105 protein-coding genes, 1 tRNA gene and 2 pseudogenes (2 of these 108 running past the window's edge) are annotated in these 114,070 nt (G+C 63.9%); 44 read left to right on the top strand and 64 right to left on the bottom strand.

Annotated elements, in window-relative coordinates; translation table 11 throughout:
- On the bottom strand, positions 1 to 1,268 hold the 5' portion of the coding sequence (locus QWY74_RS06010; protein WP_264825180.1) for a sodium-dependent transporter. Its footprint begins 193 nt before the window's first position; the window shows 1,268 of its 1,461 coding nt (coding positions 1-1,268); it begins with the start codon at positions 1,266 to 1,268; its stop codon lies off the left edge, out of view.
- Between the two features lie 206 nt (positions 1,269 to 1,474).
- Positions 1,475 to 2,578 (bottom strand): 4-hydroxyphenylpyruvate dioxygenase, encoded by a 1,104-nt coding sequence (gene hppD / locus QWY74_RS06005; protein WP_264825179.1) that lies wholly within the window; start codon positions 2,576 to 2,578, stop codon positions 1,475 to 1,477.
- Between the two features lie 437 nt (positions 2,579 to 3,015).
- On the opposite strand from hppD, the gene cfa reads away from it, so the two are divergent.
- From cfa to QWY74_RS05985, 4 genes are all read left to right on the top strand, one after another.
- Entirely contained in the window at positions 3,016 to 4,167 is a 1,152-nt protein-coding gene (gene cfa / locus QWY74_RS06000) for a cyclopropane fatty acyl phospholipid synthase (protein WP_264825178.1), read from the top strand.
- Positions 4,079 to 4,405, top strand: a complete 327-nt coding sequence (locus QWY74_RS05995) for a class I SAM-dependent methyltransferase (RefSeq protein WP_353960316.1) — start codon at positions 4,079 to 4,081, stop codon at positions 4,403 to 4,405. The genes cfa and QWY74_RS05995 overlap by 89 nt, the downstream gene beginning before the upstream one ends.
- Entirely contained in the window at positions 4,317 to 4,709 is a 393-nt protein-coding gene (locus QWY74_RS13030) for a class I SAM-dependent methyltransferase (protein ID WP_353960315.1), read from the top strand. The genes QWY74_RS05995 and QWY74_RS13030 overlap by 89 nt, the downstream gene beginning before the upstream one ends.
- A 176-nt stretch (positions 4,710 to 4,885) precedes the next feature.
- On the top strand, positions 4,886 to 5,008 hold the full coding sequence (locus tag QWY74_RS05985) for a hypothetical protein (protein WP_264825176.1): 123 nt from the start codon (positions 4,886 to 4,888) through the stop codon (positions 5,006 to 5,008).
- Between the two features lie 109 nt (positions 5,009 to 5,117).
- On the opposite strand, the gene QWY74_RS05980 is transcribed toward QWY74_RS05985, so the two are convergent.
- The gene (locus QWY74_RS05980) at positions 5,118 to 5,723 is read right to left on the bottom strand and encodes a hypothetical protein (RefSeq protein ID WP_264825175.1); all 606 of its coding nucleotides are present in this window, start codon (positions 5,721 to 5,723) and stop codon (positions 5,118 to 5,120) included.
- Positions 5,720 to 7,285 (bottom strand): sigma-54-dependent transcriptional regulator, encoded by a 1,566-nt coding sequence (locus QWY74_RS05975; protein ID WP_264825264.1) that lies wholly within the window; start codon positions 7,283 to 7,285, stop codon positions 5,720 to 5,722. The genes QWY74_RS05980 and QWY74_RS05975 overlap by 4 nt, the downstream gene beginning before the upstream one ends.
- Before the next feature lie 280 nt (positions 7,286 to 7,565).
- Between QWY74_RS05975 and phhA the strand changes: the two genes are divergently transcribed.
- From phhA to QWY74_RS05960, 3 genes are all read left to right on the top strand, one after another.
- On the top strand, positions 7,566 to 8,396 hold the full coding sequence (gene phhA, locus QWY74_RS05970) for a phenylalanine 4-monooxygenase (RefSeq protein ID WP_264825174.1): 831 nt from the start codon (positions 7,566 to 7,568) through the stop codon (positions 8,394 to 8,396).
- Positions 8,397 to 8,471: 75 nt separating this feature from the next.
- Entirely contained in the window at positions 8,472 to 8,810 is a 339-nt protein-coding gene (locus QWY74_RS05965) for a 4a-hydroxytetrahydrobiopterin dehydratase (protein ID WP_264825173.1), read from the top strand.
- Between the two features lies 1 nt (position 8,811).
- Positions 8,812 to 9,999, top strand: coding sequence for an amino acid aminotransferase (locus QWY74_RS05960; protein WP_264825172.1), 1,188 nt, complete (start codon positions 8,812 to 8,814; stop codon positions 9,997 to 9,999).
- Between the two features lie 82 nt (positions 10,000 to 10,081).
- Here QWY74_RS05960 and QWY74_RS05955 read toward each other — a convergent pair whose 3' ends face one another.
- Both QWY74_RS05955 and QWY74_RS05950 read right to left on the bottom strand, forming a co-directional pair.
- Positions 10,082 to 11,368: an MATE family efflux transporter gene (locus QWY74_RS05955; protein ID WP_290314015.1), complete on the bottom strand. Its 1,287-nt coding sequence runs from the start codon at positions 11,366 to 11,368 to the stop codon at positions 10,082 to 10,084.
- Positions 11,369 to 11,513: 145 nt separating this feature from the next.
- Positions 11,514 to 13,343, bottom strand: coding sequence for a putative bifunctional diguanylate cyclase/phosphodiesterase (locus tag QWY74_RS05950; protein WP_290313981.1), 1,830 nt, complete (start codon positions 13,341 to 13,343; stop codon positions 11,514 to 11,516).
- 271 nt (positions 13,344 to 13,614) lie between these two features.
- On the opposite strand from QWY74_RS05950, the gene QWY74_RS05945 reads away from it, so the two are divergent.
- Positions 13,615 to 14,406, top strand: a complete 792-nt coding sequence (locus tag QWY74_RS05945) for a 2OG-Fe dioxygenase family protein (RefSeq protein ID WP_264825170.1) — start codon at positions 13,615 to 13,617, stop codon at positions 14,404 to 14,406.
- Between the two features lie 173 nt (positions 14,407 to 14,579).
- Here the strand turns inward: QWY74_RS05945 and QWY74_RS05940 are convergent, their stop codons facing one another.
- The 16 genes from QWY74_RS05940 to leuC form a co-directional block, all read right to left on the bottom strand.
- Positions 14,580 to 15,164 carry a YceI family protein gene (locus QWY74_RS05940; RefSeq protein WP_264825262.1) on the bottom strand — a complete coding sequence of 195 codons (585 nt, stop codon included), beginning with the start codon at positions 15,162 to 15,164 and terminating at the stop codon, positions 14,580 to 14,582.
- Between the two features lie 53 nt (positions 15,165 to 15,217).
- Positions 15,218 to 15,772: a cytochrome b gene (locus QWY74_RS05935; RefSeq protein ID WP_264825169.1), complete on the bottom strand. Its 555-nt coding sequence runs from the start codon at positions 15,770 to 15,772 to the stop codon at positions 15,218 to 15,220.
- Positions 15,773 to 15,876: 104 nt separating this feature from the next.
- Positions 15,877 to 17,082 (bottom strand): O-succinylhomoserine sulfhydrylase, encoded by a 1,206-nt coding sequence (locus QWY74_RS05930; RefSeq protein WP_290313980.1) that lies wholly within the window; start codon positions 17,080 to 17,082, stop codon positions 15,877 to 15,879.
- 13 nt (positions 17,083 to 17,095) lie between these two features.
- Positions 17,096 to 18,613: an amidophosphoribosyltransferase gene (purF, locus tag QWY74_RS05925; protein WP_264825167.1), complete on the bottom strand. Its 1,518-nt coding sequence runs from the start codon at positions 18,611 to 18,613 to the stop codon at positions 17,096 to 17,098.
- 59 nt (positions 18,614 to 18,672) lie between these two features.
- Positions 18,673 to 19,245: a CvpA family protein gene (locus QWY74_RS05920; RefSeq protein WP_290313979.1), complete on the bottom strand. Its 573-nt coding sequence runs from the start codon at positions 19,243 to 19,245 to the stop codon at positions 18,673 to 18,675.
- A 5-nt stretch (positions 19,246 to 19,250) separates the two neighbouring features.
- Positions 19,251 to 19,925, bottom strand: coding sequence for an SPOR domain-containing protein (locus QWY74_RS05915; RefSeq protein WP_264825165.1), 675 nt, complete (start codon positions 19,923 to 19,925; stop codon positions 19,251 to 19,253).
- Between the two features lies 1 nt (position 19,926).
- Positions 19,927 to 21,240: a bifunctional tetrahydrofolate synthase/dihydrofolate synthase gene (gene folC, locus QWY74_RS05910; protein WP_264825164.1), complete on the bottom strand. Its 1,314-nt coding sequence runs from the start codon at positions 21,238 to 21,240 to the stop codon at positions 19,927 to 19,929.
- Between the two features lie 10 nt (positions 21,241 to 21,250).
- Positions 21,251 to 22,297, bottom strand: a complete 1,047-nt coding sequence (gene accD, locus QWY74_RS05905; RefSeq protein ID WP_264825163.1) for an acetyl-CoA carboxylase, carboxyltransferase subunit beta — start codon at positions 22,295 to 22,297, stop codon at positions 21,251 to 21,253.
- Between the two features lie 110 nt (positions 22,298 to 22,407).
- Positions 22,408 to 23,211, bottom strand: coding sequence for a tryptophan synthase subunit alpha (gene trpA / locus QWY74_RS05900; RefSeq protein ID WP_290313978.1), 804 nt, complete (start codon positions 23,209 to 23,211; stop codon positions 22,408 to 22,410).
- A gap of 9 nt (positions 23,212 to 23,220) precedes the next feature.
- On the bottom strand, positions 23,221 to 24,435 hold the full coding sequence (trpB, locus tag QWY74_RS05895) for a tryptophan synthase subunit beta (RefSeq protein ID WP_264825161.1): 1,215 nt from the start codon (positions 24,433 to 24,435) through the stop codon (positions 23,221 to 23,223).
- 59 nt (positions 24,436 to 24,494) lie between these two features.
- Positions 24,495 to 25,136 (bottom strand): phosphoribosylanthranilate isomerase, encoded by a 642-nt coding sequence (locus QWY74_RS05890; protein WP_264825160.1) that lies wholly within the window; start codon positions 25,134 to 25,136, stop codon positions 24,495 to 24,497.
- The gene (gene truA, locus QWY74_RS05885; RefSeq protein ID WP_264825159.1) at positions 25,129 to 26,121 is read right to left on the bottom strand and encodes a tRNA pseudouridine(38-40) synthase TruA; all 993 of its coding nucleotides are present in this window, start codon (positions 26,119 to 26,121) and stop codon (positions 25,129 to 25,131) included. Before truA ends, QWY74_RS05890 begins: the two co-directional genes overlap by 8 nt.
- A gap of 169 nt (positions 26,122 to 26,290) precedes the next feature.
- Positions 26,291 to 27,403, bottom strand: coding sequence for an aspartate-semialdehyde dehydrogenase (gene asd, locus QWY74_RS05880; RefSeq protein ID WP_264825158.1), 1,113 nt, complete (start codon positions 27,401 to 27,403; stop codon positions 26,291 to 26,293).
- 100 nt (positions 27,404 to 27,503) lie between these two features.
- Entirely contained in the window at positions 27,504 to 28,583 is a 1,080-nt protein-coding gene (leuB, locus tag QWY74_RS05875) for a 3-isopropylmalate dehydrogenase (RefSeq protein ID WP_264825157.1), read from the bottom strand.
- A gap of 161 nt (positions 28,584 to 28,744) precedes the next feature.
- Entirely contained in the window at positions 28,745 to 29,389 is a 645-nt protein-coding gene (gene leuD, locus QWY74_RS05870; RefSeq protein ID WP_264825156.1) for a 3-isopropylmalate dehydratase small subunit, read from the bottom strand.
- A gap of 3 nt (positions 29,390 to 29,392) precedes the next feature.
- A complete protein-coding gene (leuC, locus tag QWY74_RS05865) occupies positions 29,393 to 30,829 on the bottom strand; it encodes a 3-isopropylmalate dehydratase large subunit (protein WP_264825155.1) in 1,437 nt (478 codons plus the stop codon).
- 156 nt (positions 30,830 to 30,985) lie between these two features.
- Here leuC and QWY74_RS05860 point away from each other — a divergent pair, with 156 nt between their 5' ends.
- Together QWY74_RS05860 and QWY74_RS05855 are read left to right on the top strand one after the other, a co-directional pair.
- Positions 30,986 to 31,900, top strand: coding sequence for a LysR family transcriptional regulator (locus QWY74_RS05860; protein ID WP_264825154.1), 915 nt, complete (start codon positions 30,986 to 30,988; stop codon positions 31,898 to 31,900).
- Positions 31,901 to 31,950: 50 nt separating this feature from the next.
- Positions 31,951 to 33,291: a hypothetical protein gene (locus tag QWY74_RS05855; protein ID WP_290313977.1), complete on the top strand. Its 1,341-nt coding sequence runs from the start codon at positions 31,951 to 31,953 to the stop codon at positions 33,289 to 33,291.
- Between the two features lie 33 nt (positions 33,292 to 33,324).
- On the opposite strand, the gene QWY74_RS05850 is transcribed toward QWY74_RS05855, so the two are convergent.
- Positions 33,325 to 33,843: a zinc ribbon-containing protein gene (locus QWY74_RS05850; protein WP_290313976.1), complete on the bottom strand. Its 519-nt coding sequence runs from the start codon at positions 33,841 to 33,843 to the stop codon at positions 33,325 to 33,327.
- A 230-nt stretch (positions 33,844 to 34,073) separates the two neighbouring features.
- Between QWY74_RS05850 and leuS the strand changes: the two genes are divergently transcribed.
- From leuS to QWY74_RS05820, 6 genes and pseudogenes are all read left to right on the top strand, one after another.
- Positions 34,074 to 36,656: a leucine--tRNA ligase gene (gene leuS, locus QWY74_RS05845; protein WP_264825151.1), complete on the top strand. Its 2,583-nt coding sequence runs from the start codon at positions 34,074 to 34,076 to the stop codon at positions 36,654 to 36,656.
- 21 nt (positions 36,657 to 36,677) lie between these two features.
- The gene (locus QWY74_RS05840; RefSeq protein ID WP_264825150.1) at positions 36,678 to 37,175 is read left to right on the top strand and encodes an LPS-assembly lipoprotein LptE; all 498 of its coding nucleotides are present in this window, start codon (positions 36,678 to 36,680) and stop codon (positions 37,173 to 37,175) included.
- Between the two features lie 4 nt (positions 37,176 to 37,179).
- Positions 37,180 to 38,238 (top strand): DNA polymerase III subunit delta, encoded by a 1,059-nt coding sequence (gene holA / locus QWY74_RS05835; protein WP_264825149.1) that lies wholly within the window; start codon positions 37,180 to 37,182, stop codon positions 38,236 to 38,238.
- Between the two features lie 143 nt (positions 38,239 to 38,381).
- A complete protein-coding gene (locus QWY74_RS05830; protein ID WP_264825148.1) occupies positions 38,382 to 38,771 on the top strand; it encodes a PA2779 family protein in 390 nt (129 codons plus the stop codon).
- Between the two features lie 13 nt (positions 38,772 to 38,784).
- Complete coding sequence (locus tag QWY74_RS05825) at positions 38,785 to 39,750, top strand: PA2778 family cysteine peptidase (RefSeq protein ID WP_264825147.1); 966 nt, start codon at positions 38,785 to 38,787, stop codon at positions 39,748 to 39,750.
- Between the two features lie 91 nt (positions 39,751 to 39,841).
- A pseudogene (locus tag QWY74_RS05820) lies at positions 39,842 to 40,153 on the top strand (DUF488 domain-containing protein); the annotation flags it as partial.
- A 92-nt stretch (positions 40,154 to 40,245) separates the two neighbouring features.
- On the opposite strand, the gene nqrM reads toward QWY74_RS05820, so the two are convergent.
- The 8 genes from nqrM to QWY74_RS05780 form a co-directional block, all read right to left on the bottom strand.
- Positions 40,246 to 40,503 (bottom strand): (Na+)-NQR maturation NqrM, encoded by a 258-nt coding sequence (gene nqrM / locus QWY74_RS05815; protein ID WP_264825146.1) that lies wholly within the window; start codon positions 40,501 to 40,503, stop codon positions 40,246 to 40,248.
- Between the two features lie 167 nt (positions 40,504 to 40,670).
- Positions 40,671 to 41,903: an NADH:ubiquinone reductase (Na(+)-transporting) subunit F gene (nqrF, locus tag QWY74_RS05810; protein ID WP_264825145.1), complete on the bottom strand. Its 1,233-nt coding sequence runs from the start codon at positions 41,901 to 41,903 to the stop codon at positions 40,671 to 40,673.
- A gap of 70 nt (positions 41,904 to 41,973) precedes the next feature.
- On the bottom strand, positions 41,974 to 42,591 hold the full coding sequence (gene nqrE / locus QWY74_RS05805) for an NADH:ubiquinone reductase (Na(+)-transporting) subunit E (RefSeq protein ID WP_264825144.1): 618 nt from the start codon (positions 42,589 to 42,591) through the stop codon (positions 41,974 to 41,976).
- Between the two features lies 1 nt (position 42,592).
- Positions 42,593 to 43,261, bottom strand: a complete 669-nt coding sequence (locus QWY74_RS05800; RefSeq protein ID WP_264825143.1) for an NADH:ubiquinone reductase (Na(+)-transporting) subunit D — start codon at positions 43,259 to 43,261, stop codon at positions 42,593 to 42,595.
- A 2-nt stretch (positions 43,262 to 43,263) separates the two neighbouring features.
- Positions 43,264 to 44,076 (bottom strand): Na(+)-translocating NADH-quinone reductase subunit C, encoded by an 813-nt coding sequence (locus QWY74_RS05795; RefSeq protein WP_264825142.1) that lies wholly within the window; start codon positions 44,074 to 44,076, stop codon positions 43,264 to 43,266.
- A complete protein-coding gene (locus QWY74_RS05790) occupies positions 44,076 to 45,302 on the bottom strand; it encodes an NADH:ubiquinone reductase (Na(+)-transporting) subunit B (RefSeq protein ID WP_264825141.1) in 1,227 nt (408 codons plus the stop codon). The genes QWY74_RS05795 and QWY74_RS05790 overlap by 1 nt, the downstream gene beginning before the upstream one ends.
- Entirely contained in the window at positions 45,302 to 46,651 is a 1,350-nt protein-coding gene (locus QWY74_RS05785) for a Na(+)-translocating NADH-quinone reductase subunit A (protein WP_290313973.1), read from the bottom strand. Before QWY74_RS05785 ends, QWY74_RS05790 begins: the two co-directional genes overlap by 1 nt.
- Positions 46,652 to 46,943: 292 nt before the next feature.
- Positions 46,944 to 48,407: a glyceraldehyde-3-phosphate dehydrogenase gene (locus QWY74_RS05780; RefSeq protein ID WP_264825139.1), complete on the bottom strand. Its 1,464-nt coding sequence runs from the start codon at positions 48,405 to 48,407 to the stop codon at positions 46,944 to 46,946.
- Between the two features lie 181 nt (positions 48,408 to 48,588).
- Between QWY74_RS05780 and mfd the strand changes: the two genes are divergently transcribed.
- Positions 48,589 to 52,035 (top strand): transcription-repair coupling factor, encoded by a 3,447-nt coding sequence (gene mfd, locus QWY74_RS05775; RefSeq protein WP_264825138.1) that lies wholly within the window; start codon positions 48,589 to 48,591, stop codon positions 52,033 to 52,035.
- 119 nt (positions 52,036 to 52,154) lie between these two features.
- Positions 52,155 to 53,300: a L,D-transpeptidase family protein gene (locus QWY74_RS05770; RefSeq protein ID WP_290313972.1), complete on the top strand. Its 1,146-nt coding sequence runs from the start codon at positions 52,155 to 52,157 to the stop codon at positions 53,298 to 53,300.
- Between the two features lie 116 nt (positions 53,301 to 53,416).
- Here QWY74_RS05770 and QWY74_RS05765 read toward each other — a convergent pair whose 3' ends face one another.
- The 5 genes from QWY74_RS05765 to QWY74_RS05745 form a co-directional block, all read right to left on the bottom strand.
- Positions 53,417 to 53,680, bottom strand: coding sequence for an Lpp/OprI family alanine-zipper lipoprotein (locus tag QWY74_RS05765; protein ID WP_264825136.1), 264 nt, complete (start codon positions 53,678 to 53,680; stop codon positions 53,417 to 53,419).
- Between the two features lie 209 nt (positions 53,681 to 53,889).
- Positions 53,890 to 54,444 carry a L,D-transpeptidase family protein gene (locus QWY74_RS05760; protein ID WP_264825261.1) on the bottom strand — a complete coding sequence of 185 codons (555 nt, stop codon included), beginning with the start codon at positions 54,442 to 54,444 and terminating at the stop codon, positions 53,890 to 53,892.
- 142 nt (positions 54,445 to 54,586) lie between these two features.
- Complete coding sequence (locus QWY74_RS05755; protein WP_264825135.1) at positions 54,587 to 55,051, bottom strand: DUF6586 family protein; 465 nt, start codon at positions 55,049 to 55,051, stop codon at positions 54,587 to 54,589.
- On the bottom strand, positions 55,048 to 57,684 hold the full coding sequence (gene topA / locus QWY74_RS05750; RefSeq protein ID WP_264825134.1) for a type I DNA topoisomerase: 2,637 nt from the start codon (positions 57,682 to 57,684) through the stop codon (positions 55,048 to 55,050). Before topA ends, QWY74_RS05755 begins: the two co-directional genes overlap by 4 nt.
- Before the next feature lie 249 nt (positions 57,685 to 57,933).
- Complete coding sequence (locus QWY74_RS05745; RefSeq protein WP_290313971.1) at positions 57,934 to 60,165, bottom strand: DUF3141 domain-containing protein; 2,232 nt, start codon at positions 60,163 to 60,165, stop codon at positions 57,934 to 57,936.
- 243 nt (positions 60,166 to 60,408) lie between these two features.
- Here QWY74_RS05745 and lipA point away from each other — a divergent pair, with 243 nt between their 5' ends.
- Complete coding sequence (gene lipA, locus QWY74_RS05740) at positions 60,409 to 61,476, top strand: lipoyl synthase (protein ID WP_264825132.1); 1,068 nt, start codon at positions 60,409 to 60,411, stop codon at positions 61,474 to 61,476.
- A gap of 111 nt (positions 61,477 to 61,587) precedes the next feature.
- Here the strand turns inward: lipA and lipB are convergent, their stop codons facing one another.
- The 11 genes from lipB to QWY74_RS05685 all read right to left on the bottom strand — a co-directional run bounded on the left by lipB (position 61,588) and on the right by QWY74_RS05685 (position 72,007).
- Complete coding sequence (gene lipB, locus QWY74_RS05735) at positions 61,588 to 62,235, bottom strand: lipoyl(octanoyl) transferase LipB (RefSeq protein ID WP_264825131.1); 648 nt, start codon at positions 62,233 to 62,235, stop codon at positions 61,588 to 61,590.
- 2 nt (positions 62,236 to 62,237) lie between these two features.
- On the bottom strand, positions 62,238 to 62,552 hold the full coding sequence (locus QWY74_RS05730; RefSeq protein WP_264825130.1) for a YbeD family protein: 315 nt from the start codon (positions 62,550 to 62,552) through the stop codon (positions 62,238 to 62,240).
- 136 nt (positions 62,553 to 62,688) lie between these two features.
- The gene (locus QWY74_RS05725) at positions 62,689 to 63,921 is read right to left on the bottom strand and encodes a D-alanyl-D-alanine carboxypeptidase family protein (RefSeq protein WP_435389128.1); all 1,233 of its coding nucleotides are present in this window, start codon (positions 63,919 to 63,921) and stop codon (positions 62,689 to 62,691) included.
- Between the two features lie 53 nt (positions 63,922 to 63,974).
- Positions 63,975 to 64,874 carry a septal ring lytic transglycosylase RlpA family protein gene (locus QWY74_RS05720; RefSeq protein ID WP_264825129.1) on the bottom strand — a complete coding sequence of 300 codons (900 nt, stop codon included), beginning with the start codon at positions 64,872 to 64,874 and terminating at the stop codon, positions 63,975 to 63,977.
- On the bottom strand, positions 64,871 to 65,926 hold the full coding sequence (gene mltB / locus QWY74_RS05715) for a lytic murein transglycosylase B (RefSeq protein ID WP_264825128.1): 1,056 nt from the start codon (positions 65,924 to 65,926) through the stop codon (positions 64,871 to 64,873). The genes QWY74_RS05720 and mltB overlap by 4 nt, the downstream gene beginning before the upstream one ends.
- A 37-nt stretch (positions 65,927 to 65,963) precedes the next feature.
- Entirely contained in the window at positions 65,964 to 67,124 is a 1,161-nt protein-coding gene (rodA, locus tag QWY74_RS05710) for a rod shape-determining protein RodA (RefSeq protein ID WP_264825127.1), read from the bottom strand.
- Complete coding sequence (gene mrdA / locus QWY74_RS05705) at positions 67,121 to 69,043, bottom strand: penicillin-binding protein 2 (RefSeq protein ID WP_290313970.1); 1,923 nt, start codon at positions 69,041 to 69,043, stop codon at positions 67,121 to 67,123. Before mrdA ends, rodA begins: the two co-directional genes overlap by 4 nt.
- A gap of 33 nt (positions 69,044 to 69,076) precedes the next feature.
- Positions 69,077 to 69,544, bottom strand: coding sequence for a 23S rRNA (pseudouridine(1915)-N(3))-methyltransferase RlmH (rlmH, locus tag QWY74_RS05700; protein ID WP_264825125.1), 468 nt, complete (start codon positions 69,542 to 69,544; stop codon positions 69,077 to 69,079).
- Positions 69,541 to 69,912, bottom strand: coding sequence for a ribosome silencing factor (gene rsfS / locus QWY74_RS05695; protein WP_264825124.1), 372 nt, complete (start codon positions 69,910 to 69,912; stop codon positions 69,541 to 69,543). Before rsfS ends, rlmH begins: the two co-directional genes overlap by 4 nt.
- Positions 69,913 to 70,035: 123 nt before the next feature.
- Positions 70,036 to 70,716, bottom strand: a complete 681-nt coding sequence (nadD, locus tag QWY74_RS05690) for a nicotinate-nucleotide adenylyltransferase (protein WP_264825123.1) — start codon at positions 70,714 to 70,716, stop codon at positions 70,036 to 70,038.
- Positions 70,697 to 72,007: a glutamate-5-semialdehyde dehydrogenase gene (locus QWY74_RS05685; protein WP_264825122.1), complete on the bottom strand. Its 1,311-nt coding sequence runs from the start codon at positions 72,005 to 72,007 to the stop codon at positions 70,697 to 70,699. Before QWY74_RS05685 ends, nadD begins: the two co-directional genes overlap by 20 nt.
- Positions 72,008 to 72,267: 260 nt before the next feature.
- Here QWY74_RS05685 and QWY74_RS05680 point away from each other — a divergent pair, with 260 nt between their 5' ends.
- Positions 72,268 to 73,671, top strand: a complete 1,404-nt coding sequence (locus QWY74_RS05680) for a bifunctional DedA family/phosphatase PAP2 family protein (protein WP_264825121.1) — start codon at positions 72,268 to 72,270, stop codon at positions 73,669 to 73,671.
- A 209-nt stretch (positions 73,672 to 73,880) separates the two neighbouring features.
- On the opposite strand, the gene QWY74_RS05675 is transcribed toward QWY74_RS05680, so the two are convergent.
- From QWY74_RS05675 to mpl, 3 genes are read right to left on the bottom strand one after another with little or no spacing between them, the layout of a single operon-like run.
- The gene (locus QWY74_RS05675) at positions 73,881 to 74,504 is read right to left on the bottom strand and encodes a LysE family translocator (protein WP_290313969.1); all 624 of its coding nucleotides are present in this window, start codon (positions 74,502 to 74,504) and stop codon (positions 73,881 to 73,883) included.
- 56 nt (positions 74,505 to 74,560) lie between these two features.
- Positions 74,561 to 75,181 (bottom strand): flavin prenyltransferase UbiX, encoded by a 621-nt coding sequence (locus QWY74_RS05670; protein ID WP_264825119.1) that lies wholly within the window; start codon positions 75,179 to 75,181, stop codon positions 74,561 to 74,563.
- Positions 75,171 to 76,553, bottom strand: coding sequence for a UDP-N-acetylmuramate:L-alanyl-gamma-D-glutamyl-meso-diaminopimelate ligase (gene mpl, locus QWY74_RS05665; RefSeq protein ID WP_264825118.1), 1,383 nt, complete (start codon positions 76,551 to 76,553; stop codon positions 75,171 to 75,173). Before mpl ends, QWY74_RS05670 begins: the two co-directional genes overlap by 11 nt.
- 226 nt (positions 76,554 to 76,779) lie before the next feature.
- On the opposite strand from mpl, the gene QWY74_RS05660 reads away from it, so the two are divergent.
- A complete protein-coding gene (locus QWY74_RS05660) occupies positions 76,780 to 78,039 on the top strand; it encodes a 6-phosphofructokinase (RefSeq protein ID WP_264825117.1) in 1,260 nt (419 codons plus the stop codon).
- Positions 78,040 to 78,151: 112 nt separating this feature from the next.
- On the opposite strand, the gene QWY74_RS05655 is transcribed toward QWY74_RS05660, so the two are convergent.
- Positions 78,152 to 79,873, bottom strand: a complete 1,722-nt coding sequence (locus QWY74_RS05655; RefSeq protein WP_264825116.1) for a bifunctional protein-serine/threonine kinase/phosphatase — start codon at positions 79,871 to 79,873, stop codon at positions 78,152 to 78,154.
- A 218-nt stretch (positions 79,874 to 80,091) separates the two neighbouring features.
- Here QWY74_RS05655 and ppa point away from each other — a divergent pair, with 218 nt between their 5' ends.
- Positions 80,092 to 80,622 carry an inorganic diphosphatase gene (ppa, locus tag QWY74_RS05650; RefSeq protein ID WP_264825115.1) on the top strand — a complete coding sequence of 177 codons (531 nt, stop codon included), beginning with the start codon at positions 80,092 to 80,094 and terminating at the stop codon, positions 80,620 to 80,622.
- Between the two features lie 94 nt (positions 80,623 to 80,716).
- On the opposite strand, the gene QWY74_RS05645 is transcribed toward ppa, so the two are convergent.
- Positions 80,717 to 81,769, bottom strand: coding sequence for a DUF2333 family protein (locus tag QWY74_RS05645; RefSeq protein WP_290313968.1), 1,053 nt, complete (start codon positions 81,767 to 81,769; stop codon positions 80,717 to 80,719).
- A 259-nt stretch (positions 81,770 to 82,028) separates the two neighbouring features.
- On the opposite strand from QWY74_RS05645, the gene dsbD reads away from it, so the two are divergent.
- The 7 genes from dsbD (at position 82,029) to purH (ending at position 90,021) form a co-directional block, all read left to right on the top strand.
- Positions 82,029 to 83,918, top strand: a complete 1,890-nt coding sequence (gene dsbD / locus QWY74_RS05640) for a protein-disulfide reductase DsbD (protein ID WP_290313967.1) — start codon at positions 82,029 to 82,031, stop codon at positions 83,916 to 83,918.
- Positions 83,919 to 84,090: 172 nt separating this feature from the next.
- Positions 84,091 to 84,558, top strand: a complete 468-nt coding sequence (gene accB, locus QWY74_RS05635; RefSeq protein WP_264825112.1) for an acetyl-CoA carboxylase biotin carboxyl carrier protein — start codon at positions 84,091 to 84,093, stop codon at positions 84,556 to 84,558.
- Positions 84,559 to 84,586: 28 nt separating this feature from the next.
- A complete protein-coding gene (gene accC, locus QWY74_RS05630; RefSeq protein WP_264825111.1) occupies positions 84,587 to 85,927 on the top strand; it encodes an acetyl-CoA carboxylase biotin carboxylase subunit in 1,341 nt (446 codons plus the stop codon).
- An 82-nt stretch (positions 85,928 to 86,009) separates the two neighbouring features.
- A complete protein-coding gene (gene prmA, locus QWY74_RS05625; RefSeq protein ID WP_264825110.1) occupies positions 86,010 to 86,939 on the top strand; it encodes a 50S ribosomal protein L11 methyltransferase in 930 nt (309 codons plus the stop codon).
- A 50-nt stretch (positions 86,940 to 86,989) separates the two neighbouring features.
- Positions 86,990 to 88,048 carry a tRNA dihydrouridine synthase DusB gene (gene dusB, locus QWY74_RS05620; protein ID WP_264825109.1) on the top strand — a complete coding sequence of 353 codons (1,059 nt, stop codon included), beginning with the start codon at positions 86,990 to 86,992 and terminating at the stop codon, positions 88,046 to 88,048.
- A complete protein-coding gene (gene fis, locus QWY74_RS05615; RefSeq protein WP_494337329.1) occupies positions 88,045 to 88,374 on the top strand; it encodes a DNA-binding transcriptional regulator Fis in 330 nt (109 codons plus the stop codon). Before dusB ends, fis begins: the two co-directional genes overlap by 4 nt.
- A gap of 66 nt (positions 88,375 to 88,440) precedes the next feature.
- Complete coding sequence (gene purH / locus QWY74_RS05610; RefSeq protein ID WP_264825108.1) at positions 88,441 to 90,021, top strand: bifunctional phosphoribosylaminoimidazolecarboxamide formyltransferase/IMP cyclohydrolase; 1,581 nt, start codon at positions 88,441 to 88,443, stop codon at positions 90,019 to 90,021.
- 139 nt (positions 90,022 to 90,160) lie between these two features.
- Here the strand turns inward: purH and QWY74_RS05605 are convergent, their stop codons facing one another.
- The 5 genes from QWY74_RS05605 to QWY74_RS05585 form a co-directional block, all read right to left on the bottom strand.
- Positions 90,161 to 91,633: an NAD-dependent succinate-semialdehyde dehydrogenase gene (locus QWY74_RS05605; protein WP_290313966.1), complete on the bottom strand. Its 1,473-nt coding sequence runs from the start codon at positions 91,631 to 91,633 to the stop codon at positions 90,161 to 90,163.
- Positions 91,634 to 91,733: 100 nt separating this feature from the next.
- Positions 91,734 to 92,144, bottom strand: coding sequence for a dihydroneopterin triphosphate 2'-epimerase (gene folX, locus QWY74_RS05600; protein WP_264825106.1), 411 nt, complete (start codon positions 92,142 to 92,144; stop codon positions 91,734 to 91,736).
- A 13-nt stretch (positions 92,145 to 92,157) separates the two neighbouring features.
- Entirely contained in the window at positions 92,158 to 92,715 is a 558-nt protein-coding gene (gene folE, locus QWY74_RS05595; protein WP_264825105.1) for a GTP cyclohydrolase I FolE, read from the bottom strand.
- Between the two features lie 184 nt (positions 92,716 to 92,899).
- Positions 92,900 to 93,877, bottom strand: coding sequence for a serine/threonine protein kinase (locus tag QWY74_RS05590; protein ID WP_264825104.1), 978 nt, complete (start codon positions 93,875 to 93,877; stop codon positions 92,900 to 92,902).
- A 73-nt stretch (positions 93,878 to 93,950) separates the two neighbouring features.
- Entirely contained in the window at positions 93,951 to 94,655 is a 705-nt protein-coding gene (locus QWY74_RS05585; protein WP_264825103.1) for a ComFC family protein, read from the bottom strand.
- Between the two features lie 70 nt (positions 94,656 to 94,725).
- On the opposite strand from QWY74_RS05585, the gene bioB reads away from it, so the two are divergent.
- From bioB to QWY74_RS05535, 10 genes are all read left to right on the top strand, one after another.
- Positions 94,726 to 95,823 carry a biotin synthase BioB gene (bioB, locus tag QWY74_RS05580; RefSeq protein ID WP_264825102.1) on the top strand — a complete coding sequence of 366 codons (1,098 nt, stop codon included), beginning with the start codon at positions 94,726 to 94,728 and terminating at the stop codon, positions 95,821 to 95,823.
- A gap of 6 nt (positions 95,824 to 95,829) precedes the next feature.
- On the top strand, positions 95,830 to 96,987 hold the full coding sequence (bioF, locus tag QWY74_RS05575; protein ID WP_264825101.1) for an 8-amino-7-oxononanoate synthase: 1,158 nt from the start codon (positions 95,830 to 95,832) through the stop codon (positions 96,985 to 96,987).
- Positions 96,984 to 97,718: an alpha/beta fold hydrolase gene (locus tag QWY74_RS05570; protein ID WP_290313965.1), complete on the top strand. Its 735-nt coding sequence runs from the start codon at positions 96,984 to 96,986 to the stop codon at positions 97,716 to 97,718. The genes bioF and QWY74_RS05570 overlap by 4 nt, the downstream gene beginning before the upstream one ends.
- Positions 97,715 to 98,524 carry a malonyl-ACP O-methyltransferase gene (locus tag QWY74_RS05565; RefSeq protein WP_264825099.1) on the top strand — a complete coding sequence of 270 codons (810 nt, stop codon included), beginning with the start codon at positions 97,715 to 97,717 and terminating at the stop codon, positions 98,522 to 98,524. The genes QWY74_RS05570 and QWY74_RS05565 overlap by 4 nt, the downstream gene beginning before the upstream one ends.
- A gap of 1 nt (position 98,525) precedes the next feature.
- Positions 98,526 to 99,227, top strand: coding sequence for a dethiobiotin synthase (gene bioD, locus QWY74_RS05560; protein ID WP_290313964.1), 702 nt, complete (start codon positions 98,526 to 98,528; stop codon positions 99,225 to 99,227).
- Positions 99,228 to 99,272: 45 nt separating this feature from the next.
- A tRNA-Leu gene (locus tag QWY74_RS05555) sits at positions 99,273 to 99,357 on the top strand.
- Positions 99,358 to 99,585: 228 nt separating this feature from the next.
- Entirely contained in the window at positions 99,586 to 100,032 is a 447-nt protein-coding gene (locus QWY74_RS05550; protein WP_264825097.1) for a universal stress protein, read from the top strand.
- Positions 100,033 to 100,208: 176 nt separating this feature from the next.
- Positions 100,209 to 101,534 (top strand): adenosylmethionine--8-amino-7-oxononanoate transaminase, encoded by a 1,326-nt coding sequence (gene bioA / locus QWY74_RS05545; RefSeq protein WP_264825096.1) that lies wholly within the window; start codon positions 100,209 to 100,211, stop codon positions 101,532 to 101,534.
- A 33-nt stretch (positions 101,535 to 101,567) separates the two neighbouring features.
- Positions 101,568 to 101,888: a winged helix-turn-helix domain-containing protein gene (locus QWY74_RS05540; protein WP_264825095.1), complete on the top strand. Its 321-nt coding sequence runs from the start codon at positions 101,568 to 101,570 to the stop codon at positions 101,886 to 101,888.
- Between the two features lie 184 nt (positions 101,889 to 102,072).
- Complete coding sequence (locus tag QWY74_RS05535; protein WP_264825094.1) at positions 102,073 to 103,065, top strand: hypothetical protein; 993 nt, start codon at positions 102,073 to 102,075, stop codon at positions 103,063 to 103,065.
- Between the two features lie 99 nt (positions 103,066 to 103,164).
- Here the strand turns inward: QWY74_RS05535 and QWY74_RS05530 are convergent, their stop codons facing one another.
- From QWY74_RS05530 to QWY74_RS05520, 3 genes and pseudogenes are all read right to left on the bottom strand, one after another.
- On the bottom strand, positions 103,165 to 103,944 hold the full coding sequence (locus QWY74_RS05530; protein WP_264825093.1) for an SDR family NAD(P)-dependent oxidoreductase: 780 nt from the start codon (positions 103,942 to 103,944) through the stop codon (positions 103,165 to 103,167).
- Positions 103,945 to 103,960: 16 nt separating this feature from the next.
- Positions 103,961 to 105,631: an AMP-binding protein gene (locus QWY74_RS05525; protein WP_264825092.1), complete on the bottom strand. Its 1,671-nt coding sequence runs from the start codon at positions 105,629 to 105,631 to the stop codon at positions 103,961 to 103,963.
- Positions 105,632 to 105,794: 163 nt separating this feature from the next.
- Positions 105,795 to 106,108, bottom strand: a pseudogene (locus QWY74_RS05520) (helix-turn-helix domain-containing protein).
- A gap of 121 nt (positions 106,109 to 106,229) precedes the next feature.
- On the opposite strand from QWY74_RS05520, the gene QWY74_RS05515 reads away from it, so the two are divergent.
- The 5 genes from QWY74_RS05515 (at position 106,230) to phnE (QWY74_RS05495) (ending at position 111,058) form a co-directional block, all read left to right on the top strand.
- A complete protein-coding gene (locus tag QWY74_RS05515) occupies positions 106,230 to 107,414 on the top strand; it encodes an acetyl-CoA C-acyltransferase (RefSeq protein ID WP_264825091.1) in 1,185 nt (394 codons plus the stop codon).
- Between the two features lie 142 nt (positions 107,415 to 107,556).
- The gene (gene phnD, locus QWY74_RS05510) at positions 107,557 to 108,519 is read left to right on the top strand and encodes a phosphate/phosphite/phosphonate ABC transporter substrate-binding protein (protein WP_290314014.1); all 963 of its coding nucleotides are present in this window, start codon (positions 107,557 to 107,559) and stop codon (positions 108,517 to 108,519) included.
- Between the two features lie 81 nt (positions 108,520 to 108,600).
- Positions 108,601 to 109,422, top strand: coding sequence for a phosphonate ABC transporter ATP-binding protein (gene phnC / locus QWY74_RS05505; RefSeq protein ID WP_264825090.1), 822 nt, complete (start codon positions 108,601 to 108,603; stop codon positions 109,420 to 109,422).
- Positions 109,419 to 110,228, top strand: coding sequence for a phosphonate ABC transporter, permease protein PhnE (gene phnE, locus QWY74_RS05500; protein WP_264825089.1), 810 nt, complete (start codon positions 109,419 to 109,421; stop codon positions 110,226 to 110,228). Before phnC ends, phnE (QWY74_RS05500) begins: the two co-directional genes overlap by 4 nt.
- Positions 110,225 to 111,058, top strand: a complete 834-nt coding sequence (gene phnE / locus QWY74_RS05495) for a phosphonate ABC transporter, permease protein PhnE (protein ID WP_290313963.1) — start codon at positions 110,225 to 110,227, stop codon at positions 111,056 to 111,058. Before phnE (QWY74_RS05500) ends, phnE (QWY74_RS05495) begins: the two co-directional genes overlap by 4 nt.
- Positions 111,059 to 111,122: 64 nt before the next feature.
- Here phnE (QWY74_RS05495) and QWY74_RS05490 read toward each other — a convergent pair whose 3' ends face one another.
- From QWY74_RS05490 to QWY74_RS05475, 4 genes are all read right to left on the bottom strand, one after another.
- On the bottom strand, positions 111,123 to 111,419 hold the full coding sequence (locus QWY74_RS05490; protein ID WP_435389131.1) for a metalloregulator ArsR/SmtB family transcription factor: 297 nt from the start codon (positions 111,417 to 111,419) through the stop codon (positions 111,123 to 111,125).
- A 74-nt stretch (positions 111,420 to 111,493) separates the two neighbouring features.
- Positions 111,494 to 112,726: an organoarsenical effux MFS transporter ArsJ gene (arsJ, locus tag QWY74_RS05485; RefSeq protein WP_290313962.1), complete on the bottom strand. Its 1,233-nt coding sequence runs from the start codon at positions 112,724 to 112,726 to the stop codon at positions 111,494 to 111,496.
- A complete protein-coding gene (locus QWY74_RS05480; RefSeq protein WP_290313961.1) occupies positions 112,719 to 113,750 on the bottom strand; it encodes an ArsJ-associated glyceraldehyde-3-phosphate dehydrogenase in 1,032 nt (343 codons plus the stop codon). Before QWY74_RS05480 ends, arsJ begins: the two co-directional genes overlap by 8 nt.
- Positions 113,751 to 113,790: 40 nt before the next feature.
- Positions 113,791 to 114,070, bottom strand: partial view of an arsenate reductase ArsC gene (locus QWY74_RS05475; RefSeq protein WP_264825084.1) — the 3' portion only. It continues 146 nt past the right edge of the window; only the last 280 of its 426 coding nucleotides appear in the window; its start codon lies beyond the right edge, outside the window — the gene reads right to left on this strand; the stop codon is at positions 113,791 to 113,793.

The following is a 114,070-nucleotide window of genomic DNA, read 5'->3' as shown; positions in this document are numbered from 1 at the left end:
GTGGGCGACAGCCCCAGTTCCTCGCGCAATGACGCTCGATTGAGCACAAAGCCGGCCATCAGGGCCATGCCGAGCCCGCCCAGCGGCATCATTAGACGCGATGTCAAAAAGTCCAGCCAATCGAAGAAGTGCTTGCCGAGCAGCGTCCATTCCGCGCCCACATTGAAGGACAGCATGGCCATGGTGCTGATGAGCCACAGCACGATTCCCGTGCCCCAGGCCGCTGAACGACGACTTAGCCCCTTGTTGTCGGTCAACCAGGAGACCGTGGCCTCGACCATCGAGATCGAGGAAGTCAGCGCGGCCATGGAGAGCATCACGAAAAACAGGATGCCGAATAGCGTACCCAGTGGCATGGCCTGAAAGGCCAGCGGCAGGCTCATGAAGATCAGGCCAGGGCCGCTGCCGGGCTCGAGGCCATTGGCGAAGATCACCGGGAAAATCGCCAGCCCGGCCATCAACGCTACCAGCGTATCAGCCAACGCCACGGTCAGGGTAGTTCGCGCAATGGACGCCTGGCGCGGCAGGTAACTGCCGTAGGTGAGAATCGCGCCGGAAGCCAGCGACAGCGTGAAAAAGGCATGCCCCATGGCCGCCAGCATGCCCTCACTGGAGAGACTGTTGGCATTGAAGGCAAACAGGAAGGTCAGGGCCTCTCCGAACCCTCCGGAAAAGGCCCCGTAGCCGATCATGATCACCAGCATGATGACCATGCCCGGCATCATCCAGCTGACACTCTTCTCGATGCCGGACTGCACGCCCTTGCCAACGATCAGCATGGTCGCCACGGCCACCAGACTGCTCCAGGCCCCCAGGCTCCAAGGGTTGGCGTTGTTGGCCGCAAAGATCGACGCCATGTCATCCACGCTGGACCCGGCCAGGCCACCACTCAGCATCTTCCATAGATAGGCGAACGACCAGCCGGCCACGACCACATAAAAGCTCAGGATCAGAAAGCCGCACAGCATGGCCATCCAGCCCAGTACTGACCAGGCCGGAGAACGCCCGGACTCGCTAGCCATGCGGCCTATGGCATCGATGGGGCTCCCCCTACCCCGTCGGCCGAGCAGGATCTCGGTCATCATCACCGGCACACCGACCGCCAGAATGCAGACCAGGTAGACCAGCACGAAGGCCCCACCTCCATATTCACCGGTCATGTAGGGGAATTTCCATACATTGCCGAGACCGACGGCCGAACCAGTGGCCGCCAGCACAAACCCCCAGCGGCCCAGCCACTGGGTGCGAGGTTGTTCAGTCTTTGTCATGTAGCACCAGGATCACGTAACTCTTGTTGTCGCCCATCACAAAAATGGCAGCGATAATCGGCCATATTGTGACGGATTTTGTCGTGATTGGGCAGTAAGGCGAAGGAGTATTCTCGTGTTGGATCCATATGCCACAGCATCCAACCGCCTGTAGCACAGCCGCTGCCCGACGGACGGCCTCCCGCCGGTGGCGGGAGGCCGTGACGTCAGGCCTCGTCGTCCAGCACGCCGCGACGAATCTGATCTTCCTCGATGGATTCGAACAGCGCCTTGAAGTTGCCTTCGCCGAAACCATCGTTGCCCTTACGCTGAATGATCTCGAAGAAGATCGGACCGATCACGGTATTGGTGAAGATCTGCAGCAGAACGCCCTGATCTGGACCACCATCGACCAGCAGGTTGAGCTCGCGAAGCGCCGCAAGGTCTTCCTGATGGTTGGGCACCCGAGCGTTGACCTTCTCGTAGTAGGTGACCGGCGTGGTCATGAAGCTGATGCCGTTGGCCTTGAGAGCTCGCACCGTGGCATAGATATCCTGGGTGGCCATGGCCAGGTGCTGAATGCCCTCGCCATTGTAGTCACGCAGGAATTCAGCGATCTGGGAGGTGTCGTCGGCCGACTCGTTGATCGGAATGTGCATCTTGCCACAGGGCGCCGTCATGGCACGCGAATGCAGGCCGGTCTTCTTGCCCTCGATATCGAAGTAGCGGTTTTCGCGGAAGTTGGCCAGGCGCGTGTAGAAATCCGCCCAGACATCCATCTGGCCCCGGTCGACATTGTGGGTCAGATGGTCGAGCACCTCGAGACCCACCGCATTGTCATCGGCGCTGGCACCGGGAATCGGCTCGAAGTCGATGTCATAGATGCTGCGCCCCTGGTCATCCCGGCTCTGATCGACAAAATACAGCAGCGAGCCGCCGATGCCCTCCACGGCAGGAATGCCGACCTCACCCGGCGCCACCGAGCTCTTCACCGGCCGGGCTCCTGCTGCTTGAGCCTGGGCCATGGCCTGGTCGACATCCGCCACACGCCAGGCCATTGCACAAGCGGACGGGCCATGCTGCGCCGCAAAAGTCGCCGCGTGGCTGTCGGGCTCGGCGTTGAGCACGAAATTGATGTTCGCCTGCTGAAAGAGTGTCACGGCCTTGGAACGATGGCGCCGTGTCTCAGTAAATCCCATGGCCAGAAATAGTGAGCGCAGCGCCTCGATGCCTTCCTGACTGGGAGCACAATATTCGACGAACTCGAAGCCGTCGGTGCCGATCGGGTTCTCCGCGCTGATCGTGCCTGGGGTATGAGCGGGTGCGTTCATGAGAGCTCCTTGATTGACTGCATGGCCGGGACAGCCGCCTCTTGAGTAATGGACGTGTCTGCCGTTTGATCCCTGAAGACTAGCGCTACCCACATGAGGCTGGCACTGCCAAACCGCCTGCCTTGAGCCATCATACGCAGCCCTTTCCGCCTCCGGCTGTAACGTCAGCGTGACAGAATGCTGTTAAGGCGCATTCCGGGCCGTCCTGCGTAAGGAAACCCTTACAGCGCGTCACACAGGGCTGACGATCGGGACAGTCGGCGAACGGCAAAATGTGCTCTTGCCGAGGAGTCAACATCGCCGGCCAAGCGCCAGCAGGGCAGCAGAGCTGCCTCGAATGTGCCAATCTAGGGGCAACAGCGTGATGTCACGCACCTGGGTCATGACCTGTCATCGCGCTTCGCCCCCAGTCGCCAGAACGGACCAGGAGGCCTCAGATGACCACCCAACCACCGCTCGGTCCCGTTGAACTCCCCGATCGTCGCGCCCGCCATATCGTCGAAGACTGGCTGAAAGGCTCGGGTGTTGCCCTGAACGGCAACGCGCCGCATGACCTGCAGATTCATCATCCGGATTTTTTTTCGCGCGTGCTTCGACACGGCAGCCTGGGGCTGGGAGAGTCCTACATGGATGGGTGGTGGGAGTGCCGGCGCATCGACGAGCTGAGCCGACGCCTGCTGCGCCATGGGCTCGGCGCCCATGCTAAGACGCGTTCGGAGCGCCTCAGATATCGCCTTCAATCGACGCTGATGAACCTACAGAGTCGCGCCCGGGCCTACATGGTGGGCAAAGCGCACTATGATCTGGGTAACGATCTGTTCGAGCGCATGCTCGATGACACCATGTGCTATTCCTGTGGATACTGGAAGGACGCCAAGGACCTCCATCAGGCCCAGGTCGCCAAGCTCGACCTGGCCTGCCGCAAGCTCGAACTGGAGCCCGGCATGCGAGTGCTGGACATCGGCTGTGGCTGGGGCAGCTTCGCCGAACATGCCGCGCGCCACTATGGTGTCGAAGTTACCGGCATTACTATCTCAAGCGAGCAGGCCGAGCTGGCGCGCCGACGCTGCACCGACCTGCCGGTGGAGATTCTGCTCGAGGATTATCGCGACCTAGAAGGTACCTTCGACCGTATCGTTTCCATCGGTATGTTTGAGCATGTCGGCCCCCGTAACTACCCGACCTACTTCACGACCGTGCAACAGCTGCTCGCCGACGATGGCCTATTCGTGCTGCATACCATCGGCTCCAACACGTCGGACATCAGTGCCGACCCCTGGATTCATCGCTACATCTTCCCCAATGGCGTACTGCCGGCCATTCGGCACATCGCCGATGCCAGCGAGGGGCGGTTGCTGATGGAGGATTGGCAGAACTTTGGCCCGGACTACGACAAGACCCTGATGGCCTGGCTGGCCAATTTCGAGGCCCGCTGGCCGGAAGTGGCGCATCGCTACAACGAGCGCACCCGTCGCATGTTCCGCTACTACCTCTCGGTCTGTGCCGGGGCCTTCCGTGCTCGCGACCTGCAGTTGTGGCAGATCGTCTATTCGCCTCATCGGGCGGGTCGATACGACGCACCACGCTGAACCGGAGGATTGGCCCTGTCATGACCCCGGCCCGGACTACGACAAGACCCTGATGGCCTGGCTGGCCAATTTCGAGGCCCGCTGGCCGGAAGTGGCGCATCACTACAACGAACGCACCCGTCGCATGTTCCGCTACTACCTCTCGGTCTGTGCCGGGGCCTTCCGGGCTCGCGACCTGCAGTTGTGGCAGATCGTCTATTCGCCTCATCGGGCGGGTCGATACGACGCACCACGCTGAACCGGAGGATTGGCCCTGTCATGACCCCGGCCCGGACCACGACAAGACCCTGATGGCCTGGCTGGCCAATTTCGAGGCCCGCTGGCCGGAAGTGGCGCATCGCTACAACGAACGCACCCGGCGCATGTTCCGCTACTACCTCTCGGTCTGTGCCGGGGCCTTCCGGGCTCGCGACCTGCAGTTGTGGCAGATCGTCTATTCGCCTCGCAGGGCGCGGGCCTACGACCTGAGTCCGATACTCACACCTCTGCCCTCAGGTATCATGAATTTCCTGATAAGAGTAATAACAAACAAGATGCCATGATGACGTGCGGGTCAGGAACAGAGCGCCCATCGAACGCAGACGGAACACAGGGATGAGCGCATGCCAATCGACGATGTCATACCCGGCCAGACACTCAACCCGCTGAAACACCTGGCCGAGCGCCTGCGGGCCAGTATTGCCGAGTATGACTTCGACCTGGGTAACGTCCCCTCACAGTGAGCATGGGCATTGCCGAGCACCGCATCGGCGAGGATCGCATCAGCCTAATCGAGCCCGCCGTCAACAACCTCTACGCCGCCAAGCACGAGGGCCGCAACCGAGCCATATCCAGCCACTGATACCGGCTCCCGAGCTCCCGCACGAACCAAGCTGCATTGCCCAGGAGCCGGTCTGATGCCATATCACTGCGCAGGATCATGCCAGTGGCAGCCCCCTCCCCCGGCTCGCTCACTGGCTGAGCCTGCGACGCGTCACTAAATGCACCGGCAGATAAAGCAGCAGCGGCCAGGCCATCATCAGCAGCGCCATGTAAAGCCCCGGGGCAAACCAATCCTGGGTGATGCCGAAGGGCCCCTGGACCCAGTTGACATTACGCACCGGGTCGGTGAAGCGATAAGCCGTCGCCACGGCCAGCCAGGTGACCGCTGTTTGCCAGAGCAAGGCCCGCGGATTATAGCCCAGGCGACACACACCGAACCCGGCCACCAGGGGAAGAATCAGGTGATACAGCGACAAGAGCCTGACCCCCAGCGGGGTGGCGGCATTGAACATGTACTCCGTGCCGCCGATGGGGTGCCAGCCGGTGACCCAGGCCGTGCCGGCATCCAGCGCCCAGAACGTGCCCACCAGGGCCGTGGCCAGCCACTGCATGGAAATGAGCAAGCGGCTCTCCGACCACAAACCGATGAGCAACAGAAAATTGGCAAGATTGCACAACCACAGAAAATTCTGGTTTCCCACCTGAATGGCGACTGCCGGAGCCCAGAAGAGGATCCACAAGCTAAAGGCTAGCTTCAGCCACAACGGCATGTGGCGCCGAACCGGATGCGTCATGGAGGATCTCCGTCACCGATGCCGTGGCGCTTCAACTTGTTGGCAATGGTGGTATGCGAGACTCCCAGGCGCTTGGCCAGTTGTCGGCTCGAGGGATTCTCGGGGTAGAGACGGCTGAGAACCTGGTGCTCCACTTCGCCCAGAATCTCGGCCAGAGTGCCTTCCATATCGATGCCGGCCAGCCCCGGGCACTGGCCGACATCCGGCATGCGCAACTGCTGTGGCTCGATGATACCGCCCTCGCAAAGCGAAACAGCCTGATAGAGCACGTTCTCCAGCTGGCGCACATTGCCCGGCCAGTGATAGGCACGCAGGCGGGTCAGCGCCGCCGGCGACAGTTGCGGCAGGGGGCAGCCGATCTGCCGGGCGGCACGATCGATACACTGCTCTGCCAGGGCATCAATGCCATCCAGACAGTCGCGCAGGGGCGGAACACTCAGGGTCAGCACATTGAGGCGATGATACAGATCCTCGCGAAAACGGCCCTCTCGGCATAGCGTCGGCAGGTCCTGCTGGGTGGCACAGATGACCCGCACATCCAGGTAGGTCTCCTGGTCACTGCCCACGCGGCGAAATCCACCGTCCTGCAGAAAGCGCAGCAGTTTGACCTGCATGCGCGGGCTGGTTTCGCCCACTTCGTCGAGAAAGATGGTACCCCCCGAGGTCAGCTCGAGCAGACCGAGCTTTCCCTCCGCGCGCGCCCCCTCGAAGGCCCCCGGGGCATAACCGAAGAGTTCGGTCTCGGCCATGGAGTCCGGCAGGCCGGCACAGTTCAGCGCCATGAAGGGCGATTGCCCGCGAGCCCCAGCCAGGTGACAGGCACGTGCCAGTAATTCCTTGCCGGTGCCGGTTTCCCCCTGGATCAAAAGGGGCGCATCCAGCGGTGCCATGCGCCGCGCTTCGCGCATCAGCACCTCGAGCCTGGGGGTCGCCTGGAACAAGGCCTCGAAGCCGGGTGACGCCTGTCGCTGGACCTGGTAGATGCGCTCACCAACCAGGTCGGCGCGGTGCAGGGTCACAACGGCCCCGGCAAGCGACGCCACATCCTCGAGGTGTTCACGATGCAGGGGTTCGATGTCGGCCAGATAGGTCGCGCCATGAAACTGAAGGTGCAGGCCATTGACCCGCGCATTGTTGCGGCGGATCAGGCCCGGCAGATCGAGATCGGAAAGGTAGCGATCCAGCGACAGCCCGGGCACCTCATCGACCCGCACACCCAGCAACTGCCCGGCCGCTCGATTGGCCGCCACCAGATGGCCTTCCATGTCGATGGACATCACCGGGTCGCTCAGGGACGACAGCAACGCATCGAGTTCCAGGTGGCGTCGCTCGCTGGGCAACAGGCTCACCCGGCGTACGCCGAACACGCCGGGAACCTTTTCCAGTTCGGGGCGCAGGGTGGTGAACTGGGCATTGAGCAGATTGGGCACATGCAGATAGATCGCATTACCTTGATCGCCACCGACCTCGCCGTGCGCCACATTAAGCCCATAATCGGCAAAGTGCGCAACGATATCGCGCAACATGCCGATACGGTTCTGGCAGTGAAATCTCAAGCGCATGCCGGGGCTTTCCTCGCTGAACAGTGATGTCGATGCCGGCAGTGATACAGCCATCGTCAAGCCGGCGTTCCTCAACTGGCAACTTAACGTGACAGCGACGTCTCGGCAATTCAGCACATGGCGCTGCTCCTCGCTTATCCAGGTCTCGACAGAAGCAACTGTCACGAATACTTTACAAAAGAGCCGTTCAACCCGCTTGCCGATTCATTTCCTGGATCCACCGTGACCGCTCCCGAGGCCTAGACTCAAGGCGAATCTCGACACAACAACGGGAGCCGTAATGAAAGCCGAGACGACCAAAGATGCTGTCACCAGCAAGACAGGGTATCGGGTTCATACGCCCGATGACGAAGGCCTGATCGCCTGGTCATCCCGCGAGAATGCCACTTGGCAACACCTGATGGAGCGCCAGCTGCCTCTAGTCGCCGAGCGCGCCTGTCGCGAGTACCTGGAGGGCCTGGAACGTCTCTCCCTGCCCCGCGACCGCGTACCGCAACTCGCCGACATCGATCGTGTATTGACCGCCACCACCGGCTGGAAGACCGCGGCGGTGCCGGCCCTGATTCCCTTTGATACCTTCTTCGAGCTACTGGCCGAGCGGCGCTTTCCAGTGGCCACCTTCATCCGCTCGCCGGAGGAAATGGAGTATCTCAAGGAACCTGACATTTTCCATGAAGTCTTTGGGCATTGCCCGATGCTGACAAACCCCGCCTTCGCCGAATTCACCGCGACCTATGGCCGCCTGGGGCTGGCGGCGAGCCCCAAGGAGCGCGTCTATCTGGCCAGGCTCTACTGGATGACCGTGGAATTCGGGCTGGTCGACACCCCCACCGGTCGACGCCTGTATGGCGGCGGTATCCTGTCGTCACCCAGGGAAACGCTCCATGCCCTTTCCGACACCCCGCTGCATGCCGACTTCGATGCGCTCGACGCACTGCGCACGCCCTATCGCATCGATATTCTGCAGCCGCTCTACTATGTGCTGGACGACCTGGGGACCCTGGAACAGCTCGCCCGGGAAGACATCATGGGCCTAGTGCACCAGGCCATAGAGCTGGGCCTGCATGCGCCGCATTTCACGCCCGCCTCCGCCGAGCACACCACCGCCTGACGCCGGGCCTGCTTGACAGAATACGACACCAGTCCCAGACAATGGGGTGTATCCCCAAGCGATGAAGGAGCCAAGATGAGCGATCTATCCGAACAACAGTGCGAAGCCTGCAGCTGGGACGCCCCGCATGTTACCGACAGCGAGATCGAGTCCTATAGGCGCGACATCCCCGAGTGGCAGATCGTTGAGCGCGATGGCATCATGCAACTGGAGCGGAGCTATCAGTTCCGCAACTTTCGTCAGGCCCTGGCCTTCACCAATGAAGTGGGTGAAATCGCCGAGCAGGCAGGACACCACCCCGCCCTGCTGACCGAGTGGGGAAAGGTCACCGTGACCTGGTGGTCCCATGAAATGAAGGGCCTGCACAAGAACGACTTTATTCTTGCCGCCAGAACCGACGAGGTAGCGATATAACATGTTCGAGCAAATAGAGCGGGTCCCCGGGGACGCCATCCTGGGCCTCATCGAGGCCTTCAAGAAGGACACCAATCCTGACAAGGTCGACCTCGGTGTCGGCGTGTATCGTGACGCCAAGGGCAACACTCCGGTCATGCGTGCGGTCAAGGATGCCGAGGCCCAGCTGCTCGAAAACGAAATGACCAAAACCTACATCGGTTCTCATGGCGACCCGCGTTATGGCCAAGCCATCCTGCCACTGGTGCTCGGCGAAGGCTCTCCGGTGCTGGAAGCCGGTCGCGCCAGCGCCACCCAGTCACCCGGTGGCACCGGGGCTCTGCGGCTGGCCGCCGACTTCATTGCCAGCCAACTGCCGGGCAAGGACATCTGGGTCAGTGACCCCACCTGGCCCAACCACCTTGGGATTTTCCCCGCGGCCGGGCTGAAACTTCACAAGTATCCATATGTCGATGGCGACAACCTCCTGGACTTCGACGGCATGCTGGCGGCGCTCAAGCAGATTCCCGAAGGCGACGTGGTCCTGCTGCATGCCTGCTGCCACAACCCCACTGGCTTCGACCTGTCCCGCGATCAATGGGGACAGGTTCTCGACGTCCTCAAGGAACGCAGCTTGCTGCCGCTGGTCGATTTTGCCTACCAGGGCTTCGGAGAAGGCCTGGATGCCGATGCCTACGGGCCTCGCCTTCTGGCTGAAAACCTCGACGAGGTTATCATCACCAGTTCCTGCTCAAAGAACTTCGGCATTTATTGCGAGCGTACCGGTTGCCTAATCATGGTGGCCCGCAATAACGAACAGATGGAGAACGTCCGCTCCCAGGTCGCCATCGTGGCCCGCGAGAACTACTCCAACCCGCCCGCACACGGCGGATCGATTGTCGCGGAGATCCTCCACTCGCCGGAGCTGACCGGCACCTGGCGCGAGGAACTCACCGAGATGCGCGACCGCATCAACACACTGCGTCGCGATTTCGTCGCAGCCCTAAAGCCCTACGGGCTGGACAAGAAATACGCCCATGTGGCCGAACAGCAGGGTATGTTTTCCTACACTGGCCTGACCCCGGAGCAGGTGGATCGCCTGCGCGATGAGTTCAGCATCTACATGGTGCGCTCGGGCCGGGCCAATGTGGCCGGCTTTTCTCACGACAATCTGCCCTATCTGGCCAAGGCGATCGCTGCCGTCAACTAGTAGCGGACCGACGGGCACTCAACCATCTGGCCCCGCGGCCTCGCGGGGCCTTTTTTTGATGCCGGCATAGACCACCACGACATCAGGCCGATTCGGCTACGTTCCGCCGCGGACTGGCAAGGACGCGACGCAGCAGCCACCAGGCCGCCAGTCCAGCCAGCAGGTTGCCCAGCGCGGCTCCCATCGCCAGTCCCATGAGATCCCCCAGCCAGGCCCCGATCCAGAGGCAGGGCAGATAGAACACAAAAAGCCGCGCCGCTGACATCAGCATGGCTCTCAAAGGCCAGCCCAGGGCGTTGCCGGCGGAAACCACCAGCATGCACACCCCCAGCGCCGCATAACTCGGCAGCAGGCAACGAATCAGCACCGCCAGATCGCCGCGTACGTCAGGATTGCCCCCCAGTATCTGAGCCAGCCAGGGGGCAGCGACGGCCAGGAGAACGCCCAGCACCAACTGCCAGACCACCACCACACGCAGCGCCAGACGCAGCAGGCGATGCACCTGCCCCCAGTCACCGGCGCCATAGCAACGCCCGAGCCAGGGAGGCAGTGACATCGTCAGCGCCAATACCACCATCAAGGACACCGTCTCGAGACGATTGGCCAGGCCCCAGGCCGCCACCTGAGCCTCGCCCAGGCCTGCCACTGCCGAAAGCGCCAGCATGGCCGCCAGCGGTGGCATCAACTGACTGACCATGGCCGGGCCGGCGATACCCGCGAAAGGCTTGAGCGAGACGCGCAATTCGTTCATCAGACCCTGACCCGAGAGCCAGTCGTGACGAGTCAGGCGCCAACCGAGAATGGCAAGCCCCAGGCTGAACGCCAGCAAGGTCGCGATGGCCGCCCCCGGCAGTCCCAGCCCAGGCCAGTCACCGACACCGAAGATCAGCAAGGGATCGAGGGCCAGGTTGACCAGGCTGGTGGTCACCATCAGGGTGCCCGGAAGGCGGGTATCACCATGGGCCCGAAACAAGCTGTAGCCGAAATACAGACAGGCTCCCACCCAGGCGGCCAGGAGTTGAGGATTCCAGTAAGCGCGGATCAGGGGCAGCGCCTCGGGCTCGGCTCCCAGCAGTAAAAAGATCGGGGACTGAAAGGCGTACAGCAACAGCATTAACACCGCGATCACGCTGGCCCCACAGATCAACACCAGGCTGCCCAGGCGCTGGGCCGAGGTACTCTCCCCCGCGCCCAACGCCCGTGAAATCAGCGCCGCAATGGCAATGCCCATACCGACTTGCACGCCGATGATCAGAAAGCCCAAAGGAAAGGTAAAAGTCTGTGCGGCCAGCGGAGCCGTGCCCAGGCGCGCGATGAAGGCGCTGTCCACCAGTTGAAAGCCCAGAAGGGACAGCACGCCGATCGCCATTGGCCAGGTCTGGCGCCACAGGGTGCGCCCCAGAGAAGACGTTGCGGTGGAATGGGTTCGACTCACGAAAGCTCCGGTATGCGAAAAGTCGACACTATTCTACGTGATGCATGCCGAAGCGTGGGGATTTACCGGCTCGCACCGCTCAGGATGCCGCGACGCGGCGATTGGTGTGGCGCTCGAGCAAAGGCGGAATATCCGCCGCTGACATGGGGCGATGAAAGTAATAGCCCTGTGCCAGATCACAGTGCAGCTGGCCGATAAGACGCCACTGATCCTGATATTCGACGCCTTCCGCCACGACCTCCAGACCCATTCTGTGGCCGATGAAGATGGCCGCCTCGAGAATGGAACGGTCCGCCGGCCGGATGGGCGAGTCCTGCATGAAGGTTCGATCAATCTTCAGCGAGGTCACGGGGAAATGCTTGAGATAGCTCAACGAGGAATAGCCCGTGCCGAAGTCATCGATGGCAATCCGCACTCCTCTATGATAGAGCCGCCGCAGATCCTCCAGGACCCGGGAGGCCGCATCAATCAAAACGTTTTCCGTCAGTTCGATGCCGACATCCTGCGGCGCCAGGCCGTGGCGCTCCAGACAGGCCTCGAAGCGCGTCAGCGTGTTGGCGCGCAGCAGTTGTCGACCGGAGAGATTGATGTCCACCCGAGTCTCCCTGAAGCCGGCCGCTCGCCATGCAGCCTGCTGACGACAGGCCTCTTCCATGACCCACTCCCCCAGCGGGTGAATCAGGCCGGATCGTTCCGCCAGCGGAATGAATTCATCAGGCGGCACGAACACGTCCGAGTCGTGGGGCTTCCAGCGCAGTAAAGCTTCCAGATTCTCGACGCGCTGACTGGCCACCGAGACCTGGGGCTGAAAATACAACTCCAGTTCCTGGCGCTCGATGGCCTGTTCCAGCTTCTCCACCAGGCGCTGTTGATGAACCAGCTCATCATGGTGGTGTCGCTGGAAGAACTGCAACCCGCCCAGGCCATCGAGCTTGGCGCGGTTCTTGGCGACATTCGCATTACGAATCAGCTCGCGTGCGCCATTGCCATGCTCGGGAAAGATACTGACACCCAGTGAAGCGGTAATACTGCGTTCGACGCCATTGATCATGAATGGCTGGCGCATGGCGTACTGAACCTTGCTGACCAAATGATAGACTTCCCCGCACTGGCCGGTATCCAGAAAGACCAGCACAAATTCGTCACTGGACACCCGGGAGATCAGGTCCGTCAATCGCAACTCGCCGCGAAGCCGGCGAGCCAGCTGGCTCAGAAGCTGATCTCCCTGCTCATACCCCAGGGCATCGTTGATCTCGGAAAACCGGTCGATATCCAGGTAGAGCACCGCGAGGCCGACCTTTCGGACCAGACAGGTCTCGAGCGCCTCGTTGAGCTGGCCCTCGAGGGCCTGCCGGTTGGGGAGACAGGTCAGCGCATCGAAGCGTGTGGCGAAATCCAGATCACGATGCGCCCGCTTCTGATCCGACAGATCGACGTCGACACAGAACATCACCGGTGAGTCGGTGTGCTCCCCCAGCATGACATGGTGCGAGAATACTGGCACCCGCTCGCCACTAAGATGCACAAGCTCCAGCTCACTCGGCGGAATGCTCCTGCCGTGCTCCATCCAGGCGCGATGCGAAGCGATCAGGTCATCGCGCATTTCGGCGGGAATGATCAGGTCCTCGAGTGGCTGGCCCATGGCTTCAGCGGCCGAGTAGCCGTACAGCGTCGTGCTGGCCTGGTTCCAGTAGATAACGCGGCGCTGACGATCATAGCCCTGAACCGCCACTCGGGGCAGGCTCTCGAGCAGGCGACGAAACCGCTCTTCACTTTCCTGATACTGCTGCCGGACCAGCTCCACACCATCGAATCCGACAGATACTGCTCGGTTTTGCCCCTTGCAGGAGTGCCCCTGCCCTGCAAGGCGCGCCAGCCATCGGCCCAGGCGCGCGAAGAGACTTGCCATATGCCTCCTGTAGGCCGAAGAAACCACCAATCATCCAGCGGCGCAAAATAATGAACATTTCTGAAGAAGAAAAATGTCATTAATCACGCATTAGTTCAACTGTCGCTTACTAGCTACACCCAACTAGCCTCGTCCTGACACTGTAGACAGGCCATCCAGCGGCGCTGAACCTTTGACAATTGCTGCCAATTCTCCTCCTTTCCTTGGTGTTGGCCGAGATTTTCGGACGACAACCGTTATCTGAATCAACCTTAAGGAAAGGACAAGAGCCATGAAACTCGACAAGATCAAGCACGATTTCGATCAACCCACGATGACGACCACAGGCCATACCGCTTACTGGTCACCCGAAGTCCTGGCGCAGCTGGCTCGGCGCGACTGGGCCCGGACTCATGTGCGCAACCGAATCGATTTGTCGGCTTGGCAGGGCTTTACCAGGGACCTGCCGCGAGACCCCTATGTGGACCAGCGCTGGAAGCGCATGGCCTGGCTGGCGCTGGACGAATCGGGCAGGATGCAGGATCTCGGACACTGCCCCATGGCCCAGGGTGGCGCCTTCAACAATGCCGAGAGCATGGCCGACAAGCTGCGCTACTATGCGCCTCTGACTGAGGCCTTTGTGCAGAGGCATGACGTCAGGCGGTTTGTCGAGGCCTGGGCAAGGCTCTGGGGATTACACGCCAATGAGCCGATCCTGTTCCAGATCACCGGCGTACGGGGCGAAGGCAGTATCGACCCACTGCAGGGCCAGGGGATTCATGCCGATGGCTGCAAGGCCTTGAGTATCATGGTGGTCAGTCGCCACAATCTGATCGGGGCGGACAATCACCTCTACGCCGACAAGGCGGGGCAACATCCCCTGGCGGATACCACCCTGGACCCCGGAGATATTCTGCACCTGCGTGACGACCGGCTCTTCCACAGCGTGGATGCCATCCGCCAGGAAGCGCCCCACCAACCCTTCGAGCGCTTCATCATCATCATCAACAGCCGGTTCGTGGACCCCTACCAGAACCGTATCCTGCGTCGCCACTTCCCCGATGCCATCCTCCACGAAGGCTGAGTCCTTCCGCGTCCGATGGTGAGTCATCCTGCCATCGCCCTTGAGGGGTGACAGACGTCTCGCGAGAGGCCCTTTGTCGCCCCCTCCAAAAACAAGCCCCCCTGGCTAATGCCAAGGGGGGCTTGTGTGCCAGGCACCACGGAGTGCCGGGTGGCGCGTCTCGCGAATCGGCGTTACTGACGCAGTCCCTCGAAGGTCACATAGAGCTCGAGTTCGTGCATGACCTCCGGAAACTTGGACATGTCGATGTCGAACTCGGAGAGCGTCAAGGTGGTGCTGCCCTCGAATCCGGCCCGATAGCCGCCCCATGGGTCTTCGCCCTTACCCAGCAGAGTGACCGGCATGTCGATTTCCCGGGTTTCACCATGCAGACTCAGATCGCCGGTCAGCACGCCTTCCCCGTCACCGGTTGACTCGAAGCCGGTGGTCGTGAAGGTGGCCGTGGGATACTCGCTGGCATCGAGGAAATCGGCGCTCTTGATGTGCTTGTCGCGCTCGGCATGATTGGTTGTCAGGCTGGTAACATCCACCTCGACGCTGGCCGACGAGTCACCGACATTGTCCGGATCATATTGAAAACTGCCGGAAAAATCCTCGAAGGATCCCAGAATGTAGGAATAGCCCAGGTGGCTGATCTTGAACTGAACAAAGGCATGCTGGCCTTCACTGTCGATCTGGTACTCGGCCGCCTGCGCCTGTGCCAGCGGCACCAGGGCGGCAGCGGCAATTGCAGCACTCATCACGGTCTTCTTGAACATCATGTCACTCTCCTGAATTTGGGGGTTGATGCGAGGACTCACCTGTAACACGCTCAGCGTCGGCGGGTATAGCGAGGAAAGATCATGCGCACGAGAACATCGTTGCGATCGAACAGGTGATGCTTGATCGCCGCCAGCGCATGACCGGCGGACAGGACGATCAGAACCAGGGCGGCGTACCAGTGGATCAGCCCCGCCAGCGAGGCCTGATTCGGCAAGCCGAACAACACCGCCGGCGCCTCGAACCAGCCGAACACATCGATGCCCTTGCCTTCGGCGGTGGAAATCAGATAACCACTGATCAGCACCAGCAGCATCAACCCATACAACAAGACGTGACCCACATGGGCAGCCAGGCGTTCCAGGCGATGACCACGCCCGACCGGCGCGGGTTGCAGCAGACGCCACACCAGGCGGCCCAGGGTGGCCAGCAGCAGAAGCACACCGATGCCACGATGCCACCAGGGCGCCAGGTTGTACCAGTCATCGTAATAGCCGAGATCGGTCATCCACCAACCAAGCGCGAATAGCCCAATGATGGCCAGGGCACTCAGCCAGTGCAGGACGATACTGATACAACCCCATCCGGTTCGCGTGTTGGTCCACATCTTCAATGCTCTCGTCGCCACTGCTTCGACGACCACTATACGATGCCAACGCCCGCTCGTCCGCTGAAAATAGCGCAACGCGCCATTCGGAAAATCCGATGCCTTCAGCCCGAGGCGGGCAAGGCGTCCAGGCCCCTGGCCAGATCCCGGCGAATGTCGACCAGATCCTCGAGCCCCACGGCCAGTCGAATCAGCCCCTCCTCGATGCCGGCCGCCGCCTTCTGTTGCTCCGAAAGGCGCCCATGGGTCGTGGTGGCCGGGTGGGTGATGGTGGTCTTGGCATCCCCGAGGTTACCGGTGATCGACAGCAGTCGGGTGGCATCGATCACCGACCAGGCGGCCTCGCGCCCGCCCTTGACGACCAGACCCAGCACAGCACCAAAGTCATCCTGCTGGCGGCATGCCAGCGCATGCTGGGGATGCTGCAACAGACCACAGTAATGCACCCGCTCGACCGCCGGATGCTCATCCAGCCATTGCGCCAGCGCCATTGCATTGGCGCAATGCGCCCTCATGCGCAGGCCAAGCGTTTCCAGCCCCTTGGTAAAGATCCAGGCATTGAAGGGACTCATGCAGGGGCCACAGGTGCGTACCACCCCATGGACCTCTTCCAGCAGGGCGTCAGCGCCAACCACGGCGCCCCCAACGGCCCGGCCCTGGCCATCCAGATACTTGGTCGCCGAATGAATGACCAGGTCAGCCCCCAGAGCCAGCGGTCGCTGCAGTGCCGGCGTCAGAAAGCAGTTGTCGATGGCCAGCCAGGCACCGTGATGTCGGGCCAGCTTCGACAGTGCGGCGATGTCGACCACTTCAGCGAGCGGATTGGAGGGCGTCTCGGCAAACATCAGGCGGGTCTTCGGCGTCAGTGCCGCGGCCCAGTCGTCCAGATTGGAGAGTTCCACATAGCGAGTGGTGATGCCGAGCTTGCTCAGGTACTTGTCGAAAAGGCTGACCGTGGAACCGAACAGCGAACGCGAGGCCACGATCTCGTCACCGGCGGTCAGCAAGGCCAGCGCCGTGGCGAGAATAGCCGACATGCCGGATGCCGTGGCGACACAGCGCTCTCCCCCCTCGAGCGCCGCCAGGCGCCGCTCGAAGGTTTGCACCGTAGGATTGGTAAACCGCGAGTAGATGTTACCCGGCTCGTCTCCACCAAACTTGCGCGCCGCCTCAGCGGCACTGTCATAGACGAAGCTGGAGGTCGGAAAGATCGGCTCGCTGTGCTCCTGCTCGGCCGTCCTCCGGTGGCCGGCCCGCACGGCCAGGGTCGCCGGCCCCCAATCGCCGTTGATGTCGTTTTCGTCGTGCATGGCACCTTCCTGCCTAGTCGAGATCATCGTCCTGGTTGTGCATGCCGACCAGGGCATGATCGCCGGCACTCGTCAGCTTGGCATCATCGTTGCGTATGGCTTCGAGATCCGCCAGGTAGGCCTCATCGATATCGCCGGTGATGTACTGACCGTCGAATACCGAGCAGTCAAAGTCCTCGAGCGCCGGATTGACGTCGCGGCAGGCCTGCTTGAGATCGTCGAGGTCCTGATAGACCATGCGATCGGCACCGATCAGCTCGCCGACTTCGGCCTCGCTGCGGCCGTGGGCAATCAGCTCGTTGGCCGCCGGCATATCGATGCCGTACACATTCGGATAGCGCACCGGGGGCGCCGCCGAGGCGAAGTACACCTTGTTGGCCCCCGCCTCACGAGCCATCTGGATGATCTGGCGGCAGGTGGTGCCCCGCACGATGGAGTCATCCACCAGCAGCACATTCTTGTCCTTGAACTCGATGTCGATGGCGTTGAGCTTCTGACGGACCGACTTCTTGCGCTGGGTCTGCCCCGGCATGATGAAGGTGCGGCCGATATAGCGGTTCTTCATGAAGCCTTCGCGGTAGGTCACGCCCAGATGCTGGGCGAGTTCCAGCGCCGAGGTCCGCGAGGTGTCGGGAATCGGGATGACCACCTCGATGTCATGATCCGGCCACTCACTCTGGATACGGTCGCCCAGCTTGCGGCCCATCTGCATGCGGGTGCCATACACATAGGCCCCATCCAGCAGGGTATCCGGGCGGGCCAGATAGACATGCTCGAAGATGCAGGGGGCCAGTCGCGGTGTGTCGGCACAGCCCTGGGTGTGAATCTGCCCTTCCATGTCGACGAAGATCGCCTCGCCCGGGGCCAGGTCGCGGTGCAGCTCGAATCCGCCGACATCCAGGGCCACGGACTCGGAGGCAATCATCACCTCCTGGCCTTCCCCTTCGTCGCGGGTGCCAAAGACCACGGGCCGAATGCCATTGGGGTCACGGAAGGCCACCAGCCCCACCCCATTGATGATGGCCACCGCTCCGTAGGCCCCCCGGCAGCGGCGATGCACCCGGCGCACCGCATCAAAGATATCGCCGGGCGCCAGATGCAGGCCCTGCTTGCCCAGTTCGTGGGCAAAGACATTGAGCAGTACCTCGGAATCCGAGCTGGTGTTGATATGGCGCAGATCCGAGGAGAACAGCTCCTGCTTGAGCTGTTCGGAATTGGTCAGGTTGCCGTTGTGCGCCAGGCTGATGCCATAGGGGGAATTGACATACAGCGGCTGGGACTCGGCCTCACTGGAAGAACCGGCCGTCGGGTAGCGCACATGGCCGATGCCCAGATTGCCCTTGAGGCGTGCCATGTGACGGGTATGAAAGACATCGCGCACCAGGCCGTTGCTCTTGCGCAGCAGGAAGCGTCCGTCGTTCCAGGTCATCATACCGCCGGCATCCTGGCCGCGGTGTTGCAATACCGTCAGGGCGTCATAGATACCCTGGTTCACCGCCTGCTTGGCCATCAGGCCCACAATCCCGCACATTACTGCTTACCTCGCTCGCCAAAAGTGAGTGGGATGGGCAAGCCACCCCGATATTCCGATCATTCCGGGCTCGCGTCGTCCCGGGCGGCACCCTGGGGGTCGCGATCCTTGGGGGCCGCCAGCTCTTCCAGGTGCGTCGCCGCCCTCGGCAGACGCTCTCCCCAGTCAAGCAGATACCCGGCAGCCCAGCCACGCAACTGTTCCAGCCGCGGGCGAAGCTCGGCATCCTGCCAGGCATTGAGCTGGGCCAGTGGTGTCATGCCAATCAGGATCGTGGCCAGCACCAGCACCGCGGCCCCCTTGGCGGCGCCGAAAACCGCGCCGGCCAGGCGATTGAAGAGCCCCATGCCGACCCACTCGACAGCCGCCTGCATGAAGCGGATTACCAGGCCACAGGCCAGGATGACCACGAACACCACCAGCACGAAAGCCAGCACCAGGCGACCATCAGGACTCTCGATCACGCCTGCCAGATGATCGGCCACCGGCTGTGACAACCAGCGGGCCGCGAGGAGTGCCACGACCCAGGACGCCAGCCCCAGGGCCTCGCGCACCAGCCCGCGGAACAGCCCGGTAATGGCGGTGAACGCCAGTACGGCGATACACAGCCAGTCGATCCAGGTCAGCGCCATGCCGCTCACTCGGTCCTCACCAGCAGGCCCTGAAGGTTCAGCGCCGCCTTGAGTTTGCCCATGACATTCTCGGCGGTTTCCGAACTCGCATAGGGGCCGACATAAACGGTGGTAAGGTTGTTGTCGCGGGCCCGCTGATAAGCCGGGTAGCCCTGCTCCTCGAGACGTGTCTGGAGCCCCTCAGCGTTGCTGACCTGACCGAAGCTGCCGACCTGCACGGCCCATTCGCCGTCCGGAGTGGCGTTGGCCTGGCGCTCGTCGGCGGCCCTGGCAAGCTCGGCGATGGGATCATCGGCTTGCTGCGCACTGTCAGAGCTCGACTCGGTAGCGGTGTCCGCCGCGGATGCCGGCTCGGTCTCCTCGGCGGGCATTGTCGCCGACGACGCCTCCTGCTCTGCCGGCTCCGAGGCGGCAACGTCCTCGCTGGCGACCGTCTCCCGTGACACCGCCGTGGCGTCGTCAGTGTCGGGCGAAGTCTTCTGCGCCGACTCGACGCTATCCGGGGGTGTCGGCTCGGCGACGTCACGCTGCTCGACATCCACCGGCTGCTCGATGGTCAGTACCGGTTCCGGACGGTCCTCGCGGGGCACGGGGTCGTCCAGCAACAAAGGCACAAAAATGACGGCTAGGGCAATGAGCACCAGGGCACCGCTGATCCGTTCACGCATACCGTATTTCATGTCATTCCCTCGTCATTCCCTGGGCGGTGTCACCGCGATCAGTCTGCGACGGATTCTCCCGAGCGGCCAGGACCTCGGCCACCGTGAAGAAGGAACCGCAGACCAGCACTCGATCCTCCGGGGCCAGATGGCTGGCCAGGCGGCGCGCACCCTCTGTCGGCGAAGCGGCACACTCGATCACGGTCTGGCCGTGGCGTTGCAAGCACTCCGCAAGCTGGTGGGAATGTCGCGCCCGATCACCTTCCAGTGAGACCGGCAGCCAGGCATCGATGGCCGGCGACAGCGCGTCGATCACGCCATCGGCATCCTTGTCGGCCAACATGCCGAGAAGCGCATAGGTCGTGCCGGTGGTCTCGTCATCGGCCAGCCGGTCCGCAACATAAGCGGCCGCCTGGGGGTTGTGTCCCACATCGAAGCACCAGGCCCCCTGCCATTGCATGCGCCCGGGCAGCGCCACGGATTGCATGGCCGCGCGACAGGCCTCGGGCTGCAGCGAGACTCCCGCCAGATCGAGCGCCGTCAGGGCGGTGGCGGCATTGTCCAGCGGCAGCGCCGGATCAGGCAGTTCATCGATCCGCAGCTGCCCCTGCCGCGACCATTGCCAGTCGCGCGCCGCGCCCTGGCGATCAAAGTCTTCTCCCAGCACATGGACCGGAGCGCCACACGCGTGAGCGGCCGCCCGCACACTGCCGGGCAGTTGCCGAGATCCCAGCACGGCCGGGCGCCCAGGTCGCATGATCCCGGCCTTTTCGCGACCGATGACCTCCAGGTCGTTGCCCAGAAAGGCCGCATGGTCCAGCGCGATCGTGGTCACCACGGCCACATCCGCGTCGACCACATTGACCGCATCGAGCCGCCCCCCGAGTCCAACCTCGAGGATGGCCAGTTGCGGCATTTGTCGACGGATGACCGACAACGCGGCCAGGGTGCCGACCTCGAAATAGGTCAGGCTGATCGGCTCACCGTCCAGGCGAGCCGCCTCGACGGCCCTGAATCCCTTCATCAGGGCCTCATCATCGGCTTCCCGACCATTCAGGTGGAGGCGCTCGTTGTAACGAAACAGATGCGGAGAGGTGTAGGCGGCCGAGGACAAGCCGTGATGCGTCGCCAGCGACTCCAGCAGCGCCACGGTAGAACCCTTGCCATTGGTACCAGCCACGGTGATGACGCGTTGCGCCACGGGACCGTCGAGCAGCCCCATGCGACGCGCCACTTCGGTCACCCGATCGAGACTGAGCTCGATATCGACCGGGTGGGCCGCTTCCAGCCGCCTCAGCCAGGCATCAAGCTCGGTGGGTGAAGCGTCTTCGTTCATAGCGCCCGACTCAGCGGTTGCTGTCAGGACGTGGCGTCGGCTCGGCGTCCGGATTCGCCGACCCAACGGTCGGCGGATCCGCCGGTTCCGCGGCATTTCCCGAAGCCTCGGCGGTGGCCGTTTCCTGCGGCGGTTCGACCTGTTCGGCGCGATCCACCAGATCCGGCTCCTCACCCCCGTGACGCTTGGGTCCATCGGCCGGCTGATGCGTCAACTTGCGCAGCACACCGCCCAGACGCTCACGGATTTCCTGGCGATGGACGATCATGTCCACGGCGCCATGCTCAAGCAGGAACTCGCTGCGCTGGAAGCCTTCCGGCAACTGTTCGCGTACCGTCTGCTCGATGACCCGTGGACCGGCAAAGCCGATCAGTGCATTGGGCTCGGCCACGTTGAGGTCGCCGAGCATGGCCAGCGAGGCCGAGACACCGCCGAACACCGGGTCAGTGAGCACCGAGATATAGGGTACCCCGGCTTCCTTGAGCCGCTCGAGGGCGGCCGATGTCTTGGCCATCTGCATCAGCGAGAACAGCGCTTCCTGCATGCGCGCGCCACCCGAGGCCGCAAAGCAGACCAGGGGCACGCCCTCATCGTGGGCAAGGGTGGCGGCACGCACGAACTTCTCGCCGACCACGGCGCCCATGGAGCCACCCATAAAGGTGAACTCGAAGGCCACCGCGACCACCGGAAGGCCTTCGAGCGTGCCCCGCATGGCAACCAGGCCATCCTTTTCACCGGTCGCCTTCTGCGCCGCGGCCAGGCGATCCTTGTACTTCTTGGAGTCGCGAAAGCGCAGCCGATCCACCGGCTCGAGATCGGCGGCGATTTCTTCGCGACCTTCCCGGTCGAGAAACCAGTCGAGGCGCTTGCGGGCCGTCAGACGCAAGTGATGATCACACTTGGGGCAGACGTTGTGATGCTTTTCGAGCTCCGGCAGGTAGAGCACTGCCTCGCACTTGGGGCACTTGCGCCACAGGCCGTCCGGCACACTGGTGGTTCGTCGGTCCTTGCGCTGAATGCGCCCCACCGAGGGCACGATCTTGTCTAGCCAGCTCATGTCAGAATCGCTTCCCTATGGTCTGTTGCCCCCGGCCGGGGGGCCAATCGAATCGGTTGACTCGCGCGCGTCAAAGGCGGCCATCGAGGCACGCGAGTCCAGCCAGGCGTTCAGGCATCCAGGGCCTGGCGCATTTCTCCCAGCACCGCTTCCAGGGCGGCGGGGATCGCTTCAGGGGTCTCGACGTTATCGGCAATCTTCTGGACCAGCACGCTGCCGACAATGACGCCATCCGCCACCTGACCGACGGCCGCGGCCGAGGCGCCGTCGCGAATGCCGAATCCGACGCACAGTGGCAGATCGGTCATCTCGCGCAATGGCGCCAGGTGCGCGGCGATATCCTCGGCATCGGCAACCGCCCCGCCGGTGACACCCTTGAGCGAGACATAGTACAGATAGCCCTCGCCATGGCCGCATATTGTAGCGGCCCGGGCATGTGAAGTGGTAGGGGCGACCAGGAAGATCGAAGCCAGGCCACGTTCCTTGAAGATCGGACCCAGCAAGTCGGCCTCTTCGGGGGGCATGTCGACCAGCAGGACACCGTCGACGCCCGACGCGGCGGCGCGGTCGGCGAATGGCTCGAGGCCGAGGCGCTCGACCGGGTTCAGGTAACCCATCAGCACGACCGGTGTGTGCGCATCGTCACGGCGGAATTCGCTGACCATGTGCAGCAGATCCACCAGTCGCACATCATGTCGCAGCGCCCGTTCACAAGCCTTCTGGATCACTGGGCCATCGGCCATGGGATCGGTGAACGGCACCCCCAGCTCGATGATGTTGGCCCCGCCACGAACCAGGGCATGCATAAAGGACACGGTGTGCTGCGGAGCAGGGTCACCGGCCGTGATGTAGGGAATCAGCGCACGGCGTCCCTGCGCCTTCAGATCCGCAAAACGTTGATCAATTCGGTTCATCAGGCTTCCTCAGAATTCGATGCCGTCAAGCTTGGCGACGGTCATGATGTCCTTGTCACCGCGTCCGGAGAGGTTGACCACGATGTGCTGGTCGGGCCGCATGGTCGCTGCCAATTGCTTGGCATGCGCCAGCGCATGAGCCGACTCGAGCGCCGGCATGATGCCCTCGACATGCGTCAGTTCGCGGAACGCCTCGAGCACGGCGTCATCGTTGGCGGCCACATACTCGACGCGCCCGGCATCTTTCCAGCAAGCATGCTCCGGGCCCACACCGGGATAATCGAGACCCGCCGACACGGAATGCGTATCCGACACCTGCCCGCCCTCGTCGGACATCAGGTAGGTGCGATTGCCATGCAGCACACCCCGCGGCGCGCCCGAGGTCAGGGGGGCCGCATGCCGGCCGGTGATGACACCATCGCCGCCGGCCTCGACACCGATCATGGTCACCCCGTCATCTTCGGCAAACGGATAGAACAGACCGATGGAATTGGAGCCGCCGCCGACACAGGCGACCAGGGCGTCGGGCAGACGACCGAACTCCTCGAAGCATTGCTGGCGGGCCTCGCGACCGACCACGGAATTAAAGTCGCGCACCAGCATGGGGTAAGGATGCGGGCCTGCCACGGTACCGATGATGTAAAAGGTATCGTCGACATTGGTCACCCAGTCGCGCAGCGCCTCGTTCATGGCATCCTTGAGCGTACGGGTGCCCGACTCCACAGGAATCACAGATGCGCCGAGCAGCCGCATGCGATAGACGTTGAGCTTCTGGCGCTCGACGTCCGCCGCGCCCATGTAGATCTCGCACTGCAGCCCCAGGCGCGCCGCTACTGTGGCGGTGGCCACACCATGCTGACCGGCGCCGGTCTCGGCGATCACGCGGGGCTTGCCGCTCTTCTTGGCGAGCAGTGCCTGACCGATGGTGTTGTTCACCTTGTGCGCGCCGGTGTGATTGAGATCCTCGCGTTTCAGCCAGACCTGGGCCCCGCCGATCTGATTCGACCATCGCTCGGCGTGATAGAGCGGTGATGGACGGCCCACGTAGTGGGACAGGTCATGGTCGAATTCGGCCTGGAACTGCGGATCCTCGCGAAGACTCAGGTAGGTCTTCTGCAGATCCTCCAGGGCGAAGCTCAGGGTCTCCGAGACGAACCGGCCACCATAAGGGCCGAAGTGGCCGCGATCGTCCGGCAGTCGGGTCAGGTCACTGAACTTGCTCACGAAAGACACCTCACAGGATCGGTGTAGGATTGTTGATGAAGCACCAGGGTGCTAGGGCATCACCCATCGGCGCGACGCACCGCGCGCATAAAGGCCGTCATGCCGTCGGCATCCTTAATGCCGGGCGCCGTTTCAATGCCGCCGGAAACGTCCACCGCGAAGGGGTGTACCCGGTCGATGGCATCGGCCACATTGAACGTCGACAGACCTCCAGCGAGGATAACAGGTTTTGTCAGCGTTGCGGGGATCCGCGACCAGTCGAAGGTCTCGCCGGTGCCCCCCGGCACTCCGGGTCGGTAGGCATCTAGCAACAGTGCCCCAGCATCTACATAGGTGCTTGCCGCCGCCTCGAGGTCCAGGTTGTCGCGCATGCGCAGCGCCTTGATCCAGGGCATGGCGGAGGCCGCACAGGCAGCGGGCGACTCGTCACCATGAAACTGCAGCAGGTCGAGATGTGCCGCCGCCGCTTCGACCTCCTCCGCCGATGCATCGACAAAGAGGCCCACCCGGGTCACGAAGGCCGGCACCCGATCGCTCAAGGCGGCCAGGCGATCCAGCGAAATGGCGCGCTTGCTACCCGGCCAGAGCACAAAGCCGATGGCGTCGGCACCGGCAGCGACGGCGGCATCCACGTCCCCGGGCCGCGTCAGGCCACAGAACTTCACCCGGGTTCGAGCGACCCGGCTGGCATGATCAAACATCGGCGGGCTCCTGTTCATCGCCGTGGGACTGAGCCTCGGCGGTCCGAGCATCTTCCTCGGCCCGCGCCGCGGCAAAGGCCAGCCCCTCTTCCCGGCTCCGCCCGCGCAACAGCTCGGGGCGGATGCTCGGCAAGGGGCGATCGCCCGTCCACTCACCGAGAAAGGCCAGCAGATTGGGGCCCAGTGGCTCGCGGGGCAGCTCCCAGGCCGCGTCATAGATGGAATCGACAAAATGCAGCCCGTGGGCCGGCGCCGTGATGTCACCCAGCGCCCGGTTCCTGAGCGCCAGCAGCCGAGCCAGGTAGTCCTCCCCCTGCTCACCGCGACCGACCCGCATCAGGGCGCCAGCGATGTTGCGGATCATGTGATGCAGAAAGGCGTTGCCCTGGACGTCCAGCACCAGATAAGGGCCGTGTCGCTTGACCTCGATAAAATGCAGGTGACGCCAGGGTGACCGGGACTGACAACCCGCGGCCCGGAAACTGGAGAAGTCGTGCTCGCCGACCAGCGCCTGAGCCGCTGCGTTCATCGCCTCGGCATTCAGGGGGTCCCGACACCAGGTGACATGAGCCCGCTCGAGCACCGGCCGGGTGGGCTGATTGAGCCAGATGTAACGATAACGCCGGGCCACCGCCATGAAACGCGCATGAAAGGCCGTATCCACGGGCTTGATCCAGCGGATGGCGATATCCTTGGGCAGATTGGCGTTGCCGCCGAACACCCAGGCCTTGGCGGAACGCGCCGCCGGCGGGTCGAAGTGGATGACCTGGCGAGTGGCATGCACCCCGGAGTCGGTTCGCCCGCTGGCATGCAGGTCCACCGGCGCACTGGCCACCTTCGACAGCGCCGTTTCCAGGGCACCCTGGATGGACGCGGCATGCTTGAGACGCTGCCAGCCACAGTAATGCGTGCCGTCATACTCCACGGCCATGGCCAGGCGGCCTGTCAGCGGCTGATTCTCGTCAAGGCGTCGAAAAAAACTCATGGTGCCATCGGGTCATCGTCGGGGGGCATCAGGCGGCTGCCCGGAAAAGAATAAAAGAACCATTATCCCTGCCAGACAGGCATAACGCCAGCCATGGGGCCGGCCGGAAACGCAACGGGGCGCCCCTGCGAGGGCGCCCCGTAACACACTCGCCAGTTGGCGAGCCGTTTCACTGCTCCCGCAGAATCTTCAACATGCGCTTGAGCGGCTCGGCGGCCCCCCACAGAAGCTGGTCGCCGACGCTGAAAGCGGACAGATACTCACCGCCCATGGCCAGCTTGCGCAGACGCCCCACCGGAACCGTCAGGGTGCCGGTCGCGGCGGCCGGCGTCAGACTGTCATTGGTGGCATCCTTATCATTGGGGATCAGCTTGACCCAGTCGTTGTGCGTCGCGATGCGCTCCTCGATCTCGTCGAGCGGCACATCCTGCTTGAGCTTGATGGTGAAGGCCTGGCTGTGCGAGCGCATGGCGCCAATCCGCACACAGAGCCCGTCGATGGGAATCGGGTGGTCCTGGCGCCCGAGAATCTTGTTGGTTTCCACCGAGCCCTTCCACTCTTCGCGGCTCTGACCACTCTCGAGCTTGGAGTCGATCCAGGGCAGCAGGCTGCCGGCCAGCGGCGCTCCGAAGTTGTCGACCGGGAAGTCGCCACCGCGCATGGCCGCCGTCACCTGACGATCGATATCTAGAATGGCACTGCCCGGATCCGCCAGCTCGGTGGCCACACTGTCCCGGAGGGCTCCCATCTGGTTAAGCAGTTCGCGCATGTGCTTGGCCCCGGAGCCGGAAGCCGCCTGATAGGTCATGGAGGTCATCCATTCGACCATATCGGACTCAAAGAGCCCGCCGAGGCCCATCATCATAAGGCTTACGGTACAGTTGCCACCGACGAAGGTACGAGCGCCGCGGGCCAGCTGGGCGTCGATCACTTTGCGATTGACCGGGTCGAGGACGATAGTGGCGTCATCGGCCATGCGCAGGGTGCTGGCGGCGTCAATCCAGTAGCCCTTCCAGCCTTCGCCGCGCAGGTCGGCGTAGACCGCCTGGGTGTAATCGCCGCCCTGGCAGGTAATGATCACGTCCAGGGTTTTCAGGGTCTGAAGGTCGTGGGCATCCTTCAGCGCGGGCACGTCCACGCCGATATCCGGACCGGGCTGGCCGACCTGGGAGGTCGTGAAGAACACCGGCTCGATACCGTTGAAATCTCCGTCCTCGATCATGCGCTGCATCAGCACGGAACCGACCATGCCCCGCCATCCGACGAAACCGACTTTCAACATGTCACGTCCTCCAGAAAAAGTGAACGATTAATACTACAGAAAAAACGCTGCCGTATCAGTGCCCGCCCGGGTGCCGCGCTCACGACACCCCATGGCTGCCTCAGGACGCTTCCAGCGCGGCCAGCACCGCATCACCTATCTCGACCGTGGATACATACGGGCCATCCTGCGGGGCGATATCGGCAGTTCGCAGACCGTCATCCAGCACCTGGCCGACCGCCGCTTCGATTCGCTCGGCGAGTGCGTTCTCGCCCAGCGAGTAACGCAGCATCATGGCCACCGAGAGGATGGTGGCCAGCGGATTGGCCAGTCCCTGGCCGGCGATATCCGGGGCACTGCCGTGGCACGGCTCGTACATGCCCTGACCGCTCTCGTTGAGCGAAGCGGACGGCAGCATGCCGATGGAACCGGTGAGCATGGCAGCGGCATCCGAGAGAATGTCGCCGAACATGTTGCCGGTCACCACCACGTCGAACTGCTTGGGCGCGCGCACCAGTTGCATGGCAGCGTTGTCGACGTACATGTGGGTCAGCTCGACATCCGGATACTCGGGGGCCAGACGTTCCATTACCTCACGCCACAGCATGGTCACCTCGAGCACATTGGCCTTGTCCACGGAACAAAGGCGCTTGCCGCGCTTCTGTGCCATCTCGAAAGCCACACGGCCGATGCGCTCGATCTCGGCCTCCGAGTAGACATATGTATTGAAGCCGACACGCTGACTATCGCGCTCTTCGATGCCGCGCGGCTGGCCGAAGTAGATGCCCCCGGTGAGCTCGCGCACGATCATGATGTCGAGGCCGGCGACCAGTTCCGGCTTGAGGCTCGAGGCCTCGGCTAGCTGCGGATACAACAGCGCCGGACGCAGGTTGCCGAAGAGCCCGAGCTCCTTGCGCAGCCCCAGCAGCCCCTTCTCCGGGCGCTTGCTGATGTCCTCGATCGAATCCCACTGAGGCCCGCCCACGGCCCCCAGCAGAACCGCATCCGCCGCCCGGGCGCGCTCGAGAGTGCTCTCCGGCAGAGGGGTACCGTGCCGGTCATAGGCGGTGCCGCCCACCGGCGCTTCCTCGACCTCAACATCCAGGCCCCGCGCCTGGCAGGCCGCCAGCACACGGCTCGCCTGAGCGGTGATTTCCGGGCCGATACCGTCGCCCGGGAGAACCAGAATTTTGCGTGTCATGCATCAATCCTTTTTTGTAAGCGGCGAGCATCGAGCCACGAGATTCGAAGGGCAACCCCGGAAGCTCAAAACCCAAAGCATACGAGCGGCGAGATGCGAGATACGAAACCCGAAAACCCAGCTCGCAGCTCGTAGCTCGTGGCTCGTAGCTCGCCGGGCGGTCAGGCCTCGCGAAACATCCAGGGCCGCTCGGCCCGATGACGCTTCTCGAAGGCGTGAATCGCGTCTTCGTCCTTAAGGGTAATTCCGATGTCGTCGAGTCCTTCCAGCAGGCAATGCTTGCGGAAGTCGTCGACCTCGAACTCAAGTAGTTCCCCAAATGGCGTGGTCACGCGCTGCTTTTCCAGGTCCACCTCCAGACGATACCCCTCGTTGGCGGCGACTTCCTCGAACAGCCGATCCACCTCGGCCTCGGAGAGCTTGACCAGCAGAATGCCGTTCTTGAAGGCGTTGTTATAGAAGATATCGGCAAAGCTCGGCGCAATCACGACCCTGAAGCCGAAGTCTTCCAATGCCCACGGAGCATGCTCGCGAGAACTGCCACAGCCAAAGTTCTTGCGCGCCAGCAGGATACTGGCGCCCTGATATCGCGGCTGGTTGAGCACGAAGTCCGGGTTGAGCGGGCGCTGCGAGGCGTCCTGGCCCGGATACCCCTCGTCGAGGTAGCGCAGCTCGTCGAACAGATTGACGCCGAAGCCGGTCCGCTTGATCGACTTCAGAAACTGCTTGGGAATGATCAGGTCGGTGTCGACGTTGGCGCGATCCAGCGGTGCTACCAGGCCGGCCAGGTAATGAAATGGTTGCATGGTTCAGGCCTCCCCAGCGGAATCGAATTGGCGGACGTCGACGAAATGGCCGGCAATCGCGGCGGCCGCCGCCATGGCCGGGCTAACCAGGTGGGTCCGCCCGCCGTAGCCCTGACGTCCCTCGAAATTGCGATTGGATGTGGAGGCGCAGTGTTCGCCGGCCCCAAGCTTGTCGGCATTCATGGCCAGGCACATGGAGCAGCCGGGCTCGCGCCACTCAAAGCCGGCATCCAGGAAGACCTTGTCCAGCCCTTCTTCCTCGGCCTGACGCTTCACCAGTCCGGAGCCCGGCACCACCATGGCCAGTGCCACCGAGTCGGCCACCTTGTGGCCCCTGGCAACCCTGGCGGCGGCGCGCAGATCCTCGATCCGCGAGTTGGTACAGGAGCCGATGAAGATCTTGTCCAGCCGGATGTCGGTAATCTTCTGCTTCGGCGCCAGCCCCATGTATTCCAGGGCCCGGATCATGCCGGTACGCGCCGTGTCGTCACCGGCCTCGTCCGGGTCGGGCACTTCACCGCCGACGCCGGTGACCATCTCGGGGCTGGTGCCCCAGGACACCTGCGGCTCGATCTCGGCAGCATCCAGGGTCACGACCTTGTCGAACGCGGCATCGTCATCCGAGACCAGCCGACGCCAGTCGGCCACGGCGGCGTCCCACATCTCGCCTTGCGGGGCATAGTGACGGTCGCGCAGGTAATCGATGGTGGTGTCGTCCACGGCGATCAGCCCTACCCGGGCGCCTGCCTCGATGGCCATGTTGCAGACGGTCATGCGGCCTTCCATGGAGAGCCCGCGGATCGCGCTGCCGGCAAACTCGATGGCGTAGCCGGTACCGCCGGCAGTGCCGATGCGGCCGATGATGGCCAGCACGACATCCTTGGCGGTGACGCCCTCGCCGAGCTCGCCCTCGACGCGTACCTGCATGTTGTTCATCTTCTGCGCCAGCAGGCACTGGGTGGCCAGCACGTGCTCGACTTCCGACGTGCCAATGCCATGCGACAGGGCCGCAAAGGCCCCATGGGTCGCCGTGTGGGAATCCCCGCAGACCACCGTCATGCCCGGCAGTGTGGCGCCCTGCTCCGGGCCGACCACGTGCACGATACCCTGACGCGGGTCATTGATACGGAATTCTTCGATGCCGAAGGATTCGCAGTTATCGTCCAGCGTCTGTACCTGGATCAGTGAGACCTCGTCCTTGATGCCGGCATTGCCCTCGGCGCGCTCGACCAGAGTGGTCGGCACGTTGTGATCCGGCGTGGCCAGGTTGGCATCCAGGCGCCATGGACGGCGGCCCGCCAACCGCAACCCCTCGAAGGCCTGGGGCGAGGTCACCTCATGCAGCAGATGGCGGTCGATGTAGATGAGCGCGGTGCCATCCCCTCGTTCCTTCACCAGATGCTGCGACCACAGCTTGTCATAGAGAGTCTGGCCTGACATGTCGTCCTCCCGGGCGTCGCCCGATCATCGCGTCACGGTGGGCAGTGAATCTGCCCTTACCGAATATGACGGGCAGTGTCCCGCGATGTGCGCATAAAGGCAATTCATGTTATTTATTCAATACATTCCAGAAAGGAATGCCAAACGGAGAGCAAGATGGACACGCAAAGTTTGCAGGCCTTCCTGGCGGTGGCCGACAGCGGCAGTTTCTCCCGGGCCGCCGAACAGCTCCACCTGACCCAGCCGGCGGTGAGCAAGCGCATTGCCGTGCTCGAGGAGCAGACCGAGGCGCGCCTGTTCGACCGAATCGGTCGACGCGTCACCCTGACCGAGGCCGGCCAGCTATTGCTGCCACGGGCACGGCGCATCCTGGTCATGGTCGATGACAGCCGCCGCGCCCTGGGCAACCTGAGCGGCGACGTGGCCGGCAAACTGACCCTGGCCACCAGCCATCATCTGGGGCTGCATCGACTGCCCTCGCTGCTCGAACGCTACACACAGCGCCATCAACAGGTTCGCCTGGACCTGCACTTTCTCGACTCGGAGCAGGCCTATCAGGGCGTGCTGGATGGTGAGCTGGAGATCGCCGCCGCGACCCTCTCGCCCACGCCGGACCCCCATCTGAGCACCGTGCCGGTGTGGATCGACCGGCTATGTTTCGTCTGTGCTCGACACCATCCACTAGCCGGCAGCCCGTCACTGAGCCTCGCAGAGCTCTGCCATCACGATGCCGTGCTGCCCGGTTCCATGACCTTTACCCGCCGACTGGTCGAGTCGCGCTTTGCGGCGGCCGGTCTCGGCCTGCCGGTGGCCATCTCCACCAACTATCTGGAAACCCTGAAGATGATGACGGCCATCGGGCTGGGCTGGAGTCTGCTGCCGGAGAGCATGATCGCCGACGATCTGCACGAGATGGCCGTCGACCACCCGCCCATTCTCAGGCCACTAGGCTACCTGGTGCATCGCAACCGCACCCTGTCCAATGCCGCGCGTGCCATGCTCGAGATGTTCGACGACGTGCGCACGGCAGAAGCACGAAACTGGCAACTCCCCGGAAACACGCCAGCTTGAGACCAGCCGGGCCATTACTTAGGATGCTATAAACCTTCCTGGGACCTACCATGTCTCGACCCGCTCCCCCGACACCGGCAGCCAGTGACCTGCTACGCCGCGGCCTGGCCGGCCTAACGATACTGGCCGGCCTGATCATCCAGATCACCCAGTTCAGCGGTGCCTCACCATTCAGCCCACACCTGGTCGGTCATGCCCTCTGGCTGGGCACCGCACTGCTGTGGCGAGACATCCCCTCCCGCAATCGACGTCAAGCGGGATGGCTGGCCGCCATCGGGCTCGGCCTGCTGTTACTGGCGCGCTTCGGTTTCGGCGCGACGATCGATTGGTGGGCGATACTCGACGCCAACACCTATGTGGTCGCCATGCTGGTCGGGGTCAGCTTCATCGGCCTGATCGGCAACCTGCGTGGCCAGTCACGGCCGCCCGGCGGTCAGGCGATCACCGGGCGCCGCGGACTCGCTGGCACCTGGCTGGGCGTGCACCTGCTGGGCACCATCCTCAACCTGTCAACGGTCTTCATGGTCGGCGACCGCCTGCAGCGCCGCGGGCCCCTGAGCATGCCCCAACTGCTGGGGCTGAATCGCGGCCTGTCGAGTGCCGCATGGTGGTCGCCCTTTTTCGCCTCCATGGGCATCGTGATGACCCTGGCGCCCGAGATGGACTATGCCACTGTCGTCATGCACGGCCTGCCACTGGCGCTGTGTTCCGGCCTGCTGACCCTGCTGGAGCTGCCCCGGCGTTTCGACCTGAGCGCCACGGCCGGCTTTTCGATGTCACCCCGCAGCCTGCTGATGCCGGTGGCCATGGCCGGGCTGGTGATGCTCTTCCACTACGGGCTGACACCGCAGCTGTCCATCGTCAGCATCATCACCTTCCTGATGCCGAGCGTGGCCCTGGCCACCAACCTGAGCCGCGGCCCCGCCTGGACCCTGTATCGGCTGCGCCAGCATACCCTGACCCGGCTGCCGGCCATGCGCGGCGAGATTTCCCTCTTCCTTTGCGCCGGGCTGCTGACGCAGGGCCTCTCGACCCTGCTGGATGCCGCCACCGGGCAGGACTGGACGCTGTTTGCCGACTTCGGCATCGCTCAGGCCAGCCTGAGCTTCCTGGCCATCGTGGCCAGTGCCGTGGCCGGGCTTCACCCCATCATCGGCGTCTCGGTGCTAGCGTCGATGCTCGAACTGGCCCCCGGCGAGCAGACGCTGTTTGCCTTCGTGGCGCTCAGCGCCTGGGCCATCGGCACCAGCGTCGGCCCCCTGTCGGGCATCAACCTCTCGCTGCAGGGCCGTTACGACGTCAGCGGCACCCGCATGATGCGCCATAACCTTGGCTATGCCCTGGTCATGACGCTGCTGGTAATGATCAGTCTAGACTGGTTGGCCGGCTGAAGCACGGGCTCGGGGTCGGAGTGCGCCCACGGCTCAGCTTGGGGCACGCGCGAAATAGCGGTGACCACATTGGTGACAGGGCTCGAGGCGCTCTACACCAGTCATCTCGACAGTGGCATCACAATGCACGCAGGCCATGCGCCCCGGCACGGCCATTTCACCCGCGGTGTAATCGGCGCGCGAGGCTTCCAGGTCGTCATCGAGCTGCTCCCGTTCGAGCCGACTGCGGTCGGCAATCGAGAACAGCGCCTCGGTGACCGTGCGCGACAACGCCGACAGGTCGATGCCCAGCCAGCTGGCCACGCCTTCGCCGCCGGCGCTGAGGTAACGGCGCATCTCCTTGAGGTCGCGTTCGACCCAGGCGCGCAGCAGCGCCAGCTCATCCCGGGTGAACTCTTCCACCTCGGCCTCAAACTCGATGGCCTCATCGAGCTCATGCTGCAGGTTCTCGCGATTGAGATCCCCGGCCCCTTCCTTCAGGCGCCCCAGCATACGTTCGTAGGCCGCCTTGAGGCGGTGATCCTGATGACGCGGATCCTGTTGGTCGCTCATGACATTCTCCTCGTGTGGCGCCTGACATTCGCCGGCCCATAGCCGGAACCCGGGCTCCTGGGGTATCCTAGCTGGCCGACACATTTTCCATTTAGACGGCACGCCGTCGGTGAATCAAGCGGATTCCACCGCTGCCGCACAGATCCACAGGGCCTTGTGCGACACCGACCCGCTGACGCGCGCAGCGACACCCGCGTTGCCTCCGACCAGCAAGGTAACCGAATACAGCGATGGACGCACAATACAAGCCCTTCGAGATCGAACGCGATGCCCAACGATTCTGGGAAACGCATCAGTGCTTCAAGGCGATTGAGGATGCCAGTCGCGAGAAGTTCTACTGCCTGTCGATGTTTCCCTATCCCAGCGGCAAGCTGCACATGGGGCATGTGCGCAACTACACCATCGGTGATGTAGTATCGCGTTACCAGCGCATGCAGGGCCGCAATGTCATGCAGCCCATGGGATGGGATGCCTTCGGCATGCCGGCGGAAAACGCCGCCATCCAGAACCAGGTGCCGCCGGCCAGCTGGACCCACCAGAACATCGATACCATGCGCGAGCAGCTAAAGTCGCTGGGCTTTGCCTACGACTGGAGCCGTGAGTTCGCCACCTGCGACGCCGAATACTACCGCTGGGAACAGTGGTTCTTCACCAAGCTGGTCGAGCAGGGCCTGGTCTACAAGAAGATGTCCACCGTCAACTGGGACCCGGTCGACCAGACGGTGCTGGCCAACGAGCAGGTCATTGAAGGACGCGGCTGGCGCAGCGGCGCTCTGGTGGAGCGCAAGGAAATCCCCTTGTGGTTCCTCAAGATCACCGACTATGCCGAGGAGCTGCTGGCCGACCTGGAGAACATCGACTGGCCCGAGCAGGTCAAGACGATGCAGCGCAACTGGATCGGCAAGTCCCGCGGGGTCGAGCTGAGCTTCGATACTCGATCCAACGACGGCACGGACCTGGAACCGCTGTCGGTCTACACCACCCGGCCCGATACCCTGATGGGCGTGACCTATATGGCGGTGGCCGCCGATCACCCCCTGGCCCGCTCGGCCGCCACGGACAATCCGGCGCTGGGCGACTTCCTCGCGGAGTGCGCACAGGGCGGCACCTCCGAGGCCGAGCTGGCCACCCGGGAAAAGAAAGGCATGCCCACCGGCTATTCGGCACTGCATCCGCTGACGGGCCGCGAGCTGCCCATCTATGTGGCCAACTTCGTGCTGATGGAGTTCGGCACCGGTGCCGTCATGGCCGTCCCGGCGCATGACCAGCGTGACTGGGAGTTTGCCACCCGTTATGGCGTTCCCATCGAACCGGTCATCGCTGATGCCGACGGCCGGACGCCGGATCTCACGAGCGGTGCCCATGTCGAGCCCGGTGCGCTGATCAATTCGGGCGAATTCGATGGCCTTGACTTCGAGGCGGCCTTCGAGGCCATCGCCGCGCGCCTGTCAGAAATGGGGCGGGGCGAGGTCAAGACCAACTACCGGCTGCGTGACTGGGGGGTAGCCCGCCAGCGTTACTGGGGCGCGCCGATTCCCGTCAAATACGGCCCCGAAGGCCAGACGGTGCCGCTGTCCGACGCCGAGCTTCCGGTATCGCTGCCTCTCGAGGTCACCGTCGACGCCTCGGGCTCGCCGCTCAAGAAGATGCCCGAGTTCAGCGACCTGGGAGACGGCTGGGTACGCGAGACCGATACCTTCGACACCTTCATGGAGTCTTCCTGGTACTTCGCACGCTTCTGCTGTGCCGACAACGACTCGGCCATGCTCGACGAACGCGCCGATTACTGGCTGCCGGTGGATCTGTACATCGGCGGCATCGAGCACGCCATCCTGCACTTGCTCTATGCCCGCTTTTTCACCAAGCTGATGCGTGACTTCGGCCTAATCCAAACCGATGAGCCCTTCCAGCGACTCTTGACCCAGGGCATGGTGATTGCCGAAACCTATTACCGCCCCACCGCCAATGGTGGCAAGGAGTGGTTCAACCCGGCCGACGTCGAAGTCAGTCGCGATGACAAGGGCCGTCCCCTCAACGCCACCCTGGTCGCCGACGGCCAACCGGTCGAAATGGGCGGCATTGAAAAGATGTCCAAGTCGAAGAACAATGGCGTCGACCCGCAGGCCATGATCGATCGCTTCGGCGCGGATACCGTGCGTCTATTCATGATGTTCGCCGCTCCGCCCGAACAGTCACTGGAATGGTCGGACTCCGGTGTCGAGGGCGCCCATCGCTTCCTCAAGCGTCTCTGGCGACTGGTCGCCGAGCATCTGGCGGCGGGTGAACCCGGCAGGCTGGAAAGCGAATCGCTGAGCGATGAGCAACGCGAGCTGCGCCGCAAGACCCACGAGACCATTCACAAGGCCAGTGATGACATCGGCCGGCGCACCACCTTCAACACCGCCATTGCGGCTGTCATGGAGCTCGCCAATGCGGCGGGCCGCTTCGACGACACCTCGACCGGCGGGCTGGCCGTGGCGCGTGAAGCCATCGAGACCTGCGTGCTGCTGTTGTCGCCGATCACGCCGCATGTCTGTCATGCCCTTTGGTCAGAACTGGGTCATGAAGAGGCCGCGGTAGATGCCTCCTGGCCACGGCTCGACGAATCCGCCCTAGCGCGCGACACCATCGAGCTGGTGGTGCAGGTCAACGGCAAGCTCAGGGCACGCCTCGAGGTCGCCGCGGATGCCGACAAAGAGAGCATCGAGTCCCAGGCCATGAATCACGAGAATGTTCAGCGCCACCTCGACGGCAAGACCGTTCGCAAGGTGATCGTAGTGCCGGGCAAGCTGGTCAATATCGTCGTCGGCTGAGCGATGACCCAGGGAGTTTCCATGCAGCGTCGTCACCTGCTACGCCTTTCTCTCGCCGCCGTGGCCAGCATGGCGCTGGCGGGCTGCGGCTTCCAGCTCCGTGGCCTGGGCAACCGGGCCCTGCCCTTCCGCCGGCTGGACTTGGACGGCCGGGATGAAGCCTTCACGCGGCAGGTGCGCGAGCAGCTTACCGCCGCCGGCGTGAGTATCGGCGACGACGCCCGGCTGCGCCTCAATCTGGGGCCCGAGCGCTTCAGCAAGCAACGCCTCAGTGTGCTCAATGCCGGTTACCAGGAATATGACATGCGCCTGGAGATCGCCTTTTCGGTGCAACGCACCGAGGATGGGGCCTATCGCTTGCCGGAACAGCGCCTGGCGGTCCAGGAGCGCTATTCACTGAGCAGCGAGGCCCTGCTGACCGCCGAAGAGCAGCGCAGCGACGTCCGCCAGCGACTTCGCGACGAGGCCCTGGAACGTCTCTGGCAGCGGCTGCGTCTGCTCGACGAGCCTCGGGGCTGAGCCCATGAAGGTCTTTGCCGACAAGCTCGAGGCCAGCCTCAGTCAGACCCTGCCGCCTGCCATCATCGTGGCAGGGGATGAGCCCCTGCAACACATGGAATCCTGCGATGCCGTGCGCCAGGCGGCGCGCCGGGATGGCATCGAGGAACGCGAAGTGCTGCACGTGGAGGCCAACTTTGCCTGGGGACGCCTGAACGAGAGTGCCGCCAGCATGTCGCTGTTTGCCTCGCGCAAGCTCATCGAGGTGCGCCTCAACGGCAAGCCCGGACAGGAAGGCGCCAAGGCCCTCAAGGAATATGCCGATGGCATGGCAGCCAGTGACAATATCCTGCTGCTGGCCTCGCCACGACTGGACTATCGCGAACAGAAGAGCGCCTGGTTCAAGGCACTCGACAAGGTAGGCCTCTTTGTGCCGGTCTGGCCGGTGGATGTCTCGCGGCTGCATTACTGGTTGCGCGACCGTGCGTCCCGGCATGGCCTGAGCATCGACCTGGATGCCGCCCGGCTGCTGGGTGAGCGCACCGAGGGGAATCTCCTCGCGGCGGACCAGGAGCTGCAGAAGCTGGCCCTGCTGCTGCCCCCCGGGGCGCGGGTCTCACCGCAGCAGATCACCGGCGGCGTGGAGGACAGCACGCGCTTTGATGTCTTTACCCTGCTGGATGCCTGCCTGAAGGGCGAGCGGTCGCGCGTTTCGCGCATCATGAGCGGACTGCGGGGTGAGGGCGTGGAACCACCCATCGTGCTATGGGCCCTGACCCGCGAGCTGCGCCTGCTGCTCTCGCTGCAGCAACATCTGGACCAGGGGCAGAGTCTGGAGCATGCCTGCAAGGCGCAGAAACCGCCGATCTTCGACAAGCGCCGACCGGCCTACCAACAGGCGCTCAAGCGACTGCCCATGAAACGCCTGCACAAGCTGTTGCTGTTCGCACAACGCCTGGATCTTGCCATCAAGGGCGCCGGCAGCATTCCGTTATGGGACGGCCTGCATGATCTGGCGCTGACGCTCGCAGGCGGCCGTGGCCCGCTGGCGGAACTGCCCTCTTCGTATCGGATCGGGGCCTGAGCCGCCATCCGGCGCGGATTGATCCGGCCAGCCATCCGCTATAATCTGGCACTTCATCGTGCAAGTCAGCCGACATGGATGTCTCGACCGGGGTCGACAGGAGCCGTCAACCTCCACTGCCATTCGATTGAAGGATACTCATCATGAAACGACTCAGCCGCCTCATCAGCCCTCTGCTGATCGCAGCCCTGGTGCTGGGAAGCCTGCCGGCGGTGGCCGCCACCTCGCAGAACGAGCTGGTCGGTACTGCGGAAGCTCTCGACGCCAGAACGCTGAAGGACGACCGGCAACGCATTCATGACGTCCTGGCGCGGGAAGATGTTCAGCGTCAACTGGCCCTGCAGGGGGTGGATGCCGATGAAGTCGAGTCGCGGCTCGCCGCGCTCTCCGATGCCGAAGTCAGTGAAATGGCCGAGCGGCTCGATCAGATGCCGGCCGGCGCCAGTGTGGTCGGCGCACTCTTCGCCGCCTTCGTCATTCTGCTGGTCACCGACATCCTCGGCCTGACCGATGTTTACCCCTTCACCCGCTGAGCGTCGCCAGCCCATGCATCACCTGCTCCGGCAGAGGCGAGACGCCCGCTTTGCGGGCGTTTTCGCGTTGCTGGTGCTGATGGTGAGCCTGGGGGGCTGTGCGACCACGCCGAGTCTCTCGGCCGAGGCCGCGCGAAGCCTGCCGGATCGGGTGTTCGTAGAGGACGTACCCTTCCACGGTCAACGTGAGTACCAGTGCGGCCCAGCCTCTCTGGCCATGGCACTGGCGGCCAGTGGGGTGGACGTTGCTGTGGACGACCTGATCCCCCAGGTCTTCCTGCCCGGCCGCCAGGGCAGTGTACAGCCGGAGATGCTAGCGACGGTGCGTCGCCATGGTCGCATTCCCTTTCGTCTCGAGGGCGGTTTCGCGGGGCTGCTGGCAGAACTGGATGCCGGCCGCCCGGTGGTCGTGATGCAGAACCTCTCCCTGCCGTGGTGGCCGGAATGGCATTATGCCCTGGCCATTGGCTATGACCGGCCCGCTGAGCAGATCATTCTGCACAGTGGCATGACACCCCAACGCCGTACCGGTTTCGCTCGCTTCGAAGCCACCTGGGCGCGCAGCCAGCGCTGGGGCTTCTCTGCCCTGACGCCCGGGAAAATGCCGCAGCACGTCGACCCCGATGCCGCCCTGCGGGCCATCAGCAACTTCTCGGAAGTCCAGGGCCCGGTGGCCGCCCTGCCGGCCTGGCAGGCACTCGTCGAGCGCCACCCGGAGCAGGCCATGGCCCACTTCGCGCTGGGCAACGCGAGATACGCCAACGGCCATGTCGAGGCCGCCATCGACGCCTTCCGCGAGGCCACCGACCGGAACCCCGGCATGGGAGAAGCCTGGCTCAACCTGGGCCTGCTGTTACAGGCTCAGGGCCGTGATGCGGCGGCGCAAAAGGCCCTCGAGAAAGCCGCTGATACATCCGGGCCCTGGCAACAACGGGCCCGGCAGGAATTGAAACAACGCCAAAAGCAAAGGAGTACCTGACGTGAGTTGCGACATCGCCATGAAGCGGCTCTATCACCCCATCGAGCAGGATGAGGGTGCTCGGCAGCTGGTAGATTGACTCTGGCCTCGTGGCAAGCAACGGAAATCCCTGGCGCTGACCGACTGGTACCGGGATGCCTCGCCGTCACTCGCCATGCGCCGTTTTTACCATGAGAGCGGGATCAACTTCGGCGTCTTCGCGACCCGTTACCGCGGCGAACTCCGCGACAACCCCGCCAGTCTCGAGCCCTTGATGCGGCTGGCGCGTCAGAGCCGCCTGACGCTGTTGTCCGCGGCGCGTGATCTTGAGGCATCCTTTCTGCCGATTCTCCGCGAGGCCGTGCTGGCCGCCCTGAATGGAGAGTCGCTGGAGGCCAGTGACGAGATAACAGCCTCCCCCTGACCCGGGGCAGACAGGCCGTCATGCAAGAAGCCCCGATCATGTCATGGCCGGGGCTTTCATGTTGATGGCACCCAAAGGGGGATGGGGTGGGCTCAGCCGCGACGGCCGGCGTTATAGCCCAGATCGGCGCCGCTATTCTCGTCACTGCTGCGACGCACACCGCCGCGCTTGCGGTTCTCTTCCTCGCAGACCTTGTCCTGGCCGCCACAGACCTCGCAGCCTTCCTTGAGGCCCAGGTTGTTAAGGCCACCACAGGATCCCTGAATGGGGCGCTGGCCGAGAATGACGCCCACGGCCATGGCGGCCATGATTACCAGCATCACGGCAAGAACAACCAGGAAAGTACTCATGGGTCAGCTCCAGATGGAAAATGAAGGGGTCTTTCATCTGGGACCACAGCTTGGCGCCTGTGATCCCCTAACCTCCCTGTCGGGTATAACGACAGCCTGACTATCGGCATACCCGACCGGGCGGTCGCGCAGGGCCGGCCCGGGGGCCGGCCCGCACTGACCCGGCGTCAGCCGCCGAAGTCGTCGAGCATGATGTTTTCCGGCTCGACACCAAGATCGACCAGCATCTTGATCACCGAGGCGTTCATCATGGGCGGTCCACACATGTAGTACTCGCAGTCCTCGGGGGCCGGATGGTCCTTGAGGTACTCCTCGTACAGCACATTGTGGATGAAGCCTGTCGCCCCTTCCCAATTGTCTTCCGGCAGGGGATCGGAGAGCGCCAGGTGCCACTCGAAGTTGTCGTGCTCTTCGGCCAGCTTGTCATACTCTTCATTGTAGAAGGTCTCGCGCCAGGAGCGAGCCCCGTACCAGAAGCTGATCTTGCGCTTGGTATCCAGGCGCTTGAGCTGGTCGAAGATGTGGCTGCGCATCGGCGCCATACCGGCACCACCACCCACGAACACCATCTCGGCATCAGTGTCCTTGGCAAAGAACTCACCGAAGGGCCCCATTACCGTGATCTTGTCGCCGGGCTTGAGGCTGAAGACATAGGTCGACATCACGCCGGGCGGATGACTGGTGTTGGGCGGCGGCGTGGCGATCCGCACGTTGAACTTGAGGATACCCTTCTCTTCAGGGTAGTTGGCCATGGAATAGGCGCGGATGATTTCCTCGTTGTTCTTGTGCGCCACATCGAAGAGACCGAACTTCTCCCAGTCACCACGATATTCTTCCTCGACATCGAAATCGGAGAACTTGATGTCATAGGGCGGCGCCACCAGCTGCACATAACCACCGGCGCGGAATGCCACTTCCTCGCCTTCCGGCAGCCGCAGGTTGAGCTCCTTGATGAAGGTGGCGACGTTGGGGTTCTCGATGACCTCGCATTCCCACTTCTTGACGCCGAAAACCTCCTCGGGCACCTCGATCTTCATGTCCTGCTTGACCGGTACCTGACAGGAAAGGCGCCAGCCTTCCTTCTTTTCGCGCAGGGTGAAGTGCGATTCTTCGGTGGGCAGGATGGAGCCACCGCCCTCCTCGACTCTGCACCGGCACTGGGCACAGGAACCACCGCCACCACAGGCGGAGGACAGGAAGATGCCGTTGGCGGCCAGGGTGTTGAGCAGCTTGCCGCCCGCTTGAGTCGTTAGTGTGTGCTCGGGATCCCCGTTGATCTCGATGGCGACATCCCCGGTACTCACGAGCCTGCTGCGAGCGCCCAGGATCACTGCCGTCAGACCGATGATGACCACGGTGAACATGATCACACCGAGCAATATGACTGTTGTATCAACCATGTCGGTTTCCTATTGCATGCGTTGTCTGGCTGCCGGTGACCCGCGGGCCACCGACAGAACACGACTCACCTCAGATTTGAATGCCGGAGAAGGACATGAAGCCCAGCGACATCAGGCCAACCGTTATGAAGGTAATGCCCAAGCCCTGCAGCGAGGCGGGAACGTCGCTATACTTGAGCTTCTCTCGGATCCCCGCCAGAGCGGTGATCGCCAGCGCCCAGCCGACCCCTGCACCGAAGCCGTAGATCACGGACTCGCCGAGGTTGTAGTTACGCTCGGACATGAACAGGGTCGCACCGAGGATCGCGCAGTTCACAGTGATCAACGGTAGGAAGACCCCGAGGGCGTTGTAGAGCGCCGGCACATACTTGTCGAGAAACATCTCGAGAATCTGAACGATCGCCGCGATGACGCCGATGTAGCTAAGATAACCGAGGAAGGTCAGGTCGATGTTCGCGGCACCGGGAATCCCGGTCCAGGTCAGCGCCCCCTCACCCAGCAGATAGCTCAGGATCAGGTTGTTGACCGGCACGGTGATGGTCAGCACCACGATGACGGCAATGCCCAGGCCAAAGGCCGAGGAGACCTTCTTGGACACGGCCAGGAAGGTGCACATGCCAAGGAAAAAGGCCAAGGCCATGTTCTCGACAAATACCGAGGCAACGAAAAGGCTCAGATAGTGTTCCATTTTATACGGCCTCCTTCGGCTGGCTGTTGGCCTTCATCTCGAACTCATTTTCCTCGATCTGCTCAGGATTGATAGCACGCAGTACCCAGATGATCAGACCAATGATGAAAAACGCCGAGGGCGGTAGCAGCATCAGGCCATTGGGCAGATACCAGCCACCATTGGAGACGGTTTCGAAGACCGTCAGACCGAAGACCGTACCGGAGCCGAACAGCTCGCGGAAGAAGCCGACGGTCATCAGGATGAAGCCGTAGCCGATACCATTACCGATACCATCCAACAGCGACATTCCCGGCGAATTGGTCATGGCAAAGCCCTCAGCGCGGCCCATCACGATGCAGTTAGTGATGATCAGACCGACAAAGACCGAAAGCTGTTTGGACATCTCATAGGCATAGGCCTTGAGAATCTGATCCACCACAATCACCAGGGAGGCGATGATGGTCATCTGCACGATGATGCGGATGGAAGACGGAATGTGATGGCGAATCAACGAGACGAAGAAGTTGGAGAACGCCGTCACGAAGATCACCGCCAACGACATGACCAGCGACACGCTCATGCTGCTGGTCACCGCCAGGGCACTACAGATCCCAAGGATCTGCAGGGCAATCGGGTTGTTCTTGAAGATTGGCGTCGTCAGGACGCTCTTGGCATTCGGTTCAGACATCTTCAGACTCCTTCGGTCTCGTCGGCGGAAGCCGTGTTAACGGCCTCCTGATCGATGCCACTGCGGAACTTGGCCAGGAAGGGACCAAAGCCCTCGGGCCCGAGCCAGAATTCCAGCATGTCAGTGACCCCGTTGCTGGTCAGCGTGGCACCGGAGAGTGCGTCGACTTCCGTTTTCTTGGTGGCACCGCCCTTGACCAGCTCGATATCAGGCTCGACGTCATCGCTCTCGCTATAGATCTTCTTACCTTCCCACTTGGACTTCCACTGGGTGGTGTCGACCTTGGCGCCCAGGCCCGGCGTCTCGGAGTGCGAATAGTAGGTAATGCCGACAATGGTATTGCCGTTACCTTCCACCGCGAGATACCCGCGCATCAGCCCCCAAAGGCCCTGGCCGCGAATCGGCACGATCAACTGATCGGGGTCCTGAGGGTCGCCCACCAGGTAGACCGTGCTGTAGTTTTCCTGGCGTGACAAACCGGCAATGTCCTTCTCGCCAGAGAGTGTACGCGACTGGGCAGGATCACGAGCGGCCTCAAAACCGCTGTAGGAGCTCGGATCGAACTCGTCGGTGTATTCGCCAGTGCGCAGGTCGACCACCTTTGGGGTGACCTTCTGGAACTCTTCTGCTACGTCGTCGCCCGGCTCATAAAGATCGGCGACTTTTAGGATGTTGGTCTTGCGATCCAGCTCCTGATTGAGCTGCTGCTTGGAGCGCAGCGCCACCGCCGCAGTGGAAACGATGATCGAGCACACAATGCAGAGTGCAAACGCCACCGTCAGGATCTTCTTGATGGAGTTGTTGCTCTGTGCCATCAGGCATTCTCCCCGACCGGATCACCAGTACGCCGCTCACGACGCTTGATGTTGGCCTGTACAAAGAAGTGGTCAATCAAGGGCGCAAACAGGTTGGCGAAGAGAATCGCCAACATGATGCCTTCCGGAAAGGCCGGGTTGACCACACGAATCAGCACGGTCATGACACCGATCAGCGCGCCAAAGATCAGGCGCCCCTGCTGGGTCATGGAGGCGGACACCGGGTCGGTGGCCATGAACACCATACCGAAGGCGAAACCGCCGACCACCAGGTGCCAGTACCAGGGCATGGCAAACATCGGATTGGTGTCGGAACCCATCAAGTTGAACAGCCCGCTGGTCACCACCATGCCCAGGAAAACACCCAGCATGATCCGCCAAGAGGCGATCTTGGTCCACAGCAGCACCGCCGCCCCGATCAGGATCGCCAGCGTCGAGGTCTCACCCACCGACCCCGGAATGAAGCCGAGGAAGGCATCCCACCAGCTGAACTTCTCGGTCAGGCTGCTCATGCCACTCTGAAAGGCGGTAGAGAGCGCCGTCGCGCCGGTGTAACCATCCGCGGCCACCCAGACGGAATCACCGGAGAGCTGGGCCGGATAGGCAAAATAAAGGAAGGCTCGCCCGGTGAGGGCCGGATTGAGGAAGTTCTTGCCGGTACCGCCGAAGATTTCCTTGCCGATCACGACACCGAAGGTGATACCCAGGGCCACCTGCCACAGCGGAATGGTGGCCGGCAGAATCAGCGCATAGAGCACCGAGGTGACGAAGAAGCCCTCGTTGACCTCGTGGCCACGCTTGATGGCGAACAGCACTTCCCAGAACCCGCCGACCACGAAGGTCACGAGATAGATGGGCAGGAAGTAGGTGGCACCGAGCAGGAAGTTGCTCCAGAGGCTACCGGGGTCATGCCCGCCGGCCAGCGTCATGATAATGGCTTCCCGCCAGCCACCGGCGGCACCGAAACCATCGGCGATCGCCATATTGGCCTGCCAGCCGGCATTCCACATACCGAAGAACATGGCCGGGAAGGTACACAGCCAGACCGTGATCATGATGCGCTTCAGGTCGATGCCGTCACGCACGTGCGCCGTGGTCTTGGCGACACTGGGCGGTGTGTAGAAGATGGTGTCCACCGCCTCATAGAGCGGATAGAACTGCTCGTACTTGCCACCCTTGTGGAAGTGCGGCTCGAGATTGTCGAGTGTTTGTCGGATACCCATCATCAGGCCTCTTTCTCAATGGTGGTGAGGTTATCGCGCAGGATGGGGCCATATTCATATTTGCCCGGGCACACATAGGTGCACAGCGCCAGGTCTTCCTCATCCAGCTCCAGACAGCCAAGCTGCATGGCCGTCTCGATGTCACCGACAATCAACGAACGCAGCAGCTGCGTGGGCAGAATGTCCAGCGGCATCACCTGCTCATAGGCCCCGACCGGCACCATGGCGCGCTCTGAGCCATTGGTGGACGTGGTCGGTGCATAGTTGGTCAATCCCTTGAGCTTGGAGATGTAGATTCCCATCACGGAATGACGGTCAGTGCCCGGCGACAGCCAGCCCATCAGAGTCCGCTTGTTGCCCTCCTCGAGAAGGCTCAACTGGCTGTTGAAGCGCCCTACATAGCGCAGGCTGCCCTCTGCCGTGAACCCCGAGAACACCGAGCCGGAAATCACCCGGGTATCTTCGGGGGCGACGACTTCGCCTTTGAGCAGCTCTTCAGTGCTGGCGCCCTGGCGCGTGCGCAGCAGGCGAGGCTGCTCGGCACGGGGTCCGCCGACGGCCACCACGCGATTGACATCGAGCCTGCCCTCGGCAAACAGCTTGCCGATGGCAATGACGTCCTGATAGCCGACGTGCCACACCGACTTGTGCAGCGCCACAGGCGACAGATGATGGATATGTGTGCCCACCAGCCCTGCCGGATGCGGCCCGGCAAAGGTCTCGGTGGTGACGCCACTGACGTCGCCGCCCGGCAATGGCGTATCCGGTGAGCCACACAGAAACACCTGACCGGACGTCAGGCGCTTGAGCACCTTGAGACCATCCTCGAAGGCCTCGGCCTGCTCGTTTATGATCAACGCAGGGTCGGCCGACAGCGGATGCGTGTCGATGGCCGTGACGAAGATGTTCTCCGGCTCGGCATCCAGCGCCGGAGTACGCGAGTAGGGGCGACCGCGCAAGGCCGTCCACATGCCCGACTCGACCAGTTGATCGACCACGGACTGACGCTCGAGGGACTCCAGCTTGTCGCGGCCGTGAGCCGTGAAGGACACTTCCTCCTCGGTGTCGTCGACCCTGATGACGACCGACAGCAGTTTGCGTTTTTCGCCACGGTTGATGGCCACGACTTCACCGGCCGCCGGGGCCGTGAAGCGCACCCCCTCGGTCTTCTTGTCGGTGAAGAGCAGCTGGCCCAGCTTGACCTTGTCCCCTTCCCGGACCTCCATGGTCGGCTTCATGCCGATATAGTCGGTACCGAGTACGGCCACGTGGTTGACCGGCTGCGCCTCTTCGATGCGCTGCTCCGGGGCCCCCGTGATGGGGAGATCCAGGCCTTTCTTGACTTCGATCATAGTCTCGCCCAGTTGATGGATCGGATAAACGAAGGAAAGGGGTAAGAATGGGTTCAGATTCTATTGGTTGTCAGAATGTTACCAGTCAGGCCCGAGACATGCTCGGACCACCCCGAAAATCATAGATATTATAAAGAGAAGCCAGTCCGATGACTACCGACCGAAGGTCGCAAAAGGGGTATCGTGACGTCGGTTGGCGACAATCATGAACGCGGCCGGGCGCCGGGCGTCGCCAGCCTGGGAGGTTGGAAGGGAATGACCGCCCCGGTAAATGCCGGGGCGGGAGGCCGATTCATGCCTCGGCGCGCGGCAGCTTGAGGAAGTTGACGTTGGAGACCTGCTGGAGGATGCGGATCACCTGACAGCTGTAACCGAACTCGTTGTCGTACCAGACATACAGCACCACATGCTTGCCATTGGCGATGGTGGCCTGGGCATCGACGATGCCGGCATGGCGGTTGCCCACGAAATCGGTGGAGACCACCTCGGGGGAGTCGACGAAATCAATCTGCTTCTGGTAATCGGAGGCAATGGACATGCGCCGCAGGTAATCATTCAGCGCCTCGACGTCGGTGTCCCGGTCCAGCGTCAGGTTGAGGATCGCCATGGAGACATTGGGCGTCGGCACACGAATGGCGTTGCCGGTCAGCTTGCCATCCAGCTCCGGCAGCGCCTTGGCCACCGCCTTGGCCGCGCCGGTCTCGGTCAACACCATGTTGAGCGGCGCACTGCGGCCACGCCGGTCACCCTTGTGGTAGTTGTCGATCAGGTTCTGGTCGTTGGTATAGGAGTGCACGGTCTCGACGTGGCCGTGGGCAATGCCGAACTCGTCGTTGAGCACCTTGAGCACCGGCACGATGGCATTGGTGGTGCAGGAGGCAGCCGAGATGATGCGATCATCGGCGGTAATGTCCTGATGATTGATGGCATAGACAATGTTCTTCACATCACCCTTGCCCGGCGCCGTCAACAGCGCCTTGGCCACCCCCTTGCAGGCCAGGTGCTGACCCAGGCCTTCCGCGTCGCGCCAGATGCCGGTGTTGTCGACCACGACGGCATTGTCGATGCCGTACTCGGTGTAGTCGATCTCGGCCGGCGAGTCGGCATAGACCACCTTGATGACGTTGCCGTTGGCGGTCAGGGTCCGCGACTCGACATCCACACTGATGGTGCCGTCGAAGGGGCCATGGACGCTGTCGCGCCGAAGCAGGCTTGCACGCTTCTCCAGGTCCTTGGCGATGTCCCCGCGGCCGCGCACGACAATCGCCTTGAGGCGCAGCAGGTTGCCGCCACCGGCCTTTTCGACCAGGACCCGCGCCAGGATACGGCCGATGCGACCGAAGCCATAGAGCACCACATCCTTAGGCTCGCCGGTGCCGGCATCCGGGTCATGGGCATCGATGATCTCGGCCAGCTCCTCGCGCAGAAAGGCCTCGGCATCGCCGCCGCCACGGCGCTTGAAGGCCACGCCCAGCTTGCCCACGTCGACATGGGCCGGGCCCAGGTTGAGGGAGTTCATGGCCTGAATCAGCGGAAAGGTGTCCTGAACGGAAAGCTCGGTGCCCTCGATCTTGCGGACAAAACGGTGATCCTTGAGGATGCGGATGACGCTGCGGTTGAACAGGGAACGCCCGAACATGGTGGTAACCACGTTGTTGCGGCGGTAGAGGCTGCCGATCAACGGGATCATCTGCTCGGCAACCGCCTGGTTGTCGTGCCACTCCTGGAAGACGGTATCGAGGGATTGCTGACTCACGTGAGGCCTCTTGGTCGGGGATGGAAAATCAAAGGCATTATCCGAGGCTGGCGCATCAAGAGCAATTGCGGGATGGTCGCAGGCGATGTAGACGGATTACAACACTGAGCGTTTCACTACATCAGCGGCCGGGCTGGTATGATGCCGACACCGATCCATTCGAAATGACGCGACAGACACCATGACGACCTTTTCGCCACTCAACCCTCGTCGTCCCCAAGGGCTGCGTGACACACTCTACTGGCAGACACCCCCGGGCAGCGCCACAGCCCTGGCGCTCGCCAACCTGGCCCAGGATGCCCCCTTGCTGGTCATCACCGCCGACACGGCCGCCGCCCAGCGCCTGGAAGGCGACCTGGCCTTCTACTCACATCTGCCGGTTCTGCCCTTTCCGGACTGGGAAACCCTGCCCTACGACAGCTTTTCCCCCCACCAGGATATCGTCTCGGCGCGTCTCCATACCCTGCGGCGCCTACAGGAAGGTGAGCACGGCATCGTGCTGGTGCCCATCAACACCCTGATGCAACGACTGCCGCCGGTCGACTATATTGCCGGGCGCGTCATGACCCTCGAGGTCGGCATGAACTTGGACCGTGAAGAATTTCGCGTGCGGTTGTCGCGTGCCGGCTACCGGGCCGTGGAGACGGTCTTCGAGCCCGGGGAATTCGCCCTGCGCGGCGCTCTCATTGACCTCTACCCGATGGGCCATGAAGCGCCGCTACGTATCGATCTGTTCGACGACGAGATCGACACCCTGCGCCACTTCGATCCCGACACCCAGCGCAGCCAGGACAGGATCGAACGTCTCGATCTGCTGCCGGCCCATGAGTATTCGCTGTCGCGCAATGCCATCGCCTGCTTCCGGGAGGGCTTTGAAACACTCTTCGATGTCGATCCGCGTCAGTGCCCGCTTTATGTGGACGCCCTCAAGGGCATCCCCTCCCCGGGCCTGGAGCAGTACCTGCCCTTGTTCTTCGAAGAGACCGCCACCCTCTTCGACCACCTGGCCGATCAATCCCGGGTTGCCCTGACGCCCGGCGTCTTTAATGCCGCCGAACATCATTGGGCGGCCATCGAGAGTCGCTACGAGAACCTCGGTGTCGACCCGACCCGACCGCTGCTTCCCCCACACCGCGCCTTCGTGCCGGTGGCCGAGATCTTCGCGGCCATCAAGCAATACCCGCGCGTAGAGCTGACCGACGACCCCCAGCACGCCCACGCCATCGCCGCGGCGGCACGGCCGGTTCCCGAGGTCACCATCAATGCCCGGGCCCGGGAGCCGCTGGCCTCGCTGTCGCGCTTCCTCGACGAGCACCCGACCCGGGTGCTGTTCGTGGCCGAATCCCGTGGCCGGCGCGAGGCCCTTGAGGAAACCCTGGCGCCCCTGCGCCTGGACCTGCCGCATGTCGAGGACTTCCCCGCCTTCCTTAGGGGCGGCGGACGCCTGGCGATCACCGAAGGCGCCATCGACGCCGGGCTGTGGCTCGAGGAGCCGGACCTGGCGGTGATCAGCGAGAGCGAGCTGTTCGGCGAGGTGGTCCGCCAGAGCCGGCGACGCGAAAAGGCCACCGACAACGACGAGCTGGCCATTCGACATCTCTCGGAGCTTCGCCCCGGCGCGCCCGTCGTTCACCAGGCGCATGGTGTGGGGCGCTACCAGGGCCTGGAAACCATCGAGGCCAGCGGTCAGGCAGCCGAATTCGTCAGCCTGGAATACGCCGATGGCGCGAAACTGTATGTGCCGGTCGACAGCCTGCACATGATCTCCCGCTATGCCGGCGTGGACGACGAGCTGGCCCCGCTGCACCGCCTCGGCTCGGAGCAATGGGACAAGGCCAAGAAAAAGGCCGCCGAGAAGATTCGCGATACCGCCGCCGAGCTGCTGGACGTCTACGCCCGCCGGGAAGCCCGTGAAGGCTTCGCCTGTGCCATGCCGGACAGCGAGTACGCGCGCTTCGCCGGGAGTTTTCCGTTCGAGGAAACCCCGGATCAGCGTGCCGCCATCGAGGCGGTGGTCGGCGACATGACGGCGCCACGCCCCATGGATCGCGTGGTCTGCGGCGATGTCGGCTTCGGCAAGACCGAAGTGGCCATGCGGGCGGCCTTTCTCGCTGTGCACTCCGAGCGTCAGGTGGTGGTTCTGGTGCCCACCACCCTGCTGGCCCGCCAGCACTACGAGAACTTCCGCGATCGCTTCGCGGACACCGCCATCCATATCGAACTGGTCTCGCGCTTCACCGGCGGCCAGGGCCAGAGCGCCGCCATGCAGCGCATCGAGGATGGCCGCGCCGACATTGTCATCGGCACTCACAAGCTGCTCTCCAAATCGATGAAATTCGCCAACATGGGCCTGTTGATCATTGATGAGGAGCACCGTTTCGGCGTAGCCCAGAAGGAGCGTCTCAAGCAGTTGCGGGCCGAGGTCGATATTCTGACGCTGACCGCCACGCCCATTCCGCGTACTCTGAACATGGCCATGAGCGGCATCCGCGACCTGTCGATCATCGCCACCCCGCCGGCCCGCCGCCTCTCGGTCAAGACCTTCGTCCAGCAGCGCGACGAGGCCGTGATCAAGGAAGCCATCCTGCGCGAGATCCTGCGTGGCGGCCAGGTCTACTTCCTGCACAACGAGGTCAAGACCATCGAGACCGCGGCCCAGACCGTCCGCGAACTGGTGCCCGACGCCCGGGTCGGGGTGGCCCACGGGCAGTTGCCGGAGCGTTCCCTGGAACGTGTGATGTCTGACTTCTATCACAAGCGCTTCAATGTACTGGTGTGCTCGACCATCATCGAGACCGGCATCGATGTGCCCAGTGCCAACACCATCGTCATCCAGCGGGCCGACAAGTTTGGCCTGGCCCAGCTCCACCAGTTGCGGGGGCGAGTCGGGCGCAGCCACCACCAGGCCTATGCCTATCTGCTCACCCCGCCGCCCCGTGCCATGACCCGCGATGCCACCAAGCGACTGGAAGCCATCGCCCAGGCCGAGGATCTGGGGGCCGGTTTTACCCTGGCCAGCCACGACATGGAGATTCGCGGCGCCGGTGAGCTGCTCGGCGATGAGCAGAGCGGCCAGATGGAGGCGCTGGGCTACAGCCTCTACATGCAGATGCTGGACCGCGCCGTGAAGGCGATCCGCGAAGGCAGAACGGCCAATATCGAAGCTCCGCTGAACGAAGGCGTCGAGATCAGCCTTAACCTGCCGGCGTTGATTCCGGCCGACTATCTGCATGACGTGCAGCAGCGTCTGGTCATGTACAAGCGCATCAGTCATGCCGAGAACGAGGCCGAATTGAAGGAGCTGCAGGTCGAGATGATCGACCGCTTTGGTCTGCTGCCGGACTCGGTCAAGACGCTGCTGCGTCAAACCCAACTGCGACAACGCGCCGAGAGCCTGGGGATCATCCGGCTCGAAGCCGGGGCCGAGCGGGGCCGCGTCACCTTCTCCAGCCAGACCCCGGTGGACCCCCTGGCACTGGTGGAGCTGATTCAGCAGGACCCCGCGACCTATCGGCTGGAAGGCGCCGATACGTTGCGCTTCTCGGCCGAGATGGCGGACGAGACGCAACGCTTTGCCTTCGTCGAGAGCCTGTTAAGCTTGCTCAACGGCAAGGCAAAGGCGGCATGACCGCTGCTGGCTTTAACTACGGCCCCGAACTTTTTCGCCGGCCGGTCACTCCAAAACAGGTCCGTGGCACACGCTCACGGGCCGCGACAGCCTCTGGCTTCGAATAACGGCGAGCAACCATGATGACAGCAATTCGACCCGTGACGCGGCGCGGCCCAGGAACCCGCCTGGCGCTGGCCATTGCCCTGGGCAGCCTGGCGGCGCCCTCCCTGGCCGCCGAGGACAGCCTGCCCACCGGGCATTACCGGCTTCCCAAGACGGGCGACCTGATCGGTGAAGTCACCACTATTGAGGCCGAAGAGGAAGACACCCTGATCGATATCGGCCATGAGCACGGCATCGGCTATCGCGCCATGGTGCGCGCCAACCCGGAGGTGAGTGTCTGGTACCCCGGCGAAGGCACCGAGGTCAGGATCCCGGGGGCCTTCATCCTGCCGGATGCCCCGCGCGAGGACATTGTCATCAATGTCGCCGAGATGCGCCTCTACTACTATCCGCCGGTCGAGGACGGTGAACCGCGCACCGTCCAGTCCTACCCGCTGGGCGTCGGTCGCCAGGACTGGGAAACCCCGCTGGGCGATACCACCATCACCCAGATGGTCAAGAACCCCGCCTGGTATCCGCCCGAGTCGATTCGCCAGGAGCACGCCGAAGCCGGCGACCCGCTGCCCGATGTGGTACCGGCCGGTCCGGAAAACCCGCTGGGCACGCGCAAGATGCGCTTGGGCATTCCCGGCTACCTGATTCACGGCACCAATCGACCGGAAGGCGTGGGCATGCGTGTATCGCATGGCTGCGTGCGCATGTTGCCCGGGGATGTCGAACACCTCTTTGGTCAGGTCGGAGTGGGCACCCGGGTGCGCATCATCAACGACAACTTCAAGATCGGCTGGGCCGACGACAAGCTCCATGTCCAGGCCTATCCCTATCTGGATGACAAGCAGGGCACGACCATCCAGCGGGTCACCGAGGCACTCTCGGAAGTGCAGGCCGCCCTGGCGGACAGGGACTACGACGTCGATTACGGACGTCTCCGCGAGGTGGTCGAGGTACCCAGTGGCATGCCGGTGGTGCTGGAGGCTCCGAAGCCGCCCGAGCCGCCTGAGCCTGTCCCGCAGCCCGGCCCCTTCCTGGATGAGCTGCAACTGGAGTATGCGATACCGGGATTTCATAACCATCTGGAATTCGCCGGCCAACCTGCCCCCTCGGGCGAGGACAACCCGGACGACAGCGAACCGGCCAGCGGCAACACGGATGAGGCCTGACCATCCGCCGGCATGCACCAAGCGCATGCCGGCGACCCCGCACGAAAACAGAAACCCCGCCGAATGGCGGGGTTTCTGTCATCATGACGCGCCGCACAAGGCGGCATCGCACACGATTACTTGCGCATGGAACGCTCGAACATGCGGTTCATCTCTTCGCGGTTCTTCTGAGACATCTGCAGAGCCTGCTCAGCCTGGCGCTGGGCCTGGTTGGCAGTGTTCTGCGCCTCGCTGGCGATGCTGCGCGCTTCCGCGGCATCAGCCTTGGCGGATTCGGCGGTGCTGCGGACTTCTTCCAGGGCGCCGGAAGAGGCACAACCGGCCAGGATGGCCAGAGAGGCGGCGGCGGCAGACAGCTTCAGAGTTGTCTTGAGAGTCATGGGGTTCTCCTTGGAACTTGCCTTGAACGACTTTTAAGTGTGCCTGCCGAAGCAGGCAGCCCGCCATGCGGGGCAACGGGAAGTACGACTACGCCTTGCAACGCAGCGACCTCTTCAGCGCAACATTACGCCTGACGCCGAAGAAGTCAAACACTGTTTTCACAACAGGGTCTCGGAACCGGCGGACCGCTCCAGATGCAGGGCAAAGCCTAGCGGATGACGACTCTGGTGCCAATGTCGACCAGCGACGACAGTGTGTCGATCTGGGCATCGGTGACAGCCACACAGCCTTCTGTCCAGTGAAAGCGGCTATGGATCTCCGGGTCGGCTACCCCGACCCCATGAATCCCGATGTAGCCGCCCAGCACGGTCGACTGGGGTGGCTGCCCATGGCGACGGTAATGGGCGAAGTAATCATCGTAGTCCTGCTCGCTGAACACGCCGGACTGCAGCGCCATGCGGGCGTGCAGAGGCGTCGGGTAATCCAGACCGATAAAGGTGTGGAACTTGCTCTCGAAATTGAAGCGGCTGACCCGGAACTCGCCCAGCGGTGTCTTGCGACTGCCACGCAGGCGCTGGGGCTCGGCCCCACCGCGCCCCAGGGACACCGGCGAGAAGCGCTCCAGCAGGCGCTCACCGCGGTAAAGGCTTAACGTCGACGCCTGATCATCGACCAGCACCCAGACCTCATTGGCGTAACGCGGCGCCGCCGCTTGAGCCAGCAGCTCATCCATGGGGCCCTGGTAGGCCGCCACGGACTTCATCAGTTCGCCCCGAGCGATACCGCTGGCAAGCAGGAGTACACAGAGACTGGCCAGCCATATGCCAGAGCGTAGCGGAACAAAACGGGGCAGAGTGGAGCTCGTCACAATCGGATTCCTCGACAGATGTGGCACGCCAGGCACATCACCATTCCTCGTTGGTCAGGCGCAGGGCGCTGATCTCCCGCTTGGCGTCATCCAGACACTCCAGCAGTTCGCTGGCAAGCTCCGGGCCGCCGACGGCAATCATGCCCTGGGCGGCACCGCTGGAACGGCGGGCGGCGCCGTCGCTGGAGTGCAACATGCCCAGGCGCGAGACAAGGCGATGCAACCAGCTATCGGGGCGCTCGATAAGAGTGCGCAGGCGTTCAAGTTCGGCCAGGTCGAGATCAGGCGAGCGCAACAGCGTTCGCCAGTCCGGGGCCGCGCCTTGAGTCGTGAACTCGGTGAGCTCGCTGACCAATGACTCGAGCGCCAGCTCGAGCAGCGCCAACGCACCCTCCTCGGCCGCCATGCGACGTGCCTCGGCATGTTCATCCTCGCCCGGTGCGATGGCCAGCAGCAGTTCGGCCTGGTAGAGCAGTTGATTGGTGCGCGCCCGTGGTGTCACTTGCGCTTGTCCTCCACCTGCCAGCGGCCGTCCACATAGCTGGCCTTCCAGCCGGTGGCCTTGCCGTTGTCATCGGTCATCACGAACTGTTCCTTGGTCTTGCGCGAGAAACGGATCTGCGACGGACGGCCATCAGGGTCCGCCTCGGGGGCCTCGAGCAGATAATGGTACTTTTCCGGTAGTTCGTCGGCGTGCGCTTTCAGCTCGGCCACCAGCGGCGGACGCGTTTCGCGGTTCTTGGGGAACTTGCTGGCCGCCAGGAAAAGGCCGCTGGCACCGTCCCGCAGTACATAGTGGTCCTCGACCTTCTGGCAGGCCAGTTCCGGCATGCCGATCGGATCCATCTTGGGCGGCGCCACCTCGCCGTTGCGCAACAGCTTGCGCGTGTTCTTGCAAGACTCGCTGGTACAGCCGAAGTACTTGCCGAAACGGCCGGACTTGAGCTGCATCTCACTGCCGCACTTGTCGCACTCCAGGGTCGGCCCTTCATAGCCCTTGATGCGAAAACGCCCTTCCTCGACCTCATAGCCGTCACAGTCGGGGCTGTCGCCACAGACATGCAGCTTGCGGCTTTCATCGATGAGATAGCTGTCCATTGCCGTGCCGCACTTGGGGCAGCGGTGCTTGGCACGCAGCGCATCCGTTTCGGCCTCTTCTCCGGCATCGGCGGCCACGGCCTCATCACCCGGCAGCAGATCCATGGTGGTCTTGCAGCGTTCCTTAGGGGGCAGGTTGTAGCCGCTGCAGCCCAGGAAGACGCCGGTGGAAGCCGTGCGGATCTGCATCTGGCGCCCACAGCTCGGGCAGTCGATATCAGTGGGAACCGGCTGGTTGGGCCGCATACCCTCATCGCTCTCGGCCTTTCTAAGCTCGTCTCGGAACTCGGCATAGAAGGCATCGAGCAGTTCCCGCCAGCGACGCTCGCCCTCGGCGACCTCATCCAGGCTGTCTTCCATGCGCGCCGTGAAGGAGTAGTCCATCAGGTCTGGGAAGGACTCCTTGAGCCGCTCGGTGACGATATCCCCGAGTTTCTCGGCGTAGAAGCGTCGGTTTTCCAGACGCACATAACCGCGGTCCTGGATGGTCGAGATGATCGCCGCATAGGTTGAGGGGCGGCCAATGCCCTTCTTCTCGAGCTCCTTGACCAGGCTGGCCTCGGTATAGCGGGCCGGTGGCTTGGTGAAATGCTGCTGGGGGTCCAGCGTCACCAGACTCAGTTCGGCCCCTTCGCCGAGGTCGGGCAGCGACTGATCCTCGTCCTTGCGCCCCATGGGTTTCATAACCCGGGTATAACCATCGAACTTGAGGACACGACCCTTGGCACGCAGCTCGTAGCCCTCAGCCTCGACCGTCAGGGTGGTCGACAGGTATTTGGCCGGTGTCATCTGGCAGGCGACGAACTGACGCCAGATCAGCTCGTAGAGGCGTTCGGCGTCGCGCTCCATGCCGGCCAGGTCACTGGCCTGGCGGGTGACCTCGGAGGGTCGGATGGCCTCGTGGGCCTCCTGGGCACCTTCCTTGCTAGTAAAACGGTTCGGCGATTCGGGCAGGTATGACGTACCATAGGCGTCGAGAATGTATTCCCGGGCGCCGTTCACCGCTTCCTGGGAAAGGTTAGTGGAGTCGGTACGCATGTAGGTGATGTAGCCGGCCTCGTAAAGTCGCTGGGCCAGGGTCATGGTCTTCTTCACCGAGAAGCCGAGCCGGCCGCTGGCGGCCTGCTGGAGGGTCGAGGTGATGAAGGGCGCATTGGGCCGCGAGCGCGTCGGCTTGTCCTCCCGCCCGGTAACCGCCAGCCGGGCCTCGCGCAGGGCGGCGATCTTTTCCAGCGTCTCGCTCTCGCTGGTCGGCCGGAAAGTTTCGCCCTGGTACTTGACTAGCTCGAAGCGCACCACTTCGCCACTGGCTTCGGCGGCTGCCAGGTCGGCATGCACATCCCAGAACTCCTCGGGCACGAAGGCGCGGATCTCGCGCTCGCGCTCGACGATCAGGCGCATCGCCACCGACTGGACGCGGCCGGCCGAGAGGCCACGGGCCACCTTGGCCCAGAGCAGCGGCGAAAGCATGAAGCCGACCACCCGGTCGAGGAAGCGTCGTGCCTGCTGTGCCTCGACCCGCGGCATGTTCAAATGGCCCGGATCCTCGAAGGCCTGCTTGATGGCATTCTGCGTGATCTCGTTGAACACCACGCGCCGATAACGAGACTCGTCTCCCCCGATGGTCTCGCGCAGGTGCCAAGCAATGGCTTCCCCCTCGCGGTCCAGATCGGTGGCCAGGTAGACATTGTCGGCATTGGCGGCCAATTTCTGCAACTCGGACACGACCTTTTCCTTGCCCGGCAACACCTCATAGTCGGCGTCCCAGCCATTATCCGGATCGATGCCCATGCGCCGAATCAGCTGATCGTGTGCCTTGCGACGGCGATGCTCGGCCTTCTCTTCCGCCGACATCTTGCGCGTCTCGGCAGCCTGCCGCGCACGCTCCTTGGGATCGGTCGCGGCCTTGCCCGTGCCGCTGGTCGGCAGGTCACGGATGTGTCCCACGCTCGACTTAACGATGTAATCGTTGCCGAGATACTTGTTAATCGTCTTGGCCTTGGCGGGCGACTCGACGATGACCAGTGACTTGCCCATAGTGCTCCACTATACGTTTGGCGCCGGCACAGGCGGCGCCGATCGGATTCGGCCCGTCGTATCGGTGACGGTGAAAAATGCGCTTACCCTACCCCAGCACTCGGCTTCATGCCAGTCACAAACCTAGAACCTAGACTGAACCCGCTTCATGCGACAAGTTAAGCCTTGTGCGCCATCAATCGCAACGCCCCCGCCGGAAGACCGGCGGGGGCGACAAGGGAGCCTCCTGAATGGACAGCGCAACGCCCCTCAGTCGGGGCTTGTGGCGTCGTTGGCCGGGCGCTTCGCGGTGTCGTCGGGCCTGACCGAATTGAAGAGCTCGCGGATACGCTCGAAACGCTCCGCCGCATGCTCGGACAACTCACCGCTGGCCGCCAGGACATGCTCGATATGCTCGATATGCAAATCGATTTCGGCGGCACTCTGGCCCTCCAGCAAGGTCGGGATGGCGTTCAGCGCGCCTTCACGGTCATACTCGAGCACGAAGAACTGTTCACGCACCAGATGCTTGAAGTCGGCCAGGGTCGCACTGGGCTCGAGTTCAGCCCGAGAGGCACGCAAGCGCTTGAAATTGCGCTCATCACTGGCAGGCGCTCCGCCCAGCACATGGATCACCGAGCGCATCACGGCCTCATGGCTGCCGCCCTGGGCGATCCTGGCCCGGGTGCTGGCCCTACGCTGTTCGATGAAGCGCCGGTGTTCCGGCTCGGCGCCGGGACGATGTCGCTGGGAATGCGCATCACCATGGAGCCCCACCATGGCCTGCAGCATAGGCTGACCATAAAAAGTGAGAAAGCTCTGCTCGATCAAGCGATCACGATACTGACGCCAGGCATCCAGACCCTGAGATATGCCACTGGACATCACACCCTCCAGGGCCCGATAGACATTGTCCTGACCAACCTCATGGCGATCGCGGCGAATACGTTCAGCCATGACCGGGACCGCGCCCATTAGCGGATTGCGGTCCGAGAGCAGACGATAGCCCAGGCGATTGGGATGCATGCGGCGCATCATGCGGGCCGATTCCGGGGTGGCCGTGGCCTTGATCCAGGGCTGAGCGAAGAGGCGATACAGCCCCAGGTTGATCTCCGAGAGCCGCGCCACCGTGGCAAAGCGACGATCATCCTCGGGGCGATGCTGCACTTCCCTGTCCAGGTCATCCACCTCGCGTCGCTGGAACTCGAGCAGGTAATCACGCTCGACCGGCTCCCCAGATACATGCTGGTCGGCCGAGGTCACCTGGGTCTCGTAGAGCCCCGGCGGCAGGACATCAATGTAGTCCATGTTGGCCGTGAACTCGGCGTGCTCGCGGCGCGACACACTGCCCGAGACGAAGATGCCCAGATGACCAGTGCTGTCGTGCACGCAATACACGATGGTCTGCTCATTGGCGACGATATCCTCGGTGTTCTCGTAAAGGTCGCGCACCCAGCCCAGTGCCTGGGGCGGTGGCGTGATGTCATCACCCCGCGAACAGAACACCACGACCGGCGAGCGCAGATTGCGCAGGTCGATCCGACGCCCGTCCGAGGAGACCAGTTGCGCGGTGGACAGGCGATTGCCGACGAAGAGGTTGTCGACGATGTACTGGATTTCATCGGCCCCCAGCACCACGTGCCCGCCCCACCAGCGCTCGAAATCCAGGTAGCGCGGCGCTTCGGTATCGACATTGGCATACAGGCGATACTGCTTGTCCCACCAGGTGTTGGCCGGATTGAGGCGCTCGAAGTTCTGCACCAGCCAGGCCCCGTCGAACAGCCCCGCGCCCATGTCACCGAGCAGCGCCGTCATCCAGCTGCCGCCGGTCATGCCACCGGTGTAACGCATGGGGGCACCGCCACGCTCGCCGGCCCAGTAGGACAAGGGCGCACCGGCAATCAGGATCGGCCCGAACAGATCCGGTTCCAGAGCCGCCGCCATCATGATCTGCCAACCGGCCTGGCAATTGCCGACCACCATGGGCTTTTCGGAGATATCGGGATGGCGCTCGATCACATGGCGCAGAAAACTGACCTCGGCCTCGACCACGTCCTCGACCTGCTGACCGGGCACCGGGTACGGCAGAAAGCCGATGAAGTAACAGGGGTGGCCGGCCCTGAGCGCCACGCCGATTTCGCTGTCGGGCTTGAAGCCGCCAATCCCCGGACCATGGCCGGCTCGCGGGTCGACGACCACGAAGGGGCGGCTCTGCGGGTCGGTCTCGACCCCCTCGGGCGGCAGAATCCGCAGCAACTCATAGTTGACGGGGCGCGGCAGATCACGGCCATCGGCCAGTACCTCGGCCTCGAAACCCAGCACATTGGGTTTGGTCTTCTCGATGTGCTCGAGGTACTGATTGCCACGCTGTCGCATGACATCCAGGTAGAGGGTGCCACGCTCCATGGCATCGACCCAGTACTCGCAGGCCGCGCGACCAAAGCCGAAGGGATCCAGCAGGGACATCGTCGTCGTGGACGAAGAAGGCATCATGGGATACATCGCGGACTCCGTGGCGAAAGCCGGACATCATCCGGCGGGCAAGCATTTGCTGCAATGCAATATAGCGAATTCCGCGCGACAAGGGAAATATCCGGCGCCTGCAGGTCAGGCGTGAATATGGTACGTTGTGAGCATAATCCCGACAGGCCATGCCCGACGCCAGCCGATTTGCGGCAATCTCGTGGAATCCCCGCGACCGCATGGGCGTGACGCACAGCCGCCGAATGGAGAGGCTTGCAGATCATGAGCGACGAAACCGTCAAGAAGATTTCCAGCGGTGACAAGTACCGCAACGAACACGGTGCCACCGCCATCAAGGACGGCATGAAAGAACGCAGCCGGCCCGCAGAGGACAACCCCGAGCTGGGCCGCAAACCCAAGTGGCTGCGCGCCCAGATCCCGGGCGGTGAACGCTTCGACGCCGTCAAGCGCAACGTCGATGAGCACCGCCTGAGCACCGTCTGCGCCGAGTCCCACTGCCCCAACATCGGCGAGTGCTGGAGCAACGGCACCGCCACCATCATGCTGATGGGCTCGGTATGCACCCGCGCCTGTCGATTCTGTGCCGTGGACACCGGCAACCCCAGGGGCTGGCTGGACCAGGAGGAACCCCAGAATACCGCCAAGTCCGTGGAACTCATGGGGCTGCGGTATGTGGTTCTGACCTCGGTCGACCGCGATGACCTGGAGGATGGCGGCGCCACGCACTACGCCGACTGCATTCGTGCCATCAAGGCACGCACGCCCGAGGTCGCCGTGGAAGCCCTGACCCCCGACTTCGATGCGGACCCCGCCGCGGTGGAACGCGTGGTCGATTCCGGCCTCGAGGTATTCGCCCAGAATGTCGAGACCGTCGAGCGCCTGACCAGTCGCGTGCGCGACCCGCGGGCCGGGTATCGCAAGACACTGGATGTGCTGGCTCATGCCAAACGTCATCGCCCCGGCGTGATCACCAAGACCAGCCTGATGCTGGGCCTTGGCGAAACCGAGGAAGAGATTCTCCAGACCTTCGATGATCTGCGCGAGATCGGCGTCGATATCGTCACCCTGGGCCAGTACCTGCGCCCGACGCGCAACCACCTGCCGGTGGAGCGCTGGGTGACACCGGAGGAATTCGAGCGCTACCGCCAGCTCGGGCTCGAGAGGGGCTTCATGGAAGTCCCTTCCGGCCCACTGGTGCGTTCCAGCTACCGCGCCGACCGTGTCTTCGAGAACAACAATCTGGGCCTCGAGCTTGCCACGCCGGGAAAGATACCCGGCCAGGCAGCGGAGGAAGACCCCAACCGGATTCCCACTCTCAACGTGGGTTGATGCCCTGGCAGGGCCCAGCAACCCGGGCCATGACGCACAACGCCGACCTCCAGGGTCGGCGTTGTGCTTTAAAGGGCCGGAAGCCGCGAGCCCCCGATGCAGAGACGACCATCAGGCGTCGGCAGAGGCCTCGACAAACTGCAGGTCACGCCCCAGCTCGACGGCCAGACAATGCGCCAGCCGCAGCGCCGTGGTCGCCATGTCCGGTGGTGTCTCAAGCAGATCGGCCATGCGGGTCATGGTCATGCCGGCATAGCCGCAGGGGTTGATGCGCTCGAAGGGTGATAGGTCGCCTTCGACATTGAGCGCCACGCCATGAAAGCTGCCCCCCCGACGAATACGCAGCCCCAGTGAGGCAATCTTCGCCTCCCCGACATAGACGCCGGGCGCATCCGGTCGCGCATGGGCTGCTATGCCCACCTCGGCCAGCAGGGCCACCACGGCCCTTTCCAGCGCATTGACCAGATCCCGGACACCGAGGCCCGCCCGCCGGACATCCAGCAACGGATACGCCACCACCTGCCCGGGCCCATGATAGGTGACCTGGCCACCACGATCGGTGGCGACGACCGGAATGTCGCCGGGCATCAGCAGGTGCTCCGGCTTGCCGGCCCGGCCCTGGGTGAATACCGGCTCATGCTCGACCAGCCACAACTGATCCGCCGTGAAGGCATCGCGCTGGTCGGTGAGCTCGCGCATTGCCTGCCAGACCGGCTCATAGGGGCGCCGGCCCAGCCGGTGTACCTGAATCGGCTCCACGCCTAGACCACCATGTGCACGAGGCCGCTGGCCTTCAACTCATGAAAGAGTGCCTGCAGCTGCTCCTCGCCGGTGGCCCGGATGGAAAAACGTACCGACTGGAAGCGGCCATTGCGGCTGTCGATAACCTCGATGCGCGACGGATCGAAGTTCGGGTCGTGGCGTGACACTGTCGCGCAGACCATGTCGACGAAACCGTCCACGGCATCACCGACCACCTTGATCGGATAATCACACGGAAAGGTGATTTTCGGTGGTTCGGCCTGAGACTGGGTCTGGGTAGCTTGACGCAGATCGCGTCGGGTCTTTTCGTTCATCCCGCACCTGAGTGAAAGTATCTGAGTACATTCTACGTCAGCGTCGCGCCGCCACCAAGACGACAGCGAGCGCTGATGATCAGCGTCCGCCGCAGTCCGCAGGCAAGGAATGGCGCCCCCCCCCCTATCGGGGGTATCAACCGAACCAGCCACTCCACAGATCGGAGAAGAAACGGCTGACCTTGTCGATCATGCGCTTGAAGAATCCGCCCTCCTGGACCTCTTCTAGGGCCATCAGGTCACGCTGGCCGACGACCTCATCGCCCAGCCGGACCTCCATGGTGCCGACCATCTCACCGGCCTTGATGGGCGCGGTCAGGCCCTTGCGAATATCCAGCTTGGCAGTGAGCTCTTCATTGTGATTGCGCGGCACCGTCATGAAGACATTGTCGTCGACGCCGATCTTCAGCTCATTCTTGTCGCCTTCCCAGACCCGCGAGGTATTGAGGACAGCCCCCTGGTCATACAGCTTGAGGGTCTCGAAGTAACGAAAGCCATAACTGAGCAGCTTCTGACTTTCCTGGACCCGCGCCTCGGAGGACGCCGTACCCATGACCACGGCGATCAGTCGCATGTCATCACGCTTGGCCGAGGACACCAGGCAGTAGCCGGCTTCTTCGGTCCAGCCAGTCTTGAGACCGTCCACCGAGCTGTCACGCCACAGCAGCCGGTTGCGATTGGGCTGCTCGATGCCCCCATAGGTGAACTGCTTCTCGCTGTAGGTGGCGTAATGCTTGGGGTAATCATTGATGATGTAACGCGACAACATGGCCAGGTCGCGGGCCGAGGAATAATGATTCTCGTGCGGCAGACCGGTCGGGTTGACGAAGTGAGTGTTCTCCATGCCCAACCGCGTGGCATGCTGGTTCATGATATCGGCGAAAGGCTCGATGCCACCAGCGAGATACTCGGCCATGGCGACACTGGCATCATTGCCCGAGACGATGATGATGCCGTGCAGCAGCTCACTGACCGGCACCCGATCGCCAACCTCGATGAACATCTTGGACCCCCCGGTGCGCCAGGCCTTCTCGCTGATCGGCACCTGGTCGTCGAGGGAGATATTGCCCTGGTTGAGTTCCCGCTCCACCAGATAGGCAGTCATCAGTTTGGTCAGGCTGGCCGGTGGCAGGCGCTCATCCGGGTTGTGCTGGGCGATGATACGGCCGCTCCCGGCGTCCATCAGCAGCCAGGAAGTTGCCGCCAGGCGCGGCGGCGCCGGAATCATGGTCTGCGGTTGTGGCTGGGCCTGGGGTTGCGGCTGCGGAGTGGGGTTCGTCTCCTGGGCCTGGAGCGGCATGCTGACCAGCGAGCATGCCAGCAGTGCCGGCATCATGCGACGGAGGAAAAACGAGCAGGACACATTCATGGCGGTAAATCTCTTCGAGTACTTCACTGGAGGAATCAACGGGTGGATGCCGATCAGTCGGCACCATCGACGATAAAGGTCTGGTCGAAGCCGACACGGCTCAACTGGCCGCGTACGGCGCTCACCTGGTCGGTGTGCTGCAGGGGCCCGACCTGGACACGGTACAGATCCTCGGCACTGGCGACCCGGACCGACCGCGAGAGACTGCCTTCGAGGCGCGTCTTGAGGGCGCGCGCGCTGTCTGCCGAGCCCAGTGCCGCCACCTGCAGGTAGACCGGAGCCCCGGCCGCGGCCGTGCTGGACGTGGTTGTCGAGGACGCGGAAACCGCCTCGGCCTCGGCGCCAGCCCCGCCGCTCTGCCTGGCCTGCCAGGCCTGTGGGTCAATCGCCTCGACCCTGACCCTCCCGGTGCCATGATCGACCATGTCCAGTCGCGACGCCGCGGCATAGGACAGGTCGATTTCCCGCTCACTGTGGAAGGGGCCACGGTCATTGACCCGCACAATCACCGAGCGGCCGTTGTCGAGGTTGGTGACACGGGCAAAGGTCGGCAGCGGCAGATGGCGATGCGCGGCACTCATCTTGTACATGTCATAGATTTCGCCATTCGAGGTGGCATACCCATGAAACTTCTTGCCGTACCAGGAGGCCGTGCCGGTGCGCTCATAGCCACTGGCATCCGAAAGCACCCGATAGGTCTTGCCCCAGACTTCATAGCGCGACTTGTTGCCGGCCCGGGACTTGGGCTCAGGGCGTGGCACGGCATCGGGCACCTGACTGACATCCGGTGGCTGCTCGGGATAGGCGTCGCTGGACATGGCATACCGGCCTCCAGCGGTCCCCTCGGCCGCTGCCTGGCCTTCCTGCTCCGCGGGCGGGCTCTGCTGTCCCCCATCACTGGCACAGCCCGCCAGCAACAGCCCGACGCAGACGACACTCCACCTCGACTTCATGAACGCTCCCCGGCCTCAAAGGCCGTTGCCGAGAACCAGTCATCCGGCTCACCACGCTGCGCGGCAATCGCTTCCGCCAGGGTGGTGACGGCCATGGCGTACAGATAACTGTGGTTATAGCGAGTGATCACATAGAAGTTGTCCAGGCCCAGACGGTAGTCGATGCTGCCGTCGGCCTGCTCCAGCGCCAGCGGGATGACCCGGGTGGAGTCCGCCAGCTCGCCCCGGGGCTCGATGCCTGCCGCCCGCAGTTCAGCCACCGTGACATACGGCTCTTGCGCCTGGTTGAAGTCGACCGAGGCGGGCGCGCTGGCCGGCCCCCGGGCATCCTGATAGATCGCGGCGCCATCCTGCCAGCGGTGCTCGGCAAAGTAGTTGCCGATACTGCCGATGGCATCAACCGGGTCCGTCCAGAGATTGCGCACCCCATCGTCGTTGAAGTCCACGGCATAGGCACGATAGCTGGTCGGAATGAACTGCGGATACCCCATGGCCCCGGCATAGGAGCCTTTCAGGCTGCCGGGCGCGACGCCTTGCTCGTGGGCAATTTCCAGAAATGCCGCCAGCTCGCCACGGAAGAAGCTGCCGCGGGACTCATGATGGAAGGCCAGGGTCGACAGCGAATCCAGCACCCGGTGGTCACCCTTGATCTCGCCATAGCGGGTCTCGACGCCCAGAACAGCGGCCACGACCTCGACCGGCACCCCGTACTCGCGCTGTACACGCTCGAAGGACTCCTGGTGCTGCTCGATGAAGCGCACCCCCTTGGCGATGCGTTCCTCATCGAGAAAGATGCCCCGATAATCGTGCCAGACCATGTGGTACTCGGCGGCACCGGACATGGCATCCAGCACCTCCTGACGGTAATCCGCCTGTTGCATGGCATCTTCCAGCCAGGCCCGGTCGACCCCTTGGGTACTGACCTCATCGATCAGTGCCTTGACCTCCCCCTGGCGCGGCGCAAAATCGCCGGCCGTGGCCGAGGCGCAGGATACCACCAGACAGCCCGCCACCAGCCTGGCCCAACGCGCGCTTCGCGACATCCCGGTCATCCTGTTGTCTCCCTAGAATCCTTGGCCTGTCTGCTGGCTAACGCGGCAGCAGACGGCGATGCGAATGAATCGCCATGAGAATACCGAAACCCGCCAGCAAGGTCACGCTGGAGGTTCCACCAAAACTGACCAGCGGCAATGGCACGCCCACCACCGGCAGGATACCGCTGACCATGCCGATATTGACAAAGACGTAGATGAAAAACGTCAGGATGATGCTGCCGGCCAGCAGCCGCCCGAAGGTGTCCTGGGCGATGCTTGAAAGCCAGAGCCCCCGACAGACGATCATCAGGTACAGCAGCAGGAACACCAGCATCCCCACCAGACCGAATTCCTCGCCGAGCACGGCGACGATGAAATCGGTGTGGCGCTCGGGCAGGAATTCCAGCTGCGACTGGGTGCCCTGCAACCAGCCCTTGCCCCACAACCCTCCGCTGCCCAGCGCAGTGGTCGACTGGATGATGTTCCAGCCGGCCCCCAGGGGATCGCTCTCCGGTGCCAGAAAAGTCAACACCCGCTGGCGCTGATAGGCATGCATGTTCATCCACAGCAGTGGCAACGCGGCCGCCATCATCAGCACCAGCGCGGAGATGATGCGCCACGACAACCCCGCCAGGAGAATCGCGAACACCGCGGCGGTTGCCACCAGCAGGGAGGTCCCCAGGTCCGGCTGGCGCGCTATCAGGGCGACCGGCACGCCAATCAGCAGCGCGCATACCAGCAGCTCGCCGAGCCTGGGGGGCAAGGGCCTGCGACACAACCAGGCCGCCACCATCAAGGGCACCGCCAGCTTCATCATCTCCGAGGGTTGAAAGCGCACCACGCCGGGAATCACCAGCCAGCGCTGGGCGCCCATGCCCATGTCCCCCATCACCTCGACGGCCACCAGCATCAACACCCCGACCAGATAGGCCGGCAGGGCCCAGCGATACAGGGTCGCCGGCGAGAACTGCGCCAGTACCACCATGACCACCAGCGCCACGCCGAAACGCAGCGCCTGAGCGATCACCACCTCGAGGCTCTCACCACTGGCGCTGTACAGCACCACCAGGCCGGAGAGCATCAATATCAGCAACAGGCCGGTCAGCCACGGGTCCAGATGGATACGCTCCCAGATACTGCGGCGCCGCGACATGCCACTGCGCGGCGCCCCGACCGGATGGACGCGCCTTCCCATGGGCAGCTCGAATCGGCTCATCGCTGTGCTCCTTGCCCGGTGGGGGCCGATGCACCCTCGCCTTCCTCGGCTTCCTCGGCTTCCCGAGGCTTGCCGGCATTGCGCTCGAGCAACCAGAAGTCGGTCATCGAACGCGCCAGGCCCGCGGCATGACTGCTACCGCCGCCGGCATTCTCGACGATCACCGAGACCGCAATCCGGGGATCCTCCACCGGCGCAAAGGCCATGAAGAGCGCATGGTCACGCAGGCGCTCCTCGAGCTCGTCGGCATTGTATTTTTCGTTCTGGCCCAGCGAAAAGACCTGGGCCGTTCCGGACTTGCCGGCCATGCGGTATTCAAGATCGGTGCCGGAGCGCCGCGCCGTGCCCTCGTTGCCGGACAGCACGTCCTCCATGCCGGAGAAGACCTCACCCCACCAGCCTTCGCGGCTCACCTCGATATCCTCCGGGGTCTCAGGCAGGTCCACCGGCACGGCCTCACCGCCGATGCTTTGGGCCAAGCGCGGCTTCACCCAGTCCCCGCGATTGGCCAGCACCGCCGTGGCGGTCGCCAGCTGCAGCGGCGTAATCTGCAGATAACCCTGACCAATGCCCACCGACAGGGTCTCGCCGGGATACCAGGGTTCGCCAAAGCGCTCGCGCTTCCACTCGCGTGACGGCAGCAGCGCCTTGCCCTGGCCATGAACATCGTGAGCCGTGCGCTGGCCGAAACCGAAACGGGCGAGATTGTCCTGGATGCGGTCGATGCCCAGGTCATGCGCCAGGGAATAGAAATAGGTATTGTTCGAGACCTCCAGGGCACGGCCCATGTCGACGCGACCGTGCCCCCAGCGCAACCAGTTGCGATAACGCCGGTCATCATTGGGAAGCTGGTAGTAGCCCGGGTCGTAAATGGTTTCGCGCGGTGTGATCACCCCCTCGCGCAAGCCCGCCATGGCTATGAACGGCTTGATAGTCGAACCCGCCGGATAACTGCCCCGGCTGGCGCGGTTGAACAGTGGCAAATCCAGGTCCTGCTGCAGGTCGCGATAGGACGCCACATCGATACCTGTGACAAACTGATTGCTGTCGAACCCCGGCACTGAACTCATCGCCAGAATTTCGCCCGTCTGCGGGGCAATGGCGACGATGGCACCGCGCCGACCATCGAGGAGCTCCACGGCATGCTGCTGAAGTGGCTTGTCCAGGGTCAGGGTCAAGTCCTTGCCGGGCTCCGGGTCGGTATGGTCGAGCTGGCGAAGGGCGCGGCCCCGCGCATTGGTTTCCACCTTGCGCAGACCGGCCTTGCCGTGCAGCTGGGCTTCGTAAAAACGTTCGACGCCGGTCTTGCCGATGAAATGAGTGCCGGCATAGTTGCCGCTGTCGAGCCGCTCGAGTTCCTCGCTGTTGATTCGGCCGACATACCCCAGGGCATGCGACATCAGTTCGGCATCCGGGTAGTAGCGAAGCAGCTGGGCCTCGACCTCGACGCCCGCCAGGCGGTGGCGATTGACCGCCAGCCGGGCGATCTGCTCCTCGGTCAGGTCACTCATCAAAAGCGCCGGTTGGAAGGGGCGTTGGCGCTGACGAGAGCGCTCGCGAAAGGCCTCGACCTCGGCATCGGGCAACTCGAGTATCTCCACCAGACGCGACAGGGTGGCGTCCAGGTCATCGACCCGCTCACGCACCAGGGTCAGGTTGTAGGTCGGCCGGTTTTCCGCCAGCAGCTGACCGTTGCGGTCATAGATCAAGCCCCGGGTCGGCGGCAACGGCTCGACGCGTACACGATTCTTTTCCGAACGGGTGCTGAAGACCTCATGCTGGACCACCTGAAGATAGAACAGGCGCCCGCCCAGCAGACCGCACAGCAGTATCACCACGATCAAGGCCAACAGGGCGCGTCGTCGAAAGACCCGCAACTCATGCTGGGGGTTTTTCAGGGTGTCGCGGTGCTTGCGCATGCGGGTAATGGCCCTCGGAACGCTCGACGTCGCTCAACGGTGATACGGGTGGCCGACCATCAGGGTCCAGGCACGATACAATTGCTCGGCGAGCAAGACCCTGACCAGCGGATGCGGCAGGGTCAGCGGAGACAGCGACCATCGCTGGTCGGCCCGCGCCGAGAGGGAGGCGTCAAGACCGTCCGGCCCACCCACCAGCAGCGCCACATCACAGCCGGCGTGGCGCCAGTCGGCCGTCTGCTCGGCCAGCTGCTCGGTGCTCCAGGCTTTACCGCCCACCTCGAGGGCCACAATGTGCTCATTGCCCTTGAGGCGTGCCCGAATCCGCTCCGACTCCTGGGCCATGGCACGGCCTGTATCGGCGTTCTTGCCACGCGCCCCGGGCGCAATTTCCTCGATGTGCAGGGCAAAGTCCCGCGGCAGGCGCTTGCGGTACTCCTCCACACCCTGGTTCACCCAGCCCGGCATGCGGTTGCCCACGGCGAGCATGCGGACCTTCATGACGAACCGCTGACCTCTTCCTCGCGCCGCGGCAGACCATCGGTGGGCAGATCCGCCCAGAGCCGTTCCAGGTCATAGAGTGCCCGTGTCTCGGGCATCATCAGATGCACGACCACATCGCCGAGGTCCACCAGAACCCACTCGGTACCGCTTTCCCCCTCGACCCCCAGGGGAGGGAACCCCTCGTCCTTGGCGGTCTTGATGAGATTGTCGGCGAGAGCGGCGAGATGGCGAATGGAGGTGCCACTTGCCACCACCATCAGTTCGGTCACGCTGGTCATACGGGATACATCGAGCTGCACGATGTCCTGGGCCTTGAGTTCCTCCAGTGAGTCGATCACCAGAGTCTTGAGTGCGTCGCTGTGCATACCCTTCTTATCTGCCCTCGTCAGCAGGAAATGTAGCCCCATTGTACCGGGTCGAGCGGCGCCTGGCAGTGATCCATGACAGGTCGGGGCAGATTTTTGGCCAGCTCAGGTGGGCGCCCCGCCTCAGGCGGATGCCGGCCGATAGAGCCCATGCGTCAGCAGATACGACTCTACCGCTTCCGGCAGCAGATAGCGCACACTCTCGCCGGCGGCCAGACGACGCCGGACTTCGGTGGCCGAAAGGGCCATGCGCGATGGCAGGCGCAGATGCAGCGCACGCCCCTGAGGAACCGCCAGCAGATCCGCCCTGTCCTCGACCTCGCGACCGGCCATCAGTTCCCGAAGCGCTTCCGACCAGGGCGTTTCATGGTCCGGGCGGTCGATCACCACCAGGTTCGCCAGCCTGAACAAACGCTGCGGGTCGCGCCACTCGGGGAGTCTCAGGAAAGCATCATGGCCCAGCACCATGACCAGGCAAGCCTCGGCGCCATACAGTTCGCGCAGCTCAGCGAGCGTATCCACACTGTAGGAAGGGCCACTACGGGACAGCTCCCGCGGGTCGGCCACCAGGCCCGGGGTGTCACCAATCCCCAGTCGCAGCAGGGCCAGACGGTCTTCCGGTGTCACCTGTGGGGTGTCACGCAATGGCGAGCGCGCTGCCGGCACCATGTGCAGGCAGTCCAGCCCCAGGGCTTCGTGCAGCTCGACAGCACTGCGCAGGTGTCCCAGGTGGACCGGATCAAAGGTCCCGCCCATCATCGCCACGCGCGAAGGCAAGGCGGCCTCATTCACGGATCTGACCATCCCCGAAGACCACATACTTGCGCGTTGTCAGCCCCTCGAGCCCCACCGGCCCGCGAGCATGCAGGCGGTCGGTGGAAATACCGATCTCGGCACCCAGTCCGTACTCGAAGCCGTCGGCAAAACGGGTCGAGGCATTGACGATCACCGAGCTGGAGTCGACCTCCGCCATGAAGCGACGCGCCAGACCATAATGCTCGGTGACGATGGTATCGGTGTGCGAGGAGCTGTAACGCTCGATGTGTTCCATCGCCGCCTCGATGCCCTCGACCACACGCACGGCCAGAACCGGGGCCAGGTATTCGGCCGACCAGTCGGCCTCGCTGGCCGGCAGGATGTCCGGCAGGATCTCACGGGTCGCCGCACAGCCCCGGAGCTCTACCCCATGCTCAGCGTAGGCCCGGGCCAGACGAGGCAACAGCGACTCGGCGACGGGCGCATCGATCAGCAGGGTTTCCATGGTGTTGCAGGTGCCGTAGCGCTGTGTCTTGGCATTGACGGCAATGGCCAGGGCCTTCTCCGCATCCGCCGTGGCGTCGATGTAGACATGACAGACACCATCCAGGTGCTTGATCACCGGCACGCTGGCCTCTCGGGCAATAAGCTCGATCAGCGACTTGCCTCCGCGCGGGATGATCACGTCGACGTACTCGGGCATGCGAATGAGGTGTCCGACCGCTTCCCGGTCAGTGGTGGCCACGACCTGCACGGCCGCCCGGGGCAGTCCGGCCTCCTCGAGGCCGCGACCAATGCATTCGGCAAGGGCGGCATTGGACGCCCTGGCCTCGGAGCCGCCGCGCAAAATGCACGCATTACCGGATTTCAGACAAAGGCTCGCGGCCTCCAGGGTGACATTGGGTCGCGATTCATAAATGATGCCGATCACGCCGAGCGGCACCCGCATCTGCCCCACCTGGATGCCGCTTGGCCGAGAGCGCAGGCCGTCCACTTCGCCCACCGGATCCGGCAACGCGGCCACCTGACCGAGCCCCTCTATCATGGCGTCGAGGCGAGCTTCATCCAGCGCCAGCCGATCGAGCAGGGCCGCATCCAGACCATGGCGGCGACCGTCCTCCAGGTCCCGGGCATTGGCGGCCAGCACCTCGGAACGCGCGGCGTCCAGATGGCGGGCCATGGCATTCAGGGCCGCATTCTTGGTGGCCGTTTCCACGCGACGCATGGCCGTGGCCGCCTGGCGCGCCGCCATACCCAGACGCTCCATGTAGGCCTCGACGTCCCGGATGCCGGTCGCCTGGGTCGAATTACTGTCAGAGTGTGTGACGTGTGCAGTCATGCCGTAACATATCTCCTGAAGGGGCGGCCGGGGATGGGGCGCAAAGCGCCTCGGCGTGTCTTGATCCCGCGCGGGCCGCTGAACACCAGCCGTCCGCTTGAACTGTCGACCATGTTAAGTCACCCACCGGGCATCTACCAAGCCGCGCCTTGGCACGGTCCCGGGCAGACCCACGCTTGAGCCGGCGGCGCCATATCGGTTATACCGCTTTATCCAACCGGCGGCCGGCCAGGCTCGCCCTTCGTTGCAGGGAGTGCGCCTTGAACCTCACCGACGCCTTTTATCAGCTATCGCCCTCGCCCACCCTGCTGCTGGTGATTGTGGGGCTGGTGGCGATGGTCGAGTCCCTGGCTCTGGTCGGCCTGCTGGTGCCCGGTGTGGTGCTGATCACGGCGGCCTCCTCGATGGCCGGCCATCAGGAGCTGGCGGTGATCTGGGTCATACTGATGGCCTTTTTGGGTGCCGTCGCCGGCGATGGCCTGAGCTTCTGGCTGGGCTATCGGCATCGTGAGCGGGTGCCGACCTGGTGGCCGCTGTCGCGCCATCCGGAGTGGTTGAGCCGCGGCGCGCGCTTCTTCAAGCGCCATGGCGCCCTCTCGGTGTTGCTGGGGCGTTTCGTCGGCCCGGTGCGCCCGATCATTCCGCTGATTGCGGGCATGCTGCACATGTCCCCACGCCGGTTTCTGTGGGCCAACGTGATGTCCGCCGTTCTGTGGGCGCCGGCCTATGTGCTGCCGGGCTATCTGCTGGGTCATGCCTGGCAGCGACTGCCCGGTCTGCCCGCCGCACTGGAGCCCTGGCTGGCCACCCTGGGGGGCATCATCGTGGTGCTCGCCATCGTCTTCTCCTGGCTGCGTCACCAGACCTCCCGGGATGGCCATGTCTACCGGGCCCTGGTCAAGCTGGCGCGCTACAGCCGCGTGGGACGCATGATATGGCGCCTGCTGGCCCTGCAGCGCAACAGCGAGCCGCCACTGGCCAGTTGGCTGTTGCTGCTGGCGTCCCTGTCGGCGCTGTGTGCCTTGACGCTCGTCGTTCTGCAACAGGACGGCCCACTGCCGATGGACCAGCGCCTGCATGACCTGCTCGGCTCGCTTTCCATGTCGGGCCTCGAGACAACCGGACTCATTCTCGCCGAAATCGGCGACCTGCTGGGGATCCTGGCCCTGGTGGTGCCCTGGGCGCTCTGGTGGTTGTGGCAGAAACGCTGGGATGCCCTCGCCCATCTGGGCGGTGGCCTGCTGGGCATTGCCGTGCTCAATGTGCTGGGCAAGACCCTGATCGACCGAGCCCGCCCCATGACACCGGAACACCTCACCGGCTCCATGGCCTACCCAAGCGCCCATACCTCCACCGCGGTGGTATTGCTGGGCATGGCCGCCGCCTTCATCGCGCGCGAGCTGCCGCCGGGGTATCGATTCTGGGCCTACTGGGTCGCCATCGCCCTCGCCGTTCCCATGGCCCTGTCGCGCCTGTTCATCGGTGTGCACTGGCTGAGCGACCTGATCGGCGGCGCCCTGCTCGGCCTGGTGGTCTGCGCCCTGGTCCAGCTCGCCTGGCAACGCCGGCCCCGGGACCCGCTGAGCCCCGCACCCTGGCCATGGCTTGCCACCGCCTCGCTCGCCCTGCTGACCGCCAGGGTATGGTGGGTGGGGCCGGCGTGAGCGTGAAGAGTGAAGAGTGAAGAGTGAAGAGTGAAGAGTGAAGAGTGAAGAGTGAAGAGTGAAGAGTGCCAGGCTAGCCCCAGGGTTGGGAGCGTCAAGGTTTATCTTCCCTCTTCAAGGCGCGCAGCGCCGTTCTTCCCTCTTGATTCTTTGAAGGTGCGTAGCGCCGATCTGCCCTCTTCATTCTCGAAGCGGCCGAAGCCGCTTGTTCAGCCTGCCGCCAACCACAGGCCGACGCCGACCATCAGGGTGCCGGCGATGCGGTTGAGCAGGCGGACGTTGCGGCTGTTGCCGAGCAGGTGGCGCAGGGTCTGACCGCCGGTGGCATAGGTCAAGAGGGCCAGGAACTCGATGCTCAGGATGAGCGTCACCAGCAGCGCCAGTTGCCCGGCCAGGGGTCGTGAGGCGTCGAGGAAGGGCGGCAGCAGGGCCACGAAGAAGGCCCAGCCCTTGGGGTTGGCGACGGCGGTGACGAAGCCCTGAACGGCGAGTTCCCGGCGCCCTGCCCGACTGCCGGTGCCCAGTTCCTCGGGCACCGCCATGCGTCCCCGGGAGCGCCACATCATCACCCCCAGGTACACCAGATAGGCGCCACCCAGCCACTTGAACACCGCGAACAGGGCCGGCTGCTGAAGCATCAGCGCAGCCACGCCGGCGCCGGCCGCGGCGGCCACCAGGCCGACTCCCGTCAGCTCGCCCACCATCATCCACAGGGTATGCTTCACGCCCTGGGTCATGCCCAGCACCATGGCGAGCGTCATGCACATACCGGGGGTCAGCGAGACCAGCAGGAAGGTCGGCACGAAGACCGAGATCAGGGAGAGGTCGAGCATGATGGCCTCATGACATGCGGTGGCGGAAGCGTGGCGACACCAACGCCCGGGGGCGACTAGGTTTCCGCTCCCCAGGCCGGCATCAACTCATGCGCGATCCCCAGTTGATTGAGAATCCGGGCGACGATGAAGTCGATCATCTCCTCCACGCTGGATGGGCGATGATAGAAGCCGGGGGCCGCCGGCAACACCACGGCGCCGAGCCGCGAAAGCTCCAGCATGTGCTGGAGATGAATGACCGAGAGCGGTGTCTCACGCGGCACCAGCACCAGTTGGCGGCGCTCCTTGAGGGCCACGTCGGCCGCCCGCTCGATCAGGTTGTTGCTGGCCCCGCAGGCCACGGCCGAGAGCGTGCCGGTGGAGCAGGGGCAGACCACCATGGCCGAACTCGCCCCGGAGCCGGAGGCGACCGGCGCCATCCAGTCTTCCCGCCCGAAACAGCGGATCTGATCGGCGCCGGCGCCGAAACGCTCGGCCAGCACCTCGGCCAGGCGCTCGGGCTTGGCCGGCAGCGTCACGTCAGTTTCGGTGGCAATCACCATGTGCGCCGCCTTGGAGATCATCACCCAGACCTCGTGTCGAGCGGCGATCAACACCTCGATCAGGCGCAGACCATACTGGGCGCCCGAGGCGCCGGTAATGGCCACGGTCACGGGAGCTTGATAATCACTGGCCATGGGTCTGCTCCAGGGCGCTCAGCAAGCGCTCATGTATCCCGTCGAAACTTCCGTTGGACATGATCACGATGCGATCTCCTGCACGCGCTTCAGCGACGATCCGGGCCACCAGATCCTCCAGCGACGTGAATTCAAGGCTGGGCGTGGATGCCGCCTCGAGTACCGGGCCGAGCTGCCAGTCCAGGGTCGGCGGCTGATACCAGAACGCCAGGTCGGCACTGTCCACGCTGGCCGCCAGACGCTCCCGCAGGGTACCCAGGCGCATGGTGTTGGAGCGCGGCTCGATGACCGCCAGCAGGCGTCCTTCATTGCCGCTGGCGCGCAGGCCCTCCAGGGTGGACGCAATGGCCGTGGGATGATGGGCGAAGTCATCGATCACACTGATGCCGGCCACCACCCCGCGCAGCTCCTGCCTTCGCCGCGGCGTCTCGAATCGCGACAGCGCCCGGGCCGCGTCCTGAACCGCAACACCACAGGCCTCGGCGACCACCATGGCCGCCAGGGCATTACGCGCATTGTGGTGGCCGGTCAGCGACCAGTCGACCCGCGCCGATTCCGCCCGGTCATGGCCGGCTCGGGTCACGTCAAAGCACGACGCATCCTGGCGTTCCAGGCGCAGCTGCCAGTCACAGCCGGAGGATTGCCCGAAGCGGGCCACCGGCGTCCAGCATCCCTGCGCCAGCACGCGCTCCAGTGCCGGTTCTCCGTCGGCCACCACCAGCTTGCCCTTGCCGGGCACGGTGCGTACCAGATGATGGAACTGACGTTCGATCGCCGCCAGGTCGTCGAAGATATCCGCGTGATCGAACTCCAGATTGCCCAGCACGGCGATCTCGGGGCGGTAGTGCACGAACTTGGAGCGCTTGTCGAAAAAGGCCGTATCGTATTCATCGGCTTCAACCACGAAGGGCGCCTCGGGGGCGCCGAGCCGCGCCGAGACCCCAAAGTTGCGCGGCACACCGCCGATCAGAAACCCCGGTGACTGTCCCGCTTCCTCCAGCAACCAGGCCACCAGACTGGCCGTGGTGGTCTTGCCATGGGTGCCTGCCACGGCAATCACCCGCCGCCCGGGCAGCACCTGCTCGGCCAGCCACTGGGGCCCGGACGTGTAGGGCAGACCGAGATCGAGCAGCGCTTCGACCTCCGGATTGCCACGCGACAGAGCATTGCCCACAACCACCAGATCCGGGCGAGGTTGCAGGTTTTCCGCCGCATAGCCTTCCATCAGGGTGATACCCGCCTGCTCCAGCTGGGTGCTCATGGGCGGATAGACCCCGGCATCGGAGCCGCTGACCTGCACCCCCTGCTCGCGCGCCAGCAAGGCCAGACTGCCCATGAAGGTGCCGCAGATGCCAAGAATATGAAGATGCATGCTGTCTCCAGTGCCGGAAGGTGCCAGTCGCGGGCAAAGCGGAAGATTAGCATGGCACCCGCGCCCTCTGCAGCCGTCGGGGGCTGCCACGAGCCCGCCCACAGGATGCAGCGAAGGTGGCGATAGGCTAGAATCCACGCCTGCCCAACCTAGCCGGGGCATCGCCAGCCGACGGCCGGATCGTCAGCGGCTCGCCCTATGATGCGACCAGCAACAGGATAGCTCCATGGCTCAGCACAATGCCTTTTATGCCCAGTCCGGCGGCGTCACTGCCGTGATCAATGCCAGCGCCTGCGGGGTCATCGAGGCATGCCGCAAGCACAGCGACCAGATCGGCAAGGTCTATGCCGGCCACAATGGCATCATCGGCGCTCTGACCGAGGACCTGATCGACGTCAGCCAGGAAAGCGACGAGGCGATCGCCGCGCTGCGCCACACCCCTGCCGGCGCCTTCGGCTCCTGCCGCTACAAGCTCAAGGACATCGAGACGCATCGCGCGCAATACGAGCGCCTCATCGAGGTCTTCAAGGCGCATGACATCCGTTATTTCTTCTACAACGGCGGCGGTGACAGTGCTGACACCTGCCTCAAGGTGTCCCAGCTCTCCGAGAAGATGGGCTATCCGCTGACCGCCATCCATGTGCCCAAGACGGTCGACAACGACCTGCCCATCACCGACAACTCCCCGGGGTTTGGCAGTGTCGCCAAGTACATCGCCACCTCGACCCTGGAAGCCTCGCTGGATATCGCCTCGATGAGCGCCACCTCGACCAAGGTGTTCGTGCTGGAAGTCATGGGCCGCCACGCCGGCTGGATTGCCGCGGCCGGTGGCCTGGCCGGCCAGGGCGAGGGAGATCCGCCGCATCTGGTCATCTTCCCCGAGGTTCACTTCGATCGCGAAGCCGTGATGGCCCGGGTTCAGGAATCGGTGCAGGAATATGGCTACTGCGTGATCGTGGTCTCGGAAGGCGCCCGCTATGAAGACGGCACCTTCCTCGCCGACTCGGGCAATACCGATGCCTTTGGCCATCGCCAGCTCGGCGGCGTGGCCCCGACCCTGGCCGGCATGATCAAGCAGGACCTGGGCTACAAGTATCACTGGGCGGTGGCCGACTACCTGCAGCGCGCCGCCCGCCACCTGGCCTCACGCACCGATGTGGAACAGGCCTACGCCGTCGGCGAGAAGGCCGTCGAACTGGCCCTGGACGGCCAGAACGCCCAGATGCCGGCCATCAAGCGTACCAGTGAAGATCCCTATGCCTGGAGCGTGGAACCGGCACCGCTGGCCGAGGTGGCCAATCAGGAAAAGTTCATGCCTCGCCACTTCATTCGCGAGGATGGCTTCGGCATTACCGAGGAATGCCGCCGCTATCTCTCGCCGTTGATTCAGGGGGAAGACTTCCCGCCCTTCGACAACGGCCTGCCCAGAGTCGCCAGACTGGCCAAGCACCGAGTCGAACGCAAGCTGCCGGAGTTCAAGATCTAGCGACAACCCCGAGGCGCGAGTTGCGAGAAACGAGCGGCGAGCAGTCAGCTCGTAGCTCGTAGCTCGTAGCTCGTAGCTCGTAGCTCGTAGCTCGTAGCTCGTAGCTCGTAGCTCAGCGTAACAACCACGACACCACCAGCAGCACCAGCAACAGGCCCGCCACGCCTTGCCAGAAACGGGTCCGGGCGCCGCTGGACTGAGGGCCGGACGGGTCACTCGACGCCTCGCCAGGTGTACGCAGGGCGTGAAGCCACTCTGACAGGCGCCGGTAGCGCAGGGCTCGTTGCGGGGCCAGGGCCCGCTTCAGGGCTTCATCCAGCGCCGGCGAGACCTCCGAATTGAACTTGCGTGCACTTCGATAGGCCATCTTCTCCAGGTCGGTGTGGCGCAGCAGGTCCCGAGTGGCCACACCGTACGGGAGCTCGCCGGTCAACAGCCAGTACACCGTCGATGCCATGGAGTACTGGTCGCTGCGACGCCCCACCTCGTCGTCCAGGGCATACTCCGGGGCACTGTGTTCGGTCAGTCCGACCTGACGCACCAGGTTGCGGGAGCGGCGATGGCCGTCCAGATCGCGCATGTGACAGGCACTGAAATCGGCCAGCACCACCTGGCCATGGCGGTCGATCAGGACGTTGTCGGGATGTACCTGCTGATGCAGGAGATCGCGGTGATGCAGCGCCTGCAGCGCCTTGCCGAGCTGAATGGCGATATCCAGCCGCTGGGCCAGGCTGGCCCGGGGATGACGCCGTGCCCACTCGGTCAAGGTCTCACCCTCGACATGCGCCATCAGGTAGTAGAGATAACGCCGCGGTCGTGAAGGCTGCATGACCCGCACGATAAAGGGCGAATGCACCCGTTCGACCACCCACTGCTGCAACAGAAAGTGCTCGAGGTAGGCGTTGCGGGTGGAAAGCTCGGGGCTGGGCGCTTTCAACACCATGTCGCGCTCGCTGCGCAGATCCTGTACCCGATAGACCCGCGACTGGGCCGTTCGTGACAGTATCTCGAGCACTTCCATGCCATCCAGGCGCTCACCGACCGCCAGCTCCGGTGGAATGGGCAGATCACCGTAGACCTTGTCGGGGCTGTCGACCTCTTCCGCCGGCAGTTCATCGATGCGCACCAACTGGAAGCAGAAGGAATCGCCGCCATAACCCCGCTCCTGGGCCCGTTGCTGCGCTGTCTGCGCCAGACGCTCGCAGGCCGCATCCAGATCACTCGCGTCCTGGCGAATCAGCCCCACGTAATCGGAGGGCATCAGCGTGCCCTGCACCGCCCGGGTGGTGAACAGAAAGATATCCCCCTGCTTGAGCGGCAGGGGCACATAATCAATGTCGATGCTGGCGTCCATGCCCAGTGCGCGGGACGGATAACGATAACCGCCAAGATCGGTCACGTGGTCACGGGAAAGCTGCTCGAATTCGGCACCACGCAGTCGGAAGACCAGGGTGTCGCCCAGATGAAAGAGGTGCGCTTCCTGGCCGCGATAGATCATGGCCGACAGCGAGCTGACATAACTGCCATTGCTCAGCTGCTGGCTCAAGCCGTAACACCAGGCGTTCAGTGCGCTGAGCACGCGATTGGCGGAGGTCTTGACGTCCCAGTGATCGGGCGTCGAATAATAGTCGGCGAGAAAGCCCCGGACACTGATATCACCGGCCTGACGAGCCAGGCTGTTGCGCATGGTGGCATCACTGATCAGGGCACAGGCCCCCTTGCTGGCCCATTGCGCCGCCTCGGGCGTCTGAACCGACATCGAGCTGCGATGCCGCCCCTTATCCGGCACCACGAAGGCTTGACCATAACTCAGTGACAGTGTTGCGGGTGCCAAGACATTCTCCTCGGGTCGTGATTCACCGACGTCAGCGGATCGACAGGGCGCCATCATACACGTCGCCCTGCAGCCTGGCTTGCGCCCCCTTCAACCAATCCCCTGACCGGTGTCAACATCTGAGGCCAATGGGGGATTGGTAATCCCCCGGGCAGCTTCGTATAATTCGGCCACTTCCGGGCAACCGCCCCATGACATACGCCAAGAAGGACGAACTCATGAACTTCGATAACATCCCCGCCGGCAAGGATCTGCCCAACGACGTCTATGTGGCAATCGAGATTCCCGCCAACCATTCTCCGGTCAAGTACGAGATCGACAAGGACATGAGCGCCCTGATGGTCGACCGCTTCATGGCGACGCCGATGTTCTACCCGGCCAACTACGGTTTCATCCCGCACACCCTGGCCGATGATGGCGACCCGCTCGACGCCCTGGTGGTCACCCCCTACCCGGTCGCTCCCGGCAGCATCATTCGCGCCCGTCCGGTGGGCGTCCTCAACATGACCGATGAAGCCGGCGAGGATGCCAAGCTGGTCTGTGTGCCGCACGCCAAGCTCTCCAGCCTCTACGATGACATTCATGAAGTGACCGACCTGCCGGAACTGCTGCGCCAGCAGATTGCGCACTTCTTCGAGAACTACAAGGATCTCGAGAAAGGCAAGTGGGTCAAGGTCGAGTCCTGGGAAGGCGCGGAAGCCGCCCGCAAGGCCATCGAGAAGTCCGTGGACGCCTACCGGAAGGCCTGAGGCTGAAGAACAGACCGACGCCAACGCTCGGGGGCCGTCTTAAGACGGCCCCCGAGCGTTTGTGGCACGGCAGGAAAAACGGGGGGAAATGCGCTCAATCCGCCTGCTCGGCCTTTGGTGATGCATCGGTAGCGGCTGTCCCGGCAGCGTCGCTCGCCGTGGCGGCTTTCCCGGCCGCATTCCGATCAGCCGCGAGCCCGTCGGCCAGCTCGCGCACCAGGTCGCGCGCCTTTAACACATGGCTCGCCATGACCAGCGAGTGGTTGGCAAAGATGCCGAACCCGGAGCCATTGAGAACCAGAGGACTCCACAAACGCCGCTGGCTGCGCTCCAGCTCGGCCATCAGGGCCTCCCAGGTGCGGGAGAGTCCCGCTTCCTCGATGGCAGCCTGGTGGTCCTGACGCAAGGCGGTCAACAGATGGCGTAGTGCCCAGGCCTGCCCCCGAGCCTCGAAGAAGATGTTGTCGACCCGATACCAGGAGGTCGCTTCGGGCAGGGACGACACAGCGATGCCCAGCTCGGCAAGACGCTTGCGATCCCCCACGCTGGCGGACAGCCGCACTCCGGTATTGTCCAGATCCTCGGCAACCTGACCCAACCAGGTCGCCAGTCCACCGGACGCCGACGTCGCCTGCGGGCCAGCCTGTTCCAGCGCCTCGATCGCCTGGCGCAGGTGATGCTCGGTAGACGGATAGAGCCAGTTCCGGCCGTTACCCCGCAGACTCACGGCCGCCGATGTCAGGCCTTCGGATGAGCCTTCCAGCAGGGAGGGCAGCGCCTCGACCAGGCCCCGGGTCTGACGCAACACCCCGAGTTCCCATGCCGGCATGTTATCCAGCCAGACGCCGGGGGGCGCGATGTCATTGCCCAGATAGCCTCCCGGCTTGTCGAGCAGGGTCTGAAGGGTAGCGACCACCCGGTCGACCGTCTTGCCACCATCCTGACCGGCGCCAGCCTGTGACGCTGGCGTTTCTTGCGCCAGGGGGTGAGCTGGCGTGCGACTCCACCATACGCCCAGCGCCAGGGTGACAATCAGATAAAGCACCAGCAGGACCAGCAGCGGCTTCCAGGTCCAGCCGTATTGAGGGCGTTCTAGTACCTCGTCCCGACGGCGGCGCGCCGCTTTGTTTGTTCCGGTCAATCCCATATGCCTGTTCCCTGTCAAAAGGTGAAGAGCCGGCGGTCGTGTCACGCCGGCACCCGACTACGTTATCCTGATGTCGCATCCAGGCCAACGCCATTGAGCATAGCGGCCCCGAGACGGAACCCCAAGCCGTGCGGCGAGTCTCACCCGCATGCCGCTCGGCCGCAGCCCTGCCCGGGAGCGGAATCCAGGGTCACCTGCTCATGGCGCTGCCGGCCCATCACCACTCGTTTGGAACCCCCAAGGAATGACAGGAACCTTCGTGAAGCCTCTGCGTCTACTCGGCCTGCTCTGGCTGCTGTTACTAACCTCGCCGGTGACGGCGGACTGGTTCTCCTCCAGCGACTCATCAAACTTTCTGCCCGTCGAGGAAGCCTTCCAGCCCGCTGCCTGGCATGACGGCGAGACACTCCGGATCGGTTTCGAGAGTGCCGAAGGCTATTACCTGTACCGCCATCGCTTCACGGTCGGCTCGGCGACCGACGGCATCAACCTCGGCGAGCCGGCCCTGCCGCCCGGCGAAGCCAGAACCGATGAATTCCTCGGCGAGGTGCAGGTGTTCCACGACCGTATGATGTTCGCGGTACCGCTCAGACAGGGACATGAAGGCCCTCTCGATATCGCCCTGACCTACCAGGGTTGCGCCGAGGCCGGCCTGTGCTACCCGCCCGAAACCATCACGCTCGAAGCGCCACAGGGTCAGGCCCCGGCAGCCTTTGCCGGGATGAGCGCCACATCGTCAACCAGCGCTTCGCCCGACTCCGCCGACGCCGCCGAAGAGACGGCCGCGCCGGACAGCAGCACCCTGCGCAGCGAGGATGGACGCTTCAGCGCCCTCATGCGCGACGCCAGCCTGCCGCTGGTCCTGGGGCTCTTTTTCCTGGCCGGCCTGGGCCTGACCTTCACCCCCTGTGTGCTGCCGATGGTGCCCATCCTCTCGGCCATCATCGTCGGCCAGAACCCCGGCCGGCCACGAGCCCTGGCGCTGTCCGCCAGCTATGTCGCCGGCATGGCCAGTACCTACGCCCTGGTCGGCGTGCTCATGGGACTCTTTGGGGCCGGCCTGAACCTGCAGGCGCGGCTGCAATCACCCCCGGTGCTGATCGGCTTTGCGATTCTCTTTGTGCTGTTCGCCCTGGCCATGTTCGGCACCTTCGATCTGCGCCTGTCATCCGGTCTGACTCAACGCCTCGACGCCTGGCAGGACAGGGCGCGGCGCAGCGGGCCGGCCGGGCTGGCGCTGGCCGGTGCCCTCTCGGTACTGGTGGTCTCGCCCTGTGTCTCGGCACCGCTGGCCGGCGCCCTGGTGTTCATTTCCTCCACCGGTGATGCCCTGATGGGGGGCGCCGCCCTTCTGGCTCTGGCGCTGGGCATGGGCGTTCCGCTATTGCTGGTCGGCACCTTCGGGGTCACCCTGCTGCCGCGGTCCGGCGGCTGGATGAACGGCGTCAAGCATGGCTTCGGCATCCTGCTGCTGGGCGTGGCGATCTGGCTGATCGAGCGACTGCTGGCCGGCCCCCTGGTGCTGATGCTGTGGGCGGCTCTGGCATGCGGCACCGCGCTGACGCTGGGCGCTCTGTCTCCCGGGCTTCCCCAGGGCTGGCCGCGCGTACGACAGGCCGCCGGTATTCTGCTTCTGGTCTGGGCGGTGGTACTGGTCATCGGCGCGTCCCGCGGCAGCGATGACCCACTGCAGCCCCTGGCCCCCACCCAGACTCAGCGGGGAGGACCCGAGGCCGGAGCCCGCCCACATCAGTCTGTCACCGAAGTCAAGAGCCTCGACGAGCTGCGTGACGCCCTGGCGGCCGGGGAGGCACCGGCCATGGTCAACGTCACCGCCGAATGGTGCATCTCCTGCCAGGTCATGAAACGCGAGGTATTTACCGATCACCGGGTGCAGCGCGCGCTGGCGCCCTTTCGACGCATCGATGTGGATGTCACCGAGAGCAATCCGGCCAGTCGCCGTCTGCTCGATCATTTCGACCTCTTCGGCCCCCCGAGCCTGCTATTCTTCGACGATGGAGAGGAAATCCGCGCCGCCCGCATCCAGGGGCAGGCCAGCAGCGAACAACTGGCCCGCCAGCTCGACGACGTCATGACCCGGCTGACTCAGCCCTCCGCCACCGCGACGGCGTTTCATGGCGAAAAGTGAACGCTGTTCGTCGCTGGCTGGACAACCACGGCGATTTTCGGCAAACTCCGCCCACATTGGCCCTGAAGGCCTCCGGCAGCGGCAAAGCACGCAAACATGCTGCGATCTATACAAAACTGGCCCGGGTTGACAGCGCCGGGCAGCCCCAGAACCCACTGATCGAGACAACGTCATGGATATCCGCAAGGTCAAGAAGCTGATCGAGCTACTGGAAGAGTCGAACATCAGCGAGATCGAGATCCAGGAAGGCGAGGAGTCGGTTCGTATCACCCGCCACCCCAACGGCACGGAACAGCCCCAGGCAGCCGCTCCTGCCTGGCCGGCTCCCGCCCCGGCGGCTCCGGCCGCGCCCGCTACGGCACCGGCCGCCGAGGTCGAGAGCGCCGACGATGGCCCCACCTATCAGGGACAGCCCATCGTGTCGCCCATGGTCGGCACCTTCTACCGTGCGCCTGCTCCCGGCGCCCAGGTCTTCGTTGAAGTTGGCCAGAGCGTCAAGAAAGGCGAGACCGTGTGCATTGTCGAAGCCATGAAGATGATGAACCAGATCGAAGCCGACCGCGACGGCGTCGTCGAAGCGATCCTGGTCGAGGACGGCGAACCAGTCGAGTTCGAACAACCGATGGTCGTCATTTCCTGATCTCCTCACAACACTGGCGGATTCCATCATGCTGGACAAGGTTCTCATCGCCAATCGCGGCGAGATCGCCCTGCGCATCCTGCGCGCCTGCAAGGAGCTGGGCATTCGAACGGTTGCCGTGCACTCCAAGGCAGACCGCGAACTGATGCACGTAAGACTGGCCGACGAGGCGGTGTGTATCGGCCCGGCCTCCTCGGCCCAGTCCTACCTGAACATTCCGGCGTTGATCAGTGCGGCCGAAGTCACCGACACCAGCGCGATCCACCCCGGCTATGGCTTCCTTTCGGAGAATGCCGACTTTGCTGAGCAGGTCGAGCGCTCCGGCTTCACCTTCATCGGCCCGTCTGCCGAGACCATTCGCCTGATGGGCGACAAGGTCAGCGCCATTAGTGCCATGAAAGAGGCCGGTGTGCCCACCGTCCCCGGTTCGAATGGCCCGCTGGGCGATGACGAGGAAGCCACGCTGGCCACCGCGCGGCGCATCGGGTACCCGGTCATGATCAAGGCGGCCGCCGGCGGCGGTGGGCGAGGCATGCGGGTCGTGCACACCGAGGGCCACCTGCTCTCGGCGGTGAACGTGACGCGCACCGAGGCCCACTCGTCCTTCGGCGACGGCACCGTCTACATGGAGAAGTACCTCGAAAACCCGCGCCACGTCGAGGTTCAGGTGCTGGCCGATGGTCAGGGCAACGCCATTCACCTGTATGACCGCGACTGCTCCCTGCAGCGCCGTCACCAGAAGGTCCTCGAAGAGGCGCCGGCCCCCGGCCTGGACCAGGCGGCTCGCGAGCAGGTCTTCAAGGCCTGCCGGGATGCCTGCATCGAGATCGGTTACCGCGGCGCCGGGACCTTCGAGTTCCTGTACGAGAACGGGGAGTTCTTCTTCATCGAAATGAACACCCGAGTTCAGGTCGAACACCCGGTCACCGAAATGGTCACCGGCGTCGACATCGTCCGCGAACAGCTGCGCATCGCCTCCGGCCTGCCGCTGTCGGTCAGCCAGGAAGATATTGAGCTCTCCGGACACGCCTTCGAATGCCGCATCAATGCCGAGGATTCGCGCACCTTCATGCCCTCCCCCGGTCGGGTGAGCCTATATCATCCACCGGGTGGCCTGGGCGTGCGCATGGACTCACATGTCTATACCGGCTACTCGGTGCCGCCCCATTACGACTCGCTGGTCGGCAAGCTGATCACCTGGGGCGACGACCGTGAAACCGCTCTGACGCGCATGCGCATCGCCCTGGACGAGCTGCTGGTCGAAGGTATCAAGACCAACATCGACCTGCACAAGGACCTGGTACGGGACGGGTATTTCCAGCAGGGTGGCGTCAACATCCACTATCTGGAGAAAAAGCTCGACCTCTGACCGCGGTCGCTGCTGCAACACCCGTGACGGGGCGGCTTCGGCCGCCCCGTTGTCTTCGCCCCTACACCGCTGTGGAGTCCCCATGCCCTGGCTGCAACTCAAGGCCCACGTCGCACCGGAACACGCCGAACTCCTGGAAGATTTGCTGCTCGACGAAGGCGCCACCGCCATCACCCTGCAGGATGCCCAGGACGAGCCGCTCTTCGAGCCGGAACGCGGCACCACCCCGCTATGGAATGAGACCGTGCTGAGCGGCCTGTACGACGACCTCGAGGGCCTGCCCGCCATGCTCGAGCGACTGGCCGCGGCCTGGGCAGAGGCCATGCCGGGGGAGGCCTGCCCGGAGATCGAGCATGAGCTACTCGCGGATCGCGACTGGGAACGCGAATGGATGGCCGATTTCGAGCCCCTGCAGATGGGTCAGCGCCTTTGGATCGTGCCAAGCTGGCACCAGGCACCGGACCCCGAGGCGGTCAACCTCCAGCTCGATCCGGGCCTGGCATTCGGCACCGGCACCCACCCGACCACGGCGCTCTGTCTGGCCTGGCTGGATGCCCTGGCCGTGGAAGGTGAACTGGCCGACCGTGATCTCCTTGACGTCGGTTGTGGCTCCGGCATCCTGACCGTGGCAGGGCTCAAGCTCGGCGCCCGGCATGCCACCGGCACGGACATCGACCCCCAGGCTCTCACCGCCAGCCGCGACAACGGTGAGCGCAACGGTATCGAGGCGCACGACCTGCGGCTCGCCTATCCCGAGGACCTGGAGCCCTCAGCGAGCTTTCCCATCGTCGTCGCCAACATCCTGGCCGGCCCGCTCATCGAGCTGGCCGACGAGATCGCGCAGCGGGTGGCACCGGGCGGTCGACTGGCACTGTCCGGCATCCTCGAAACACAGGCCGAGGACGTGCTCGCGGCCTACCGGGAGCGAGGCCTGATCATGGACGAACCCGAGGTTCGGGAAGGCTGGGTGCGGCTCACCGGACAACGATTGTCTCGATCTTCTTCACCCTGACGGGCTGGGGGCGTATGATGTAGCCCCCTTGTCGCCTCGGTTCGCGCGTAATGTCCGATTCCAGCCCGCTGCCCCGTATTGGCCCACACCAGCTGCCCAATCGGGTGATTCTGGCCCCCATGGCCGGCGTCACCGATCGGCCGTTTCGTGCGCTCAGTCGTCGCCTGGGAGCCGGTCTGGTCGTCGGCGAGATGGTGACCTCGGACGCCAGTCTGTGGCATACCCGAAAATCCCGGCTACGCATGGACCACAGCGGCGAACCCGGGCCGCGCTCGGTGCAGATTGCCGGCGGCGATGCCGCCATGCTGGCCGAGGCGGCACGCCTCAACGCCGACATGGGCGCCGAGGTCATCGACATCAACATGGGCTGTCCGGCCAAGAAGGTCTGCAACAAGGCCGCCGGCTCCGCCCTGCTGCGCGACGAGGCGCTGGTGGCCGAGATTCTCGAGGCCGTGGTCGAGGCGGTGAACATCCCGGTCACCCTGAAGATCCGCACCGGCTGGTGCGCCGAGAGCAACAATGGTGTGCGGGTGGCGCGCCTTGCCGAAGCGGCCGGCATTCAGGCGCTGGCCGTTCATGGCCGGCACCGCCAGCAGCGCTACGGCGGCCAGGCAGAATACGACACCATTGCCGACATCAAGGCCAGTGTGCGTCTGCCGGTATTTGCCAACGGGGATATCGACTCCCCCGAGAAGGCTCGGCAGGTTCTCGACTATACTGGAGCAGATGCGGTAATGATCGGTCGCGGCGCCCAGGGCAACCCCTGGATCTTCCGCGAGATCGACCACTACCTTTGCCATGGCGAACACCGGGCACCACCGGATGATACCGAGCGCAGCCGCGTACTGAGCAGCCACCTAGCCGCGCTGCACGACTTCTATGGTGAGTACATGGGCGTGCGTATAGCCCGCAAGCACATCGGCTGGTACCTGTCGGCTGATCAACGCTTCGACGACGCCACGCGCAAACGCCTGCGTGCCACTTTCAACGGCCTGGACAATGCCAATGACCAGTGCCGGTACATCGATGAACTGTTTTGTCATGCTCCCGCCGAGCCAGTATCAGGCAGTCGCGGAGGTGTGACATCGGATGGAACCTGTGCCGCATGACCAGCAGCCAAGCCTTTACCCCGTCTACCGTGCTACCCGAGACCGCCGCCCGGGATGCCCAGCCCTCTGGTGACGACAGCATGACCACACCGGGCGATGACATTCTCCTGCGTGATGCAGTAGATGCCGCCATGCGCCGCTACTTCGACCACCTGGATGGCGGTGAAGTGACCGACCTGCATGCCATGGTGATCGCCGAAGTCGAGGCCCCCCTGCTGGCATCCGTGCTCGATCACGCCCAGGGCAATCAAACTCGCGCCGCCGACATCCTGGGACTCAACCGCGGCACCCTGCGCAAGAAACTTAAGCACTATGGACTGATTTAATGACGAGGGCGCTACAGTGCCCTCGTTCGTGTTTCCCCGTCTCCTTGCCCGCAAACGAGTATTTCCATGGCCCAACCCAGTTCATCTGCCACCGCGATTCGTCGCGCCCTGATCAGCGTCTCCGACAAGACCGGCATCGTCGACTTTGCCCGCGACCTGAGCAAACGTGGTGTCGAGTTGCTCTCGACCGGTGGCACCTTTCGGCTGCTCCGCGACAACGACATCGAGGTAACCGAAGTCTCTGAGCATACCGGCTTCCCCGAGATTATGGACGGCCGGGTCAAGACGCTGCATCCGAAGATTCATGGTGGCATCCTGGGTCGCCGTGGCCAGGATGATGCCGTCATGGTCGAGCACGACATCGACGCCATCGACATGGTCGTGGTCAACCTCTACCCCTTCGCCGCCACGGTGGCCCAGCCGGACTGCCGCCTGGAAGATGCCATCGAGAACATCGACATCGGCGGTCCGACCATGGTCAGGGCCTGCGCCAAGAATCACGCTCATACGTCCATTGTGGTAAACGCCGAGGATTATCCGCGGGTTATTCAGGAAATGGATCAGGGCGGCATTCAAGAGGCCACGCGCTTCGACCTGGCCGTCAAGGCTTTCGAACACACCGCCGGCTATGACGGGGCCATCGCCAACTATCTGGGCGCCCGCGCGCCGGGCGGCGAAGCCGGTTTCCCGCGAACCTACAACCTGCAGTTCGACAAGCAGCAGTCCATGCGTTACGGGGAAAATCCCCATCAGTCCGCGGCCTTTTATGTGGACCCGGCCAGCAAGGAGCCCGGGGTCGGCACTGCTCGCATGCTTCAGGGCAAGCCGCTGTCATTCAACAACGTGGCCGACACCGATGCCGCCTTCGAGTGCGTCAGGGGCTTCAACGAGACCGCCTGCGTGATCGTCAAGCACGCCAACCCCTGTGGCGTGGCTGTCGGCGAAAGCGCCCTGGCCGCCTACGACAAGGCCTTCGCCACCGACCCGACCAGTGCCTTCGGTGGTATCATCGCCTTCAATGTAGCGCTGGATGCCGAGACCGCCCGCGCCATTGTCGAGCGCCAGTTTGTCGAGGTGATCATCGCTCCCGGGGTCAGCCAGGAGGCCATGGAGATCGTCGCCGGGAAGAAGAATGTGCGTCTACTCGATGTGGCTGACCACTGGCCCGGCCAGCGTGAACAGACCCATGACCTCAAGCGTGTCACCGGCGGCCTGCTGGTGCAGGACCGCGATCTCGGCCAGGTCGAGCGCGACGCGCTGCAGGTCGTCTCCAGCCGCCAACCCTCGGAGCAGGAGATCCGCGACCTGAGCTTCGCCTGGAAGGTCGGCAAGTTCGTCAAGTCCAACGCCATCGTCTACGCCAAGGGTGGCCAGACCATCGGCGTCGGCGCCGGCCAGATGAGCCGCGTCTACTCCGCTCGCATCGCCGGCATCAAGGCCGCCGACGAGGGCCTCTCGGTGCCCGGCTCGGTGATGGCAAGCGACGCCTTCTTTCCCTTCCGCGATGGCATCGACGCCGCCGCCGCCGCTGGCATCACCGCCGTCATCCAGCCCGGCGGCTCGATGCGCGACCAGGAAGTCATCGACGCCGCCAATGAAGCCGGCATCGCCATGGTGTTTACCGGGATGCGGCACTTCAGGCACTGAAGCCTGGCCAGAAACGAGTGGCTAAGCGCCAGTGACGAGAAACGAGTAGCGAGAAACGAGCGGCGAAATGCGAGCGCACCAGCTCACAGCTCGTCACTCGTAGCTCGCAGCTCCCGGCATTACCGGGAGCTGACTCGCGTCAGTCCCCTAGATCCATACACAGGTACTTGGTCTCGAGGAACTCCTCGATACCCTGGTGGCCGCCCTCGCGACCGAGACCCGAGGCCTTGACGCCGCCGAAGGGCGCGGCCGCGTTGGAGATCAGCCCGGTGTTGATGCCAACCATGCCGTATTCCAGCGCATCGGCGACGCGCCACACGCGGCCCAGATCGCGGGAGTAGAAGTAAGACGCCAAGCCGAATTCGGTATCATTGGCCATCTGCACGGCGTCTTCTTCATCATCGAACGGAAAGACCGCGGCCAGCGGCCCGAAAGTCTCTTCGCCGGCCACCTTCATGCTGTCGTTGGCCTCGGTGATCAGGGTCGGCGTGAAGAAGTTGCCCCCCAGCGGGTGCGGGTGGCCGCCCAGCAGCAGTTCGGCACCGTGCTCGACCGCATCCTGAACATGTTCGGTGACCTTCTTCACGGCCTGGTCGTCGATCAGTGGGCCGATGTTGACACCATCCCGGGTGCCGTCGCCAACCTTGAGCTCACTGCTCATCGCCACCGCCAGCTTCTCGCAGAAGGCATTGACGACACTCGACTGCACCAGGAAGCGGTTGGTGCACACACAGGTCTGGCCGGCATTGCGGAACTTGGCCGCCATGGCCCCTTCCACGGCAGCATCCAGGTCAGCGTCCTCGAAGACGATAAAGGGAGCATTGCCACCCAGTTCGAGAGAGACCTTCTGCACATGTTGCGACGCCTGCGCCATCAACTCACGCCCCACCTTCGTGGAACCGGTGAAGGTGATCTTGCGCACCATGGGCGATTCGGTGAGCGCCGCCGCGATCTCCGCGGCGCTGCCAGGCACGACATTAAACACGCCCCGGGGGATGCCGGCGCGCTCGGCGAGCAGGGCCAAGGCGGTGGCCGAGAAAGGCGTCTGGCTGGCGGGCTTAACCACAAAGGTGCAGCCCGCCGCCAGTGCGCTTCCCGCCTTGCGGGTGATCATGGCGGCCGGGAAGTTCCAGGGCGTGATGGCCCCCACCACACCCACCGGCTGCTTGGTCACCACGATACGCTGATTGGTGGATGCCGCCGGCACCGTCTCGCCATAGACGCGCCGCGCCTCACCGGCGAACCAGCGCAGGAAGCTGGCGGCGTAGGCAATCTCCCCGGCGGCTTCCTTCAGCGGCTTGCCCTGCTCGTGGGTCATGATGGTCGCCAGATCGTCCTGGTGCTCCAGCATGAGATCATGCCACTTCATCAGGGCATCGGCTCGCTCCAGGGCCGTCAGGGCCTTCCAGGCGGGCAGCGCCGCCTCGGCCGCCTCGATCGCGCGCTGCGTCTCGGCACGCCCCAGCCGCGGCACATCCCCCACCATCTCGCCGGAGGCAGGATTGACCACCTTGATCTGCTCGCCACTGTCAGCCGCAACCCAGCTGCCATCGATATAGGCGAAGGGGCAATAAAGCTGAGTTTCCTTCAGACTGTCTTTCAGGGGATCCATGGTCGGCTCCTGGGATCAATGCACTTCGATTGGAATAGGCCCTATGCTAAGCGCATGGAGGCATGGAAGCCAACACCAGGGCCTCGCTGCTCAAGAGGCATCATTCTGAGGAGCGCGCAGCGCGCGAATCCGAGAGGGTGATCGACACCGAGTCGGCAAACCTCAGGGCATGCGGTTTGTCGACCTCCACCTGGCTGGTCAGCACCTGATCGAAGCTCATGATCAGGTCCAGCACTTCCCGGGTCAGACGCTCCAGCAGCTCGAAGCGGTTGTCTTCCACATGGGAAATGACCTGCTTGGTAATGGTGCGATAGTTGAGCGCCTGCTCGATGTGATTGAAGGCCACGGCGTTATCGGCCCGGTAGCGAATCACCGCATTGATCACCACGTCCTGGCGATTACGGATTTCATCCTCCTTGATACCGATGAAGGTGCGCAGGCGCAGGTTCTTGATGCGGATGGTCGCCAGATCGTGATCCAGGTGCTGGTCATCCAGGCCGAGCATTGCCATCTTGTGTCACCTCCTAGCGGGACTGCACCAGTGTCAGGAATTCCTGGCGGGTACTCTGGGATTCGCGGAAAGCGCCAAGCATCACCGAGGACGTCATGCTCGAGTTCTGCTTCTCCACACCACGCATCATCATGCACAGATGATGCGCCTCGACGACCACGGCCACGCCCCGGGCATCGGTCACCTGCTGGACCGCCTCGGCGATCTGGCGCGTCAGATTTTCCTGAATCTGCATGCGTCGGGCATACATGTCGACGATACGCGCAAACTTGGAGAGCCCCAGCACTTTGCCGCGGGGCAGATAGGCGATATGGCACTTGCCGGTAAACGGCAACAGGTGATGCTCGCACATCGAGTAAAGCTCGATATCCTTGATCAGTACCATCTCGTCGGTATCCGACTCAAAAACGGCGCCGTTGACGATCTCTTCCAGCGACTGGCAGTAGCCGCGATTGAGGAACTGCATGGCCTTGGCGGCACGCCTTGGCGTATCGCGCAGGCCTTCGCGGTCAGGATCCTCTCCGAGCTCCTGAATGATATGGCGGTAATGGTCGGCGAGTTGTTCGGTCATGCAAAGGCCCCGTGCAGCGTTATTATCGTGGTGCTGCATCATGCCGGCACCACGCCTTGCCGTGAAAGCGACACCCCGCGGTCGAGTCCGCGGGGCAGGCGGATGATTCTAGCGCATGGCGCGGGTCAACGCAGTCCCGGCCTGACATATCGGCCCACCCGAGCTCCCGAGCGCCATGACGGGCTCACGGCATGGGGGGGTCCAGCCAGCGCCGCTGCTGCTCGAGCTGACGAATGTGCTGATCCCAGTACCGTGACTCGGCCAGCCAGGGAAACGCCATGGGAAAGGCCGGATCCGCCCAGCGGGCCACCAGCCAGGCGCTGTGACGAATCAGCCGCAGGGCCCTCAGCGGCTCGATGAGCGCCAGTTCGCGGCGATCGAACTCGCGATGCTGCTCATAGCCCTCGATCACCTCGGAGAGCTGCATCTGCCATTCGTCCGACTGCTGACCACTCAGCAGCATCCAGATGTCCTGAACCGCCGGGGCCATCAGGCAGTCATCGAAATCCACCAGGCCAAAGGTGTCGTCGCGGCCGAGCATGTTGCCCAGATGGCAGTCGCCATGCACGCGGATATTCGCCTGTGGCGCCCAGCCCCGGTCGGCCAGAGCCCGCTGCAGCTCATCGGTGACCTGGCGGTAGGCCTGACGCTGACGACGCTCGAGCCAAGGGCTGGCCAGCACCGCCTCGCAGGCTTCGCTCAACATCTCGTCAAGATCCAGGCGCCGACGATGGCTGAATCCTTGCTGCTCGCCCACGGCGTGCATGGCGCCGATGACCTCGCCCAGAGCGAAGAGATGCGCCGGATTATCGAGCTCCGGCGCCTGACCGGATATCTGCGGATACAGAGCAAAGCGAAAGCCCTCGGCGTCATGCAGGCTGACGCCCCCATCGTCGCGCCAGGGCGCCGCCACGGCAACGTCGGCGGCGGCCAGCTCATCGAGAAAGTCATGCTCCTCCTGGATCTGCTCATTGCTCCAGCGCCCGGGGCGATAGAACTTGGCAATCCAGCGCCGACGTTCATCGTCATGCAGCATGAAGACGCGATTCTCGTAACTGTTCAGGGCGAACGGCTCACCGGGCAGCCAGAACCCAAGCGACTCGACTGCCGCCACCACGCGCGAGGGGTCAAGACGGGCAAAGGGATGCAGCGAGTCTGTCATGCGGGGCTCCTGATGGCGGAATCTCAGACTGCATGCTATCAGAGTGCTACCCGCGACGCTGAGCGCTGACCCGTCACGCAGAGGGCGTGCGCGCCATCGCCCAGACCTCCACCCGCCGCGCCCCGGCCTGCTGACAGGCGCGAGCCAGGGCATCCAGAGTCGCGCCGGTGGTCATTACATCGTCCAGCAGCGCCACATGCGCGGGCAGCTCTCCCTCGACATGAAACGCCGCCCGCAGGTTGCGACGCCGCTGCCGCCGATCGAGCCCGCGTTGACTGGGCGTATCGCGCAGGCGACGAGCCTTGTAAAGCGGCATGTCGCGGCGCGCCGCCAGGCGACGGGCCAGCCACTGCGCTTGATCGAACCCCCGCTGGCGGGCACGGCGATCATGTAACGGCACGGCCACCAGTCCCTGGGGAGAAGGCGTTGTCTCCAGCGCACCATCAAGCAGCGCTAGCAGGACACTGCCGGCGCGCGGCGAGGCCTGAAACTTGAAACGCTGGATCAGTGCCGCCGCAGCGCCCTCGTAGCGGAGCGGCACTCGAGCGGCCGCGAAGGCCGGCTGCCGGCGCAGGCAGTGGCCGCAAAGCCGCCCGCGGCCCTGCCCCGATTGAGGCTCGGCGCACTGCGGGCAGGCCGGCAGGTTCCAGGGCAGCTCCAGGTGGCAGGCCCGACACCAGGGCGCCGTCCCCGGCGTAGCCCCCAGGCAGAAGGCACAGCGCCCCGGCAATGCGCGACGCAGCCAGTCGTCAACCCGAACGTCATGAATGGTTGACATGAACGGCCGACCGCTTACCCTGTTCGTCAACCGAGATATATCCTTAATGTTGACCATCAGCGAGCCCTCCATGCCAGCCAAGAGCCAAGACAGTACGACGGTTGATCTGAACCTAGACCCCCGACCCGAAGTACGCCACGACTGGCGCCTGGAGGAGATCGAGGCGCTGTTCGAGCTGCCCTTCAACGACCTGATGTTCCGCGCCCAGCAGGTACACCGCGCGCATTTCGACCCCAATGCGGTCCAGGTTTCGACCCTGTTGTCGATCAAGACCGGCGCCTGCCCGGAAGACTGCAAGTACTGCCCGCAGTCGGGCCACTACAACACCGGCCTGGGCAAGGAAAAGCTGCTGGAAATCGACAAGGTGGTGGAGCAGGCTAAGGCGGCCAAGGAGGCCGGGGCGAGTCGTTTCTGCATGGGCGCGGCCTGGCGCAGCCCGCGGGAGCGCGACCTGCGAGTGGTCATGGAGATGGTCGGCCGGGTCAAGGCCCTGGGACTCGAGACCTGCATGACGCTCGGCATGGTCGACAGCGACCAGGCCAGCCGACTGGCCGAGGCCGGACTGGATTACTACAACCATAACCTCGATACCTCGCCGGAATACTATGGCGAGGTCATCACCACCCGCTCCTATGCCGACCGCCTGGATACCCTCGCCAATGTCCGCGAGGCCGGCATGAAGGTCTGCTCGGGCGGCATCCTGGGGATGGGCGAAGCGCCCCGCGACCGCGCCGCCCTGCTCCAGCAGCTGGTGCGTCTGCAGCCGCATCCGGAATCGGTGCCCATCAACATGCTGGTCAAGGTGCCCGGCACCCCTATGGAAAACGTCGAGGACCTGGACCCGCTCGAGTTCATTCGCGCCATCGCCGTGGCCCGCATCCTGATGCCGCAGAGCCATGTGCGCCTGTCGGCCGGCCGCGAGCAGATGGACGAATCGACCCAGGCCATGGCCTTTCTCGCCGGCGCCAACTCGATCTTCTACGGCGACACCCTGCTGACCACCGGCAACCCGCAAATCGAGCGGGACCGCGCCCTGTTCGACAAGCTCGGCCTGCACCCCGAGCAGCGCGCTACCCAGGCCGACGAGGCCGATACCGAGACCGCCCTGGCGCATGCCATTCAGCGCCAGCAGGATGACGCCCTCTTCTACGACGCCGCCCAGGCCTGATCCCGAATGTCGCGAGCACACCTCTGGGCCGAGCGACTGTCGCAAGCCGCCGCACAGCGGCGCGCCGCGGACGGCTGGCGCCAGCGGGTCAGCCTCGGCCCTGCGGCCACGTTGACCGATTTCGCCGGCAACGACTACCTCGGCCTGGCCGCCGACCCGCGCCTCGCAGAGGCCCAGGCCGCCGGCGCGAAACGCCTCGGCGCCGGTGCCAGGGCCTCGCATCTGGTCTCCGGGCACCTGGACGTTCACCAGCGACTCGAAGAGCGTCTGGCCGAGCTGACCGGCCGACCTCGCGCCCTGCTGTTCTCCACCGGCTACATGGCCAATCTGGGTGTGCTGCAGGCTTTGTGCGATCGCCACACCCGCGTCTTTCAGGACCGCTTGAACCATGCCTCGCTGCTCGACGGCGCGCAGCTGGCCGAGGCGCCCTCGCGCCGCTTTCACCATCGTGACCTCGCGGATCTGGAGCGCCTGCTCGAACGTGCTCCCCGGGAGGCGCCGGCGCTGGTGATCAGCGATGGCGTGTTCAGCATGGATGGCGATACGGCCGATATCGCCGGCCTGGCAAGTACCTGTCAGCGTCAGGGCGCCTGGCTGATGGTCGATGATGCCCATGGACTGGGCGTGCTCGGCGACGCCGGCGACGGCTGCGTGGGCCGCGCCCACGACCACCACCAGGTGCCGGTCCTTGTGGGCACCCTGGGCAAGGCCTTGGGCAGCGCCGGCGCCTTCGTGGCGGGCGATGCTGCCTTGATCGACCACCTGATCCAGTTTGCCCGCCCTTACATCTACACCACGGCTCAGCCGCCCGGCGTGGCAGCGGCCACCCTGGCGGCCCTGGACATCCTCGAAGCCGAGCCCGAACGACGCCGGCAGCTGCATGCCAATATCGCCCGCTTTCGCCACGAAGCCGTACGCCTCGGCCTGCCGTTGAGCGAATCGAACACGCCGATCCAGCCCGTAGTACTGGGCGACAGCAGCCGCGTGCTGCGCTGGACCGAACGTCTGGCGCAGGCCGGACTGCGTGTCGGCGCCATCCGCGCGCCCACCGTGGCTCGCGACCAGGCTCGCCTGCGCATCACCCTGAGCGCCGCCCATGATGCCTCGGCGCTCGATGCCCTGCTCGAGGCACTGGACGACTGTCGCCGCGAGGAGGCCGCATGACACGCCTGGTTCTGCTCAGCGGCTGGGGCTGCGACGCCCGTATATGGCAGCCGCTCGCCCCCTGCTGGCCCACCGACCTCGAGGTCACAACGCCGGACTGGCCCGGCTATGCCGGTCGCCCGCCTCTCGCCGATCCTGCCTCGCTGGGCGAGCTGGCCACTGCCATGGCCGCCGACCTGCCCGCCGACGCCGTCTGGGTGGGCTGGTCGCTCGGCGGCTTGCTGGCCGGCGCCCTGCTCGACCACCTGCCAAGTCCGCGCGCCCTGGTACTGCTCGGCATCGGCGAGCGCTTCGTTCACCCGGAAGGAGTCAGCGCACAAGCCCTGGCCGATTTCCGGCATGCCTTCGAGCGCTCCCCGGATACCGCCCGGGAACACTTTCTGCGTTGGCAGCTGGGCGGCGAACCCGAGCCTCGCCGCGCGCGCCGCGAGCTGCATCAGCTGCTCGGCACCCCTGCCCCAGCCTCCATCGCCACCCTCGATGCCGGTCTCGGCCAGCTCGCGCGGCTCGACAACCGACACCGCCTGAACGCCGCCTCCTGTCCGGTGCACCGCCTCGCGGGCGCCCGCGACCCCTTACTCGCCGGTGAGGTGCGGGCCAGCGCCTACCAGCGGATCGCGGACGCCGGACACTGCACGATGCTCAGTGACCCGCAGCAACTGGCAACATCGCTGGCGGCCATCGCCAACACACATCGGCCTGACCGTGAACGCCCGGAGCCAACAGCATGACCATTGCCGCGCTGGCCACCGAGCCCACCTCTCAGGCCGATGCCGCCGACTGGCGCGCCCGCGTCGCCCGGGCCTTTTCGCGTGCCGCGCCTCACTACGTCAACCTCGCCAGCGCCCAGCAGATGATGAGCGAGCGCCTGCTGGCCCATCTCCCCGACACAGCGGAGCGCCTGCTGGACCTGGGCTGTGGCCCCGGCGAGCTGACCGCGCTCCTAGCCTGTCATTACGGCGACAAGTGCCGTGTCGAGGGCCTCGACCTGGCGCCGGGCATGCTCGACGAAGCGCGCCGCCGCCATCCGCAGCCGATCCGCTGGATCTGCGGCGACGCCGGCATGCTGCCCCACATCGACGCCAGCCTGGACCTGGTCATCTCCAACCTGGCGATCCAGTGGTGCCCGGACCTCGATCGCGTCCTGGGCGAGATTCACCGAGCGCTGAAGCCCGGCGGACGCGCCCTGCTCAACACTCTGGCGCCCGGCACCCTGCACGAAGTGAGTCAGGCCTGGTCACAACCCGGGCGTCCCGCCGCCCTGCTGGACTTCCGCGATGCCGCCCGGCACCAGACTGCCGCCCGACGCGCCGGTTTCCGCCATGTCGCCCTGGAAGAGCGCGAGGAGCGCTTCCACTACCCGGATCTGACCGCCGTGATGGCCTCCATCAAGGGCGTCGGTGCCCAGGTGGCGCGGCCAGGAAAACGACTGACGCGAACCGACCTCGCCCGCGCACGGCGTCACTACGAGACGCTGCGCGAACCAGCCGGCCTGCCTGTCACCTACCACCTGCTGACCCTGATCCTGGAGCGCTGAGATGGGAGCCTACTTCGTCACCGGTACCGACACTGACGCCGGCAAGACCATGGTGGCCAGCGGCCTGCTGGCCCTGGCTCGCCAGCGGGACATGAGTACCCTGGGGCTCAAGCCGGTAGCCTCGGGTTGCGACAAAACTCCGGCAGGGCTGCGAAATATCGACGCCCTGACCCTCGGCGAGCAGAGCAGGCCCCAGGTCCCGTACGAAACCATCAACCCCTACGCCTACGAACCAGCCATCGCTCCACATCTCGCCGCCCGGCGTGCCGGCCGGGTACCGACACTGAACCATCTGGTCGCGGCCACCGCCGAGCCGCTGGCCTGGCAACGTGACCTGACGCTGATCGAGGGCGCCGGCGGCTGGCGCGTGCCCCTCAACCAGCACGAAGATCTCGCCGGACTGGCTGTACGCCTGCGCCTGCCGGTGATCCTGGTGATCGGCCTGAAGCTCGGCTGTCTCAATCACGCCCGCCTCAGCGCCGAGGCGATTTGCGCCGACGGCCTGCGACTGGCCGGGTGGGCCGGCAACCTCATCGACCCCGACTTCGCCGTCGATGAACACGACTATCAGGCCAACCTGGCTACCCTCGGCCAGACGCTCCAGGCCCCCTGCCTCGGCCTGATACCGCGACTCGACGCAGGGAGCCCCGGACAGCGCGCCACCGCCGCTGCGCAACACCTTTCCCTGCCGAGCGCCGATTGACTTGGCACCACCGATAAGTAAAATAGCATCGCCTGCCAGATACGTGCGGATGTGGTGGAATTGGTAGACACGCCAGATTTAGGTTCTGGTGCCTTCGGGCGTGGGAGTTCAAGTCTCCCCATCCGCACCACTTGTTTTCCCCTTTCTCCTCCTCGCTTATTTACGGCAACGCAACTCTTGGTGGTCACTGATGCCGCCCTGCGTAGCGACCAATAGCCTGCCTAAGCCGGCACCCTACCTGACGAACCTCCCCCGTCATGAAGACTGCGTCAAATCACCGCGCGGCAACTCACCTGGGTATCCAAGGCTGTTTTTTTCTCCTAGACTAAAAGACGTCACATCACAAAGGAGAGCCAACATGTTCAAGCACATCCTGGTCCCGGTCGATGGTTCGGAACACTCCAAGATCGCTCTGCAGGTCGCCAGCCAGCTCATCGCTTCACAGGGCGGCAGCATCACACTGCTGCATGTTCCAGAGCCTCGCGACAATGAACCACTGCTGGTCTGGGGCCTGGGGGCGGTGCCGTCCGAGGCGTCGCTCGAGGAACGTGACAAGGCGGGCAATGCATTGCTTGAGAAGGCCATGGAAGAAGCCAGGGCAATGGGGCTGGCTGACGACACGATCAATACCCAGCTCGAACATGGCGAACCACGCCAAGCCATTGTGACGGCCGCCAAGAACATGAACGTGGATGCCATCGTGCTGGGAAGCCGTGGCCTCAGCGACTTCAAGGGCATGATGGTCGGCAGTACTTCCCACAGCGTCAGTCATGATGCCGAGTGCCGGGTGATCACGGTTCACTGAAGCACCGCGGATTCCATTGCCTTGATCTCACGCCATGGCCTCTCATGTGATGCATGAGGGGCCAGCCCCTGTTGTCGTGGCGGGCCAAATCAGCCCACCGGCGTTGTAAACCTTTAAATAATTACGGGTTTACCTGTACAGTACCGGGCCATCATCTCCCCCTGCCCGGAGCCGTCATGTCCACTGAACCGCGAAACGCCGACACAGCACCCTCCTCATGTTCTGGCGAGCAACGCCTCGCCTCGCCCGTCTGGCACCCCTATGCGCACCTCAAGACCCAGAATCCGGCTCCGAGAGTGGTTGGCGGCGAGGGACCACGCTTCATCCTGGACAACGGCGAGTCGCTGCTGGATGCCACCTGCTCCTGGTGGTGCATGATTCATGGCTATCGCCACCCGCGCCTGGTGCGCGCCATTCAGGAGCAGGCTGACACGCTCTGCCACGTGATGCTCGGCGGCCTGACCCACGATCCAGCCGACCAGCTGGCTCGCGAGCTGGTGCGTGTCACCCCCGAGGGCCTGAATCATGTGTTCTTTTCCGATAGCGGCTCGGTGGGAATGGAAGTCGCCATGAAGATGGCCGTGCAGTATCAGTACCTGCGCGGCCAGCCCGAAAAGCATCGCATGCTGTCGTTGATGAAGGCCTATCACGGCGATACCGCGGGCTGCATGGCGGTCTGTGATCCGGAAGAAGGCATGCATTCTCTGTTCGCCGGCTTCCTGCCACAGCATTACTTCGCCCCGGCGCCGACAGCGTCCTTCGATGCCGATGCGGCCAGTGTGCAGGCCGACCTGGACGCCCTGCGCGCCGTTCTCGAGGCGCATCATCACGAGATCGCCGCCCTGCTCATGGAACCCTTGCTGCAGGCTGCCGGCGGTCTCAACATGACCTCTCCCGCCTACCTGCGCGGCGCGCGTGAGCTGTGCGAGAAATTCGATGTGCTGTTGATCCTCGACGAGGTAGCCACCGGCTTCGGTCGCACGGGGCGCATGTTCGCCGCCGAGCATGCCGATATCACGCCGGACATCATGGTGCTCTCCAAGGGCCTGACCGGCGGCTACCTCGGTCATGCTGCCACCCTGGCCAACGACCGGGTGCACGACACCTTCATCGGCGACAGCGAGCTGCACGCCTTCATGCACGGCCCGACCTTCATGGGCAACCCGCTGGCCTGTCGCGTGGCGCTGGAAAGCCTGTCGGTCTTCGAGGAAGACGACTACCTGGGGCGGATTGCCACCCTGAACCGCGTACTGTGCGAGGAACTGGTCGAAGACGACAACCTGCGGGCCCACCCGGCTGTGGCCGATGTCCGCGTGCTGGGGGCCACCGCCGCCATCGAGGTGCATGACGCCTCCTCGCTCGAGGGCGCGGCGGATTTCGCCCGTACCCAGGGCGTATGGCTGCGCTCCTTTGGCCGCTGGCTGTACACCATGCCCGCCTATATCACTTCCCCCGAGGACATGCGTCAGATCACCGAAGCGATGAAGGGCTGGTTTCGCTAACATGGCAGTACATTTCTCGAACGTGCCCGAACCATGACGTCACTCAGCAAGACCCAGTCGAGCTTCTATCGCCGCCTTTACGTCGCCCACCTGGTCGCCGCCGGTACCGACAGCGTACCGGCCATAGTCACCGCTACGGGCATGCCGCGGCGCACCGCCCAGGATACACTCTCGGCCCTGGCCGAGCTGGATATCCACTGCGAGTTCGAGCCGACACCCGGCGAGCGCCACAACATCGGCCGCTACGTGATTCGCGACTGGGGGCCCATCGACCCCGACTGGATCGAGCGTCATGCCGAACGGCTTCGTCAGACCCTGGGTTACCCCGAGCGCACCGAGACGATGTCCCCGTAGCCAAAACGGCAAGGGCCTTACCGCCTGTGCGTCGAGATGCCGGCCGACTCACTCTAGCGAGCCCGGCAGCCGGCTACCGCCATGGGCGGAGAAAAGACAAAGTGCCACTAAGGGGAGGTGCCCGGGCGTCAGCCAAGGTAAACTCGCCGGCTGAAAACCGACGACGGACAGGGATTCCCTCTCGATGCGCCAGACCCTCATGACGATGCTGCTGATCAGCGCCTGCTTCACGGCTCATGCCGAGGACACCACGACGGATCAGTCTGACAGCGACCTGCCCACCTGGGCCGATGAACGGCTTACTCCCTTTCACGAAGACGTGTCGAACTGGGTCGAGACGACCTCAAGGCGCATTGACAGCTTCTTCGGCACCACGGATGCCTTCACCGTGGAAACCGACTCCTACCTGCGCATCAGTGCGGGAGGCGAATGGCGCCAGGGCCAGGCATTCGATGACGACTGGGGCGCTCGCTTCCGGCTGGATCTACCGACCAGCGAGGAGCGGCTGCGTTTGATCATCGAGAGCGAACCGGAAGAAACCCGAGGCACCCTGGGCGAGCAGGACGCCAGCCTGCCGAATGATCGCCCCGATGGCCTGGAGAGCCTGCAGATCGGGCTCAACCGGCTGGGCAACCGCGACAAGACCAAGCGCTGGAAAACCGAAGTGGGGGCCGGCGTGCGTTTGCATCTGCCACTCGACCCTTACACCCGAGTCACGACCCAGCGCTTGTGGACGCTGGACGATGGCCCCTGGCAACTAGAAAGTGACAACCGGCTGTCATGGTTCAATAACGACGGCTTTTCGGCGCGCACCCGCTGGGATCTGGGTAGACCGCTGGATGACAGCCGCCACCTGCGTTTCATCACCAATGTGCAGTGGCGGGAAGAGGTCGACAACCTCGAGTACAGCGAAACCGTCGAGCTCAACCACCGCCTGAACCGACGCAGCGCCCTGCGCCACAGCCTTGGCCTGATCGGCGAAAGCGGCTCCCATCCGCGTCTGGAGGACGCCTATCTGCAGACACGCTATCGGCGCGACGTGCACAAGGGCATCCTCTTTCTGGATGTCGCGCCCTCCCTGCATTTTCCGCGGGAGCACGACCATGACCCACGCTGGCAGATGAACCTGCGCCTGGAAATGTACTTCCGGCGGCATTTCGACCGTGCCGTTTTCTAGGCCAGGCATCCGCCACTCGCCACCGGCCGGGTAATCGCCTGCAAGGTCGCGGGTCGGCGGCGGCCATCGTGGCCGCCTGAAGCTCCCGCCGCTGCTGGCTCATTGCATTCTGATGCCGCCGTCCAGGCGAATCACCTCGCCGTTAAGCATCGGATTGGTGACGATCTGCTCGACCAGACGCGCATACTCATCCGGCTTGCCGAGTCGCTTGGGGAAGGGAATCGCGGCCGACAACGCGGCGACGGCGTCCTCGGGGATATCGCTCATCATCGGGGTCTCGAACACCCCGGGGGCAATCGTCATGACGCGGACGCCATACCGCGAGAGCTCACGCGCCGCCGGCAGGCCCATGCCCGCCACACCGGCCTTGGAAGCGCTGTAGGCGCACTGCCCCACCTGGCCATCGAAGGCGGCCACCGAGGCCGTGTTGATGATCACCCCCTGCTCGCCGTCCTCGCCCGGCGGATTGTGCGACATCGCCGCCGCGGCGAGCCGCATGACGTTGAAGGTGCCGACCAGGTTGATCTGAATGGTCCGCGCATAGGCGTCCAGATCCGCCGGATTGCCGTCGCGATCCAGCAGCTTGGCCACGCTGACCACGCCGGCGCAGTGAATCAACCCGGCCATGCCGGCCTGACCACCACTCTGCTGTCCGAGAGCCACGGTGGCATCCACCGCCGCCTGCATATCCGCTGCCGACGTCACGTCACCACGGACGGCTCGGGCGGCTTCGCCCAGCTGCACGGCATGTGCCTCCACGGCATCGCTCAGGTCGCAGAGTACTACCCGGCCGCCAGCGGCCACGATGCGCTCCGCCGTGGCGGCCCCCAATCCGGAAGCCGCGCCGGTGATTAAAAAACTGTTGTCCTTCAGTTGCATTGATAGGTCTCCATGGTCATTGAGCGGCAGCATCAGCCTTATCGGCGGCATCCGTGCGCAGCTTGAAGCGTTGGATCTTGCCGCTGGGTGTCTTGGGCAAGACATCGACAAACTCGATCACCCTAGGAAAGGCGTGTGTTGAAAGACGTTCGCGGACCTGCTGACGAATATCGTCGGCCAGTGAATCACTAGGCTCGAAGTCATCTCGCAGCACCACGTAAGACTTGATGATCTCACCGCGAATCTCATCGGGCTGACCTACTGCGGCGGACTCCGCCACGGCCGGGTGCATGAGCACGGAGTTCTCCACGTCGGTAGGCCCGACCCGATAACCGGCCGTCGTGATGATGTCGTCGTCGCGACCGGCGAACTGGAAGCTACCATCCTCATTGCGCTGCACTACATCGCCAGTCAAATAATATCCCTCGACGAAAGGGTCCTTCTCCTGCCATGTGTAACCCGTAAAGAAATGGGCCGGGGAACCGGCGAGATCGACCGCCAACACACCGGGCTTCCCCGGTGGAAGCTCATTGTACTCGGCGTCGAGGACTGTCAGACGATAACCGGGCAGCGGGACACCCATGCCACCGACATGTTTGGGATGCGCCAGGGCATGGTGATTGCAACAGGTCATGCCGGTCTCGGTTTGCCCATAGTGATCCATCACCGAACAGCCCAGCGCCTTCTCCACCCAGGTGACCACTTCCGTGTTGAGCGGTTCGCCGGCGGAGCTGGCACGCCGCAAGGCGAGTCGCTGGCCCGCCTCATCGAACAGCCCCGAGGCCTTCATCAGCCGGTACGCCGTAGGAGCGGCGGCGAAATTGGTGATGCGATGGCGCTCCATGAAGTCCAGTGCGCCCTCGGCACTGAAACCTGTCTCGCAGAAGTACGTGGTCACGCCAAGCAACAAGGGGCCAGCAATAGCGTAGTAGAGCCCGTAAGCCCAGCCGGGATCGGCCATGTTCCAGAAGCGGTCGCTAGCATCGAGCCCGATGGCCAGTTTCATGTAGAGCGCGAAAGCCGGCATAGCGGCAAGCGGTATGGCAACGCCCTTGGGCTTGCCTACGGTGCCGGAGGTAAACATCTGTAGGAAGGGAGCATCCGGTGACTGGCGTGGCGCCTGGGCGATGATGGCAGCATGTGTCAACGCCGTGTCCCAATCCAAGTCATCAGCATGCTCGGCATCCGGCCCGCCTACGTTCAACACTGGCGGGCACTGGTCCAGGCCGTCGAACTTGTTCCGATTGTCAGCGTCGGTGATCACCAGGCGCGTATCAGCTCGTTCCAGTCGATACGCTACCGAGTCGGATCCGAAGGCGGTAAACAGCGGCTGATAGACAGCTCCAATGCGCCAGCTGGCCAGTATGGCGACCAGCAACTGCGGCGTGCGAGGCAACATGCAGGCGATACGATCCCCCTCGCCCAGGCCTCGTGCGGCGAGCCAGCCAGCGAGTTTTTCGCTCTCGGCGGCCAGCTCTGCGTAACTCAAGGAGCTAACCTGTCCTTGGGTATCTTCATGTACCAGGGCCGTCACCTCGCCCCGTCCTTCACGCAAGTGCCGCCCGCAACAGGCCTCAAAGGCATTCAGGCGGCCATCGCGCTTATCATCGAGATGGGCGATGACATCTTCGACGGTAAAGGACTCGAGATAGACATGATAATCGTGAAGACTCGTGGACGTACTCATGAGCTACCACCTATGAGTGTTGAAAGAATCTAGCTAATATCTTGTCGTTGACGTAAACGTAAACCAACAGATACAAGCTAGAGTCTTCAACTTGGCAGAGCAAGCATCAAGAACGGTGAGAAGACTAGACCATAGTCGACGCCATGGACGAATCGTCAAGCTGTCAGTAAAAAGGCTGAGTCAGCACTGCGACCAGTTTATAGGCCAGTTCCTCCGGGGTGCGTTCACCCTCCGGGTCATACCAGCGTACCGTCCAGCTGAGCGCGCCCATGACGGAGCGCGAGACCAGAAAGCGGTCACCATGGATCAGGCCGGCCGCCAGGATTGCCTGCTTGTCCCGGAAGTGATGAAAAAGACCGCCGGACTTGACCCCATCTCGTCGGCCAGCATGCGCACCGTGGTGCGATCGAAGCCTTCCTGAACGAAAAGCCGATCGGCTTGGCGGGTGAGTTCCTTGCGGCGGGGTGACTCATTCATTACATTCATCAGGATTCACACTAGCGCTAGCTTGCTTGACCCTGAGCACTCCACAGCCCCCACACCGGGTCAACGCGGCCAGCCTATACCCGGAACATCACCCATTCACGGGAGAAGGCTCATGAGTCACGCCAACGATATCGTCTTCCTGGCGGCAACCCGCACCCCCATGGGCGGCATGCTAGGCAATCTGTCCTCGGTGGAGGCACCCGAACTGGCGGCGACCGCCATTCGCGCCGCCATCGAGCGAGCCGGCATCGCGCCCGACGCCATTGATGAAGGCTTCATGGGCTGCGTTCTGCCAGCCGGCGTCAAGCAGGGTCCGGCTCGTCAGGCCATGCGCCAGGCCGGCATTCCGGACAGCATCGGCGCCACCACCATCAACAAGCTCTGCGGCTCTGGCATGAAGAGTACCATGCTGGCCCATGACCTGATTCGCGCCGGCAGCGGCGATATCATGCTGGCCGGCGGCATGGAGTCGATGTCCAACGCGCCGCACCTGCTGCCGCGTGCGCGCACCGGCTACCGCCTGGGCCATGGCGAACTCAAGGACCATATGTTCTTCGATGGGCTGGAGGATGCCGAAAGCGGTCAGCTGATGGGCGTCTTCGCTCAGGATATCGCCACACAGCGCGGCTTCACCCGCGAGCGCCTGGATGATTTCGCCATTGCCTCGCTGGAACGCGCCATGCAAGCGACCCAGGCCGGCTATCTCGACGCCGAGATGGCCCCGGTCACGATCAAGGACCGCAAGGGCGAAACCCGCATCGACCACGATGAGCAGCCCTTCCAGGCCCGGCTCGACAAGGTTCGCGAGCTGCGCCCCGCCTTCACCCGGGATGGCACCATCACCGCCGCCAACGCGAGCTCGATTTCCGACGGCGCCTCGGCATTGATCCTGGCCAACGGCGCCGCCGCCCAGCGCCTCGGGGCCCGGCCCATCGCCCGAATGCTGGGCCACAGCACCCACTCACGTCACCCGAGCGAATTCACCATTGCCCCGGTGGGCGCCATCGACAAGCTGATGACCCAGCTCGACTGGAGCGTCGCGGATGTCGACCTGTTCGAGATCAACGAAGCCTTCGCCGTGGTCACCCTGATGGCCATGGACGACCTGGGGCTGCCACACGACAAGGTGAACATCCACGGCGGCGCCTGTGCCCAGGGCCACCCGGTGGGCTCCACCGGCTCGCGCATCATCGCCACCCTCATCCATGCTCTGCGCAGCCGGGGCGGCAAGCGCGGCATCGCCAGCCTGTGCATCGGCGGCGGTGAAGCCACCGCTGTGGCCGTGGAGCTTGTCTGACCGACAGACTAGCGCGACCTGAACGGTTGGGCGTCATGCCACTGACACCCAACCGACATCTAACTGCCACAAGGATGTCATCATCCCCGGAACAGACTGAACCTGTGTTCCCACTTCCCGACACAGGTGATTCTCCGTGCAAATGTTGACCCGCTCCCTGATCGTCGGTGGCCTCGCCGTCACCGCCCTCTCTGCCGGCGCCTCTCAGGCTCAGGCCGACTTCCAGCTCAGCGACCGCTTCACCGACAACGACGGTGACCTGGTAGCCGATATTCCGGAAGATGAATCCCAATGGCTGAATCCGGACACTCTGGTGTTCGCTTACACGCCGGTCGAGGATCCTGCCGTTTACGCCGAGGTGTGGGACGGTTTCCTCGAACACATGGAAGAGGTCACCGGCAAGAAGGTGCAATTCTTCCCGGTTCAGTCCAACTCTGCCCAAATCGAGGCAATGCGCGCCGAGCGCCTCCATGTCGCCGGCTTCAATACGGGCTCCAATCCCCTGGCCGTGGCCTGCGCCGGTTATCGCCCCTTCACCATGATGGCCGCCGAGGACGGCAGCTTCGGCTACGAGATGGAAATCATTACCCATCCGGACTCCGACATCGAGGAAGTCGAGGACATCCGCGGTCGCACTCTGACGCACACCTCCGAGACCTCCAACTCCGGGTACAAGGCCCCCACGGCGCTGATGGCCTCGGAATTCGACATGGTCTCCGGCGAAGACTATGAGGTGGACTTCTCCGGCAAGCATGACAACTCCGTGCTGGGTGTGGCCAACCAGGACTATGCCGTGGCCACCGTGGCCAACTCGGTGAAGAACCGGATGATCGACCGCGGCGTGATCGACGCCGACCAGCTCGAGGTCATCTATCAATCGGACACCTTCCCCACCACCAGCTATGGCACCGCCCACAACCTGGCGCCCGAGCTGCAGGACGCCATTCAGGAAGCCTTCTACTCCTTCGAATGGGAAGGCAGCGCGCTGGAGGAGGAATTCGGTCGCAACGGCGAAGAACAGTTCATCCCCATCACCTTCAAGGAACACTGGGCGGTGATTCGCCAGATCGATGCGGCCAACGGCGTCGAATACAACTGCAACTGAGTCACTCCCCCAGGCAAGGCGCGGGCGACATCGGGTCGTCCGCGCCTTCACGTCGTTGAGACGCAGGAGAAAACCGGCAACGTGCTTACTCTCGATAAACTCACCAAGACCTATACCCAGCAGGACACGGCCTTGTCCGACGTCACCTTTCAGGTACCCCGTGGTCAGGTCGTGGGCCTGATCGGCCCTTCTGGCGCCGGCAAGTCGACCCTGATTCGCTGCATTAACCGCCTGGTAGAACCCTCCAGCGGCAGGATCCTTCTAGGCGAGACCGACCTGGTGAACCTGAGCAGTGGAGATCTGCGCCAGGCTCGTCGGCGCATCGGCATGATCTTCCAGGAATATGCGCTGGTGGAACGCCTGACCGTGATGGAGAACGTGCTGTCCGGGCGGCTGGGCTATGTGCCCTTCTGGCGAAGCTTCACCCGACGTTTCCCCGGCCGGGATATCGAGAACGCCTACCGCCTGCTCGACCGGGTGGGGCTGCTCGAACACGCCGACAAACGCGCCGACGCCCTCTCGGGCGGCCAGCGACAGCGCGTCGGAATTGCCAGGGCTCTGGCCCAGGAGCCGGAGCTGCTGCTGGTCGACGAGCCCACGGCGAGTCTCGATCCCAAGACCAGTCGCCAGATCATGCGCCTGATCACCGAGATCTGTGCCGAGCGCCAGCTACCCGCCATCGTCAACATCCATGATGTCCCGCTGGCTCAGCAGTTCGTCGATCGTCTGATCGGTCTGCGAGCCGGTCGCATGGTCGTCGACGACTCGCCGATGTCCCTCGACGAAGCCATGCTCACCGAGATCTATGGTGCCGAGGACTGGAACACCTCTGAACAGGACGACGACCCTGATCCCGACGACCGGTCACAGGGCCCAATGCGTGTGGCGGGAACAGCAACATGACGGCGAAAACCTCCTACCCACGACACTGGAAACGCCCGCCACAGCTGGTCACGACCCGACGCTGGCGACTGGCGCTACCGCTGCTGATATTGAGCTATCTGGTCCTGGCCGTCGGCTCGCTGGAGATTGACGTCGAAAGGGTCATCGAGGGCCTGGAGCGCGGCGCGCGTTTTATACAGGGCTTTCTGCAACCGGATTTCACCAGCCGCTGGGGCGACATCCGTCGAGGGCTAATCGAGAGCCTGACCATGACCCTGACCGCCACCGTGGTGGGGGTGTTGATCTCGGTTCCCATCGGCATCGGTGCGGCCCGCAATCTTTCGCCCAGGCCGGTCTATCTTGTCTGTCGCTCGATCGTCGCCGTCAGCCGTTCCTTGCAGGAAATCATCATCGCCATTTTCCTGGTGGCCATGTTCGGCTTCGGCCCCTTTGCCGGTTTCCTCACCCTCGCCTTTGCGTCCATCGGCTTCGTGGCCAAGCTGCTCGCCGACGACATCGAGGAAGCCGATGCCAGCCAGATCGAAGCGATCCGGGCTACCGGGGCCAGTTGGTGGCAACTGATTCACTTTGCCGTGCAGCCCCAGGTCATGCCGCGGTTGATCGGTCTGTCACTCTATCGCCTGGACATCAACTTCCGCGAAAGCTCGGTGATCGGCATCGTCGGTGCCGGCGGCATTGGTGCCACCCTGAATACCGCTATCGACCGTTACGAATACGACAGCGCCGCCGCCATCCTGCTGATCGTCATCGCCATCGTGATGCTGACGGAATATGGTTCCAGCTATCTAAGGAAATTCCTGCAATGAGCGCTCTTGATAACCGCTCCGGCGAGCCGAGCCATTACTCGCGAGTCTGGACTTTTCGAACGCCGCGTGCACGGCTGGCACTGTGGGGGGGCTGGCTCGCCCTGGTGGCACTGTTCGTATGGTGCTGGCAGGTCATGAACGAAGGCACCCTGTGGATCTTCGTCGCCGATGCCCCCGACCAGGCCATGGACATCGGCAGCCGCATGTTCCCGCCTGAGCTGGCTTATATAGCCGAGCTGCTGATGCCGCTGTGGGATACTATCAACATCGCCACCCTGGGCACCCTGGGCGGGGTCATCATGGCGGCGCCCATCGCCTTTCTCGCCGCCCGCAACACCACCCCATCGGTGCTGCTGGTGCGACCCGTGGCACTTTTCATCATCGTCGCCTCGCGCTCGATCAACTCCTTGATCTGGGCCCTGCTGCTGGTCGCGATCATCGGACCGGGTTTGCTGGCAGGCATCGTTGCCATCGCCCTGCGCTCCATCGGCTTCGTCGGCAAGCTGCTTTACGAAGCCATCGAGGAAACCGATCACCACCAGATCGAGGCCGTGGCCGCCACTGGTGCCCGATCCGCCCAGATCCTCCACTATGGGATCGTCCCCCAGATACTACCGGCCTTCTGGGGTATTGCGCTGTTTCGCTGGGACATCAACATTCGCGAGAGCACCATCCTGGGGCTGGTGGGGGCCGGCGGCATCGGCATGAAGCTGCAATCCTCCATCGACACTCTGGCCTGGTCCCAGGTTGCCACCATCCTGATCGTGATCCTGGCCACCGTAGTGGTCAGCGAAGCCATCTCGGCGCGCATGCGCCAGGCACTGATCTAGGCATTCCTGGGCTTGCCAGCGTCAACATACGCCCGGGCCAAGCCAGGCAAGCCCCGGGCGGCAGTCAACACAGGGCGGCGCGACGCTCGGGGCGATCCCCCATGGCCTCGATAGACGCCTGAAGCATCTCGAGACGCTCGGCGTCCCCCCGGGCGGCGGCGGCCAGGGCGTCCTCCGCCCAGTCCGGCAGGTTCGGCTCGAGGGCATAATGGACCCAGGAACCCTCACGGCGGTCCTGAAGCAACCCGCAGTGGCGAAGCTGGGCCAGGTGGCGCGAGACCTTGGGCTGTGAAAGCGCCAGCGCATGCGTCAGTTCACAGACGCACAACTCGCCTTCACCGCGAATCAGCAGCATCAGCATCAGGCGCGTGTCATCGGCCAGGCACTTGAAGCACGTCAGGGGTGTCAGCTGCGTCAATGGCTCATCTCCCGCCTTCACTCGGCGGCCTGTGCATATCGCGGCAAGGCCAGGGCCATCAGTGCACTGGCCGCCACCAGGCCGGCGGAGACCCACAGACACGCCGAGAGTCCGTACACCTGATAGACCCAGCCCGACAGCACCGTACCGGCCAGGCGCCCCATGGCATTGGCCATGTAATAAAAGCCCACGTCCATGGACACCCCGTCGGCCCGGGCGAAGTGCACGATTAGATAACTATGCCAGCTTGAATTGATAGCAAACAGCACGCCGAATGCCAGCAGGCCGGCCACCAGCCAGCCCACCTGAGCCAGCGGCAACAGCGCCAGCAACACCGGCAGCCCTGCCAGCCAGGCAGCCCAGAAGGCGGTGACAAAGCGCGGACCTCCGCCGACCAGACCGGTCAGTCGGGGTGCCTGGGTCTGGACCCCGCCATAGCCGATCACCCAGATTGCCAGCAGCCCGCCCACCGTCCAGTGGCTCCAACCGTGCTGGTCATACAGAAACACCGGCAGGGCCACCACGAACCACACATCCCGGGCGGCGAATAGACAGAAGCGCGCCGCCGACAGCACATTGATGGCCCGCGACTGGGAAAACACCTCCGTGAACTTGGGTTTGCGCTTCTGCCGGCCAAGATCCGCCCGCAGCCGCCAGAGCGACAGCCCCAGCACCACCGCAAGCATGACGGCCATGACCACCATGGCGCCCCGGAAACCGATCAGCGTAAGCAGCGCACCGCCGAGGAAGAAGCCCAGTCCCTTGAGGGCATTCTTCGAGCCCGTCAGGATCGCCACCCAGCGATACAGGGCGCTGTTGGCCTGGGCACTATCCCTGGGCACCAGCACCTTGACCGCGCTCTTGGCGCTCATCTTGTTGAGGTCCTTGGCGATGCCCGACAGCGCCTGGGCCGCCATCACCCAAGGCACGCTCAGGCTGGCCGCCGGCACCATCAGCATCGACAGCGCCAGGATCTGCAGTCCCAGCCCGAGGTTCATGGTGCGGTTGAGGCCCAGGCGTGCGCCCAGCCAACCGCCGACCAGGTTGGTTACCACGCCGAAGGCTTCGTAGAAGACAAACAGCATGGCCACTTCCAACGGCGAGTAACCCAGCTGGTGGAAGTGCAGCACCACCAGCATGCGCAGGGCGCCATCGGTCAGGGTGAAGGCCCAGTAATTGCCGGTGATCAACAGGTACTGACGGATCTCGAAGGGCAGCGCCCGGAGTCGTGCGCCCAGGGATTCAGCCACGCGTCCCTCCGGCATGGCCGACCTTCAGGGCCAGTTCCGCGGTGCGATTGGCATAACCCCACTCATTGTCATACCAGGCATACAGCTTGAGCTGCGTGCCGTTGATGACCATGGTCGAGAGCGCATCGATGACCGAGCTGCGCGGATCGGTGCGATAGTCGATGGAGACCAGCGGGCGCGGCTCGTAGCCCAGAATGCCGGCAAGCTCCCCCTCAGCGGCGGCTTTCAGGGCGGCATTGACCTCTTCCACCGTCACCTCGCGCTCGAGCTCGAAAACCATGTCGGTCAGCGAGGCATTGGCCAGGGGCACCCGCACGGCGTGGCCGTTCAGCTTGCCGGTGAGCTCGGGAAAGATCTCGGTGATCGCCCGGGCCGAACCCGTGGAGGTGGGAATCAGGCTCATGCCGCAGGCGCGGGCACGTCGCAGGTCCTTGTGCGGCGCATCGAGGATGGTCTGGGTATTGGTGATGTCATGCACCGTGGTCATCGAACCATGGCGAATGCCGAAGCGTTCCTGGATCACCTTGATCACCGGGGCCAGGCAATTGGTGGTGCAGCTCGCGGCGGTGACGATGGCATGCTGATGCGGATCGTACTGGTCGTCGTTGACCCCGACCACCAGATTGAGCACGCCGTCATCCTTGACCGGGGCGCTGACCACGACCCGCTCGACGCCCTGCTCCAGATACGCCTGCAGGGCTTGGCGCTCCTTGATGACGCCGGAGCACTCGATTACCACCTGGCAGCCGGACCAGTCGCTGTCATCCACGGCAGAACCGGCCCCGAAGGCGATCTGGCGTCCATCGATCGTCAGGCAGCCGGCTGAGGCCTGGATACCCTGGCCGGGGCACCAGTGCCCGTGCACCGAATCGAACTCCAGCAGGTGCGCGAAGGTGGCAGCCTCCCCGCCCGGGTCATTGAGGCGCACCACTTCCACCTCACCGGACGCGACATGCGGCCAGAGTGAGCGCAGCGCCAGGCGCCCGATGCGCCCGAAACCATTGATGCCGATACGTAGTGTCATGCGTCTGAGTCTCCTCGATGCGCCGGATGATGACCGGTGGTCAGCGGGTGGAAGTGTCCTGGGCCTTGAGTTCGAGCCACAGCGTCAGGCGTCGACGGATTTCCTGCAGCGCCTGCTCGTAGGCATCCGGACGATCGATCTGTCGCGGGTCGCGGATATCCCAGTAGAGATATTCGTCATGGCTGCCCGGCCAGTCGCGGCAGGCCTGATGCGCCTTGTCACAGAGCACGATCACCGTCTCGAAATGCTCACCGGTAAACTCTTCCAGCGGCTTGCTGGCCAGCGTGGTGGTGTCGATACCCTGCTTGTGCAAGGCGGCC

The organism is Halomonas almeriensis, assembly GCF_030409235.1.
GTDB lineage: Bacteria > Pseudomonadota > Gammaproteobacteria > Pseudomonadales > Halomonadaceae > Halomonas > Halomonas almeriensis.
Note: the sequence above shows the minus strand (reverse complement) of the source record. Positions and strands in the feature narration are given on the sequence as shown.

What these genes read in the sequence shown, in the direction of transcription:
- hppD (WP_264825179.1), bottom strand. Translation starts at nt 2,578, where the DNA reads ATGAACGCACCCGCTCATACCCCAGGCACGATCAGCGCGGAGAACCCG.
- cfa (WP_264825178.1), top strand. Translation starts at nt 3,016, where the DNA reads ATGACCACCCAACCACCGCTCGGTCCCGTTGAACTCCCCGATCGTCGC.
- QWY74_RS05980 (WP_264825175.1), bottom strand. Translation starts at nt 5,723, where the DNA reads ATGACGCATCCGGTTCGGCGCCACATGCCGTTGTGGCTGAAGCTAGCC.
- QWY74_RS05975 (WP_264825264.1), bottom strand. Translation starts at nt 7,285, where the DNA reads ATGCGCTTGAGATTTCACTGCCAGAACCGTATCGGCATGTTGCGCGAT.
- phhA (WP_264825174.1), top strand. Translation starts at nt 7,566, where the DNA reads ATGAAAGCCGAGACGACCAAAGATGCTGTCACCAGCAAGACAGGGTAT.
- QWY74_RS05965 (WP_264825173.1), top strand. Translation starts at nt 8,472, where the DNA reads ATGAGCGATCTATCCGAACAACAGTGCGAAGCCTGCAGCTGGGACGCC.
- QWY74_RS05960 (WP_264825172.1), top strand. Translation starts at nt 8,812, where the DNA reads ATGTTCGAGCAAATAGAGCGGGTCCCCGGGGACGCCATCCTGGGCCTC.
- QWY74_RS05955 (WP_290314015.1), bottom strand. Translation starts at nt 11,368, where the DNA reads ATGGCGATCGGCGTGCTGTCCCTTCTGGGCTTTCAACTGGTGGACAGC.
- QWY74_RS05950 (WP_290313981.1), bottom strand. Translation starts at nt 13,343, where the DNA reads ATGGCAAGTCTCTTCGCGCGCCTGGGCCGATGGCTGGCGCGCCTTGCA.
- QWY74_RS05945 (WP_264825170.1), top strand. Translation starts at nt 13,615, where the DNA reads ATGAAACTCGACAAGATCAAGCACGATTTCGATCAACCCACGATGACG.
- QWY74_RS05940 (WP_264825262.1), bottom strand. Translation starts at nt 15,164, where the DNA reads ATGTTCAAGAAGACCGTGATGAGTGCTGCAATTGCCGCTGCCGCCCTG.
- QWY74_RS05935 (WP_264825169.1), bottom strand. Translation starts at nt 15,772, where the DNA reads ATGTGGACCAACACGCGAACCGGATGGGGTTGTATCAGTATCGTCCTG.
- QWY74_RS05930 (WP_290313980.1), bottom strand. Translation starts at nt 17,082, where the DNA reads ATGCACGACGAAAACGACATCAACGGCGATTGGGGGCCGGCGACCCTG.
- purF (WP_264825167.1), bottom strand. Translation starts at nt 18,613, where the DNA reads ATGTGCGGGATTGTGGGCCTGATGGCCAAGCAGGCGGTGAACCAGGGT.
- QWY74_RS05920 (WP_290313979.1), bottom strand. Translation starts at nt 19,245, where the DNA reads ATGGCGCTGACCTGGATCGACTGGCTGTGTATCGCCGTACTGGCGTTC.
- QWY74_RS05915 (WP_264825165.1), bottom strand. Translation starts at nt 19,925, where the DNA reads ATGAAATACGGTATGCGTGAACGGATCAGCGGTGCCCTGGTGCTCATT.
- folC (WP_264825164.1), bottom strand. Translation starts at nt 21,240, where the DNA reads ATGAACGAAGACGCTTCACCCACCGAGCTTGATGCCTGGCTGAGGCGG.
- accD (WP_264825163.1), bottom strand. Translation starts at nt 22,297, where the DNA reads ATGAGCTGGCTAGACAAGATCGTGCCCTCGGTGGGGCGCATTCAGCGC.
- trpA (WP_290313978.1), bottom strand. Translation starts at nt 23,211, where the DNA reads ATGAACCGAATTGATCAACGTTTTGCGGATCTGAAGGCGCAGGGACGC.
- QWY74_RS05890 (WP_264825160.1), bottom strand. Translation starts at nt 25,136, where the DNA reads ATGTTTGATCATGCCAGCCGGGTCGCTCGAACCCGGGTGAAGTTCTGT.
- truA (WP_264825159.1), bottom strand. Translation starts at nt 26,121, where the DNA reads ATGAGTTTTTTTCGACGCCTTGACGAGAATCAGCCGCTGACAGGCCGC.
- asd (WP_264825158.1), bottom strand. Translation starts at nt 27,403, where the DNA reads ATGTTGAAAGTCGGTTTCGTCGGATGGCGGGGCATGGTCGGTTCCGTG.
- leuB (WP_264825157.1), bottom strand. Translation starts at nt 28,583, where the DNA reads ATGACACGCAAAATTCTGGTTCTCCCGGGCGACGGTATCGGCCCGGAA.
- leuD (WP_264825156.1), bottom strand. Translation starts at nt 29,389, where the DNA reads ATGCAACCATTTCATTACCTGGCCGGCCTGGTAGCACCGCTGGATCGC.
- leuC (WP_264825155.1), bottom strand. Translation starts at nt 30,829, where the DNA reads ATGTCAGGCCAGACTCTCTATGACAAGCTGTGGTCGCAGCATCTGGTG.
- QWY74_RS05860 (WP_264825154.1), top strand. Translation starts at nt 30,986, where the DNA reads ATGGACACGCAAAGTTTGCAGGCCTTCCTGGCGGTGGCCGACAGCGGC.
- QWY74_RS05855 (WP_290313977.1), top strand. Translation starts at nt 31,951, where the DNA reads ATGTCTCGACCCGCTCCCCCGACACCGGCAGCCAGTGACCTGCTACGC.
- QWY74_RS05850 (WP_290313976.1), bottom strand. Translation starts at nt 33,843, where the DNA reads ATGAGCGACCAACAGGATCCGCGTCATCAGGATCACCGCCTCAAGGCG.
- leuS (WP_264825151.1), top strand. Translation starts at nt 34,074, where the DNA reads ATGGACGCACAATACAAGCCCTTCGAGATCGAACGCGATGCCCAACGA.
- QWY74_RS05840 (WP_264825150.1), top strand. Translation starts at nt 36,678, where the DNA reads ATGCAGCGTCGTCACCTGCTACGCCTTTCTCTCGCCGCCGTGGCCAGC.
- holA (WP_264825149.1), top strand. Translation starts at nt 37,180, where the DNA reads ATGAAGGTCTTTGCCGACAAGCTCGAGGCCAGCCTCAGTCAGACCCTG.
- QWY74_RS05830 (WP_264825148.1), top strand. Translation starts at nt 38,382, where the DNA reads ATGAAACGACTCAGCCGCCTCATCAGCCCTCTGCTGATCGCAGCCCTG.
- QWY74_RS05825 (WP_264825147.1), top strand. Translation starts at nt 38,785, where the DNA reads ATGCATCACCTGCTCCGGCAGAGGCGAGACGCCCGCTTTGCGGGCGTT.
- nqrM (WP_264825146.1), bottom strand. Translation starts at nt 40,503, where the DNA reads ATGAGTACTTTCCTGGTTGTTCTTGCCGTGATGCTGGTAATCATGGCC.
- nqrF (WP_264825145.1), bottom strand. Translation starts at nt 41,903, where the DNA reads ATGGTTGATACAACAGTCATATTGCTCGGTGTGATCATGTTCACCGTG.
- nqrE (WP_264825144.1), bottom strand. Translation starts at nt 42,591, where the DNA reads ATGGAACACTATCTGAGCCTTTTCGTTGCCTCGGTATTTGTCGAGAAC.
- QWY74_RS05800 (WP_264825143.1), bottom strand. Translation starts at nt 43,261, where the DNA reads ATGTCTGAACCGAATGCCAAGAGCGTCCTGACGACGCCAATCTTCAAG.
- QWY74_RS05795 (WP_264825142.1), bottom strand. Translation starts at nt 44,076, where the DNA reads ATGGCACAGAGCAACAACTCCATCAAGAAGATCCTGACGGTGGCGTTT.
- QWY74_RS05790 (WP_264825141.1), bottom strand. Translation starts at nt 45,302, where the DNA reads ATGATGGGTATCCGACAAACACTCGACAATCTCGAGCCGCACTTCCAC.
- QWY74_RS05785 (WP_290313973.1), bottom strand. Translation starts at nt 46,651, where the DNA reads ATGATCGAAGTCAAGAAAGGCCTGGATCTCCCCATCACGGGGGCCCCG.
- mfd (WP_264825138.1), top strand. Translation starts at nt 48,589, where the DNA reads ATGACGACCTTTTCGCCACTCAACCCTCGTCGTCCCCAAGGGCTGCGT.
- QWY74_RS05770 (WP_290313972.1), top strand. Translation starts at nt 52,155, where the DNA reads ATGATGACAGCAATTCGACCCGTGACGCGGCGCGGCCCAGGAACCCGC.
- QWY74_RS05765 (WP_264825136.1), bottom strand. Translation starts at nt 53,680, where the DNA reads ATGACTCTCAAGACAACTCTGAAGCTGTCTGCCGCCGCCGCCTCTCTG.
- QWY74_RS05760 (WP_264825261.1), bottom strand. Translation starts at nt 54,444, where the DNA reads ATGAAGTCCGTGGCGGCCTACCAGGGCCCCATGGATGAGCTGCTGGCT.
- topA (WP_264825134.1), bottom strand. Translation starts at nt 57,684, where the DNA reads ATGGGCAAGTCACTGGTCATCGTCGAGTCGCCCGCCAAGGCCAAGACG.
- QWY74_RS05745 (WP_290313971.1), bottom strand. Translation starts at nt 60,165, where the DNA reads ATGTATCCCATGATGCCTTCTTCGTCCACGACGACGATGTCCCTGCTG.
- lipA (WP_264825132.1), top strand. Translation starts at nt 60,409, where the DNA reads ATGAGCGACGAAACCGTCAAGAAGATTTCCAGCGGTGACAAGTACCGC.
- QWY74_RS05730 (WP_264825130.1), bottom strand. Translation starts at nt 62,552, where the DNA reads ATGAACGAAAAGACCCGACGCGATCTGCGTCAAGCTACCCAGACCCAG.
- QWY74_RS05725 (WP_435389128.1), bottom strand. Translation starts at nt 63,921, where the DNA reads ATGAATGTGTCCTGCTCGTTTTTCCTCCGTCGCATGATGCCGGCACTG.
- QWY74_RS05720 (WP_264825129.1), bottom strand. Translation starts at nt 64,874, where the DNA reads ATGAAGTCGAGGTGGAGTGTCGTCTGCGTCGGGCTGTTGCTGGCGGGC.
- mltB (WP_264825128.1), bottom strand. Translation starts at nt 65,926, where the DNA reads ATGACCGGGATGTCGCGAAGCGCGCGTTGGGCCAGGCTGGTGGCGGGC.
- rodA (WP_264825127.1), bottom strand. Translation starts at nt 67,124, where the DNA reads ATGAGCCGATTCGAGCTGCCCATGGGAAGGCGCGTCCATCCGGTCGGG.
- mrdA (WP_290313970.1), bottom strand. Translation starts at nt 69,043, where the DNA reads ATGCGCAAGCACCGCGACACCCTGAAAAACCCCCAGCATGAGTTGCGG.
- rlmH (WP_264825125.1), bottom strand. Translation starts at nt 69,544, where the DNA reads ATGAAGGTCCGCATGCTCGCCGTGGGCAACCGCATGCCGGGCTGGGTG.
- rsfS (WP_264825124.1), bottom strand. Translation starts at nt 69,912, where the DNA reads ATGCACAGCGACGCACTCAAGACTCTGGTGATCGACTCACTGGAGGAA.
- nadD (WP_264825123.1), bottom strand. Translation starts at nt 70,716, where the DNA reads ATGGTCAGATCCGTGAATGAGGCCGCCTTGCCTTCGCGCGTGGCGATG.
- QWY74_RS05685 (WP_264825122.1), bottom strand. Translation starts at nt 72,007, where the DNA reads ATGACTGCACACGTCACACACTCTGACAGTAATTCGACCCAGGCGACC.
- QWY74_RS05675 (WP_290313969.1), bottom strand. Translation starts at nt 74,504, where the DNA reads ATGCTCGACCTCTCCCTGATCTCGGTCTTCGTGCCGACCTTCCTGCTG.
- QWY74_RS05670 (WP_264825119.1), bottom strand. Translation starts at nt 75,181, where the DNA reads ATGGCCAGTGATTATCAAGCTCCCGTGACCGTGGCCATTACCGGCGCC.
- mpl (WP_264825118.1), bottom strand. Translation starts at nt 76,553, where the DNA reads ATGCATCTTCATATTCTTGGCATCTGCGGCACCTTCATGGGCAGTCTG.
- QWY74_RS05660 (WP_264825117.1), top strand. Translation starts at nt 76,780, where the DNA reads ATGGCTCAGCACAATGCCTTTTATGCCCAGTCCGGCGGCGTCACTGCC.
- ppa (WP_264825115.1), top strand. Translation starts at nt 80,092, where the DNA reads ATGAACTTCGATAACATCCCCGCCGGCAAGGATCTGCCCAACGACGTC.
- QWY74_RS05645 (WP_290313968.1), bottom strand. Translation starts at nt 81,769, where the DNA reads ATGGGATTGACCGGAACAAACAAAGCGGCGCGCCGCCGTCGGGACGAG.
- accB (WP_264825112.1), top strand. Translation starts at nt 84,091, where the DNA reads ATGGATATCCGCAAGGTCAAGAAGCTGATCGAGCTACTGGAAGAGTCG.
- accC (WP_264825111.1), top strand. Translation starts at nt 84,587, where the DNA reads ATGCTGGACAAGGTTCTCATCGCCAATCGCGGCGAGATCGCCCTGCGC.
- prmA (WP_264825110.1), top strand. Translation starts at nt 86,010, where the DNA reads ATGCCCTGGCTGCAACTCAAGGCCCACGTCGCACCGGAACACGCCGAA.
- dusB (WP_264825109.1), top strand. Translation starts at nt 86,990, where the DNA reads ATGTCCGATTCCAGCCCGCTGCCCCGTATTGGCCCACACCAGCTGCCC.
- fis (WP_494337329.1), top strand. Translation starts at nt 88,045, where the DNA reads ATGACCAGCAGCCAAGCCTTTACCCCGTCTACCGTGCTACCCGAGACC.
- purH (WP_264825108.1), top strand. Translation starts at nt 88,441, where the DNA reads ATGGCCCAACCCAGTTCATCTGCCACCGCGATTCGTCGCGCCCTGATC.
- QWY74_RS05605 (WP_290313966.1), bottom strand. Translation starts at nt 91,633, where the DNA reads ATGGATCCCCTGAAAGACAGTCTGAAGGAAACTCAGCTTTATTGCCCC.
- folX (WP_264825106.1), bottom strand. Translation starts at nt 92,144, where the DNA reads ATGGCAATGCTCGGCCTGGATGACCAGCACCTGGATCACGATCTGGCG.
- folE (WP_264825105.1), bottom strand. Translation starts at nt 92,715, where the DNA reads ATGACCGAACAACTCGCCGACCATTACCGCCATATCATTCAGGAGCTC.
- QWY74_RS05590 (WP_264825104.1), bottom strand. Translation starts at nt 93,877, where the DNA reads ATGACAGACTCGCTGCATCCCTTTGCCCGTCTTGACCCCTCGCGCGTG.
- QWY74_RS05585 (WP_264825103.1), bottom strand. Translation starts at nt 94,655, where the DNA reads ATGTCAACCATTCATGACGTTCGGGTTGACGACTGGCTGCGTCGCGCA.
- bioB (WP_264825102.1), top strand. Translation starts at nt 94,726, where the DNA reads ATGCCAGCCAAGAGCCAAGACAGTACGACGGTTGATCTGAACCTAGAC.
- bioF (WP_264825101.1), top strand. Translation starts at nt 95,830, where the DNA reads ATGTCGCGAGCACACCTCTGGGCCGAGCGACTGTCGCAAGCCGCCGCA.
- QWY74_RS05570 (WP_290313965.1), top strand. Translation starts at nt 96,984, where the DNA reads ATGACACGCCTGGTTCTGCTCAGCGGCTGGGGCTGCGACGCCCGTATA.
- QWY74_RS05565 (WP_264825099.1), top strand. Translation starts at nt 97,715, where the DNA reads ATGACCATTGCCGCGCTGGCCACCGAGCCCACCTCTCAGGCCGATGCC.
- bioD (WP_290313964.1), top strand. Translation starts at nt 98,526, where the DNA reads ATGGGAGCCTACTTCGTCACCGGTACCGACACTGACGCCGGCAAGACC.
- QWY74_RS05550 (WP_264825097.1), top strand. Translation starts at nt 99,586, where the DNA reads ATGTTCAAGCACATCCTGGTCCCGGTCGATGGTTCGGAACACTCCAAG.
- bioA (WP_264825096.1), top strand. Translation starts at nt 100,209, where the DNA reads ATGTCCACTGAACCGCGAAACGCCGACACAGCACCCTCCTCATGTTCT.
- QWY74_RS05540 (WP_264825095.1), top strand. Translation starts at nt 101,568, where the DNA reads ATGACGTCACTCAGCAAGACCCAGTCGAGCTTCTATCGCCGCCTTTAC.
- QWY74_RS05535 (WP_264825094.1), top strand. Translation starts at nt 102,073, where the DNA reads ATGCGCCAGACCCTCATGACGATGCTGCTGATCAGCGCCTGCTTCACG.
- QWY74_RS05530 (WP_264825093.1), bottom strand. Translation starts at nt 103,944, where the DNA reads ATGCAACTGAAGGACAACAGTTTTTTAATCACCGGCGCGGCTTCCGGA.
- QWY74_RS05525 (WP_264825092.1), bottom strand. Translation starts at nt 105,631, where the DNA reads ATGAGTACGTCCACGAGTCTTCACGATTATCATGTCTATCTCGAGTCC.
- QWY74_RS05515 (WP_264825091.1), top strand. Translation starts at nt 106,230, where the DNA reads ATGAGTCACGCCAACGATATCGTCTTCCTGGCGGCAACCCGCACCCCC.
- phnD (WP_290314014.1), top strand. Translation starts at nt 107,557, where the DNA reads ATGTTGACCCGCTCCCTGATCGTCGGTGGCCTCGCCGTCACCGCCCTC.
- phnE (WP_264825089.1), top strand. Translation starts at nt 109,419, where the DNA reads ATGACGGCGAAAACCTCCTACCCACGACACTGGAAACGCCCGCCACAG.
- phnE (WP_290313963.1), top strand. Translation starts at nt 110,225, where the DNA reads ATGAGCGCTCTTGATAACCGCTCCGGCGAGCCGAGCCATTACTCGCGA.
- QWY74_RS05490 (WP_435389131.1), bottom strand. Translation starts at nt 111,419, where the DNA reads ATGCTGATGCTGCTGATTCGCGGTGAAGGCGAGTTGTGCGTCTGTGAA.
- QWY74_RS05480 (WP_290313961.1), bottom strand. Translation starts at nt 113,750, where the DNA reads ATGACACTACGTATCGGCATCAATGGTTTCGGGCGCATCGGGCGCCTG.